Raw genomic sequence first — 115343 nt, 5'->3', positions numbered from 1 at the left:
TATCTATGCTTTTCTTACGCAAGCCTGCTTTTAAATAAGCAGGCTTTTTTCATTCTTTGCTCACATTTATCTTGTATAATGTGCTTTTAAAAAAGAGAGTAATTGTGAGATTGCAAAGGAGAGAAGAATGGAAAAACAGCAAAGACAGTATCACTGGATATGGCGCTGGCATTTTTATGCTGGGGTTATTTTTGCCCCGTTTTTACTTATATTGGCGGTGACCGGCGGTATTTATCTGTTTAAAGCAGAAATTGAGCAGGCGCTTTATAAGGATTTATACGAGGTGGCACCCGGGACAAAAGCAATGCCCGCAAGCCATCTTATTGCCGCTGTAAAAGAGCATTATCCACATGCGGTTATTACACGCTATCGCCCGCCCGAGTCGGCAGACCGTTCGGCGGAGATCGGTATTGTGGACCATCAAGTTTCAAAAACGATATTTATGGACCCGTATACGATGCAGACTATAGGATCGTTAAACGATGCGGACCGGGTGATGGACAAGCTGGAAAAAATCCACGGCGAGCTGATGGCCGGCACATTCGGCGACCGGCTTGTTGAACTGGCGGCCTGCTGGGCGGTTATTTTAATCATAACCGGGCTGTACTTGTGGCAGCCGCGTCAAAAAAAGCGGATTTGGGGTGTGGTTCTGCCGCGGTTTTCCAGAGGAAGCCGGACGCTTATTCGCGACTTGCATGCTGTACCGGCTGCCTGGATATCAGCTGGCATGTTTTTTCTGATCATGACCGGCCTGCCGTGGTCGGGTTTTTGGGGCACACAGGTGCAAAACGCGGCGACCAACTCGGGAGAGGGGTATCCGCCGTCCATCTGGGTGGGTGATGCCCCGCTGTCTACACTGAAAACCGAGGAGGTGGCGGATGTTGGCTGGGCAGCAGAAAATCTGCCCGTTCCGCAGTCGATCCAATCTGCTTATATTCCAATCAGCATAGATGACGTTACAGCGATTATAAACGAGAGAGGCATTCAGCCCGGCTATAATTTATACATCCCGCAGCATCAAACAGGCGTCTACACAGTCTCTGCCTTTCCAGCTAAAGCGCAGGAGGAAGTGACCATGCATATTGATCAATACACAGGTGCAGTATTGGCCGATTACCGCTATGACGATTATGGCCCGGCCGGCAAAGCGATCGCACTTGGCATTACCCTTCATAAAGGGTCTCAGTTTGGCATACTCAACAAATGTTTGGGTCTTGCCGTCTGCCTTGGTATGGTGCTGGTTATTGGCAGCGGCCTGCTTTTATGGCGCAAAAGGAAGCATAGACTGCCGGCACGTCCGGATGCCCGGGTTAAAAAGGGAATATGGCTGATCATTACCGCATTGGGACTTTTCTTTCCGCTGGCCGGTGCGTCAATGCTTCTCGTTCTCTTGATCGACCAGCTTGTTAAATACGTGAAAAGAGAGCAGGCGGCATGAAAAAATGGATATTCATAAGCAGCCTGCTTCTGCTTTCGGGCTGCTCCCTCAATCCGGATGCTGCAAAGCAGTATAAAATGGAGCAAAAGCTGGAAGCGGACATTATGATAGCAGATGGACATATACAGGTTGAAACATCACCGGAAGCTGAAGTATCCCTTTCCTTTTGGAAGGAAGGCGGCGAGCAGGAACAGCTGAACATCCGTCAAATAGAAAAAGGAATTTATCAGGCTGAGAAAACGATTCCCAAAGAGGGCATTTACTTTGTAAAAGCTGATATTCAAACGGAAACTCAGCACATTATGCCCGCCAAAAAAGTATGGGCTGGCCAGCCGGCTGACTCTCTGCCAAAAGAGCCGAAAATAGACACAAAATCCCATCATTAATAGCCTGTTTTTAATGGAAATGTAGTATAATGTTAGAAACATAGGGCAGGGGGATTATGACCATTATGTCAGGACAGCAAAGAACGGAAAGAAGAAAGCGGCGGCGCCTGAAACGCTGGGTCAGGCTGACGCTGCTTGGTTTGTTTTTAGCGGCTGCCGCGGCGCTTGCGGCAAATTTATTTATGACGGAAGAAGCAGAAGAAGGCGTACAAAACAGTGCGAAAAAAAGCACCGGGCAAAATAATGGCGAACAGCCAGTCACAGCGCCTGAAGCGAAGCCGGTCTCTGCTTCTATTACCATCAGTGCCGCAGGTGATTTCACGCTCGGGACTGACGAAACATTCGCTTACACAGGCTCCTTTTCAGAAGAAGCGGAAAAAAACGGCTTATCGCATTTTACCGCGGGGCTTAACGATATTTTCAAAAATGATGATCTATCAACGGTAAACCTGGAGACAACACTGACAGAAGCGACGGAAAAAGCGGTGAAAAAATTCCGTTTTAAAGGGGACCCCGGCTATACGCAGATTTTAACGGATGCCGGCATCGAAGCGGTTAATCTGGCAAACAATCATATTTTTGACTATTTGGAGCAGGGCTATGAAGATACAAAAGCGAATTTAAAAGCGGCAGACATTGGCTATTTCGGCTATGAAGATACGTTTATGACCGAGGTGGACGGTGTTCAAATTGGAGCGCTTGGCTATGAAGGCTGGGAGGACACAGCAGAAATCCGTGACCAGGTAAAAGCAGACATTGCAAAAATGCGTGAAGAAGGAGCGGCTATTGTCATTGTGCACTTCCACTGGGGAGTAGAACGAAGCTATGTGCCGGAAGAATCCCAGCGCACACTGGCCCAGTTTACCATTGATGAAGGAGCGGACCTTGTGGTCGGCCACCATCCGCATGTTGTCCAGGGAATTGAAGAATACAATGGCAAGTTTATCGTCTACAGCCTCGGCAACTTTATGTTTGGAGGCAACCGGAATCCCGCGGATAAGGATACGTATGTATTTCAGCAAACCTTCCAATTAGAGGACGGAAAAGTAACAGATCAAAAAGAAATTCATGTCGTGCCGTTCTCCATTTCATCACGGACGGACCGGAATGACTATCAGCCAACACAGCTGGAGGGATCGGAAAAAGAGCGCGTCCTGAATAAAATTATTGATGTCTCCAATCAGATAAAGGAATCGAATTGGACTCAATATATGAGCAGCGAGCCGTCCAGTTAAGGGGCGGCTTTTTCAAAAAAGCGGTTTAAATTCCGAAAAATGGGGTACACTGTTTTTGAGAACAGGAGGGGAAACGCAGCGATGAGAGAGCAAAGCGATGAATTTATTTTAGATGCCTACAAAAAAGCAGTGAAGCTTAAATTAGAGCCCGAGTTTCTTCACTTACTGGAAGAAGAATTAGAACGAAGAAGCTTAAAAATACATACGACCACTGTACGCTGAAAAGAGGGTCTCCCCAATGTGGGGAGGCCCTCTTTTTATTTTGTCATCTTCAGCCGTCAGCAGAGGCTTTTGTAAAGTGACTGGCATGGGTCATGAAATCCGCCCTGTATACAATGTTGAGCAGACACGGCTGTTTTTCTTTTCCTTCAATCGCTGCATGGACCTCTGGATAAGCTTCTTCAGCATGCCACGTCAGGTAGGGCAGCTTTTTTTGCGCCTGCTGGGAGCGCTTGTTGGCAAGGCGCGTTCCGATGAAGACTTTTTCAAGACCAAGCTCCAAAAAAGCGAGCTGCAGGATGGCGTATTTGGAGGCCTCATTATAGCCCTTTCCCCAGTAGCGGCTGCCGATCCATGTTCCAAGCGTGCAGAATTTTTTTTCGTGATCAATGGACATAAGGGAGGTGACTCCGATTAATTTGCCCTGTTCATTGAAAATAGCCCGAGAGACGGTTTTGCCTGCTGTTTCTTCAACCATGACCGCCTGCAGAAAATCAACAATATCATCCACCGTTTCCACGGAAAGGCCAAGTGCCTCTTTAATTTTGGGATCAGACACTAAAGAAAAAATACGGTCGGCATAGGTCAGGCTGTGCCGCTTCAATTGAATCTGCTTCAGCACTTCCATACCTCCTCGAGTGTGGCCCGGAACAGCCGGTTCAGCCGTTCAGTGGGGTTTTCGACTGAATGATGAATCACGGCGGCCCGCCGGCGAAGCTGCTCGATCTCTGTCTCAAGAAACCGGTCAATGACCGGAATGCGAGGCCCTTTCGTAATTTCGCCTCCTGCTGTTTTCTGTTGTAACAGGTGCTCAATCATCTCCCGCAATACAGGCTCCTGATCTATTTGGGCAAGCAGCTTCTGAAAAGAAAGAGGGGGAATTTCATTTCGCTCAGCAACCCACTTTGCGGCCAGGATGGAACGCAAGGCATAAAGATAGGTTTTTAATCTTGCCTTATCCCCGCTATTTATTTCTTTGTAATTGTTTGAAGCAATCCCGGCGTAATGATGGATGCAGGAAGCAGGTGAAAAAACGTCCTTTCTCAGCTCTCTCATACGTTCGGCTGTTGAATAGGGCTCCTCGTAAACGACAGCTGAAGAAAGCCACTCTAAAAGAAGAGGATTTGATTTGCGAAAAAGCTTTAACGCTTTTGTTATATCCCAGCCGTTTACATCAAGCAGCCCGTGAACCGGCCGTTCAATCACATCCCGTTTATTGCCGATGCCAATGGGGTCAATACTTACGTACACCTCGGGATGGTGGATATAAAAAAAGCGGACGTCATAATCGCTGTCTTGAGATGAAAATCCCCAGGAGCGGCTGCCTGATTCACAGGCGTAGAGAATTTTAACATCAAATTCCTGTTCAATAGCCCGTAACGATTGCAGGATTTCCTGTTTCACTGGCAAAACCTCCGTTGGCGGTAGTTTACTCGCTTTCTGGTTATTGTAAACCTTTAGCGGGAGAAAGGAAAAAGGAAAGAGAGAAATCCGTTTTTAAAAAAAACAGCTTTTTTTTTGTTTTTCACTGTTCTTTCACCAATCATGTTTACACTTCACTGTAACAAAAGCAGAAAATGGAGTGTGAGGAAGATGAAAAAATGGTTTGATCCGTGGCTGGCAGTGATTGTGGCACTGTCGGCAGTGTTGAATTTTTATAAGATTGGAGCGTCGGGGTCGAATTCGTATTACACGGCAGCAGTAGAAAGCATGACGACAAACTGGAAATCGTTTTTCTACGCATCGCTTGACTCGGGCAATTTTATTACAGTGGATAAGCCTCCGGCTGCTCTCTGGTTTCAGGCGATCAGCGCCAGGCTGTTCGGTGTGAGCGACTGGAGCGTGCTTCTCCCGGAAGCCATTGCCGGCGTACTGTCCGTTTTTATCCTGTACAGAATTGTAAAGCCGTTTTTTGGCGTGAAAACAGCCCGCTGGTCGGCTCTCGTCCTGGCTGTTACACCTATTTTCGTCGCAGTAACACGGACAAATAATGTAGATGCCCTGCTTATTCTTTTCCTGCTGCTGGCCGCATGGTCACTTATGAAGTCGGTCCAGGAAAAAAAGCTGTTCTGGCTGCTTGTCTCCATGGCACTTATCGGAGTTGGCTTTAATATTAAGATGTTGCAGGCGTACATGGTTGTACCGGCGTTTTATTTCTTTTATTTGATCGCTGCGCAGCACACCTGGAAAAAACGGGTTGTTCATTTACTGGCGGCAACGGCTGTTCTGCTGGGCGTATCAGTTTCATACGCAGCGGCGGTTCAGCTGACGCCCGAAGAAGACCGGCCCTATATCGGCGGCAGCCAGACCAATTCAGTGCTTGAGCTTGCCTTTGGCTACAACGGCATTCAGCGGCTGACGGGAGAAGAATCAAAAGGAGGCAGTGCCGGTGACGGAGCGGGCGGTATGTTAGGCAGCGGCTCCTCCCAGGGTGCCGGCGGGGAGGACATTGGTGAAGCGGGTGTATTCCGCCTGTTCTCAGATTCCATGTCCGGCCAGGCCAGCTGGCTGCTGCCCTTTATTCTTTTTGGCTTAATTGGGATTGCCATATCAGTCAAACGGCAAAAAGCACTGACCATGCAGCATAAATTCGCGATATTCTGGCTGACCTGGCTGCTGCCGATGATGGGCTTTTTCAGCATTGCAAGCTTTTATCACCGCTATTATTTAAGCATGATGGGACCGGCCGTCGCGGTTCTGACAGCTGTCAGCGGAGCTGTGCTGTGGGCACTTTACAAGGAACAAAAGGACTGGAGCCGCTTCCTGTTTCCGGCCGGCCTTTTTGTTACGTTTGGCTTTGAGGCGTTTGTGCTGTATCAGAATATCGATGCGATTCAGCCATGGCTGATCGGAGCAGTAATCGCGCTTGGTTTAATTGTGTGCATTATGCTGCTTCTTTCTGCGAAGCATTCCCGGCATATACGAACAGCCGCCATGCTTGGGCTGCTCCTAATGCCGGCTTACTGGGCTGCCATACCGGTGATGGCAGGGACAACGAACAGTGTAATGCCGACGGCCGGTCCGGCAACGGGAGGATCGGGAGGAGGCGGCATGTTCGGTGATCGCAGCATTGCGATGGCAGCAGATGGAGAACGGCCGGAAATGCCGGAAGATATGGAACTGCCTGAAGGGATGGAGATGCCAGAGGGTATGGAGCGCCCTGATGATGCAGGCATGAGTAAGAGACCAGGCGGCATGGGCGGCGAGATGAGTGAAGAGCTGCTCAGCTACCTGGAGGAAAACCATACAGGAGAAACCTATTTAGTGGCTGTGCAAAACGCAAATTCAGCTGCCAGCATTATTTTAGATACCGATTATACTGCTCTTGCAATGGGCGGCTTCGGCGGCTCCGATCCGGCGATGACGGTTGAAAAGCTGGAAGAAATGACGGCAAATGGAGAAGTGAAATTTTTTATGACGTCAGGGGGCGGCGGTCCGGGCGGAAGCCAGAATAGTGACGTAACCGAATGGATTCAGGAAAACTGCACAGAAGTGACATCGGAGAACTGGAGCGGACTATATGTTTATGAAGGAGCGTGAGGAAATGAAATACTCCATTATCATTCCTGTTTATAATGAAGAATTGGTCCTCCGGGAAACGTACAGCCGGGTAAAAGCCGTTATGGAAAAAACCGATGGACCCTATGAGCTGCTGTTTGTAAATGATGGCAGCCGGGATGCGACGATTGATATTTTAAGAGAGCTGGCCGTTCAGGATCGGCATGTGAAATATCTTGATTTCTCCCGTAACTTCGGGCACCAGATCGCGATTACGGCCGGCATGGATTATGCGGCCGGCTCCGCGGTTGTGATTATTGACGCCGATTTGCAGGACCCGCCGGAGCTCATTCTGGACATGATTGAAAAATGGAAGGAAGGCTACGAGGTCGTGTACGCCAAACGGACGAAACGGAAAGGAGAAACATTCTTTAAAAAGCAGACCGCAAAACTGTTTTACCGGCTGCTCCGGGCGTCCACTGATATTGATATTCCGCTTGACACGGGGGATTTCCGCCTGATTGACCGAAAAGTATGCGACCAGCTCAAAAATATGAAGGAACAAAGCCGGTTCGTGCGCGGACTCGTGAGCTGGGTCGGCTTTAAACAGACGGCGGTTGAGTACGAGCGGGATGAGCGGCTCGCCGGCGAAACAAAATACCCGCTGAAAAAAATGCTGAAATTCTCAATGGACGGCATTACATCGTTTTCGTATAAGCCGTTAAAGCTGGCAAGTCTGCTTGGCATGATGCTGTCGGCGGCGAGTGCCCTGGCGATTATCATCGTTCTGTACCAGCGCCTGTTCACTGACTCTACGATTCCGGGCTGGTCCTCACTGCTTCTGACCATGCTGTTTTTTAACGGAGTCATGCTCATTATGCTGGGTGTGATTGGTGAATACATTGGGCGCATTTATGATGAAGCGAAAAACAGGCCGCTTTATATTTTGCGGGACAGCCGCCAAAATGAACAGGAAAGTGAATTTGTGACCCGTTATGCGGAATATAAATGAAGTATTTAAGTTTGGAATTGTAGGCATGGCCAACACGGCTGTTGATTTTATCGTTTTTTTTACATTGTGGTCCTGGGGCGTGCCGTACCTGGCGGCGCAGGCCGTTTCCTACAGCGCCGGCACGGCTAACAGTTTTTTTTGGAACCGGTCGTGGACCTTTAAAGCGGCCGGGCAGACCGGGGCGGGCGAAGTGATCCGTTTTATTGCCATTAACCTGGCCGCGCTCGGTTTTTCCGCTTTATTGCTATCTGTATTGAGCGGACAGCCGCTTTTAATCAGCAAACTGATTGCCACACTCGGCGCCATGGCGCTAACTTTTTTCGGCAGCCGCTTCTGGGTGTTCAAGCAGCAAAGGAGGAGATCAATATGAGCATTAAAAAAGCAGTGATTCCCGCAGCGGGCCTTGGGACAAGATTTTTGCCTGCGACAAAAGCGCAGCCGAAGGAAATGCTGCCGGTAGTGGATAAACCAGCCATTCAATATATTGTCGAAGAAGCGGTGGCTTCCGGAATCGAAAGCATTATTATTGTAACCGGGCGCAATAAGCGTTCGATTGAAGACCATTTTGACCGGTCCTTTGAACTCGAGCAGACGCTTGAGGAGAAAGGGAAAAATGAGGTGTTGGAAGAGCTGCACGGTATTTCAAATCTGGCTTCCATTCACTATATTCGCCAAAAAGAGCCGCTTGGTCTCGGGCATGCCGTTCTTTCCGCCCGCCAGTTTATCGGTGATGAGCCGTTTGCTGTTTTATTGGGGGATGATTTAATGATGTCTGAAAAGCCGGCGCTCCGCCAGCTGATTGACGTGTATGAGCAGGTGAAAACGGACGTGATCGGTGTCCAGCATGTGGCACCCGAGGATGTTTCGAAATACGGAATTATCGATCCCGGCGCGCACACAGGCCCGATTTACGAGCTGGCGGACCTTGTAGAAAAGCCGTCGGTGGAAGAAGCGCCGTCGATGATCGCAGTAATGGGACGCTACGTGCTGGAACCGTCTATTTTTAACCTTTTGGAAACACTGGACCGCGGTGCTGGAAATGAAATCCAGCTGACAGATGCGCTTCGCAAGCAATGTGCGGCATCCACGATTCATGCCGTTTGTTTAAGCGGCCAGCGCTATGATATTGGAGACAAATTCGGCTATCTTCGTGCCAGTATCGAAATGGCGCTCGCCCGTCCGGAAATGCGCAGCCAGCTGCTCGCTTATTTGGGAGGGCTGCATGAAAAGCTGGCCGTACAGTAAGGCTCGCTTTGTATACATTCCCCGGCCTGTTCAATTGGACAGGTCTTTTTTTGTCGGTTATGGTACATTTTTCTTGGAGGCGAAGCGATAAAGGAGGAAAAACATGACGACAGCTTTTATTCTATGGACAGCCTTTTTGCTTGTTCCGCTTGCTGTTACAAAAGCCGGCGGCCGGCAATGGCCTTTTTTATTTCCTTTTTACCGAAACCGGCGAAAATCATTTTTATGGTTTGAAGCATTGATGGGCTATGCAGCGATCTTTCTTATTTCCTCCCTTGAATCCAACCCGCCTTATCTGCTGCCTTTTCTGCTTGGCACGATTTGGACAGTGCGGGGCATTGAGGGAATAAGTATCAGAAGAGAAGAAGGAAATTACCTGTTTACCCTGCTGTTTGGGACAGGCTTTATTATATGGGGAATTTTTTTGCTGTAAACGCCGCAGGCCCGCCGCCCGTATAAAAAGGAAGATAAACAAAGCCTGGCTGCAGGATTTGTTTACTGCAGGGCAGGAATGGCCTGATAGCAGGCCGCAGAAGGATGATAGTCCGTCTTAGGGGCTGTGCTTTTTTCGCCGCTGTACCGCTCGTTTTCCCGGTTCACCAGCTTGTGCCAGCCGCCATGCTTATGGTCGATAAAATGCGTGGATGCATAAGCAAACAGCTCTTCATAATGAGACCAGTAGGCTTTCTTTCCGGTTTTCGCGCCGAGCAGGGCGGAAGCGGCGATAGCTTCAGCGATCACCCAGTAGTTTTTATCGGTATCGATGACCTCCTTATCCGGCGAAAGAGCAAAATAAAAACCGCCATACTGGTCATCGTGCCCATACTCCCAGCCTTTATGAAAATGCTCCTCGGCCGCCTCCAGCATCCGCCTTTTTCTGTATCGATACAGGCCGGATAATAAAACGTCAGAATATCATTTATTTGTTTTTTTAAATGTATCAATCTGCTTGAAATCCGCTGTTTTCCCTTCTTTCATAAAAAATAAAAGAAGCAGAAAAGCATAAGCTTTTCTGCCGGAACGGAAGCTGTTAAGAAGACATCGCCATGCCGCCGTTGATATGAATGCACTGCCCGGTGATGTACGCTCCTTCGTCTGAAGCAAGCAGCACGTAGGCGCCTGCATGATCCGCCGGCTGTCCGGGGCGGCCGAGCGGTGTGTTCGTGCCGAATTCGGCGACTTTCTGGCCTTCAAAGGTTGCCGGAATCAGCGGTGTCCAAATCGGCCCTGGCGCAACCATATTCACCCTGATGCCTTTTTTCGCAAGGTTCTGGGCCAGGCTGCGGGTAAATCCGACGATGGCGCCTTTTGTCGCTGTATAATCCATCAACGTTGGGTTGCCGATGTATGGATTGATAGATGTGGTGCTAATAATGGCACTGCCTTGCTTCAAATGAGGAACCGCATGCTTGCTCATATAGAAAACCGAGTACATATTTGTGCGAAACGTTTTGTCCCATTGCTCTGCACTAATGTCTTCAATATTTTCCGTCGGGAACTGAATCGCCGCGTTATTAACGAGAATATCGAGCTTGCCGAACTCACCGACAGTTTTTTCCACCAGCTCTCTGCACGTATCTTCCTCTGAAACATCACCCGGAAGCAGCAGGCAGCGGACTCCTTCTGCTTCAATGAGCTGCTTTGTTTCTTCTGCATCACTATGTTCTTCTAAATAATTGACAGCTACATGGGCGCCTTCCTTTGCATACGCAATGGCGACAGCACGGCCAATGCCCGAATCCCCGCCTGTAATAAGCGCAACACGGTCTTTTAACTTGCCGCTCCCTATGTAATCAATCGGCTGAACCGGACGGGGGTCCATTTTTGATTCAATCCCCGGCTGTGTTGGCTGTGATTGCGCTGGCTGTCCATCTTTTTGACGATCATAAATATTCATTCTGATTGCCTCCTTCTATTTTTTACCTAGTAGTTACTTAGCCTGTGGACGGAAGAGCTAAACGCTTATTTTCGCTTCTATTTTTTCTTAAACCCGGCCGGGCATACTGGCAGATAAAGGTGAAGGAGTTATGAATATGTCACGATATTACATTATTTGGTACAATAAATTCAGGAATAAAACATCTAAATGGTGATAAGAAAGGCTGACAAAAATGGATCGAAGTGAAATAATCTCCTGGATTAAATCAATTGTGTTTGCTGTTGTGATAACGCAGGCTGCCCGGTATTTTTTCTTTACGGGAATCGTAGTGCACGGGGAATCAATGGCACCAACCTTTGAAGACTCGGATAAAGTCATTGTCACGAAAACAACAGGGATTGACCGTTTTGACCAGATTGTTTTTAAGGCGCCGGATGCAGAGGAGAACTATATTAAACGGGTTATCGGGCTGCCGGGCGATTCTGTTGAAGTAAAAGACGATATTTTGTATGTGAATGGAAAAGAAGTAAACGAACCTTACTTGGAAGAAAACCGGGCCGCTTTGCTGCCGGGCGAAAAGCTAATGGGTGATTTTACTCTTGCGGAAGTAACCGGTCATGAACAAGTGCCGGAGGGCTATTTATTTGTTCTCGGAGACAACCGGCTTGTCAGCAAGGACAGCCGCGCATTCGGGCTTATTCGGGAGAACAGCCTGATCGGGGAAGTCCAGCTGCGGTTTTACCCGTTTACACATATTCAAACCTACTAAAAAAGCGTTCCGCCTGAGGCGGGACGCTTGAGAGTGTAGACAAAGTTAGAAAGCAAGCGTTTGTCAACAGCCTGAAATAAGGAAGCATCCGCTTCCTTATTTTTATTTTATGCTTTAAACTGCTGGGTCAGCTGCTGAAGGCTGCCTGCCATCTGGGACAGGGATTCAGCGGAGGAAGTAATTTCCTCCATGGAAGCCATTTGCTCCTCCGATGCAGCAGAAACGCTTTGGGCAGCAGCAGCTGACGTTTCCGAGATATTGTGAATAACAGATATATTCTGGACAATTTGCCCGGTGCCGGCAGTCATCTGTTTAACAGCCGCCGAAACATCTTGAATTTGAGCGGTGACATTATTGATCGACTGATTGATCTGGGCAAAGGCACTGCCTGCTGTGTTAACGACTTCAATGCCTTCCGATACTTCGGCGGAAGCCGTTTCCATCGATTCAACTGCATGTATTGTTTCGGATTGGATGGCTTCAATCAGCCTGCCGATTTGTTTAGCAGACTGGGCGGATTCTTCCGCAAGCTTACGGACTTCATCGGCAACAACCGCAAAGCCGCGTCCGTGTTCACCTGCCCGGGCTGCTTCAATTGCAGCGTTCAGGGCAAGCAGGTTCGTTTGCGAAGCAATCGTTGTAATCGAGTCGATAATTTGCCCGATTTCGCTGGAGCGGTCGCCAAGCTCTTGAATAACACCCGAAAGCCCGCTGACCGTTGTGCTGATCGACTGCATCTGGGAAACGGCCCGGTGAATGGCTTCATTGCCGGTATCTGCTTTTGCGAGTGCATCTGCGGCGGCGGCGGATACCTGCTCAGCGCTCTCGGAAATTTGCCCGGCACTGCCCGATAAATCCTGCACAGTATCGGATGTATGGGACACCTGCTGAAGCTGCTGTTCCGACCCGGCTGCCATGCTTTCCATTGTGCCGGCAATTAATTCTGTTGCTTTGCTTGTTTCTTCTGCATTGGCGTTTAACTGCCCGGAAGAAGCGGCGACCTGCTCAGCTGTTTCGCTCACCTGGCGGACAACAGTTCTAAGGCCGTCTGTCATCTTATTGAAAGAAATGGTCAGCTGGCCCAGTTCATCACGTGATTTGTAGCTGCCCGCCACTGTTAAATCGCCTTTTTCCGCCTGTGCCATCAGCGACTGGATTTTTTGGAGAGGCACAGTGATCATGCGAGAAATAACGCGGCTTAACACAATAAAAATGAGGATAGACAGAATAGCCAGAACAGCTGATACCAGGCTTACCTGGGAAGCTTTCTGTTCATTTGAATCGCGGAGCTTTTTTGCTGTTGAATTTGTGAAGTCCGTCAGAGCCTGGGCTTTTTCTACGATCTGCTGGCGTGCCGGTGTTACTTCGTTTAAGTAATATTCATATGTTTCCTGGTCACGAGCCGTTTTGGCAAGATTCTGGGCTGTGAACACGGCCGTTAAATAAGAGCGGTACATCTCTGTTACTTCTTCTAAAAGCTTTTTTTCCTCCGGATCACGTGCAATCTCAGCGTATGCCTTTAAAAGTGAGGTATTCTCTGCGGCCGTATCGGCAAGAGTGGTTTCAAGCTCAGTAAAAAGAGACGTATCCTCCGTCACCATCATTTCAAGCAGATAAGAATCAATCGCCCGGTTATTGGTCCGAACCTGCCCTATGTATTGAATTGGCTGGAGCTTTGTTTCATACAGTTCAGTAGAGTTATTTGATAAGTCCTTCATACTTACATACGTATAAACACCCATTACGGAAAGCAAAAGAATAGAAGAAAGAATAAGGACAAGCATTTTTCGGCGAATCGACAGATGACGAAGCATAAAATGTAACCCCTTTCAGTTTTCGTTATGTATATTATTCCATAAGTCATAGGAAAAAAATAGTGGAAAATCGTTTGCGCCCGAAAAAATATGAGGAATTAAAAAACACGTAATCAAAAAGAATTACGTGTTTGAAAAAAATCAAGCTTTAAACTCGCGGGTCATTTCCTGAAGCTGTGCCGCCATTTCTGCCAGAGCACGGGCCGAAGAAGCAATTTCCTCCATAGAGGCCATTTGTTCCTCAGAGGCAGCTGAAACGTTTTCTGTGTTGGATGCGGCACTTTCAGAAATAGAATTTACCTGGTTTATGCTGGAAACAACCTGGCTGGTGCCAGCGGCCATTTGTTCCACGGCGGCCGAGACTTCCTGAATCTGGCTTGTCACATCACCGATCGCAGAAGTAATATGGGCAAATGAATTTCCGGCATCGTGAACGGTGCGGATGCCTTCTTCTACTTCACTGGCTGCGGATTCCATCGATTCAACTGCTTGATTGGTTTCTGATTGGATGGATAAAATCAAGCCGCCAATCTGCCGGGCCGACTGGGCGGATTCCTCCGCAAGCTTCCGTACTTCATCAGCGACTACGGCAAAGCCGCGGCCCTGCTCGCCGGCGCGTGCCGCTTCGATGGCCGCATTTAATGCAAGCAGGTTTGTCTGGGCGGCAATGGCTGTAATCGAGTCAATAATTTGTCCGATTTCATGGCTGCGCTGTCCAAGCCCTTGAATGGCTCCGGACAAGCCGTTAAAGTTCGTTTGAATAGATTCCATCTGCTCAACAGCCTGGCGGATCGATTCGTTTCCGGCTGCGGCTTTTTCAATCGCGCCTGTGGCTGTTTCGGATACGGATTGCGCATTCTGGGCAATTTGCTGTACCCCGGAAGCGAGCTCATTCATCGTTGCAGCTGTTTCTGCTGTCTGGCGCAGCTGCTGCTCAGAGCCGCCGGTCATTTCTTCCATTGTACTGGCAATAAGCTCGGTGGCGCGTTTCGTCTCTTCCGAGTTGGCGTTTAATTCTTCAGAAGAAGCGGCAACCTGCTCCGCTGTTTCCGACACTTGTTTAATAACGCTGCGCAGTCCGCTGGTCATTTCATTGAATGAATGAGTCAGCTGGCCAAGCTCATCACGGGAGCTGTATGTGCCTGTCACCAGTAAATTGCCTTTTTCCGCCTGGCTCATCAGCGACTGCACCTCGCGCAGCGGCTTTGTAATCATCCGTGTAATCAAAATACCGAGTACGGTAAAAATAACGAGCGAAAGAGCCGCAATGAAGAGCAGGATTATATTAGCCCGGGCGGCTTCTGCCTGATTCTCTTTGTTTAATTCAGCCGCTGTTTCCTGATTGTATTCGGTCAGCTTTCTCCCCAGGTCTGTCATCGTCTGGCGGGACTTTTTGACCTCTGTCAGGTATAGTGTATAGGCTTCAGCATTTTTATTCTGCCCGGCGAGAAGCTGCGCTTCGGTCGTTTTTTGAACAAAGGTTCCAAATTCCGCTAAAAAAGGCTCGGCCAGCCTGACTTCCTCTGGATCATTCTGAATAATGTCCTGGTATTCCTCCATTAATTGATTTGATTCGTCAATCGTTTCCTTCGTAGAAGACCATAATTCCTCGTTGGTTTCGGGGTTTTCTGTAACCATATATTCCAGTGTATATGAATCAATGGCCCGGTTGTTTGTCCGGATTTGGCCGAGGGTTTGAATAGAAAGAAGTTTGTTTTCATACATTTCTTCCGATTGCTTGGCAAGCTGGCTCAAAAACGAAAAGCTTATCCCGCTGACAGCAAGAAGAAGCAAAAGAGCGGTACTGAGCAGGACAGCCATTTTTTGGCTGACTTTTAAATGACGCATAGGTAAAACCTCCTGATTTAATCAACGAATTGCGACTTTTTTATTATTTATTTCGACATAATTCGATCTTTCTTTAACAGCTAATATGAATTTTCGGTAAAAATACTCGGATTTTTATTTAATTTTAAAAACAGAAGCGTAAATGATATACTACGTTCATCAAGAAAGAAAGAAGGCGTGGCATGCTTACATTTGAAGAAAAAAAAGCGATCATTGATACATTTCCGCAGCTGACGGCAAAGGAGGTATCGTTAAAGCGGGTAAATTATCATTTTGAGGACAGCTTATACGAAAAGACCGTTGTTGTGTATCACCTGCACCCGAATGGAAACGGCTTTGTGTTTGTCGGTGATTTGCCCGGCTACACAGCGGATTCAAAAGGACTGGTGAACATTCGTGACTTTTCAGAGGCAGAACTGCGTGCCATTATTGCTGACTCAATCCGCTACTTATCCGATAAGCCGGAAGACGAAGTTATTGAGCAGGAAGAAATTGTAAATGAAACAGAATGGAAAAACCGGGAAGGGCAGGTGCTGATGCTGGCGAATGAAGATGAGCTCTGGAACGTGTACACCGGTTTAAATCTGGAAGAAAGCTTTGAGTCCTTCAAGGAAGCGGAACGGTATTTGCTTGAAGAAGGCTTCCGCCCGCAATCGAAATAATAGCACTTCAGGCTGCCGAGAAAGTCGGCAGTCTTTTTTGAAAGCTTTTATTGTTAAAAGCGGGCAGTTCTGCTTTTTGAAAAGAGCCAAGTGGCAAAGCCGCAGATCAATCATAAATGCATTTGTCAGTTCATTTTTAGAAAGCGCTTGCAAAAAGAAGGGAGATTTGGTTCATTAGGAATGGGGTGGTTGGAATGATCCGGGTCAAAGTGATTTTTTACAGCGGGCTTTTTCTTTCTTTTTTATGCGCATCCGGGCTGATGCTTTATTTTGGAAAGGAAACGTTTCATGTGAGCAGTGAGCAGCGGAAGGCGGAGGAATTTGCTTATCATTTTGTGCTCATTCCCGAAGAGGTGGACAATGCCTACTGGCGTCTGGTTGAAAAGGGGGCGCGTGACGCTGCAAAGGTCCACGGAGTTTATGTGGATTACATCGGACCAAAGCAGGCAAACCGCGAAGAGCATGTTAAAACGTTTCATGCGGCGATTGCCGGCAGAGTAGACGGGATCATGGTGCAGGGCGGTGAGGACCCGGCTTTACTAGAGCTGCTTGCCAAAGCGAAGCAAAAAGGAATACCCGCGGTGACCGTTGACACTGATTCACCGAAAAGCAGCCGTGCTGCCTACATAGGAACAAACAATTATTACGCGGGCTTTTTGGCGGGGCAGGCTCTTTTGAAGGACACATCAGGAAGCCAGTATGTCGGTATTGTTACCGGGCGTTTTCAGTCCGCAAACCAGAAGCTGCGGGTAGATGGCTTTAAAGCAGCGGTGCAGCAGGAAAAGAGAATTCAAATTATGGGCATCGAGGAATCGAATATTACGAAGATTGGCGCGGTGGAGGCGGCCTACCGGCTTATGAAGCAGCATCCCGGCATTACAGCGCTGTACGGAACGAGTGCGCTGGATGCAGCAGGTATTGCCGGGGTCGCAACGTATTTAAGAAGGGATGATATGTATGTGATTGGATTTGACACGCTGCCCGAAACGCTGGCTTTAATAAAAGCAGAAGCAGTCCGGGCATCTGTAACCCAGAATCCGTATGAAATGGGCTATAAAGCCGTTGAATCGCTTGTTAAAATAAAAAATGGCGAATCGGTTGAGCCGCTTCAGCATACCCCGACAAGGGTCATCCGAAAAAATGATCTTGTAAAGGAGCCGGTTTAATGAAAACCATCCGTATGAAGCTGCTCCTTTATTTTCTCGTTTTTGTTGTTTTATTTAACGTCGTTTCCTACTCGATTTATGCGAGCAGCCGGCACTTTTTGCAGGAATATCACAGCAGCTTCGAAGGATTTCTGCTGTTAAATGAAATCTCCCAGCAGTCCACCCGGCTGTATGAGCAGGTTAATGCATACGCGGTTGAGCGGGATACGGCATTTCTGGATCAAGCGGCAGCGGCAAAAAAGGCATTGCTGGCGAATGAAAAAGATTTGCAGAACAGCCGCATGTCTGACCTTTATCCGCAGTCAATGGCTGTTTACCGGTCATTGATGAAAACGCTTGCCGAAGAAAGTGAAAAAACGATCGAGGCTGTCCGGAATGATGAGGTCGATGTGTATCCCGCCCATTTAAATGAAGTGCGCAATGTGGCGGGATATGTTCAGGAAGCGACACTGAATCAGCTCAATCTAGAGCTGAATGAGTATCAGCAGTTTTATGACAATATGGAAAAGCGAAATGCCGCTTTTCAGCAGTTTACCGCCAGTCTTTTTGTGGCAACTCTTTTGCTTGCGGTCATGATGGCGCTTCTTTTCTCACGCGGCATTACCCGGCCGATTCAAACGTTGATGAAAGCGGCAAACGACATGTCAGCGGGCCGGCTTGAAGGGCCTGATATTGAAGTGCGGTCAAAAGACGAGCTTCATCAGCTGGCACTTTCCTTTAACCAGATGCGGGCCGATACACGCCGCTTTATTGAAGAAATGAAAGAAAAAGCGGCGCTGGACCAGTGGCTGAAAGAGCTGGAGCTCCGGCAGCTGCAAAATCAAATTAACCCGCACTTTCTGTTTAATACATTGAACACGATTAAGCAAATGGCTTATTTAGAAGATGCCCATTCAACTTCAAATTTAATTGAAGCGGTATCGACGCTGCTCCGGTACAGCCTCGGGGATGTAAACAAAGCAGTGACGCTTGGCGAAGAGCTGAAAGCAGCAGACAGCTATTTTTCCATTCAGAAAACACGGTTTCCGGACCGTGTTGCGTTCCGGAAATCGGTCGATGAGTCCTGCTTAAAAGCAGAAATGCCGGCGCTTATTTTGCAGCCGATCATCGAAAATGCTTTTATTCATGGAATTGAACCAAAAGAAGAAGGGGGCGAAATTTCGGTTTCCGTAAGGCGCCTGGGCAGGGAAGTGGTCATTGAAGTAGCGGATACAGGCGTTGGAATGAGGGAAGAGGTGCTTGACAGGATACGGGCAGGAGGACAGCCGGCGGAGCATGTCGGGCATTCAACCGGCATCGGTTTAAACAATGTGTTTAAAAGGCTGCACCTTTTTTATAAAGGGAGGGAAGCGGTAGAGCTTGCTTCAGCAGAAGGAGCCGGTACGCGGATTCTCCTGAAGATTCCAGCTGCAAAGGAGGAAGGGCATGAAAGTGGTAATCGTGGATGATGAGATGATCGAACGAAAAGCAATGCGAAAGCTGATTGAGCAGCATATGAACGGAATTGAAGTGGCCGGCGAAGCCGCAAATGGGCGGCTTGCGATTGAACTGGCCCATGCTTTAAAGCCGGATGTTATGCTGATGGACATTAAAATGCCCGGCATCAGCGGGCTCGAAGCCATCCGGACAATCCGGGAAGCCGGGTTGAATATCCGGTTTATTATGATGACAGCTTATGCCTCGTTTGATTATGCGAGAGAAGCAATGAGAGAAGGAGTTTCCCAGTATCTCGTCAAGCCGGCCAGCCGGGAAGAAACGGTCGAAACCCTTCTCCGTATGCAAAAGGAAGTAAACGAGCAGAAAAAAGCAGCCCGTTCGCTGGAGCAGATGATTGTTTCAAAGGTCATGCATCAGGAAATGAATGAAACGATTGAAGGGCAGCTTTTGAAAACGGCGCCTGATGCGAAAATGGCTTTTTTTCATGTGTACGGCTGCCAGAATGAATATGCGGCAGGCCAGCTGCTTCAAGCATTAAACGAATGGACGCCTTACGGCTTTTTGGCCGGAGAGCGTTATGAAGGAAAGCTGAGTGTCCTGTTTTTGGCAAAAGACTGCCAGAAAGCAGATATTCTTCTTCTTGCCCAAAAAGCGGCCCGCCATGCGCATACAGTGGTGGGAGCCGGCCTGCCCTATCCTTTGCAGGAAGCGGGCAGCTCTTATCCGGAAGCGATGCTTGCTTTTTCACAGCGGCAGGCAGGCGGAGGAGCGGCTTACGGTTTTGCGGAGCGGAGAACAGCCAGTGGCCGCAGCAGCGTAAAAGAAGCAATTTTAAAAGGAGAGCCTTTCGGGGATATAAAGAAGTATTCCTTAAATGAGCTGAAGGAAGAGCTGGCTCATGTGAAAAAAGAGCTGTCGCTGGCAGGTGTGCCGGTAGAAGACATTGATGTTATCGCACTCGACACGACAGATTTATGCCAGGCAGCCGGACGGGAGCTTGCAGACCGGGTGAAAATGCACAAGCAGAGCCGGGAAATGATTTCAAAGGCGAAGGAGTTTATTCATGCTCATTTTCACGAGCCGATCAGCCTGGAGGACGCGGCAGACTGCGTCGGATTAAGCCCGACCTACTTTACGAAGCTGTTTAAAGAAAAAACAAATGAAACCTTTATCGGCTACTTAACTCATTACCGAATGGAAGCGGCCAGGCAGCTGCTTCAGCAGACAGATATCAGCTTAAAAGAGGTGGCGGTCCGCACCGGGTACCAGGACCCCAATTATTTCAGCAAGGTGTTTAAAAAATGGTCCGGCTATTCGCCAAGAGAGTACCGGCACCTTTTTTAACTGCCTGCTTTCTCACTTTGTCTGCACTCTCAACCGCCTTTTGGGGCGGTATTTTATGTTTTATGGGCGGAAAAAAGATTTACCGCCCCTGACACAGACAATACCGCCCCAGGCAGAAAGCCACCGTAAAAAATTACAGAAAATCATAAGAATTTTCAGATAAGTGACTGGGTTTGGTGAGATATACTCAACTTGTGTTAACGCTTACAAAAAACAAGGGGGGCAGGAAGAATGCAAAAACGCGTCTGGGTCATTTTCACAATGATATTTGCACTTATTTTATCCGCATGCGGGTCATCGGACACGGCCGATGAAAATGCCGGCGGAAGCGGCAGCTCGGATTCTGGGGAAAAAGCGACACTTGATATTTTCAGCTGGTGGACAGGAGCAGGTGAAGAAGACGGGCTGAAAGCACTGCTTGCGCTGTTTAAAGAAAAGCATCCGGACATTCCGGTGGAAAATGCGGCGGTGGCCGGCGGAGCAGGGACCAATGCAAAAGCGGTGCTTGCGAGCCGGATGCAGGGCAATGACCCGCCAGCGACATTCCAGGTGCACGGCGGGTCAGAGCTGAATGACAGCTGGGTGGCGGCGGATAAAATGGAGCCGCTCAATGACCTGTACGAGCAGGAGAGCTGGAATGACAAGTTTCCAGAGGAACTGATCGAGCTGGTCAGCAAAGACGGCAATATGTATTCCGTACCGGTCAACATTCACCGGGCGAACGTGCTCTGGTACAACAAAAAAGTATTGGATGAAAACGGCGTTGCGCCGCCAACAACTTTCGATGAGTTCTTTGCGGCAGCTGACGCTCTGAAGGAAAAAGGCATTACGCCGCTTGCGCTCGGTGACAAAGAGCCATGGGCAGCAACACATTTGTTTGAAACGGTTCTTCTTGGCGAGCTTGGCGCTGAAGAGTACAACAAGCTGTGGACAGGAGACCTGGCGTTTGATGATGCGAAAGTAAAAGCGGCGGCGGAAACATTTAAAAAGATGCTTTCCTATGTAAATGAAGACCACAGCTCGCGCAACTGGCAGGATGCTTCCCAGCTGGTCGGCAATGGCGAAGCGGCTATGAATGTGATGGGTGACTGGGCAAAAGGCTATTTTGTGAATGATTTAAAGCTGGCTGTCAATGAAGATTTCGGCTATTTGCCGACACCGGGCACGGAAGGTATGTTTGGAGTGATTACCGATACATTCGGCCTGCCGAAAGGGCTTGATAACGGGGAGGATGTGAAAAAGTTCCTCAGCGTGCTTGGCTCTGTAGAAGGGCAGGATGCGTTTAATCCGCTGAAAGGGTCGATTCCGGCGCGTATTGATGCCGACGTATCAAAATATGACCAGTACGGAAAAGACACAATGGAAGATTTTAAGTCTGCCACACTTGTGCCAAGCCTGGCGCATGGTTCTGCTGCACCGGAAGGCTTTTTAACGAAGGTGAACCAGGCGGTTAATATTTTCGTGACACAGGGAGATGTTGAGCAGTTTACCGGAGCTTTGCAGTCAGCGGCAGCTGAATTGAAATAAAGTCTGAAAACCCTCCTCCAGCGGGGAGGGTCTTTCTTTAGGAGGGATGCTGGATGGAGGCAGCACGGACAGAGCAATCGGCAGCAGGTAAATCATCTGTTAAAAGAGGATCATCCGACCGCTGGATGGCGCTTCTTTTTTTACTGCCGTCGTTTTTATTGATTGTCATTTTCGTTTACGGGTTTATCGGCTGGACCGGCTACGTGTCGCTGACAAATTGGAATTCGCTTGTGCCGGACATGTCGTTTGCCGGGTTGAAAAATTATGTATTCTTATTCAGCGATTTCCGCTTTCAAGCCGATTTGCGCAATACATTGTTTTTTACGATTTTGTTTATCGGCCTCGTTATTTTGCTCGGCTTGTCGCTGGCAATCCTGCTCGACCAAAAGATCAAAGGAGAATCGATTTTCCGGAACATCTTCTTTTTTCCAATGGCGCTTTCGTTTGTAGTGACGGGCGTTGTCTGGCAGTGGATTTTAAATCCGTCGACCGGTGTGAACCTGTTTTTGCAGACGTTCGGCATTCAGCCGAAATGGTATACCGATACAAATATACTGGCAGGTTTTCAGTGGGGGCAGATTGAGTTTGGCCTGCCGGCAGCCCTGATTGCGGTCGGCCTTGCCGCCGTCTGGCAGATGACCGGGTTTTCTCTTGCTATGTATATCGCGGGGCTGCGGGCAATTCCGGATGAAACGAGAGAAGCGGCCCGGATGGACGGAGCGACCGAATTTCAAATTTACCGCCATGTTATTTTGCCGCAGCTTCATCCGATTACGGTCAGCGTCATTATTATTATGGCGCATATCTCACTGAAAATTTTTGATTTGATTTACTCGATGACCGGGCCGGGCGCTAACTTTGTAACAGACGTGCCGGGCGTGTACATGTTTGAAACGACGTTCCGGGGCAATTACTACGCAAACGGGGCAGCCATTGCGATTGTCATGCTGCTCAGCGTGGCGGTGTTTATGGTGCCGTATTTAATTAACAGCCGAAAGGGGGCTTCCTGATATGGTGCTTCGCGGTGTGGCCAAACCGGCCAGTTATCTTATTTTGATTGCGGCCAGCTTGTTTTTCTTAATGCCGGTTTACGTAATGGTGATTACCAGCTTGAAGCCGCTTGATGAAATTACGCTTGATCAAATGTGGACCTGGCCTTCCGCCATCGACGTAAGCAGCTACAGCGAGGCATTTACGAAGCTTGCGCCGAATTTGATGAATTCGTTTTACCTGGTCGTTCCGGCCACTCTCCTGTCAGCGCTGCTTGGGGCCATGAGCGGCTACGTGCTCTCTAAATGGCGGTTTAAGGGATCAGAGGTGCTGTTTACCCTTATGCTGTTCGGGATGTTTATTCCGTACCAGAGCATTTTAATTCCGCTGATTCAGTTTTTGCGGGAAATCGGCCTGTATAATTCGATTCCCGGGCTGATTTTTGTTCATGTGGTCTACGGGATCCCGATTACGACGCTTATGTTCCGCAACTTTTACGTGAACATTCCCGATGAAATGATTGAATCGGCGAAAATTGACGGAGCAAATTTTTTAGGAATTTTCCGCCACATCATGGTTCCGCTTTCACTGTCGGGCTTTGTCGTGGTCGCAATTTGGCAGTTTACGAATATTTGGAACGAATTTTTATTCGCGGTGACGATTACCACAGCGGAGCAGCAGCCGGTTATGGTTGCTTTGCAAAACTTATCAGGCAGCCAGATTGTCCAGTGGAATGTGCAGATGGCCGGTGCCCTGCTGGCTGCTTTGCCGACGCTTCTTGTGTATATTTTGCTTGGCAAGTATTTTGTAAGAGGCCTGCTGGCCGGATCGGTAAAAGGTTAATAAAAACAGCCCCGGCGCCGGGGCTGTTTTTATTTTTTTGAATAAGCCGTAAAGCGCCGCTGTTCACCATAAATCGTAAAAATGAGTCAGGAAACTTGTAAATTGGCTGTGAAATGGGATGGTCAGCGGAGCTTGTAATAGTCTTTTAAAACATGCATAAACTCATGGAGTCCAGGCTCTTCAGCCAGGTTGGCAAGCATGCCGCGCAGGACCGCCATGCGCGGTGCGCCGCTTTCGATCTCTTGTTTTATTACATCAAGCGATACGAGAATGTCGTCCGGCCAGCTCTCTGTTTGCAGTTCCGCAAGCCGGGAGATCAGCATGTCATCGTTTACTTTTTCTTTCAGCAGCCCGTTCATCATGTTCGGATCAATGAGCGGCTGCTTGGCGCGCCGCCTGAAGCCGGCTTCCAGGTCATCGGCGCAGTCGAGCAGAAATTCCGCAAACTGGTGATAGTCCATATCCGCTTGATCAATAATGAACAGGTGAAGAAACGAGTGTTGAATGCCTTGAAGCGAAGCGGCTAAATCCCCAAAATACGGCTTGATCCGCTCGCCGTAAATGCCAAGCAGGCTCGCATGATAAAATCGATGCGTTTCCATGCGCATTTTGAAAATAAATGCTTCAATTTCCTCATTAAAAGGGATCGCATTTTCGCGTGCCTGCATAATGAGAAATTCTTTGTGCTGATGGATTTCGCGTACCTGGCATTCAATTTGTTTGGTGAACTTTTCCCGCGGAGGCAGGACTTCACTTTCAATGGCTTGTATTTTTTCAAACAGCCGTTCAAAGTAATAGTGCAAAATGGCAAGCAGCAGCGCTTCTTTTGATTTGAAATGCAGGTAAAAAGCTCCTTTAGAAATACCGCACGCTGTAGCGATTTCTTGTACGGAGGTGGAGGCAAAGCCTTTTCGGGCAAATAATTTCATGGATGTCTCGATAATAATCCGTTCTTTTTCGTTCATAGTTGTCACCTCTTTTTCTTATTATGACCCATTAGTCACTCTTTTGAAACATATATAATTAAAGAGTGACCAGTTAGTCATTTGTTTAATATTAAAATTGACCAGTCGGTCACAAAGGAGACTATGAATGAACAGGTTCATTAACTTTGTCTTGAAAAACAAGTTTGCCGTATGGCTGATGACTCTTATCATTACGGCAGCGGGCCTGTATGCCGGGCTTTCCATGAAGCTTGAGACGATTCCAAATATTACGCCGCCTATTGTGACGATTACGACCGTTTATCCGGGTGCAACACCGGAAGAGGTAGCGGACAGTGTAACAGAACCAGTTGAAAAACAGCTTCAAAATTTGAACGGCGTCAAAGTGGTCAGCTCAACGTCGTTTCAAAATGCCTCATCCGTGCAGGTGGAATACACATTCTCAACCGATATGGAAAGGGCAGAACGGGAAGCAGAAGAAGCGCTGGCTGATATAGAGTTCCCGGAAAATGTTCAGGAGCCGGATATATCCCGGCTGCAAATCAATGCGTTTCCAATTATGGCGCTCAGTCTTTCCGATGAAAACCTGACGCTTGCCCAACTGACAGCACTGGTGGAAGAGGAAATCGTACCGGAAATAGAAGGCATAGAAGGCGTGGCATCTGTGCAAATTTCCGGCCAGCAGGTGGAAGAAGCAACTGTTGTATTTAATAAAGAGAAGCTTGCCCAGCTTCAATTAACAGAAGAAATGGTTACCCAGATGATTCAGGGCTCCGATATCACAGCACCGCTCGGATTGTTTACATTCGGCGATACGGAAAAATCTGTTGTGGTTGATGGAAATATTACGACGCTCGACGATTTGAAAAACATGCAGATCGGTCCGGCCAGGCTGTCGGATTTAGCGGAAGTGAAGCTGACGGGCAAAGCAGAGTCCATTTCCCGGACAGACGGCGAGGAATCCATTGGCCTGCAAATTGTAAAAGCGGCGGATGCCAATACAGTAGATGTGGTAAACGCAGTGAAAGAAAAAGTGGACGAATTTAATGGTGATATTGACGGCCTGACAGTTACGCCAGCATTTGACCAGGGCGCCCCGATTGAAGAATCGGTGAAAACGATGCTGAACAAAGCACTGTTCGGTGCGATTTTTGCCGTCATTATCATTATGCTGTTTTTGCGCGACCTGCGCTCAACCGTTATTTCGGTTATCTCCATCCCGCTGTCGATTTTAATTGCGCTTATTTTACTGAAGCAGATGGATATTACCTTAAATGTTATGACACTTGGAGCGATGACGGTCGCGATCGGGCGGGTTATTGATGATTCGATTGTTGTCGTGGAAAACATTTACCGGCGCCTTTCGCTCCAGGAAGAAAAGCTGCGGGGCAAAGAATTAATTCGTGAAGCCACAAAAGAAATGTTCGTGCCGATTATGTCGTCAACCATCGTAACAATTGCGGTATTTTTGCCGCTCGGCCTGGTGGAAGGGACGGTTGGCGAGCTGTTCCTGCCGTTTGCGTTAACCGTCGTATTTGCCCTTCTGGCATCGCTGCTTGTAGCCATAACAATTGTGCCAATGCTCGCCCATATGATGTTTAAAAGCGGAGTCAGTGCCAAAACACATGAAGAAAAGCCAGGCAGGCTGTCCTTCTGGTACCGTTCCGTTTTAAACTGGTCCCTGAATCACAAAATCATTACCTTTTTAACTGCTGTTTTGCTTTTGGCCGGAAGCTTTTTCCTGGTGCCGAAAATAGGAGTCAGCTTTCTTCCAGGCGAAGAAGAAAAGATGGTGCTTGCCGCCTACTCACCGGAACCGGGCCAGACGGAGGAGGAAGTGGCAGGCATTGCGGCTGATGCGGAAAGCTATTTTATGGACATCGAAGACGTGGAGACCGTTCAATATTCGGTCGGAAGCGAAGATCCAATGAATCCTGGCCAGTCAAACAGCGCGATGTTTTATGTTATGTATAACGAGGATACCGAGAATTTTGAGACGAAAAAAGAAAAGGCGATTGCTGACCTGCAGGACTCTGTCTCTAAAGGAGAGTGGGCAGCACAGGACTTTTCGGCAAGTGCGGGAAGCAGTGAAATAGCCGTTAATGTGTACGGAGAAGATGTGGAAGAAATTGAACCTGTTGTAAAAGATATAGAATCGGTCATGAAGGACAGCGGTGATTTTAAAAAGGTTGAAACAGGCCTTGCCCAATCCTATGAAGAATATACGCTTGTTGCAGACCAGAAAAAGCTTGCCGCTGCCGGACTGGCAGCCGGGCAGATTGCCATGGAGCTAAGTCCTTCCCGGGACCGGCCGGTAGTCACAACAGTTGAAAGAAACGGGAAAGATGTAAATGTGTATGTTGATGTTCCGGCTCAAACGTATGAATCGATTGATGATGTGACAAAACGCTCTGTTGAGGCAGCGGCAGGAAAATCCGTGGCAATCGGCGACGTGATGACAGTAGAAAAAGGTGAAACGTCCGATACCGTTTCCCGGCGTGACGGGAAAGTATTTGTGGACGTAAGCGGTGAACTGAAAGGCGATGACGTCTCGGCCGCCTCCACTGCGCTGCAGGGCGAGATTGATAAGCTTGATCTGCCGTCAGGCGTTAAGGTGGAGATGGGCGGTGTCACCCAGGACATTAACGAATCATTTACGCAGCTTGGCCTGGCGATGCTGGCCGCTGTGGCGATCGTTTATCTTGTTCTTGTGATTACCTTTGGCGGCGGGCTGGCCCCATTCGCTATTTTGTTCTCACTGCCATTTACGATTATTGGTGCGCTTGCCGCTTTATTGATTGCCGGCGAAACCATCAGTATTTCTTCGATGATCGGTGCGCTCATGCTGATTGGAATTGTGGTGACGAATGCGATTGTCCTGATTGACCGTGTTATTCACAAAGAACGCGAAGGACTCTCTACGCGAGACGCTCTTTTAGAAGCAGGCTCTACACGCCTCCGCCCGATTTTGATGACGGCGCTTGCCACCATCGGGGCTCTGTTCCCGCTTGCCCTTGGGCTTGAAGGCGGCGGGTTGATTTCCAAAGGGCTTGGCGTCACCGTTATCGGCGGGCTGACCAGCTCCACGCTGCTGACGCTTTTAATCGTCCCGATCGTGTATGAGGTCCTGTCAAAATGGATGAAGAAAAAAGTATAAGTGAAAGGCTGCTGAATATTCAGCAGTCTTTTTTAGTACAGAAGAAAAATAACATTGTCTTTTAAAAAAATACATTTATAATTAAAGTTACTAACTTACAATTCCAATTTGTTAACTTGGATTTTACGGTGAATTCAGTTACAATCTAGTTATCAATTCAAAATGAAGAATAAAAGTTTACTATTTAAAATAACCTTTTTGGAAGAGAAAGGAATACCAGATGCTATTAACATATACAGCCATTATTATCGCTCTGTTTTTTGCTATGAACATTGGAGCCAGCGGAACAGCTGCTTCAATGGGAGCTGCTTATGGAGCGAGTGCAATTAAAAAACGATTAGCTTTAGTTCTAGTAGCTTTCGCCGCTTTTCTGGGCGCCGTTTTAGGCGGCGGGGAAGTAGCCAAAACGATCGGAAAGGGCATTATCCCTTCTGATCTTTTAACGGTTAAAGTCGTAATTATCATTCTGCTGGGAGCGACTCTTACTTTATTTATATCCAACCTTCTGGGCATTCCGTTATCTACAAGTGAAGTAACGGTTGGATCTGTAGTCGGTGTCGGCCTTGCATACCATCGTTTATTTACCGATCAGCTGATGGTTATTTTGTTGTTCTGGGTGATCGTTCCGATCGCGTCCTTCCTGATCACATTCTGCGCAGGCAAACTCATTGCACGGGCAGAAAAGCGCTGGCCGCATTTGCAGGGACAGGGGAAATGGGCAAAGATTCTTTCTGTTTTACTGGTCATCGGCGGCTGCTGGGAAGCATTTTCTGCCGGGATGAATAACGTGGCAAATGCTGTAGGCCCTTTGATCGGCGCAAATATTATAGATGCCAGCAGCGGCCTCTGGCTCGGAGCGCTGTTTGTTTCAGTTGGCGCCCTGGTGATGGGAAGCAGGGTACTCGAAACCAATGCCAAGAAAATCACCAAGCTGTCTTTATTGGAAGGAAGTGCCGTTTCTTTTACAGGAGGAACGCTTGTCGTAGCAGCTTCTGTATTTGGCCTGCCTATTCCGCTGACACAGGTAACAACCTGTGGAATTCTTGGGATAGGAACGGCTCAAACCGGATTTGGCCTGTTTCAAAAAGGAATTATTAAACGTATCCTGCTCATATGGACTATTTCTCCATTATTTTCTATTGTTGTTTCGTATTTCTTGATTAATTTGCTTGTGGAGCTGGATATTTACAACCTGGTTATTGTTGCAAGTGCGTTAATTGCCAGCGTGGGCTCAATTAAACTGGCGCAGCACGTGCGCCAGGAGCAGCGTTCTGTTTATAACGAGGGCGAGGGAATATAAGACAGCGTTTAGGCGGTATTTTCTATTTTGGGGCGGTATTCAATGAGCCAGGGGCGGTACATCTTTTTTCCGCCCCGGCAGCACCGGAAACCGCTCCAAATTTCAGTATACCGCCCAAAGAGCGATAAACTGCATAATAGAAATGCCCCGTTCAATTTGAGCGGGGCGTCAAACTGTAGACAAAGCGGTTCTCAAAAGGCCGCTTTGTCTTTTTTATACACTTAAGCAGACCGGATTCAGGCTGGCTGCAGTGATTTCCACGATCAGCTGGCCAGCTCATGGAAGTGAAAGTAAGCATCGCTTACAAAACAGTAAGATCAGCCATTTTGCCGAAAGAAAAACAGGTGCAGAATGGTGAAAAGAGAGAATTTTACCGCTGGGTTAAATTCTTAAAAAAGTTTTAATATTTTATTGAAATAATTTTATTGTTTTAATATAATAAATTTTGAAAAATTTTAGAAAGAAGTATGAATCGATCATTATTTCGAAAAAAAGAATATTAGGGATCTGCTTGATGGCCAGCCAAAAAGCGCGCTCAAAAAAGAATTGGGTGCCTTTGATTTAACAATGCTGGGTATCGGTGCCATCATCGGAACATGGATTTTCGTTTTGATGGGAACAGGTGCCTTAACCGCTGGACCGGGATTAATTATATCCTTTGTGATTGCGGGTCTTGTTTGTTTGCTGCCCTGTCTTATGCGGAATTTGCGTCAACGGTACCAATCGCAGGTTCTGTTTACACATACACGTATACCACTCTTGGTGAATTGCTTGCTTTTATCATTGGCTGGGATCTGATCCTTGAATATCTGATCGCTGTAAGTGCTGTGCCAGTCGGCTGGATCACCTTTTATGGAAACCTGGATTTTCGGATTGATTGCCGGCTTGATGGATGCTCTTATTTCGCTTATTCACGGAAGCATTCAAAATTAAATCAATAACAATAAAAAAAACCGTCCCAAATTTGGGATGGTTTTTTGATACAAGAAAGATTGTTATTTAATAAGACGTGAGCGCAGCAGAATAGGATAAATCACAACACCTAGAAGGAACAATCCAATTCCAAGAGTAAAGGTTACCCAGTCTGCTGTTCCTGATCTAATAACCCAAAGAGAGTACACAAGCGCAATTGCAGCAATCATTCCGTGCCGGATGCGTGCTTTGTCGCCTGCTTCGTACGTTTCGCCTTTTAAAGTAAGCTTTAACAGATACAGAGATGAAACCAGGTACGGAATCAAGTAAGCAAGCGTAGCGGACGTTGTTAAGAACGTAAATGCTTCGCTGATTGTTCCGGAAATGGTCGAGAAAATAAAAATCTGTGACATGGCGTTTGTGACGGCTAATGAGCGGGACGGGCTGCCGTTTTTATTCACTTTCGCAAAGAAAGCCGGGAAATTTCCTTCTTTTGCTGCAGTATACGGCACCTCAGAGGCGAGCAGAATCCAGCCAATTGTGGAACCGAACAACGAGATCACTGCAAGCAGGGCCATCACAATTGCACCTGTATCACCGATCAAAACGGAGAGAGCATCAACAAATGGCTTATCAGACGATCTTAGCACCTCCTGCGGCAGCACTCCCATTGTGATCAGGGTCAGCGCAATATAAATGGCAAGGGCAATGAGCAGTCCAAGGATTGTTGCGCGCCCGACATCACGCTGGGATTTTGCCCGGCCGGACAAGATAACAGCTGATTCGATTCCAACAAATGCCCAAAGCGTAGAAATAGCTGCCATGTTTACTTGACTGAACAAGCCATGTGCCTGGCCTTCGCTGTCTGTAATCGGTGTATACATCTCGCCAAAGTTTGATACTTGAAAAGCAAACAGAGCAGCCGTGATAAACAGCAGAAACCCGATCACTTTTGAAGCAGTAGCGGCAAAGTTTAACTTACCGGCAGTTTGTACGCTTGTGATCAAAATAAAATGTGTTCCCCAGAGCAGCAAGCTGCAAATGATAAATGTAATCGTCTGTCCTGCAGAAACTTGCTGGGAGCCAATTGTGAAAAGGAGATGTTCACTTCTCATAACCGGGAAAAATGTTGATAAGTAGCCTGCAAAACTTGTAATGATCGCGACATTGCTGATCCAGTTAGCTACCCAATAGCCCCACACCATTGAAAAGCCGGCAGTATTGCCGTACTTTGGTGATTCAAACAACGACCGCGCGTAGCTTTGCGGGCCGCCTGTTAATTCAGGCTTGCGAATTGACAGTGTGCCAAACACGAGAGCAATCATTAAAACGCCAAAGCCGGTCAACAGCCAGGCAATCGTTACACCAAGCGGGCTTGCGATCTGAGCCAGCGTGCTCGGCAGCATAAAAATACCGGAACCGACCATATTTCCGACGACAATAGCGGTCAGAAGCCATAAGCCCCATTTTTTATCCATTCCATGTTCCTCCTAAATAAAAAACACAAATGCAGGGGACATTTGTGTTTTATCGTTACAACCCTCATTTTCTATCTCTTTATAGTTCTCCACAGAATCGATCCGTGACAGTTTTGCACCTGTTCGATACAAACCCAGCTTGAAGCATAAAATGGATGCTTCAAACTTCGGCGATTATTCCTTTTACATACCTTCATCAGTCCCATTAGACTTCTGATATGCTACTTTTAATAATCGCAACCTCTACCTCATTGAGACAGTCATGAGGATTTTATATTTGATTTTTATAAACTAGAGGATAACAAATACTATTTAGTTATGTCAATATAATATAAAAGTTATCGACTTCGTTACCCTGCACTCGTAATACCGGAATATTATTCAGCCGCTGATGAAATTCGTGAATACAGTAGAGCATAAGGCAATCGAATCCAATTACCAGGTGACCGTTTTTATTCCGCGGTTTATTCCGGGAAAAGGCTGGCACAGCTTTCTTCACAATCAATCCAGTCTGCTTATCTGGGCTTTTCCACTTTACCGTAGAAAGGTCGTCACCACAATGATTCCGTTATTTCCCATTTTCGGTTCGTATTCCTTGATTAATTTGCTTGTGGAGCTGGATATTTACAACCTGGTTATTGTTGCAAGTGCGTTAATTGCCAGCGTGGGCTCGATTAAACTGGCATAGCATGTATGCCAGGAGCAGCGTTCTGTTTATAGCGGGAGCGAAGGAATATAAGACAGCGTTTAAGGCGGTATTTTCTATTTTGGGGCGGTATTCAATGAGCCAGGGGCGGTAAATGTTTTTTCCGCCCCGGCATTAAAGAAAACCGCCCTGAATTTCCATATACCGCCCGTAACACAGAATCATCCGTCCAATAGCAAAGCCCCGCTCAAATGAGCGGGGCTTTTTTGTTAATGGCGGTTTTTCGCTTCGCCAATCCGGTCCTGTACTTCACCTTTTAGTTTGTCTTTTTGTGCGTCTGCCTGCATTCTGGCATTGTCTGTCGCTTTGCCGACTTGATCTTTGACTTCGCCTTTTGCTTTGTTGGCGGCACCTTTCAGTTTATCGCCAAGTCCATTGTTGTCATGTGCCATAGTGAAAACATCTCCTTTTGATCTGTTTAATAGATGTTTACCCGGTACATGATGAGTTAAACGGAATCATCGTTTTCGATAACGGCGTACTGGTCTTCGGCTTTTTCAGAAAAACGGTTATAGCGGGCTTTGAATAAGCCAAACATATACTGGACAAATACTTTTAAAAGCGCATAAACCGGCAGGCCGATTAAAACACCGATCACACCGTACAGGTGAGCGGCAGTCAATAGAACAAAAATAATCGTGACAGGATGGATTTGAAGGGATTTTCCCATAATTTGAGGGGAAATGAATTTTCCTTCCAGCAGCTGTACCACTGTCCAAACAAGAGCAAGCTTGACGACCATCAGCGGGGACGTGACAATCGCAATAATGATAGCAGGTGTAATCGCAATGACCGGCCCGAGGTACGGTACGACGCTCGTAACGCTGGCGATAGCGGCCAGCAGCAGGGCATAATCAAGCCCGATAATTAAAAACCCAATATACATCATAATACCGATGCACAGGCTGACCAGCATTTGTCCCTGAATATATGAACGAAGCTGTTCATCCATTTCGATCAGCATCGCGCCGGTGCGGCCGCGCATTTTTGGCGGCAGCACATGCAAGAAGCCCCCATACAGCTTGTGGCCGTCTTTCAGCAGGTAAAACAGGATAAACGGAACGGTCACAAGAGAGACGATAAAGTTGGTTAATGTCGCAATGACACCGGTAATACTGTCAAGTGCCTGGCCGGCAACGTCAGAAAAGTTTTGGGTAATCGAGCCAAGAAACTGCTCTGCGTTCGTCTGCAGGTTCTTGGAAATTTCCATATACTGTGCCTCAAGCGGCGAATTGCGTGCCCACATATCAATGTCCATGCCAAGCTCGCGTGCATAGCCGGGAAATGAAGCAATGAGCGCTTCTGTTTGATCGCGCAGGAACGGCAAAATTGTTGAAAAGAGAATGGTAATAATACCGGAAAGTGCGATAAACACCAGCAAAATGGCCCAGCCGCGTTTTACTTTATAGCGCTGCAGCAAGTTGACAAGCGGGCTTAGCAAGTAATAGCCGACAATGGATAAAATAACGGGGAGTGCGACCGTGCCAATAAATCCGAGGACCGGATCAAAAATAAATGAAACGTAGGAAAAAACCATAATAATGAGCCCAATCAAAAGCACAAGGCTTAAGACAAACAGGGCAGTGCGTCCGCCTAAGAATCGGACGAGCGGGGATTGCTCATTCATTCACGACCACTCCTCTAGTAAATCACAAGGGCGGAGGAAGCCGCCATTGGTTCCTTCTATTATACAATAAGAAGCGGGAAAACACGCATTTTCCGCTTTTCTGAAAACACTATTTTTTAAGGAACTGGCAATTTTTCTCTTATAATAAAAAGAAAAAAAGGAGAGGCTGTTTTTTTATGCAGATATTACTTGTTTTGGCCGGTTCAATGCTTGTTGCAGTTGCTTATAACTTCTTTTTAATCCCGCATGAGATTTTAAGCAGCGGTTTAAGCGGCATTGCCATTATGCTTGGGATTATTTCACCGCTTAATACCGGAGTGCTGAACTTTTTGTTAAATCTGCCTCTCCTCGTGCTTGGAGTCATGAAACTCGGCAAAAAATTCATTGCCTATACGGTTCTGTCGGTGGTGGCACTATCTGTTTTTCTTTATCTTGTTCCTGTTACACAGCTGTCGACGGAGCCGATTTTATCTTCGTTGTTTGGCGGCGTTTTGACCGGTGCCGGCGTCGGCCTGACCTTTCGCGCTTCAGCCTCATCCGGCGGCTTTGATATTCTTGCGATGCTGCTTGCGAGAAAGCGTGATTTTCCGCTTGGTACGCTGTTATCCATTATGAATGCCGGGGTGATTGTCGCGGCCGGCTTTATCTTCAGCTGGGATGCGGCCCTCAGTACACTGATTGCTATTTATGCAACCGGCAAGGTTGTGGATACCATTCACACAAAGCACATTAAGCTCACTCTTAATATCGTTACCTCCAAGGGCGACGAGTTATGTGAAAAAATGCTGAAAAATCTGTACCGCGGCATTACCGTAATGGATGCAAAGGGCGCCTATTCCGGCGAAAGCCGTTCGGTTCTTATGACCGTAATCACCCGTTATCAGTTAAATGAAGTAAAGCAGATGATTCACGAGGTTGACCCGCAGGCGTTTGTTAACATTACACAGACAGTGGAAGTAATGGGGCTGTTTCATCGGGAATAAAAAAACCTGTCCGGCTGCCGGACAGGTTTTTTTATTACAAAATATCGGTTACTTCACGGTCAATTAAGCTGGCGCTCTTGGCGGAAACAAATGAGCCGGTTGAGGCAATAAACACATTAGAAGCGATGATCGCGTCCATCGCCTGCTGAACCGCTGCTGCATTAACAGGTTCGACGGGCGCATCCACCGTAATGCTGGCTGTGCCGCCGCCCGCAGTAGTGAATTGAAGCTGCAAGGTTTTAGCCATGTAACATTCCTCCTTTCCTGGCTGCTGTAAATGATCAAAACAACCTTTTAATCATGAATGGTTGACGTGTCATTGCGCTCAACGGAAGCGAGCGGCATGGATGACAGGGTTGAAATCGCAGCTGCCGCAGCGCTGAACTGGTCAGGTGTTGCGGACGGCTTTACATTTGAATAGGATTTCGTTTTAAAAACCTGCTTGCCGTTTTCGTCGACCCCGTTGTCAAAAACGAGGCGAAGCGATGATTTCATTAATGTTGCCTGTGCCATTGTTTTTCCCCTCCTTTCACCTGCTACATACAGACGAGAGAGGGGAATCGATACCCTGTTTAAAAAATTTTTTCAAAAAAAAAACTGCCTTCCTCTCGAAGGCAGCTCTGCTTCTTTATTCGTTCGGTTACCCTTTTAAAATGGATTCGATTCTGGCCAGTTCGTCTTCGGAAAAGTCAAGATTATCAAGCGCCTTGACATTTTCCTCAATCTGGCTTACTTTGCTCGCGCCGATCAAGGCAGATGTGACGCGTCCATCGCGAAGAACCCAGGCAAGGGCCATTTGGGCGAGAGACTGACCGCGCCCGGCCGCTACATCGTTTAGGGCCCGGATTTGCGCCCGGACTTCCCCGGTAATCCGGTCTTTTTGCAGGAAGCCGGTGTTTTTAGCAGCCCGGGAATCCTCCGGTATATCCTGCAGATATTTGTTAGTCAGCAGCCCCTGTGCCAGCGGACAAAACGCGATGGAGCCGATGCCGTTTTCAGCCAGCACATCCTGCAGGCCGTCTTCAATCCACCGCTCAAACAAAGAGTAAGACGGCTGGTGAATTAAAATTGGCGTGCCGAGATCTCTGGCAATTCTAGCCGCTTCAGCCGTTTGCTCGGCGGAATAGCTGGAAATCCCGACGTACAGAGCTTTTCCCTGGCGGACAAACAAATCAAGCGCACCGATCGTTTCTTCAAGCGGCGTATCCGGGTCCGGGCGGTGTGAATAAAAAATATCGACATAGTCGAGGTTCATCCGCTTCAAGCTTTGGTCGAGGCTTGCGGTTAAATATTTTTTCGAGCCCCATTCACCGTAAGGGCCTTCCCACATATAGTAGCCGGCTTTGGTGGAGATAATCATTTCATCGCGGTACGGAGCAAAGTCCGTGCGCATGATCTGGCCAAACATTGATTCAGCAGAGCCTGGCGGCGGCCCGTAATTATTGGCGAGGTCGAAATGGGTAATACCGAGGTCAAACGCCCGGCGCAGCATAGCGCGGCCGTTTTCAAACGAATCGACGCCGCCAAAGTTGTGCCAGAGGCCCAGTGAAATGGCAGGCAGAAGCAAACCGGATTTTCCGCTTCGGCGGTACTGCATATTTCCTTTATACCGGTCAGGATTTGCTGTATAACGATCACTGATATCTAAGTAGGACATAGTCAAGAGCTCCTTTATCTTATAGTCTATCTTAGTGTAACGCTTTCATTTTTTGATGAAAAGTAGTGAAATTTTTAAAAGATAGTAGGGAATAGTATAGAAGCTATAAAAAAGATAGTAAGGCGGCAGGTTCTGTTGAAATAGATGAATGCTGAAAAGTGTTTTGTGAAAACATAAGCGAAATCAAAACACGCCAGAAAGCCGGGAAATCGCACGGATTTCCGGCTTTCTGGCCCGGTTATTCTTTCATTTTTCCGGGAAGATTCTGAATGGATTGAATGACGCCGTCAAGCTTTGTCTCAATCCGGTACAGCAGGTAGAATGTGACCGCAACAGGAAAACCAACTTCTTGAACGAGCGGCAAAATCGTTTCCATTGCGCTGTCCCTCCTTTCTTATGGTTAGGTACAGGGCAAGTGCTGAAATCGAAACCAGGCCGGGCAGATTAATGGAAAACGATCCTGTTATAATGTAAACTTATGAACAAGTACTAATTATAAGGAGGAAATGCTTATTGAATGTTGAATATATCATACTGTTGTTTGCTGCTCTGCTGTTGACGGGCGTTATGACGGCAAAATTTTCATCCAAGCTCGGTGTCCCGTCCCTTGTTTTTTTCGTTCTGGCCGGTATGGTTATGAACCAGTTTTATTATTTTGATGATGCCTGGCTGACGCAGCTGATCGGCACGCTTGCCCTGATTGTTATTTTGTTTGAAGGGGGTCTTCAAACAAAAGCAGCTCATATTAAATCAGTCGCGAAGCCGGCTTTGTCGCTGGCGACGTTCGGCGTCCTGATTACAACATTTGTTTCGGGCGCAGCGGCTGTGTACATATTGAATGTCAGCTGGCTGGAAGGGATTTTGTTTGGTGCAATTGTCGGCTCAACCGATGCAGCGGCTGTTTTTAGCGTACTCGGCGGCAAAAACATTAAAACGCGTCTTCGCAGCGTACTCGAAGCGGAATCGGGCACTAATGATCCAATGGCTGTATTTTTAACCATTACTTTGATTGGCCTCATTCAAGCTCCTTCATTCGAACCATTCTCTCTTTTATTCTACTTTATCTGGCAGATGGGTGCCGGACTGGCCTTTGGGCTTCTTTTTGGAAAACTTTCTTTATGGCTGATTAACCGGATCAATCTTGATTCATCAGGTCTTTACCCGGTTTTAACCATTGCGCTCGCTGTGTTTGCGTTCAGCCTTGTTACAGTGTGCAAGGCAAGCGGTTTTTTAACTGTTTATGTAATGGCAGTTATGCTTGGCAACAAAGATGTAACCTACCGCCATGCTATTATCCGTTTTAATGAAGGCTTTGCCTGGATGATGCAGATTGTCATGTTTACGCTGCTTGGAATGCTCGTTTTTCCTGCCCAGCTTTTGGACGTTGCCTGGCAGGGTGTCCTGCTTGCGGCTATTTTAATTTTCCTGGCGCGTCCTGCCGGCGTTCTGCTCAGCCTGCCCGGCAAAACGTTTTCTTTTAACGAAAAGCTTTTTATTTCCTGGGCGGGCTTAAAGGGAGCGGTTCCGATTATTCTGGCAACCTATCCGCTTGTCGCTGGAATTGACGACAGTCATTTGCTTTTTAATGCTGTGTTTTTCGTCGTCTTATTGTCCGCTCTTGTTCAGGGTGCTCTGATCGGCCCGGCTGCCTCATTTTTCAAGGTGGAAGGGACGGGGAAAGTCATTCAGCCGCCTCACAGCCTCGAGCTTGTTTCCATGGGGAAAACAAACAGTGAAATGATTGAAGTAGTCGTCCGGGGTTCCGCTGCCGGAAAAAAAATTCAAGATCTGGTTCTGCCGGATAAAACGTTAATTACGGCGGTCATCAGGGGAGACAAACTTATTACCCCTTATGGAGGCACCGTTTTAAAAGAAGAAGACGTGTTATACGTATTAACGCCGAAAATGCGCAAAGATTCGGTGAAGCAGCTGTTTACCGTGTAAACATCGTTCTGCTAAAAAAGCCGGTGCCCAGAGAAATGGGCACCGGCTAAGAGCGTAGACAAAGTTAGAACCCAGGCTGATTGAAAGCGTCTGCCTTTCCAGGAACGCAGCCGGCTGGGAAGCGGAGTGACCTTTTGGTCATGAGCATTCACAGCTGGCAAGTGACGCCGAAAGCGGGCGTTTGCCAACAGCCTGAGCCGGAGTCCAGAGCAGTGGACACCGGCTTTTTACTATAGAGAAGTAAACGTCACTCTTCCACGGCCCTGCTGCTTGGATTGGTACAGGGCTTTATCCGCGTACTGAATAAGCAGGCGCGGAGACAAAATAGGCGTTGGAACCAGCGTGGCGGCGCCGGCACTAATGGATAAACGGCCGGCCGGCGCTTTTTCATGCAAAATATCCAGCTGTCCAACTGACGCCAAAAGCTCTCCGCCAATCTCCCGCACGTCCGCTTTTGATCCAGGCGGAACAATGACGGCTAATTCCTCCCCGCCGTACCGCGCTGCAAACAAGCCGTACTTTTGTGCTGTTTTTTCTACTGCTCCTGCAACGAGCTGAAGCGCACGGTCACCGGCATCATGGCCGTAGTAATCGTTGTACTTTTTAAAAAAATCAACATCGATCAAAATCAGGGACAGAGGCTGTTCAGCCTGCGAGGCCTCTTGAAAAAGAGAAGCGAGCTTTTCATCAAAATAGCGCCGGTTGCCGATGCCCGTCAGTCCGTCGCTGAGAGATAAACGGCGCAGCTGTTCATTGGTCCGTCGCATATCTTCTTCTGCCTGAAGGCGGAGAGCATGCTCTTTTTGAAGGCCGTCCGCCATATCATTATAAGCGCTGCACAGCTCACTGAATTCTCTGGCGGAATGTGCCATCCTATTCTGGTCAATTCGATGCCCGTAGCCGCCCTTGCGCAAAATAGCCGTTCCTTCAAGCAGCGCCTGAATAGGACCGGTCATTTGCTGAATTAAGTTCCGGATAAAAAAATACGACATCACAAAAATAAGCAAAAGAATGATGCCCATAAAAAACAGAGTTTCATAAAAAGGGGCTTCAATTTCTGCCATTGACACCTCGCTGATGAGCACCCATTCGTTGTGGTTAATCCACTTATACTGGCCAATGGACCTGATGCCATCCGCATTGTCATATGGCTCCGTCTGCTGCTTTTCCTGAAGGGCAGCCTGAAAAATATCGGTATCCTTGATCGAAGAAGGAAACTCATTGGAAGAAGCGCTTAAGACGGTTCCCATTTTATCTGCAAGATAAACCGTCCCCGTTTCCCCGTATGCAAAATCACTGACGATATAGCGGAGTGAGTCAGCCAGCACAATGCCTGCCAATATGCCGCCAAACCGCCCGTTTTCATTTGTAACCGGAGCAGAAAAAATTACAGAGCGGGTGTCGCTTTCCCCAATAAGCCGGATACCCGTTGTATATGTATGCCACTCCATTCCTTCCTGAAAATAAGGCATATCATATACATTGATCTTTCTTGTTTGGGCTGCTGCATTTGTATTGTATAAAATATCACCGGACCGGTCCGCATAAAACAAATCGTAAAAAAGCGTCCGGTTTTTTCCGAGCAGATTGAGCTTTTCATAAAAACTATCTTTCTCTTTCCATGATGCTTCCGGCAGCTCGCTTAAATAATTAATATCCCGGGTCAGCTCATCCTGCCATTCGGATATAACCTCCTGCTGCATTTGAAGAACTTCGTTTAAATTCATCAATGCATCGTCTTCCCGCTGTTCCTGGACGAAAATGAGCAGCGGCAAAATCGACAGCAGCCCCCCGAACAAAATAAGTGCAGCAATACCGGTGAAAAAACGGCCTTTAAGCGTTGTTGTCATCCAGTTGTACGTGTATGAAACCAGCTTCATTTTTCTCCTCCACTGCGATTCTTTCTTTATTGTAACAAATTTAGTCAAATGGTATCGTTTTTTTTCATTTTTTGTATATAAAAAGAAAAAGGAGTTTTCCACATGTCAAAGCTTATGAGAAACGAACGGCCGCTGCTTATTTTGCCGGAGCTTGCAGCGGAAATTGGGCTGAACGAAGCGGTCATTTTGCAGCAGATTCATTACTGGATTTTGAAAAGAAAGCATGTAATCGAGGGAAAAAGCTGGGTTTATAACACATACGAAGACTGGCAGAAGCAGTTTCCGTTTTGGAGTGCCGCAACGATTGCCAGGACTCTTCAGCGTCTTGAAAAGCAGGGGCTTATTTTAACCGGCAATTTCAATACAATGGCTTTTGATAAAACAAAATGGTATACAATTTGCTACGGTGCAATGACACAATTTGGCGGAATGATCCAGGCAGAAGTGGCAGTCGAAGCCGCCGGATTGCCAGCCCCTATACCAGAGAAGAACGAACAGAAGAATAACAAACAAAAGAATATAAACAGAGAAGCTTTTTTATCAGAATGCCTTCATTTTGAACAATCACTCGGAACGGACAAAGTCGAAGAAGCCTGGGAAATCGCTGCCGCAAAAGGCATCACGGCCTGGGCATATGTCCGCAAAATTTTAATGAACTGGGAAAAAGACCAGCAGGGCCGGCCGGAAAAAACGCCGGAGCCGAAGCCGCTGTATGAGCCGTTAGTATTGGATCTGACTGCAGGAGAGGGGATTGGATAAGCCGGAGCCTGGCCGCTTTATGACCGCTGTGATGACGCGGGGGGTAATTTTAAAGATTCCGGCAAGAAGAGGTATTCCAGTTTGCAGATAGCGGCTTTTATTATGTTGCTCGCCGAAGGATCGATTCACAGTAACGCCAGATGAATAAAGCCAAAACAAAGCGCTATTCCTTATCTGGCAGGAATAGCGCTTATTTTACAGTTTCATTTTAAATGCGGCGGTTTTCCACGCTTTTCATTCGATTCTGGTCATTGGGCTCCCGGTTTTTCGTTTTTAAGCGTTCATTTTCTTCCATTTGCACGTACTTTGTATTGCTTTTTGATCTTTCTTCATATTCTTTGTTGTCCATAGCCATCACTCCTTTTTAGAAGTGTGCCCGTTTTGCAGAACGGCATCCGCGGTCTGCCGTCCATTTTGAATGCAGGCGCCGATGCCGACGCCAAAGTAGGAGCAGCCGGCCAGATGGATGTTCGGATAGCGCTCATTCAGCTTTTCGGAAAGCTCGGCCACTGCCTGGCCATGGCCGAGATGGTAATTCGGCATAAGATTTGTCCAGGGAGTTATCTCAACCGTCTGTGGCTTTTCAGCAATGCCCAGGCTTTTTTCCAGGTCAGCCAGAGCTGTTTCGACAAGCTCCTTTTCACTCATTCGGGCCAGAGCCGCATAATGCGGACTGGTGCTTTTGTAAAACAGCCGGACAAGCAGCTTGCGGTCCTTAGATGTATGCGCCCATTTTCGGCTCGTCCAGGTGCAGGCGTCACACGTTAAGCCGCTTCCGGCCGTCACAATAAAGCCGGTGCCGTCTGCCGGCAGGCGCTCATCAGGAATGTCAAAGCCAAGATAAACGCTGGTAAGCGATGAGTTTTGAAATTGATCAAAGTGCTGATCCAGGGAGGCATCCGCCAGTATTTTTTGAGCGGCATGATGCGGGATGGCCAGAATCACGTCATCTGCTTCGATGGTTTCTCCATTTTGCAGGGAAACCGAGCAGCCGTTTTCTTTTTGTTCAAGCTTCGTGACAGCTGTTCCCTTCCGCACGCGGGCTCCGGCTGACCTCTCTTCTAGCCGGTCGATCAGTGTGCCGAGCCCGCCTTGAAAAGAAATAAATTTCTTGCGTGCTTTTTCTCCGAGAAAGGTTTCCTTATTGGCTGAAAAGCCTTTGATAATGCTGCCATATTTGTTTTTATACTCAAGCAAATAGGGCAGCGTGGATTTCATCGTTAAATTGTGGAGCTTGCCGGAATAAACGCCGGATAAAACCGGTGCAATTTGTTTTTCGACGATTTCCGGCCCTAAATAATACGTTAAAAAGTCGCCGACAGAGTCATCCGGACCAAACGGATTATCTGTTTTTTCGAAGTCAGCCAGCGCTTCCTGCTTGCCTTTTTCAGATAGAAGTGTGCTTTCCTGCAGGGATTCCGTGCTGGTCGGAATGCCGAATACGGTTTCCTCGGGAATTTTATGCAGCGTGCCATCGGTAAATAAATAAGAAACGCCGGTTTCGTTATAGACGAGTTTGTCCGTCAGTTCCAGTTCTTCTACAAGCGGCATGACCCCCGCATTCCGGGCCACAATCGAATCCGCGCCTGTTTCAATCGTAAAGCCGCCGTGCGTCACCGTCCGGATTTTGCCGCCCAGCTGCTCGTCCTGTTCAATGAGCACAATGTTCCATTCGGGTTTTTGGACGGCCAGATGATACATAGCAGTAACGCCGGTAATGCCGCCGCCGATTATCACAACTGTTTTCATCATTTCATCTCCTCAAGACGATCATAGCACTTTTCAAGCAGCTCTCTCCAATGGAAAATCGACAGTTCCATTAACAGCGTGCCCGCCGCTTTTTCCTTTTATGTTATAATTTGGATCACCTTATACCAGGAGAGTGATAAAGATGATTTTAGTCAGTTCGTGCCTGGCAGGAATGAAGGTGCGGTATAACGGAACAGATCGTCTTGATGAACGCATCCGCCGGCTTGTCGATGAAAAAAAAGCAGTTATGGCCTGTCCCGAGCTGCTCGGCGGGTTTCAAACACCAAGGCCGCCGGCAGAAATCATCGGCGGAACAGGGGAAGATGTGCTCAATGGACGGGCCAGCGTCGTCGATTCACTTGGCCGTGACGTAACAGCGATGTACATGGCCGGTGCAGCAGAAACGCTTAAGATGGCAAAGGAGGCCGGGGCTGCCATCGTTGTGCTGAAAGAAAACAGTCCATCATGCGGGAGCAAAGCGATTTACAACGGCACCTTTTCAGGTGAAAAAATACCAGGCGCCGGCGTAACGGCGGCTTTGCTGCGGCGAAATGGGATCAAGGTTTTATCAGAAGAAGAATTTTTAGAGGAAGCGGACATAAATTCGCCGGAATGAATTTGGGCAGCGGGACATAACCGGGGAGAAATGGACACAAAATGAAGTAAGCGGACAAAAGGGGGAAATGAATTGAAAAAATGGCTGCCGCTTTTCCTGATGCTTGCCGGCTGCAGCGGAGAAATTCCGCCCGGGCATAAAACATATGCAGAATCACTTGGCTGGCATCTGGATAAAAAAGAAACAGAAGAAACGAACATAATCGACTATACACCAGAATTGTATGAAAGCCTGGCAGCCGCAGGCCTGGATCTGGCTCCTTATGATGGCGAAGAAGTAACGGCTTCCACGTATTCACTTCAAGAAAAGCAGAAAAATGGCGAGGGCATCTCTCTCGTCATTTATGAAAGCAACAACCGGGTGATTGGAGCAGTGGGCGTGCTCGAGGACTGGACTCCAGGCGTGTTTTCCCCGCGCGAAAACAAAGAGCTGATCGAAAAAGATATAGTGGACAAATAAAAAAGGGCTGTCACACGGAGAGGCTGGAAGAGAAAGCCGGACGTTCGTGCTGGCTGACTCGATAAGGAGGAAAAAGCTTGAATCATCTTATCGGTACATATGAGACAGAAAACCATATGCTTGAATATGGAATTATGGGAGACGGCCTGCCGGTGCTTGTGATGCATGGCGGCCACTCCAACTGTTACGAGGAATTTGGCTATCAGCATCTGGTCGATCACGGCTGCAAGCTGATTACGCCATCGCGGGCGGGATATGGCCTTTCCTCGGCCGCTTCACTGGAGGAAGCGGTCAGCCTGTATGTAAAGCTGCTGGATCATTTGAGCATCAGCCAGGTGCATTTGATTGGCGTGTCGGCCGGCGGCACAAGCGCAATCAAGCTCGCTTCCTTATTTCCGGAAAGAGTCAAAACACTATCCCTGCAAAGCGCGGTTGTCGGCACCTGGCTGACAGCGGAGCATACGGAATATAAAACCGCGCAGATTATTTTCCGCCAGCCCTTTGAATGGATAACGTGGAACCTGCTGAAGACATTCAGCAATATCAGCCCGCGCCTGGCTTTTAAGCCGCTGTTTTCTTCTTTAAGTACATTGTCTTATGAAGAAGCAAAGCCTTTAATCTGGGAAGAAGATATCGAAGAACTGCGCAAAATGAACAACCGCCAGCGGTCCGGCGAAGGATTTTTAATGGACCTGAAAAACTCGGCCGCCATTACCGAGTCGGATTTAGAACGAATCACCTGCCCGACGCTTATTCAGGCAAGCATTAACGACCGTTCCGTTTCCAATGCACATGCTTATTTCGCCAATCTGCATATTCCTTCAACCAAACTGAAGCTGTACAATACATGGGGACATTTAATCTGGCTTGGCGAAGGCTCTGTTCAGGTCGGTGATGATGTTATCGCGTTTATCCGGGAGCATGAGGAAAGCGGGGAGAGAGCGAAATGAGGAATCAGCGTACTGAGCAGGAAATGAGGGAGCTTATTTTGGATACGGCCAGGCGGGACGAACGGGTCCGCCTTGTCGGCATGAATGGCTCGCGCGTCAATCCGAATGCCCCGAAGGACGATTTTCAGGATTATGACATTGTATACGCGGTTACCGAAATGGAATCGTTTTTAAGCGAACCGGAATGGATTGATGTGTTCGGTAAACGGCTCATCATGCAGACGCCGCAGACCTCGGCGTTATTCCCATCGCAGCCCGGCGGCCGCTTCTCCTATTTAATGCTGTTTACGGACGGGAACCGGATTGACCTGACGCTTATGCCGATCAGGGATATTGATCATTATGAGCAGGAAGATTCACTGACTGACATTTTACTAGATAAAGATGGGCGCATTACCGCTCCCGTGTCCTCCTCGGACCGGGATTACTGGATTAAGCCGCCGTCCGCTGCTGTTTACGGTGACTGCTGCAATGAATTCTGGTGGATCACTACATATGTGGCAAAAGGGCTGGCGCGCGGAGAAATTTTGTATGCGCAGCATCACTTGAACCAGCATGCCCGTCCGATGCTTTTGCTTATGCTGGAGTGGCAGGCCGGAATCGATACCGGCTTTTCGGCCAGCGCGGGCAAAAACAGCAAATGTTTAAAAAAATACCTGCCGGAAAAAGAATGGTATTCCCTGCTTGCCACTTATGCGGGCGGGGAAATAGAAGACATCTGGCGGGCGCTGTTTGAAATGATCGGGTTATTTAGAAGGACTGCAAATCGGGTCGGCAGCCACTTTCAATTTGTGTATCCACTTGAAGAAGACCGGCGCGTTACCCGGTATTTGCAGGAAATCAAAAACATCTAATCAATCGTTTGCTTCCGTCCGCCGGTATCGAGAGAAGATAAAGGAGAAGGAAGAATGCGTTTTGGAAAATGGCTTTTGTTTAGTTTTTATTTGCTTCTGCTGACGAAATTTATTTTATTTAAGCATATCCCTGAGCTGAATGTGCAGCAGCTGCTGGATAAAAGTGAGCTTGCGCTCCGGTGGGAGTCGGCGAATCTGGTTCCTTTCCGGACCATTCAGCTGTTTTTAACGCCATCGCCCTTAACGCCGTTCGTCCGGATTCAAAATCTGGCCGGCAATGTGCTGCTTTTTGTCCCGCTTGGATTTTTTTTGCCCTGGCTGTTTCAACGCTGCCGCGGCTTTTTCCGGACAGCGGGAGCAGCAGCGGCGGTAAGCTGCTTTTATGAAATTGTGCAGCTTTTATTCGGCTTTGGCAGCCTTGATATTGATGACCTGCTCCTTAATACTGCCGGCGGCATGATAGGGTACGGGCTGTTTTTTCTTATGAAAAAAGCGCTGCTTAGTGTATCCGTCCATCTTTAAGCAGCCGGCCGGGGCGGAATAACGAGATTTAGGGCGGTTTTCCGCACGCCAGGGGCGGTACGGCTTTTTACCGCCCCTGGCACAGGAAGTACCGCCCCGCATACAAAAATACCGCCCTTATTTTCAATAAGAGCGGCTTATCTTTCGTTTTCGCCATTTCCATATAACGAATCCTGCTGCAGCGGCCAGCATGACCGGCAGCCAGGCGGCAAGGTTCATCCAGTGAAAAGGAGCATCATGGGCATAGACCGCTTTCTTCCATTCGTGCTGTTCTGCTTCTACCGCGATGGCCGACTGCACGGAAGTTCCGTTTAGTTCAAAATAGCCGGTTCCGGGAGAATAAGAATTAGAGGCATCTCCATAGTATTCTCCGGTCATCGGGTCTGCCGTCCGCTTTACTTCACCGATTTTTCTGCCAATATCGGCGGCCTCGATGGTTTCTTCTGTTACCTCATATACACGCCCGTCAAAGACAACAAAAGGATAGGCCCAGCTTAAAGCCTGCACCGGCCCGGCGAGAAACAGGGCCAGAAAGCAGAACAGAAGGGTTTTCGTCATGAGCAGTCCCAGTTGTACCAGGCATTTTCAAATTTTTTCGCTTTTAAGTCGTCCAGGGAAATAAAGAAATTGCCAATACCGGCATCTCCCCACATAATCTCCCAGTCCTGCCCGCTGCCAAAGCACGAATCAAGCTGAAATAACAGAACATGGTCCTGCTTGCCGTTTTTCATGTACTCCCGCGGGTCGGTCTGCGTAAAACTCGGATAGCCGCCGAGCTGCGTGCCAAAGCCCATCAAGTCGTCATATTTCTCATCATACGGATCAAAACCGTCAAACTCATATTTTCCTATGCCAAATACCCGTTCAAACTCAATCGAATCCGTTAGCAAAATTTGCTGCGACAGAGCGGGGAGCATAGCAAGCTCTGTGTCCACGATCAGATACTGCTCTTCATCGGCAAACGGCGTATGCATGGCCAGCTGCTCCTCACGTGAGTAGCTTTCTTCCTCGAATGATTCAAAATAAAGCACCCGGTAGCCGTCTTTATTGTCATAATCATCAAAGTCTGCCCCGATTAAGTCGTCATAGTAATCTACATAAAAAGCCAGCAGGCCATGGGAAGGATAGGGATCAAGAGGAGGCATTTCGGCAAAGTTAATCTGTGCCAGCAAAGAAAGCGGCCTTCCATCGGAATTGACCGGAAATTCCATCCGTTTTGGCACGTAGCCGATACCCCCTGCTTTGGAAGTGGTCAGCGGCAGTTCTCCGTCGGGCTCAAATGAAAATTCAATAATATCCTTTTGTGTATGTAAAAATGCTTCCTGCCACTGCGCGGGGATCAGATCTTTTACTTTTTTCGCTACATTATCCATTTCACACCTCGAATTTTCTTTTCGTTTTTTCTCTAAAAAGCATACCAAAAAAAGAGATAAAATTCCAATTATTTCATAAAAGGAAAAGAGGAAACGCTCTCTTTCACGGAATTTTAAAAAAGTACTTTATATCTATCTTTTTTGTACGATAAATAGGTGGAAGACGGTGCCTGGGGGGAGACACAATGAATGGTTTACAATGGAGAAACATGCGGATCGGATTGAAATATACCGTTATTTTTCTCGTTATGGCGGTCATTTTCTTTATCGCCATATTCGCTACGTATTTCTTTTTGTCCGGAGCACAGGGGGAAATGCGGAAAACAGATACAAAAAACAATGTGGCCAGCGATGCGGGCCAGCTGGTCGCGTCGTACCATGAAAAATATGCATTGATTCCGGAATATCTTTTGCTTGCAGATGAAGAAATGCTGTCATCCTATCTGGATGCCAGTAAAGAATTTGTGGCAGCCGCTAAAAAAATGAAGCCGCATTTAACAGACGATCAGCTGCCGATTTTCGATCAGATGATCGCCAATAATGATGAACTGGACCAATATTTTTTCAGCACGGTCGTGCCGAAAGTGCAGGATATTGATACGAAGGAGTTTCAGGCGCTTCAAATCGAAGTGAATGCCTTAAAGCAGGAAACCATTGAGCTTGGCAATGAGCTGAAAGCGTCAGCCGTTGAATCCAGCCGGGATGCAATCGGCTCTGCTTCAAAAAGCCTGGCGGATACAATGGTTGTGCTGCTTGCTTCGGCTGTGGCAGCTGTCGTTATTTCGCTGATTTTGCTTGTTTTCACAAGCCGGTCGATCAGCCGTAATTTAAATAAGATCGTCCAAAAAAGCGATGAAATTGCCCAGGGCCGTTTGAACACTGAACCGCTTACGTATACGGGAAGAGATGAAATCGGCCGGCTGTCGGCTGCGGTTAATGAAATGGGAGAAAGCCTGCGGGGAACGATTTCAGATGTCGCGGTTTTGTCACAGGAGGTTGATTCACAAAGCGCCATGCTGTTTACAGCATCCGAAGAAGTGAAGGCGGGAAGCGAGCAGGTTGCCATGACCATTGAGGATATGGCGCAGGGAGCGTCAGCGCAGGCGGACAGCGCCTCGGTTATTTCACAAAATACCCGGTCATTCAGCGCGGATATTGTGCAGGCAGGCGAGCGTGCTAAAGAGCTCGGGCATTTTTCCGAAGAAGTGCTGGCAGTATCAACAAACGGCTACAGCCAGATGACCGAGTCGATGAAGCAGATGGAGAGGATTCATGCTCTTATGGAAGGATCTCTTGGAAAAATTAAGTCGCTCGAGGAAAAAACACGTTCTATTACAGAGCTTGTAGATGTGATTCAGTCGATTGCCGGCCAGACAAATCTGCTGGCACTGAATGCTTCGATTGAAGCGGCGCGTGCAGGGGAAGCAGGCAAGGGATTTTCTGTTGTAGCCTCCGAAGTGAGAAAGCTGTCGGAGCAGGTCGGTGAGTCCGTCGGCAGCATTACCGCTATTGTTACCAGCATTACGGCCCAGACAGCGGCCATTTCAGGAGAGTTAACAAATGGGTACAGCGAAGTCGCCAGAGGGTCCGAGACAATGGAGCAGTCCGGCCGGAACTTTTATGATATTAAAGAACGCATTGGTGTGATGGCGTCAAAAGTGACGGACATTTCGGCGGTTTTTGCGGCTATTGAAAAGTCCAGCCAGGAAATTAATGAATCTGTCGAACAGATTGCTGCAATTTCCGAGCAGTCAGCCGCCGGTTCAGAAGAAATTTCGGCAACGGTGCTCCAGCAGGCGCAGTCGGTTGATTCAATTTCGGGCAGCGCAAGGAAGCTGACCAATATGGCCGAAAAAATGAATGAAATGATTCAGCAGTTTAAGCTGTCGTGAAGGGAGGAGCCATGATGAAAAAAAGAAGATGGACCGCGCCGGTGCTGTGCTTTTCCCTGATGCTTGCGGGCTGCGGTGGCATGAAAGATGAGAAGCCGGCCGCAGAAGCGGAAAAATTGACGGCGGACGGCCAGCTTTATGTTGGGTTTGTGCTTGATACGTTAAAAGATGAGCGCTGGTATAAAGATAAAGAGCTATTTGAAGAAGCAGTCGAATCAAAAGGAGCACGCGTAAAAACGCTGGCGGCCAATGGAAACGATGATGTACAGCTGAAGCAGGCAGAGCTTCTTATTGAAGAAGGAGCGGATGTGCTTGTTGTTGTGCCGCATGACGCCGCTTTTTCCGCAGCGATTGTAGAAATGGCGCATAAAGCAGGCGTAAAAGTCATCTCTTATGACCGCCTGATTACCGATGCGCCGGTTGATTACTATATTTCCTTTGATAACGTTAAAGTAGGCGAGCTGCAGGCATCAGAAATTGTAAAGCGGAAGCCTTCCGGCGCGTATGCGTATATTGGAGGAGCCGAATCGGATAACAACGCGGTTTTGTTCCGGCAGGGAGCCATGAAGGTACTGCAGCCGCTCATTGATAAAGGCAGCATCAAGCTCGTTTACGACCAATATACGGACGGCTGGGAGCCGAAGAAAGCAGAAGCCAATTTGAAAACCGCGCTGAGCCAGAATGGAAATAAACTGGATGCGGTCGTCGCGGCGAATGACGGGACAGCGGGCGGTGTTGTGAATGCCTTAACGGCGGCGGGACTGGCCGGAAAAACACCGGTTTCCGGACAGGACGCAGAGCTCGAAGGCGTGCGCCGGGTTGTTGCCGGGACCCAGGCGATGACTGTATACAAGCCGATTCCGCTGCTTGCATCGCAGGCTGCTGAAATGGCCGTGAAGGTGGCGGCCGATGAAAAAGTGAGTGCAGAACAGGCGGTAAACAACGGGCAAGGAGATATTCCCGCCGTCCTGCTGGAGCCGGTCGCTGTAACAAAAGATACCATCCAGAGTACGGTCATCAAAGACGGCTACTTAACCGAACAGCAAATATATGGGAAATAAAACAGAACCGTCTCCCCGTGAGGCGGTTTTTTGTGCTGAAAGGCATGTGTTTTTCTTAAACGATAAAATAATCCGGGACTAACAGGAAATGCAGGAGTCCCTGCCGAATGAATGAAGGAGCCGAGTAAAAGTCCGGGAACCGGGTATTGACAACCAGCGGGCATTTTCGCTGGATACGAAATGACCGTACTTTCAAAAATATGATAGAGCGAATTCAAAGGATGGAGGGAGAGGAGCAGGAGTATGCCGTATTTTTTTATGGCAATGATTATTGGAATTACGGTGTTTTTGATCATCAGCCTGACTCGAAGGAAAGCCGCCCATACCCGCACGCCGCCGGATTCAAAGCAAAGTAACTCAAAAGCCGGGTCAAAACAGCCGGTTCAGCATGAAGATAAGCGGAATGATTAACCGGCAAAGCATCCTGCATCAGCTGCTGCCAAAAACAGTCTATGGAAAAATTGCCGCAGCCTGCTTTATTTATTATGTAGGGCTGGGCCTGCTTTTTTTCGTATATCCGGCATTTTTTATTCTCGCATCAGTCCTTCCGATCACCGGCGCGGTCGCATTTTTAGCGATTTTTACCGGCATTATGGGCATCTGGAAGGAGCAGGAGGACGCCAAAACGATTCCGGTCTTTGCTCTTTTTTTCAGCCTTCCGGTTCTTTGCATTGCCATTTACCTGAGGTTTTACTGGACAACTGGAGGCTGAAAAAAGTGTTTTTATAAAAAAATAGATGGTGCAGGTGCCCGTGCTGCTTATCCTTAGCAAAAATGAAATAGCAGCAGAGGAATTGAATAAAAAAGCGCGAACGAGCCAGGATTATCAGCCCGATCAACCAGGCAGCGTGCGGAACGGAGCTGCAGGATGCGTGTATTTCGTTATAGCTTGCTATCAGTGATTGTTCTCATTGGTTCCAGCCTCATTGCTGCTGGATTTGCTGTTATGAGCAAAATGGAAGAAAAACAAAAGGTTTCGGTTGAAATGACGGCGTTTAACAGTCTCCCGCAGGAAGAAGCCAGCCGGATTGCGGCCAGTCCCAAAGATTCAACTGTAAAGCAGGTGCAGTACCAGGAGCAGGATGCATACGAAGTGACGTTCCATCATACCGAAACGGAATCATTGGGCGAGCTGGTTGTGTATATAGGAATGGACCGCGAAACAGTGCTGGGACAAAAAAATACAAAATAAAAAGAAATCCGGTCAGCGGGTTTCTTTTTTGTTGTAAGAAAATCTAACAGTATTTTACCGGGGATTGCTTGATTTATGTTAGATATTCATTTTTTATTGTTATTTCATCTAATCAATGCCAGGATAGTTTAGTGATTTTAACCATTGTACCAGTAAAGCAGGCACTTTATGATGTTACTAGAATTAACATCATAAAGAAGAGAGAGCATCACATATATGAATATCTGAATTTTTAGACTTTAAAAGGGGTGAAAGAAGTGAGTGAAAAACTGCGCCGCTCGGTGACGGAACAGGCTTTTATTGAAGACGAAGACACCATTGCGAGGCTGTCGAAGGATTTCTACTGGTACTCGCCCGTGCTGGACAAAGAGCTGGCCGGCAAAACGGCTGATTATGTGATTGTACCGGAAACCGAAGAAGAATTAAAGCGGGCCATGCAGGCGGCCGTTGAAGAAAAAATTCCAGTCACCGTCCGCGGCGGCGGAACGGGCAACTATGGACAGGCAGTGCCTATGACCGGCGGGCTTGTCGTGGATGTCAGCAGGCTGACGGAGATTCTGGAAATTGGCGAAGGATTTGTCCGCGTACAGGCCGGAGCGCGCTTGAGGGAAATCGAAAAAGCAATTCATGAAACGGGGCAGGAGCTGACCATTTACCCTTCCACTTTTGTAAAAGCGACAGCTGGCGGCTTTGTCTCGGGCGGCTCAGGCGGCATCGGGTCCGTCACCTGGGGAAACTTATGGGACGGCAATGTGATCAGCGCCAAAATCTTGACGATGGAAGCGGAAGTCCGAGGGCTGACGGTGTCAGGGGATGAGCTTCAGCCGTATATTCACAGCTACGGCACAACAGGCATTATGACCGAAGTGACCATCCCGATTAAGCCAAAATCCCGCTGGGTGCAGCAAATCTATGCATTCACCGATTTTACAGCTGCACTCGAATTTTCCCGGGCTGCGGCCCAATCGGAAAAATGGAAAAAACGGCTCGTTTCTGTGATGGAAGCCCCCATTTCCGCTTTTTTTAAACCGTTTAAAAAGCAGATTGGCACACCAAATCGTGCCCTTGTGCTGATCGAGATAGAGGAAAGCAATCAGGCTGCACTTGAAAAGAAAGCAGAGGGTTTTCACGGAGAAGCGATTTATACAGCACCTGCTGACGAGTACCGGAAAGGAATGGGAATTTCCGATTTTACCTGGAACCATACTACCCTGTGGGCGCTCAAAGCTGATAAGCGGTGGACGTATTTGCAAAACTTTTTTTCTCTTGATGGCCTTCACGAGCAGGTCCGGCAAATTAAAGACCGCTTCGGTAATGAAGTGCTGCTTCACTTTGAATGGCTCCGTGACAAAGGGCGGCTTATTCCCGCTGCGCTGCCGCTCGTGAAATTCGAATCCAGGGAGCAATTATATGAAGTAATCCGCTTTTTTAACGAAATTGGCGCCCATACAAATGATCCGCATACGTATTTGCTCGGTGCGGGCGGCTGGGACATGCAGATGGAGGCAATCGCGCAGAAAAAGAAGGAAAACGACCCGTTTGATTTGCTGAACCAGGAAAAAATTCCGGCTGCCGCCTCGATCCGCGGCACCATAAACGTCCAATGACCCAATACATATGAGAGAAAGAGGAGGATGAACAAATGGAGAATGCAGCGTTTTTAAAATGGAAAACCGTCCGCTCGGCACTGGCGGTCCTGTCACTGGCGGCACTGACCGCCTGCAGCGGAACAGCCTCAGACAGTTCATCCGGAGGGGAAGAAAAAGCAGAAACCGCCGAAGCGGAAAGCACCGGGCTGTTTGAAATGAAGCAGATTACAAGCTGGTTCCCGCAGGTGGAAAACGCAGGGCAGTATTACGCGCAAATGGAAGGCTTTTATGAAGACGAAGGCATTGACATGACGACCGAACCGGGCGGCCCGCAGGTTTCTTCTATTTCGATTGTTTCCTCCGGCCAGGCGCAGTTCGGCATGGCGCAGGCGGACCAGGTGCTGTATGCCATTGATGAAGGCATTCCGCTTGTTGCGGTGTTTGCCAACTTCCAGAAAACGCCGCAGGGCATTATGTTCCATAAAGACCAGCCGATCAAAACATTTGATGATTTAGGGAAAGGCTATGAAATTTATTCAGCGCCGGGTGCGGGCTACTGGAAATACCTTGTGAAAGAATACGATATTGAAGAATCGCAGGCGCGCAGCTACACAGGCGACAACACAATCTTCATGTCCAACAAAAAGGCAGCCTCGCAAATGTATGTCACATCCGAGCCGTACTATTTAAAGCAGGAAGGCGTGGAAACCAGCCATCTGCTTATTGCGGATTCCGGCTACTCTCCATATGGGGATGTGCTGTTTACAACAAAAGAGTTTATGGAAGAAAACCCGGAAATGGTTCAGGCTTTTGTGAACGCAACAAAAAAAGGCTGGGAAGCATTCCACGAAGAGCCGGAAAAAGTGTATGACTATATTAAAGAGCTCGATCCGGAAAAAACAGCAGAGCAGATGGAATATGCAACGGGTGAAATGGAAGAGCTTGTCTACGGGGGAGATGCAACAGAAAATGGCGTCGGCACTATGACGGAAGAACGCTGGCAGACGCTGATTGACCAGGTATATGACCTCGGGCTGATTGAAAAGAAAATGGAGCCGTCTGAGGTTTATACGACGGAATTTCTAGAAAATGCGGAATAAAAGGAGCGGTGCAGATGAATCGGCATCATCAAAAGGCGTGGCGGGAATTTTTCCTGCCGCGCCTTGCCACTACAGACATTCAAAAGCTGGAGAAAGAAAAAGGAGCGGTTATCCTGCCCATCGGCGCGGTGGAGCAGCACGGCCCGCATTTGCCGGTGTATACAGACACCCTTATCGCCGAAGGCCTGCTCACACATTCATTCGACTATATGAAGCCGGAAGACAATGTATGGCTGCTGCCGCCTCTCCCGTATGGAAAAAGCAACGAGCATTCCGGCAAGCCGGGCGTTATCACACTGTCAGCGAATACTCTTCAGCAGGTGGTGCTTGATATCGGCCGAAGTGTAAAAGAAAGCGGATTTCGCCGGCTCATCCTTTTTAATACACACGGCGGAAATCTGGATCTGTTAAACATGATGGCGCGCGAGATCCGGATTGAAACCGGCTTAATGGTATTTCGAATGAATGCGATGGATTTTAAAGAGGAGCTTGGGGACCTTTACTCAAAAGAAGAGCTGCAGTACGGCATTCACGGCGGTGATGTGGAAACATCGCTCATTTTAGCCATCGAAGAAAAGTGGGTGAAAATGGAGCAGGCGCCGGTTGAATATTATAACGCTGATCAGGCGGTGGATATTAAAGGCGGACCGTATGCCGCATGGCTGATTGACGATTTGTCTGCGTCCGGCATCTCGGGTGAGGCAGCGAACGCCACGGTAGAAAAGGGGGCGGAGACGGTCGAACGGCTAGGAAAGAAAATAGCCCGGACCCTGCAGGAAATCAGCTCATTTGAAATGGAATCCTTCCGGACAGGGTCTGTTTCATCCAGAGCGTAAAGGGGGAAGAAAATGAACGGCATAGATGAATTGCAGCAGGCATTCGGAGAAGATGTGGTTCGGCTTGATGAAGCTTATGTGAAAAAAATGTCACGCGACTACTACTGGTATTCGCCCGTGCTGAAAAAACAGCTGGACGGATATGCGGGTGACTGTGTTGCTGTTCCGCGGAATGAAGAAGAGCTGTCGGACATCCTGTCATTTGCAGTCCAGCACCGGCTGCCGGTTGTCCCAAAAGGGGGCGGCACGGGCAATTACGGGCAGATTATTCCGTTAAACGGCGGCATTGTGCTCGATACAACGAAGCTGGACAAGGTGAAACAGCTGAAAGATGGAGCCGGCACGTTTGGGGCCGGAATTACGCTTGGTAAAGTAGAACGGCTTCTGGCGGAAACCGGCCAGGAGCTGCGTTTTTATCCATCTACGTACATGAAGTCCACTCTGGCCGGGTTTATTGCCGGCGGCACGGGCGGGATTGGCTCCATTGAATACGGGACGCTCTGGGATGAAGGCAATGTGCTGGAGCTGACCGTAATGACCATGGAAGAAAAACCGAGACGGCTCTCAGTCTGCGGCCGGGAGGAGCTCGCCCGGTATATTCATAATTACGGCCTGTCGGGTGTGATCCTCGATGCCGCGATTGCTCTCGCCCCGAAAACAAAATGGCAGAACATGATCGCAGAATTTGATGACTGGCATGATGCGCTGCGCTTTTCTGAACAAATCGCGAAGGACAGGCGGATCAAAAAGCGGCTTGTTTCCGTCTGCGCCGCGCCGCTGCCTGCTTTCTTTCAGCCGCTTCGCCCGGTTTTATCCGGCAGCAGGCATACGGTGCTGATCCAGGCGGCGCCCGGGGATGCAGCAGTCATTTCAAAGGCGGGTCTTGTGCACAATGGAAAGTGGGCCGCCGGCTTTGATGCGTTTTTGCAGGGAAAACGCCTGCGTGCCACCGATTTCAGCTGGAATCACGTGACACTCTGGCACTTAAAGGACCATCCGGCTGATACGTACATACAGGCACGCTTTCATCCTGATGAATACTGGACGCAAATGAAAAAGCTCACGGAAGCGTTTGGTGATGAAGTGCTCATGCATGTGGAATGGATCAAAGCAGGCGGACAGATTTTGCCGAGCTCGCAGCCGGTGATCCGCTATACAACGGATGAGCGGCTGTTTGCGATTATGGAGCGCTGCCGGGAGATCGGCGTGCGCGTCAGCAATCCGCATACGTATTTATTAGAAGAAGGCGGCAAAGACGACTGGATTGATCATATTTGCCGGGCAAAGCAGGAAAACGACCCGTACGGCCTGCTTAATCCGGGCAAAACAAAGCGGCCGGGGGTGGCCGGGCATGTATGATGTACTGATAAAAAATGTAAAAGTATCTTTTTCAGAGAAAAAATCCGATATTGCGATTCAGGATGGAAAAATCGTGAAAATGGGCCGGCTGTTGGCGCCGGCTCATCGCATCATAGACGGAAGGGAGAAAGCGGCCCTTCCCCCTTATGTTGAATCGCATATTCATCTTGATACAGCATTAACGTGCGGCGTGCCGCGGCCAAATGAGTCAGGTGAGTTATTTGAAGGCATTGAGCTGTGGAATGCATACCGGACTCATTTCCTCACCGAAGAAGATGTCACCAGAAGAGCTCATACTGTGATTGAAGAAATGGTCAAGCAGGGTATTTTATTTGTGCGCGGCATGGTCGATGTATCCGACCCTCAATTGACCGCTCTGCATGCTTTGCTGGATGTAAAAAAAGAAGTTTCTCCTTTTTTGCAGCTCCAGCTTGTCGCTTTTCCGCAAAACGGCCTGGCTAAGAACGGCGGCGCACAGCTGCGCCGGGCACTGGAGCTTGGCGTGGATGCCATTAGTGCGGTTCCGCATTTGGAGCCGTCGCGGGAAAAAGGAATCGAATCGCTGGAGCTTTGTTTTGGACTGGCGGCTGAGCACGAAAAAGACATTCATATTTTTTGTGACGAAATCGATGACGGAGCGTCCCGCTTTGCCGAGAGCGTTGCGTATCTTGCGGCTGAGAGCGGCCTGGGCAGCCGGGTCACCGTCAGCCATCTTAATGCGATGGCATATTATCCGGAAGCTTACGCTCGCAAGCTGACCGGGCTGATTAAGGCCGCCGGCATGAATGTTGTGACCTGCCCGCTCATCAGCACAGCCATGCAGGGCAGGCTTGATTCGTGGCCGAAAGGACGGGGCATTACACGGGTAAAGGAACTTGATGAGGCTGGTGTGAATGTGGCTGTCGCCCATGATGATTTTTTAAGCCCATTTTATCCGCTCGGCACCGGCTCGCTTTTGTCTGCCGGCCATATGCTGCTGCATCAGGCGCATATGACCGGCACCCGTGATTTTGAAGCGGTTTATCGAATGATGACTGAAAATGCCGCACGTGTGCTGGGCGTAAAGCAGTATGGCCTTCAGGAAGGGCATCCGGCGGATTTGCTGCTGGTATCCGCTGACAGTGCCCACGATCTGCTGCGGCGGCAGCCGATGGCCGAGCTCGTTATGTCAAACGGACGAATTATCTGTGAAACCATTCCGGCGAAAACAACGCTTTGGACCGAACAGGCCCACATATAAGGAAGGAGCAAGCAAAGATGGAGATGATGATTTTAAACGCCCGTATTCCGATTTGGAAGGAAGAGGTGTATTACGATCTGGTGATAAAAGAGGGAAAGATCGTATCGGCTGACGCTCATGAAGGCATGCAGAGCGGCGGCCGCCCTTTTTTGTTTGATCCGGGCCTTCAGGCTGCCGCAGAAAATACCTGGGATGTGCAGGGTGCTGTTTTGCTGCCGGCCTTTTCTGATATTCATATGCATCTTGATAAGTCACATTCGCTCCCTTTTGCGCGCAATGTGAGCGGAACACTGGAGGAAGCCATTGAAAGCTACGGCCGGGCCTCGCAGTTCGCAACAGATGAAAACATGAAAGCGCGAATGAGAAAAACCGTTTTGTCCGCGCTTGCCCACGGAACCCGGGCGATCCGGACCCATATTGACTTTCACACCCGGCTTGAGGAAGATGTGACCTTCCGCGGTGTCAGAATGGCGCTTGAGCTGAGAAAGGAATTTCAATCAATCGTTGAAATCCAGGTGTTTCCAATGCTGCCGTACTACCCATATGACGGGCAGGACCGGGCGCGTATTGAGGAGCTGTTAACAATGGATATTGACGGCATTGGCGGAGCGCCGCACATCAGCACGGAGCCGCATGACGGGGTGCGCGAGCTTTTTCGTTATGCGGTACAGCATAACCTTCCTCTTGATATTCATACAGATGAAAGCGATGATCCAAATACGAATACGATCCTGACGATCGCGGAAGAAACAAAAAGATATGGCTATGAAGGCCGTGTGAATGTCGGGCATTTATGCTCTCTTGCCGCAATGGACCAGGAACAAGCCGATCATGCCATACGAAAAATGAAAGAAGCGTCACTCACAGCCGTCACGCTGCCAGCTGCCAACTTGTACCTGCAGGGACGCGGGGACAAAGGAACCGTCCGGCGCGGCGTTACCCGGATCAAGGAGCTCCGGGCAGCCGGTATTCAAACCGTGACAGCTTCAGATAATGTCTGTGATCCCTTTCATCCCTTCGGCCGCGGAGATCTTCTGCAAATTGCCCAGCTTACCGGCTATGCGGCTCATATGGGCGGCAAACAGGATGTCACGGATTTGCTGCATATGATTTCAGATGAACCGGCGGCGATAATCGGAAGAAAAAATCAGGGTATCCAGGCCGGGCAGAAAGCGAGCTTCGTGCTTATTCAGGCCTATTCCGTGGAGGAACTGTTTGCGGCACTGCCGCAAACGCGGGCGGTTTTCGGAAACGGCCAGTGGCTGTCTGTGATGAATACAAATGTGTCGTACGGGCTGCCGGCGGCCAACCTTACCATATAGAAGGAGAGGAGTTTTTTGGCAAACATCGTTGTTGCGTATTACAGTGCGTTTGGCCACATTGCCGAGCTGAGTGAAGCTGTAGCAGCTGGAGTTGAAAAAGTAGAAGGTGCGGCGTGCAAACGGGTCCGAATTCCCGAATTTTCTGATCCGGCCATTCGGGTCGCCCTCCGGCGGCAGGAGAACGCTTCATCTGAGCTCAGCCAGCATTTTCAGCTGACCAGGCGGGCGGAGGATTATGAACAGGTGCAGCAGGAGCAGGCCGGAATTCCGGCTGCGACAATGGATGACCTTCGTCAGGCTGACGGGATTATCTGGGGATTTCCAACATACCTGGGGACAATGCCGGGACAGGTAAAATCATTTCTCGACCAGGCCGGGCAGTTCTGCACGACCGGCGAGCTGGAAGGAAAGCCAACAGGTATATTCACGAGTGCCGGCTCGATTCACGGCGGCCATGAAGCCGCCATTTTAACTTCTCTCATTCCGCTTCTTCACCTGGGGATGATTTTTGTCGGGCTTCCATATACACAAAATCCGGAATATTTAACGGACCGGGCAGTCGGCGGCTCTCCGTACGGAGCTTCAACACTGGCCGGCCCGGACGGCTCGCGCCGGCCGTGCAAGGACGAACGAACTATGGCTGCCCGGCTGGGCGAGCGTGTTGCGGGGATTGCCCGCTCCTTAAAATAAAAGAGGAAAAGCAAAAAACGGCTGTCTCACCTGGAGACAGCCATTTTCATTACGAAAATAAATAATCCTCACGCAGTGTTTCGGAAAAGTCCAGGCGCCACTTTGCTATTTCGTCTGCTGTCATCGGTCTGGCATAATAATAGCCCTGAACGGTCAGGGACCGGGCAGTGGTCACCAGAAAGCGGACTTGATCGGCTGTTTCGACGCCTTCAATCACAATGTTTAAATTTAATGACTGGCCAAGCGTAATGATCGCATGCAAAATCGCCGAGTCTTTCTCGGAATGGGGAACACGGTCAACAAATGATTTATCAATTTTTAATGTGGTGATAGGCATTTGCCGCAAAAAAGAAAGTGATGAAACCCCTGTCCCAAAATCGTCGAGCGCAACAGAAAAGCCCTGCTTCCGAAACGAGCTGATCGCCCGGATTGCACTTTCTGCCGACTGCACAACACTCGTTTCCGTAATTTCAAGCTCCAGCTGCTTCGGGTCCACCCGGTGATGGGTTATGGCTTTTTCTAAGGAAGCAGTCAGGCGGGCGGATGTAATATACGTTCCCGGGATGTTGACAGCAATTTTTTGACCGGGCAGGCCGCTTTTTTCCCACTGGCTGATTTGCCGGGCTGCGCGGTCAATCACCCAGTCGGTCACATCGTCAATACGGTGATTTTGTTCCAGAATCGGAATGAAAACCGCAGGCGACAGCATGCCGTGGACAGGATGGCGCCAGCGGATAAGCGCCTCAAAGCCGTTTAACCGGCTGGTATCAGCGAAGATCTTTGGCTGGTAAACAAGAAACAGCTCATCCTCACTCATTGCGCGCGCAAGTCCGTTTAAGATCTCCTGCTCAAAGGAAAAAGTGTGAATAGTAGAGTCATATAAAATGATATCGTGCTCGTATTTAAGCAAAGGATGCTCCAAAACAGCCAGCGCGTTTGCATAAAGCTGGTGATGCGGGTCGGCTCCTTTGCTAAACGAAACCGCACATACAGACGACAATTCAATCCACTTTTCCTCCAGCAGCAAAGGCTCCTTCCATTTAAGCGCAATTGTCTCCATTGCTTTTTGGAAAAGGTCCGGTTCTGTTTCTTCGGAAAGAAAAGCAAACCGGTTGCCCTCAATTCGGTATAACTCTTTAAAACCGGGATGTGCTTCCCGAAGCTCATCGGCAATCCGCTGAATGACCTGGTCGCCGCATGCATACCCATATCCATTATTAATCTTCTCTAAATTGTGGAAGTGCCAGATAGCCAGGCCGCGGCTGGCGGCCGGCTTATTCAGCATTTTTTCAAACTGGCGTCGGTTTGGCAGGCGGGTAAGCCCGTCAAAATAGCTGATCCTGTAGTCGATATAGCGGTCCATGATGCTTGAAAAAAGCAGGACGCCAAGCAAAAAGAACATTCCGACTGCAACAGGAACAATGAGCATGGTCATATCAGTATGGCTTGCATGATCACGTAAGATGGAATCAGGCGACGCATAAAAGGTCACCGCCGCCATGCCGGTGTAATGCATGCTTGAAATGGCCAGGCCCATTATCAGCGCAGTGATGATTTTAACGATCCGCTTTTCCATCAGCTGTTTTAAGTTTGAAAAGATGTACAGGGCGATAAAGGAAACAACAATTGCGATTGCAATTGATGACAGGAACAGCCAGATATTGTACCGGTACACGGCATCCATAACCATAGATGCCATTCCTGTGTAATGCATTGAAGCAATGCCGACCCCCATGGCAACACCGGAAAGAGCAAACGAAAGAAAGGACTGCGTTGACCGGCTGGCCAGGGTAAAAGCCAGAAAAGAAGCAAGAATAGCCGGAATCACCGATACAAATGTCCAGAGGTGGCTGAAGTGCATAGCCACAGGCAGCGAAAAAGCACTCATGCCAATAAAATGCATGGACCAGATCCCAAATCCCATTGCCAGAGAGGCCAGCACAAGCCAGACAGACTGATGAAAAAAGCCGTTTTTTCGAACCCGTTCATTCAGGGAAAGAGCGGTGTACGAGGACAAGCACGCAATCAGGATGGAAAGCAGGACAAACATCCATGAGTAGTGGCCGGCTAACTCCACGTACGCTGGCGGGACAGAAGATGTAAACATACTAATTCCTCGTTTCTAGAGAACTCGTACTAGTAGTATCGGACAGCTTTTAAATAACCTTTAGAATGAAAAGCACATTTGATTAAAAAAATGACAAGATGATACAAAAATCGACATGAACAAACAAGGTGCAAATGAGCTGCCTGTGTGAATTTTTTGGAAAATATTTTTAAATTTGATAATTAAATAGTAAAATAGAAAGAAAAAGGGGCTTTTTATGAAAAAATTGCTGTTAGTGACAACCGTGCTGTTAGCAGCCTGCCAGCCAGCGGATCAGGGAGAACCGGACAAGGAGCCTGCAGCGGAAGCGTTTAATCCTAAGAATCATATAATCGCGGAGCTGGAGCAAACCACTGAAAACACAGCCGTACGGGATGAAGCTTTCAAAAAGGTGCAGCAAAACGAGACATTAACCGGCGGATATTTGGGAGAAGTCACACCAGAGCTTGAGGAAGAGTTTGGCGTCCAGTCGATTGAAGCGGAAGCGGTACAGCAGGCCATCAGAGAGGTGTACGGCTCTATCAGCGGAGTGGGTGTTTTTTTCCTGGGCACTTCTTCTGATGAAAAAAGCGAGCCGGGTGTGTGGGTTGGAATCAAGGACCCGGACGAGCGGTTTGATCAATTGGTCAGCAGGCTGCAGAAGCAGGTGGATGAAGGGAGAATTCTGGTGAAATACGTTCATTTGTTTCAAAGTGATTTTACCGAGCAGGAAAGCAATGATCTTATGAAAAAAGCAGCATCTGCACTGGACAGGGCAGCACGCAGCCATCCAACTCCAGACCGGGTTGCTTACAGCGTATCGGTTGATGTGAGAACCGGTGTGATTGAAGTGGGACATGACTTCTTAACAGAAGAAGCAAAGCAGGGGATTGAAAGCCAGTTTCCAGGCCAGGACTTTCACTATACACAGGAAGGCCGGATGGTGCCGTTGCCGGGTGAGCCCGATGTGGAGTATCCAGAGCCCGCTGTTACGGATAAGCCGCAGACAAACGGAAGCTGGGTTATGAGCGTGTCAAAAAAAGGCCTGTTTGTTATGGGCGCAGCCTCCGCCGACTTTTCCGCCGGTGGAGGCGAGGAGGAACACTATGGTGCCACCTCTTACTCATTTCCGGAAGCAGACAAGAAAGTAAAAGTCGGCCAGCGGGTGTTAGTGGAGGCATCCGGACCGATTATGGAGTCCTATCCAGGCCGGGGGCGGGCCAAGTTTATTACCGTACTGCCAGCCTATCAGCCTGAAAAAGCCGACCTGACGGAGGAAGAAGCGGTCCGGGCCGCTATTCAAAAACGGCAGGCCGCTCAGAAAACGGAAGCCATCCGCCATGTGAAATTCGATGAACAAACGGATCAATGGACAATTACGTTTGTTGACACGATGCGGGCAAAGCCCGCCGCAGTGGATATTGTGATCGCCGACCAAAATAGTAAAACACACCGGGACAACTAAAAATCCTTTCTCCTTTGGCCGAAAATTACGCCAGAGGACTTTTTTTGAAAAAATCGAACGAAATCCGGATGACTTTCCATAATCCAAGCAGCCCAATTAAGAATTGGGAAAAACACTGGCGACAAAAAAAGCGGCTGTGTGCTGATATGAGGTAAAGATATACACTCCTGCACGTCCGCCGGAAATAAAAGTTATGAAAGGAGCAGTGCCAATGGAAATCCGCCCGCTTTCTCCAACTGAAACACCGCCGTATGATTTGCTGCTGCTTGCTGATCCGTCCCGCCCGATGATTGATGAGTATGTAAAGCAGGGGAAATGCTTTTTGCTGGAAGAGAGCGGAACAGTGATTGGCGTGTATGTGCTTTTGCAGACCCGGCCCGGGACGGTGGAGCTGATGAATATTGCGGTGGCAGAGACACATCAAGGAAAAGGGCTAGGGAAAAAGCTGCTTCTTCATGCGGTTGAACAGGGGCGGGCCGGTGCTTATCAAACAATAAAAGTCGGCACCGGAAATTCCAGCTTTGCGCAGCTTGCCCTGTACCAGAAAGCCGGCTTTCGAATCACGGGTATCGACCGGGACTTTTTCACCCGGAATTACGAAGAAGAAATCTGGGAAAACGGCATCCGGTGCCGTGATATGATCCGGCTGGAAAGGGAACTGCCTTAAAGCTTAAAATACTCTGCCGTGGAGACAAAGTTATTTATGGCCGATTTACTTCTTAATGAAAAAGTCAAACTGGAGGCAGGCATGCGGCTTCCCCTGTCTCCAGTTTGCCGGCAGTCTCTGCTGGGTTAAAAGGTAAAATGGCTTTTTTGTTATAATGGTTTACATTCTCTTAACAATTTCTTCTAAATGCCTGCTATTATCCTCTTTCTTCTTTTTTCTTCTTTACAAACATTCACATAATATTTATGTGCATTTTATTTTCTATTCATATTCCATCCGTACAATAAAGCATAAGTTCTGTTTTATCCCAAATGAAGCGGAGGAATACATACATGCGTAAATTATTTTTATCGGCGGCGGCGCTGGCAGCCGTTTCTGCCGGCTGCTCACAGGAAGATCTTCAATCGGGTGAAGCATCGGGAGAAGAAACAGCCGGCGTCTCCGGCACATTAAGCTTTTATACATCACAGCCGGATGAAGATGCCCAGGCTCTTGTGACCGCTTTTCAAGAACAGTATCCGGAGGTAGAGGTTGAAACCTTCCGTTCCGGTACGGAGGAAGTCATCTCAAAACTGCAGGCGGAGCGCCAGGCAGGAGAGGTGCAGGCCGATGTCCTGCTTGTAGCAGATGCGGTTACATTTGAAAGTTTAAAAGAAGAAAAGCTGCTGATGAATTATACATCACCGGAAGCGGAAAAAATTCCGGAGGCGTTTGTTGACCCTGACGGAGCGTACACGGGCACCAAAGTAATGGCGACAGCTCTTGTCGTTAATACAAAGGCAGCGAAAAGCATGCCGGACAGCTGGAAGGCTTTGACGAATGAAGCCTCTAAAGGAGCCGGCATCATGCCAAGCCCGTTTTATTCAGGAGCGGCCGCATACAACCTGGGAGTGATTACACGGCAGGAAGAACTCGGCTGGGATTTTTATAAAGAATTAAAAGCAAATGAAATGGGCATCACCAAAGGCAATGGCGGTGTGTTGGAAGCCGTCGCTTCAGGTGAAAAAACATATGGCATGGTGGTTGATTTTGTTGCGGCGCGGGCAAAACAGGAAGGCTCCCCGGTTGAACTCGTTTACCCGAAAGAAGGTGTGCCGGTTATTACGGAGCCGGTTGGCATTATGGAAAATACGGACAATGCAGAAACAGCGAAAGCGTTCGTGGATTTTATTTTATCGGAAGAAGGGCAGAAGCTTGCGGCGGAAATCGGCTATACGCCAATCCGGGAAGGGATTGCGGCGCCGGAAGGACTAAAAACATTGGATGAGATGGCCATTCTCGAAGCTGATACATCGGAATTGCTGAAAACACGTGAAGAGGATAAGCAGCTGTTTGGCGACATTTTTGGCCAGCAGTAAGAGGAAGCCGTAATGATTTCAGAACAGTCCGTTGTGTCTGATAGAAAAAGGAGCGCCCCTTCCCTCGCTCCTCTCTTTCGTTTTAAAAAGGTATACGCTGCTTTTGGGCTTTTGCTTGTTCTTTTATTTTTTGTCCTGCCGGTTTTTCGGCTCCTCCTGCTCAGCGTGCTCGAGGATGGGGCCTGGTCGCTGTCTCATTACAGCGGGGTGCTCCGGGAAGCCGCAACCTGGACGGCAGTTAAAAATACCGTATATATCACAGCCGGGTCTACGGTTTTATCTCTCGTGCTTGGTGTATCCCTCGCCTGGGTCATGGCGTATGTCCATATTCGCGGAAAAAGATGGATGCAGCTATTTGTTTTTCTTCCATTCATCATTCCTTCCTATATTACTACTCTTGCATGGGTTCAATTTTTGGGCAAAAGCGGTCCCGTATCTTCCTTATTTGGATGGACACCCGATTTGTACAGCATGGGCGGGATGATCTTTTTACTGGGAATGTCTCATTATCCCCTTGTTTACTTATTTACAATTGAGGTGTTCCGCAAAATTCCGCGTGAACTGGAAGAAGCGGCGAAAACAGCGGGGGCCGGCAAAATGAGCATTTTCCTGAAAGTCATGCTGCCTCTCGCCCTGCCGGGAATCGCCAGCGGCGGGCTTCTGGCGTTTTTAAGCAGCCTGGACAACTTCGGAATTCCCGCTTTTTTAGGCATCCCCGCCAACATCCGGGTACTGAGCACATACATTTATGAGCAGGTTGTCGGCTTCGGCCCATCCGCTTTTGCCCGTGCAGCTGTCCTGTCGGTTCTGCTTGGCACCATTGCCCTCCTTGGCACGTTTGTGCAATGGCTTTTGCTTAAAAAAAGCCGCGTTACAGAAACGGTCATGCCGGACCGGGAGCCGCGTATTTATGTAAGCCCGCTGCGGCAGCGCCTTCTTGAAGGCGGCATCTGGCTGTTTTTAGTAGTCACCAGCTTCGTGCCATTTGCGGCCATGGGGGCATTGTCGCTTATTAAAGCGTATGGGCTCCCGTTTCATCTGGAAAATTTATCGCTGAAAAATTATCAATATGTATTTTTGACTGATCCGAAAACCGGCTCTGCTCTTTGGAACAGTGTTTCTCTCGCTTTGCTCGCAACGGTGGTCTGCCTTGCAGCCGGCACGGCACTGGCATACATCCGGTACAGAAATCCCGGCTTTTTTACAAAGCTTGCGGAATTGTGTATCACCATCCCGTATGCGCTTCCCGGCACGGTGCTGGCGCTATGCATGATTTTTGCGTGGATGCAGCCGGTACCGGGCTGGAATCCAGGACTTTACGGATCTATTTGGATTTTGTTAGTCGCTTATATTACCCGCTTTTTTGTGCTTCAGGTCAGGGGAAGCTATACCGCTTTTCTGCAGGTCGATCCTTCAATGGAAGAAGCGGCCAGAACATCGGGGGCGCATGCGTGGGTAAGGTGGCGCAGGGTGCTGCTGCCGCTTATTATGCCGGGGCTCGCAGGCGGTGCGCTTCTGGTTTTTTTGATGGTTTTGACGGAGTTAACGGTTTCGAGCCTGCTGTGGTCGACGGGTACCGAAACGATTGGCGTTGTAATATTCAATTATGAACAGGCGGGCTATACAACGTATTCGACCGCATTTGCCACGGTTCTTGTCCTGGCGATTTTAGCCGGCGGGCTGCTGTTTACCGCTTTTAGCAGCCGCTGGGAACGAAAGGTGATGAAAAAACAATGATTCAGCTTCATAATGTAACAAAGCAGTACGGACCTTTTACCGCGCTTCATTCAGTAAATCTTGAATTGAAAAGAAGCGAGTTTACGGCGATTCTCGGGCCGTCCGGCTGCGGCAAAACAACACTGCTGAAGCTTTTGGCCGGATTTATGAAGCCTTCGTCAGGAGAGATTTACATGGATGGGCGGCTGTCTGCTTCTAAAAGCGAGCTTATCCCGCCTGAAAAGCGCAATATCGGCATGGTGTTTCAATCCTTTGCGCTCTGGCCGCATATGACGGTATATGACCATGTGGCATTTCCGATCCGCCATCACCGGCATACGCGTGAAGAGTGGAAGCAGGATATTGTTGCCCGGGCGCAGCACGTGTTAAAACTGGTCGGGCTTGAGCAATTGTTTGACCGTTATCCCTCCGAGCTTTCGGGCGGGCAAAAGCAGCGGGTGGCACTCGCCCGGGCGATTGCGCCGCTGCCGGACATTTTGCTGATGGATGAACCGCTCAGCGCGCTTGATGTAGAACTGCGCATGGAGATGAGAAACGAAATTCAGCGTATTCACCGTGAAACACAGGCTTCTATTATATATGTAACTCATGATCAGGGTGAGGCGCTGGCAATGGCGGATAAGATTGTGGTTATGAACGGTGGGAAAATCGAACAGATCGGTTCCCCGGAAGAAGTGTATACAAAACCAGAAACGGCTTTTGTTGCTTCTTTCGTCGGAAAATGCAATATGATTAAAGGAAAGTGGGACAACGGCCAGTTTTGCCCGGAGGCTTTTCCGTGGGAATCGTGGCCGGATATCGGCATAACCGACTCGTTAAAAAAAGAAGGGCTTTGTCCGGTCCGCCCGGAGCAGTGGCAGCTGGCCGGCGGGTCAGCGGAAGGATTAAAAGGGACGGTTTTATCCGTCCAGTATCAGGGCAAGGAAGTCCATTACTCCGTTGAAGTTGACAATGAAATATGGATCGTTCATCAGCCGATTTTTGCCCGGAGGTTTCAAATAGGCGACACCGTCAGCGTATCCGTCAAAGCAGCCAAAAGAATAGAAGTCCCTGTATTTTAAAACAGAGTGTAAGACAATGTTAGAAAGCAGAATGACTGAAAACGTTTGTTCCTCCAGGAACGCCGCCGAAAGCAAGCGTTTGCCAACAGCCTGAACAGAGTGTGCCCGGTACACTCTGTTTTATTTTGCATGCTTTCCAGGAAAACAGTTCGGTCATGCCGGTCCCCCTATATCAAGTTTGTTCTCTTTCAGGTAGGGAATGAGGGGGAAAAGGAGGGACGTGCATGTTTTTTAATGGATGGGAAGCGGTGGAGCGGACACTCATGGTCGGTGTTCTGGCTTATGTCGGTCTCATTGTTTTTCTGCGCATATCGGGAAAACGGACGCTTTCAAAAATGAATGCATTTGATCTTATTGTAACGGTCGCGCTCGGCTCAACGCTGGCAACCATTTTATTAAGCAAGGATGTTTCACTTGTACAGGGATTGACGGCTTTTTTTGTGTTAATCGGCCTTCAGTATGCAATCGCCTGGCTGTCTATGCGGTCGAACACGACTGCTGAATTGATTAAATCGAATCCAGTCCTTTTGTTCTATGACGGCCATTTCCTGCGGTCCGTTATGAAAAAAGAGCGGGTGCTGGAAGCAGAGATGCTTCAGGCTGCCCGCTCGAGCGGGATTGCTTCTCTGGAAAAAGTAAAAGCGATCGTGCTGGAGACAGACGGAAGCTTATCCGTTGTAAAAAAATCAGACCGCCCGGCTTCTGCACTGGATAATGTCCTGGAAGAAACGGAGAGAGCGCATCTGGCTCAAAAGATAGAAAAGTAAGCTGGAAAAAGAACTTGAAGAAAACCGCTTCCGGCCGGGAAGCGGTTTTTCGTTTACTTTGCAGCCGCAAAGCGTTCCTGTTCTACTTTTAACAGGTTATTCACTGCACCGAACAATGCTTTGATGGAAGAATTCATAATATCCGGATCAATGCCGCAGCCCCAGTACACGGTGCCGTTTTCAGAGGTAATGCTTACATAAGAAACGGCATTCGCCTGTGAGCCGATCGACTGGGCATGTTCTTTGTATGTTAAATCGGTATAGGAGATGCCAAGCTCTGCTTGAAGCGCGTTATTAATGGCGTCCAGACGGCCATTGCCGGTGCCGTGCCACTCGTTTGTTTCTCCCTTTATTTTTACCTGAATCGTTGTTTTAGCCGTTTCCTTGCCTTCAAATGTATAATCGACAAGTTCAGCCGGTGTGTTGACGTTGACAAACTCTTCCATGAAAATGTCATGAATTTCATTCGTCATCAATTCTTTCTGGTTGCGGTCAGAGACGTCTTTTACTTTATAGCCGAGTGTTTCGCGCATTTTTGGCGGAAGTTCAAAGCCATATGTCTGCTCAAGCAGGTAGCCGATGCCGCCTTTGCCGGACTGGCTGTTAATGCGGATTACCTCACCTTCATACTCGCGCCCGATATCCTCTGGGTCAACCGGCAAATACGGTACGGTCCAGTGCTCGCGCTCTTCCTGCTCACGCCACTTCATGCCCTTGGCGATTGCATCCTGGTGGGAGCCGGAGAAAGCGGTAAATACAAGCTTGCCGGCATATGGCTGGCGGTCCGGAACCGTCATGCGGGTTACGCGCTCGTACACTTCCTGGATAGCCGGCAGATTCGTTAAGTTGAGCTTTGGATCAATGCCGTGTGTGTACATATTCAAGGCCAGTGTCACAATATCAACATTGCCTGTCCGCTCGCCATTGCCGAATAATGTGCCTTCTACGCGGTCCGCGCCGGCAAGCATGCCAAGCTCCGCATCTGCTACGCCAGTTCCGCGGTCATTATGCGGGTGAAGCGATAAAATAACATTTTCACGGTATTTCATATTTTCACTCATAAATTCAATCTGGCTGGCGTATACGTGCGGCATGGACATCGACACGGTTGCCGGCAGGTTGATAATGACTTTGTTATCGGCGGCCGGCTGCCATACATCAAGCACACTGTTGCATACATCAAGCGCAAATTCAATCTCTGTTCCCGTAAAGCTTTCCGGAGAATACTGGAATTTAAAATTCCCTTCTACTTCGGCGGCATATTTATTTAACAGCTTTGCACCGCTGACAGCAATTTCTTTAATTTCTTCTTTTGAACGCTTGAATACCTGCTCGCGCTGTGCAAGAGAAGTAGAGTTATATAAATGCACAACCGCATTTTTCGCGCCGCGGAGCGATTCAAAGGTTTTCTTGATAATGTGCTCGCGGGACTGTGTCAATACCTGGATGGTCACATCATCCGGAATCAAATCCTGCTCAATCAATGTGCGAAGGAATGTGTACTCGGTTTCGGAAGCAGCGGGGAAGCCGACCTCGATTTCTTTAAAGCCAACATCGACAAGCACCTGGAAATACTCCAATTTTTCCTGGAGGTTCATCGGGATAATCAATGCCTGGTTCCCGTCCCGCAAATCTACGCTGCACCAGATCGGCGCTTCCGTAATGTATTCTTTTTGAGTCCAGTTTAAGCTGGCTGCCGGCGGCATAAAATAATTGCGCGTATATTTCGATACATTTTTCATCATGATCATCCTTTCGTTTTTCGGGCTAACATAAAAAACGCCCGCCATCTCTGTAAAGAGACGACAGGCGTTAACCTTCCGTGGTACCACTCTTGTTGGCTTATGCATGCACATAAACCCGCTTAAAAGCTGATTACGGGGCGTCCGTCAAAGCTTACTCCTGGTATTTTCGGCTTTGCCGCTCATGGGCGAGTTGGGGAAGCGATTGACTGCCTTTCACCAAAGCGGCAGCTCTCTTGACAATCACGATTCCTTAATGCTCCCAATCGAAGCGTTTCATCGTTTTGTTTTTTCCATCGTATTACCGATTTGCCTGTTTGTCAATGCGAATTGAGGAAATTATGCAAAAATTGATGGGATAAGGGGAGCAGCGGACTCTATTCACTTACTGTTAAACAAAAAGGCTTGCTATTTTTTTCCTTGCCCTCTAAACTGAAAAAAAATGAAAATGCAATGCCATGATGAAGAAAAGTACACAGCCGGAACAATGCAGAGAGCGGATGAATGGTGAAAATCCGTGCGGGACGGCTGGGGAATGGGCTTCGGAGCACCCCGCTGAACGAGGAGTAGGCGGCGGCGGATCGCCTGACCGGTAAAACAGGCAAAGGATCGGCTTTTCAGCCCGTCCGGATAAGCGCGTTTCTTATGGAACGAACAAAGGTGGCACCGCGGGTCTTCCGTCCTTTTTAAGGATGGGAGGCCTTTTTTTATTTCTAAAAAAGGAGTGAGAGGAATGGAATTAAACCGAATTGTTTTTATTGGCCGTACGTTTGAGGAGTATATGGCAATGTTTTCTTTGTCTATGGATGAGCTGCAGGGGAAAAAGGTGCTCGACTGTCCGGCTGGTGCGTGTTCATTTACAGCAGCCGGCGGGCAGCAGGGGCTGGACATTACAGCATGTGATATTGCGTACTGTCACGAGGGAGAGGCGCTTGCCGCAAAAGGAAAGCTGGATGTAAAGCATGCAATGGAAAGCGTGGAACAGGCCCGCGAGCAGTACGTCTGGGATTATTTTCGCAGCGTGGCGGACCTTGCTGAGCACCGCACCCGGGCGCTTTCCGACTGTGCGGCACATATGGCTGCTCATCCGGAACGCTACGTCCCGGCTGTCCTGCCGAAGCTGCCATTTCAAGACGGTGAGTTCGACCTGATTTTATCTGCACACTTTTTATTCACTTACAGTGACCGGCTTGATAAACGATTTCATCTTCAAGTGATCGAAGAACTGCTGCGTGTGGCAAAGGAAGAAATCCGGATTTTTCCGCTTGTCAGCCTGGCAGGAAACCGGTACGAGCATTTGGAGGAAATCATCAACATTCTTCATGAACGGGGCTGTGAAACGGAAGAAATCCGCGTTCCATATGAATTTCAGCGCAATGCTCACTCTATGCTGAAAATCCGCAAAAATCGGCCGTCTATTGTGTAGATAGACACAGGGAAAATACGACTAAAAAGAGGTTTAATTGCTTAAAAGGAGGGGAAAAGGACTTTGATTGAATGAGGGGGTTGTGACTAATGGATTATAAAAAAACAAACCTTTTTTGGATGTTCTTTATAATCATCTTTATTGCTTCATACTACATATGGATTATGGTGTGGAAAGGCGAAACGGAAGTGCTCACCTGGGGAGGGAATTTTTTCTCTCTTTTGGGAAGTTTAATCGGGGCGGTATGGCTCGGTGCCGCCTTTAAACGAAGCCGCCGGCCGGACATGTTTTTCTGGCTGTTTTTGTTTCTCGGCAGCTTCAGCTATTTTCTAGCAGAGCTGCTGTGGATGTATTATGAAAGTATTTTGGGGAAAGAAACGCCTTTTCCCGGATCGCCGGATTTATTTTATATTTTACAGATGGTATTTTTTCTGGCAGCTTTTGTTTCCAGGATAAAAAAACAAAAAAAACAGCTTGAGCTGGCCCGGTTTCTTTTCGACATGACCATCATGATGACGGTGGCTTTTACGTTCAGCTGGCAGTATATTATCCGGCCCATTATGCTGCAGCCGGATAGCACCCATTTCGCTTTAGGTATTTCACTGGCTTATCCGGTTGGGGACCTGGCTCTTTTAGTGAGCGCGCTCAGTATTTATTTCAGCCGGCGGGAAACGCTGCAGCCGAATATCGCTTTTTTTATTTTTGCCGGCTTAATCGTCCAAATTTCTGCTGATACGATTTTTTTGTATTTCGTTTCTATTGACCAGTATTTCTCCGGAAGCCTTGTAGATCCGCTTTTTATTCTTGGCCTTTTGCTTGTTGGCTTTGCGGGCATTCTTCAAAAAACGGAGCCAGCAGACAGCAGGGAAGCCCGGGCAGAAAAGCCAGTGGTTCCAAAAACAGATTTTCTTCGCCTTTCACTGCCTTACATAAATGTGGCTGTTCTGTTTGTTTTTATGATTGTCAGATCACATGAACTGGATGCGGTAACGATTGGATGTGCGGTTTCTATTATTCTCGTGATGATCAGGCAGGTGTTTATGATTCTGGAAAACCGGCGGCTGCTTGATACGCTGTCTCAAAAAGCGGAGGAGCTGGAGATTAGTAAAGAGCGCTATAAATCTCTTTTTGAGTATCATCCGGATGCCGTTTACTCGCTTGATTTGGAAGGAAACTTTGAAAGTGTCAATACGGCCGGGGCGGCTCTTTTAGGCTATGAGCAAAAAGAGCTCGCAGGAATGCCTTTATCTTCTCTGGCGGCTTCTATTCCTGAACACAGCCCGAAAACAGGGCGGGATTATCTATCGAAACTAACGGAAGCCAGGTCACAAAGCTATGAACTCTCATTCTGCAATAAAATGGGCGAGTTTTATCATATGAATGTGACGAATATACCGATTATCGTGAAAAATAAAATGGTCGGCATTTTCGGGATCGGCAAGGATATAACAGAAAATAAGAAAAATGAAGAACAAATTAAATATCTCGCTTACCGTGATTCATTAACCGGCCTGTTTAACCGGGCCCGCTTTGAAAAAGAACTGGCGCAAACGGCGGCAGCCGCAGAACAGGCGAATGAAGCGTTTGCGGTTTTCTTCATTGACCTTGACCGTTTTAAAAACATCAATGACACCCTCGGCCATGATATAGGTGACCAGCTGCTCAAAGCGGTTGCGGACCGGCTAAAAAACTGCGTCAGGGACAAAGACATCGTCGCGCGCCAGGGCGGAGATGAATTTACGCTGCTTATTAAAGGCCTTTCAGGCAGGGAAGAGGCGGAGCAGGCGGCCGGGACCATTCTCGATTCTTTGCATAAGCCATATCATATAAAAGGCCACGAAATTGCGAGCACACCAAGCATTGGGGCTGCCTTTTATGATGGAAACGGCACAGCACCGGACAGCATGCTGAAAAAAGCGGATCTTGCCATGTACCAGGTAAAAGAAAACGGCAAGGGGCATTACCGGTTTTATAGTGAAACCGGTCAGCATTTTTTGAAAAAAACGCTGATCGAAAAAGATCTTGGCCAGGCTCTACAAAAGCAGGAGCTGTTTCTTCATTATCAGCCGCAGATTGATGTGGAAAGGGGAGAAATTATCGGCCTTGAAGCGCTGCTGCGCTGGAATCACCCTTCTTTGGGAGTGGTTTTTCCCGGTGATTTTGTGCCGCTGGCGGAAGAAACCGGCTTGATTCTGCCGATTGGAAACTGGGTGCTTTATGAAGCCTGCAGACAGGTGAAAAAGTGGAATGATGAAGGCCATCGGGTGAAGGTAGCGGTCAATTTATCACCATATCAGCTCTATCAGGAAAACCTGGTTGATACTGTCGCGGAAATATTGAAAGAAACAAACGCAGAGCCTCACTTCATTGAACTGGAGATTACCGAGACAACGGCATTAAATCAATTGAATGATGTGATTTTCAAATTACAGGCGTTAAAGCAGCTTGGAATTACGATCTCTATTGATGATTTTGGCACAGGCTATTCCTCTCTGTCCTATCTGGCGGGCTATCCGGTCGACCGCGTAAAAATTGCCCGGGAGTTTATCAGCAAAATCGGCAGCAGCAAAGCGGGCCAGACTGTCCTGACGTCGATTGTCCATCTGGCCCGGAACCTCGATTTGCATGTAATTGCCGAAGGAGTTGAAAGTGAAAGCCAGGCTTCTGTTTTAAAGGAAGTAAACTGCCGGGAAATGCAGGGCTATCTTTTCGGAAAGCCGGTATCCGCTGCGGAAATCGATCAGCAGTTTAAAAAACAGAAGAAAAGCGGCTGCGCTCATTTACATGAAGCGGCCGGAGCAGATGGGACTGAATAGGGAAAAGTGTGGGTATATTGGAAAGAAGCGGACGATCGAACAGCAAACACTGAAAAAGGAGCGGTGCCCGCCTATGTATTTTGTTGATGACCAGCATGAAGTGAACTACACGATCACAAAGCTTCAGTGGCAGGACGCCAAAACGGACCCGGAATATGCGGCGGCCTGCTACATTTTGGCTGTACCAATTATTTTTGAAAAAATCGTGGATGAACTGGAAACGCACGGCAGCCCGGTTGACTGGATTCTTGACTGGGAAGAAGAAGCTGCCGCTTATGACCTGTGCGGTGCCGCTGTCGAACTCGGAAAGCTCGCCCTGCATTTATGGAACGGCTGCACACAGTTTCATTTGCTCCAATGCCTGCAGAGCCTGCAGGGCCATCATTACGATGTGGTGAAAACCGCAATGGATGTAAGGATGGGAAAAGGGATATAAAAACATCCAGGCTCGTTTTTTGTAAAGGGTTAAATAGTATAAACCTATTCATATTAAGCGTGTTCCGAATTGCAGGCGGTATGCCTCATTCAAAAAGCAGATACAAAGCTAACAGGTATTTGTCCGAGAAAGCGCTTCAGGCAATAGAAAAATGATTGTCACTGACTGCTAAAAAGAAGGCCGTCTTAGCCCAAAAACAGAATATCTTTTTAACAGTTCTGTTTTTCAGCACTTTGAAGCATCTTCCCCGGAAGGTGCTTTTTTTATTTTCTTCTGTTAGGACCGGCGCATTTGCAGGAGAATAAGAATATTTCTTTCGGACATAATGAGTTCAACATACAAGGAAAGGTAAAAGGTGCTATGGCTTCCTTCTTTAAACGAAGAAAAAAATCAATACAAATTTCCAAAAATGAAGAACCAGGTTCCGGGCAGGAGAAGAAAAAAGAAGAAACCGGCCCGATGCAGGCAGGAAAAAGTGAAGAATCCAGTGCAGGGAAAAGCGGAGAAGCCAGCCAAAAGCAGCCTGACGCTCTGTATACGTCTCTTGCAGCCAATCTTGATAAAATTAAGCGGAAAACAGGGAACAGTCCAGACGTTGTGATCCGGCCAATAAAGGTTGGAGGCGCACAGGCTGAACTGGAAACAGCGGTTGTTTATGTAAAAGGGCTTGTGGATGACCAGTCGATTCATGATTTTCTAATTGAATCCCTGATGAATAATGCAGAGCTGCAAAAAGAGCTTTCTCCGGAAAAAGCAATGAAAACGATCAAGGACGATGTTGTCGCAATTGGCGGCATTAAATCTGTGAAAAAGTGGGATGATTTGTTTGCCGATTTAATGTCGGGAAATGCGCTCATCCTTATTGATGGCTCCGAGGAGGCTTTAATGGCCAGCACACAGGGAGGCCAGCGGCGCAGCGTGCAGGAGCCGACGACCAATGTGGCCATCCGCGGCTCCAAGGAGTCATTCACTGAGTCGCTGGAAACAAACCAGGCGATGGTGCGGCGCATTATCAACAACCCTGATCTCTGGGTCGAATCAATGAATCTCGGCAAAATGACGAAAACGAGTGTCTCCATTATGTATATAAATGGAATTGCCAAAAAGGAAATTGTCGATGAGGTGCGGACACGGTTAAAACAAATTGACATTGACAGCATTTTGGAGTCCGGCTATATCGAACAGCTGATTGAAGACCAGACGATGACGACCTTCCCTACGGTTTATCATACCGAACGGCCGGATGCTGTTGCCGGCAACCTGCTGGAGGGAAGAGTGGCGGTTTTTGTGAACGGCACGCCGTTTGTACTGCTTGCGCCTGCTGTGTTTATTCAATTTTTCCAGTCGGTGGAAGATTATTATGCCCGTTTTGATATCTCAACAGCCATCCGCTTTTTGCGTGTGCTTATTTTTTTCATCTCGCTTGTGGGGCCTGCCGTTTACATTGCGGCGACAACCTTCCACCAGGAAATGATTCCGACGGCACTGGCCATTATTGTGGCGGCCCAGCGTGAATCCTCGCCGTTCCCCGCTTTTGTGGAGGCCATTATTATGGAAGTCACCTTTGAGATTCTGCGGGAGGCGGGGCTGCGGCTGCCGAAAGCCATCGGCGCGACCGTTTCGATTGTCGGCGGTCTCGTCGTCGGTCAGGCAGCCGTGCAGGCGGGAATTGTGTCTCCGGCCATGCTTATTGTCGTTGCGATCACTGCGATTGCAAGCTTTGCGACTCCATCCTACGCTATTGCAATCTCGGCCCGTCTGATCCGGTTTTTATTTATGGTCAGTGCAGCTATGTTCGGGTTTTATGGTCTGATACTGGCATTGATTATGCTAATTGTTCATTTGTGCAGCCTGCGTTCATTCGGCATACCGTATATGAGCCCGCTGGCGCCGGTTATTCCGTCGGAACTGGGAGATACAATTGTCAGAAAACCGCTCTGGGCTTTCGGGAAACGGCCGCAGCTGATCGCTGCTGAAAACCGCACACGGGAAGGGAAAAACCAAAAACCGAAGCCCCCTGAATCCCGGGGCATGAAACATTACACGAGAAAAGAGGAGAAAGATGAAACGTAAATGGATTCTTTTTTCGACTATGATGATCAGTATGGCATTTTTATCAGGATGCTGGAGCAAAAAAGAACTGTCGGAGCTGGCCCTGATTTCCGCTGTGGGAATTGACCGGGATGAAGACGGAAACTATATGAAAGCCATTCAAATTATCAATCCGGGAAATGTCTCAAGCGGCCTTCAGGGCGGCGGAGGAGGACAGGCGCCGGGTGTGACCGTCATAACAGCGGAGGGGAAATCGATTGTAGATGTACACATAAATGCTTCCGCGGAAATATCCCGGCAGCTGTATCATCCTCATGCCAATTTAATTGTAATCGGGGAGGACCTGGCCAGAGAGCAGCCGTTGAATACGCTGCTGGACTCATTTGACCGCAATGCAGAATTTCGAAACACCGCCCAGCTTGTTATTGCAAAAAAAAGTCCCGCAGCAGACCTCATCAAAGTATTGTCACCCGTCGAAAAATTACCTTCGGAAAAAATATACAAAACGTTAGACGTGACCGAGAAAATGAGAGGAGAAAATATAACCGTCAGCCTTCAGGATTTTATTAAAACCAGTGCGTCTCCCGGCATTGAACCGGTGCTCAGCAGCTTTACTCTTGAAGGAGATGTGAAAGAAGGGAAAAAGCAGGAGAACATACAGCAGTCTCAGCCGGAAACGATCGTAAAAGCGGACGGCCTGGCCATTTTTAAAGAAGACAAATTAGTCGATTTTTATTCAGGGAATATGGCCAGAGGAGTGGTGTGGATACTGGACCGGGTGAAACAAACCGACGTCCTTCTGGATTGGAAAAAAAACAAAGACGCTATTACCTACAGTGTTATCCGCCAGAGCACATCCGTTTCGGCAGATACATCAAAAGACCTTCCGGAGATTACTGTTAATGTAAAAGCCGAAGGGATGATTCGGGAAACAGAAGCGCCTGTAAAACTGGATGATCCGAATGTGATCCATGAACTTGAAAAAACGGCTGAAAAAGAAATTAAAGAGCAGCTGGAGCGGACTGTTAAACAAACTCAAAATAAGAAAACGGATATTTTCGGATTTGGGCAAACGGTTTATCGCAAAGATGCTGATAAATGGAAAAAGCTGCGAAACAACTGGAATGACGATTACTTTCCGAATCTGAAAGTAAAGGTAAACGTTGACGCATTTATACGTCGGACCGGCTTGCGGACAGCGCCAAATCTTTCAGAAATAAAAGAGAAATATGAATAGGAGGGAATGCCGTGGAAAAAGCCAGGATTAGCGCTTTTCAGCTGTTTATTCTCATTGTCCTGTTCGAACTGGGCAGTGCCATGATCGTGCCTCTTGCCATTGAAGCGAAACAGGGGGCATGGCTGGCGATTTTAATCGGGGCAGCGGGGGGCTGCGGGATTTTTTTGATTTATTACGCTCTATTCCGGTATTATCCGGATGAATCTCCTGTTCACTTTGTCCGGCATATTATCGGGAGTGTGCCGGGGAAAATCGTCGCTTTTCTGTATATTCTTTATTTTCTGTATCTCTCGGCGCGAGTAGTGAGAGACTTTGGAGAAATGCTGATAACGATTGCGTATGTCGAAACACCTTTATTCGTATTAAATCTGCTGATGGTTCTGCTGGCTGTGTACACCATCCGTAAAGGAATTGAAGTGCTGGCGCGGACAGGAGAGCTGCTTTTTATTGTGCTGGCTTTTCTTTTTCTCAGCGCCTTTTTGCTTATTGCGGCAGGAGGGACGCTGGACTATGGGAATTTAAAGCCTGTTATGGGTGAAGGGCTGGCGCCTATCGTGAAAACGGCTTTTACCCAGACCATCTATTTTCCCTTCGGCGAGATTTTCGCTTTTATGATGATCATGCCGTATGTAACAGATCCGAAAAAAGTGAAACGGACCGGCCTGCTGGCGATTACTGCAAGCGGCTTTGTCCTGGCCAGTATTATGGCCGCTAATACAGGCGTGCTCGGAGTAGAACTGGTGAACCGATCTCTTTTTCCGCTGCTTGCAACCATTCAGTCGATTGAGCTGGCGGATTTTCTTGAGCGGCTGGACGTCTATTTCATGCTTGCAGCGATCATCGGCGGATTCGTTAAAATCACGCTGTTTCTTTATGTTTCGGTCGCCGCTGCTGCCGATTTATTTAAAGTGAAAAAGCCAAGCCAGCTTGCGTATCCGCTTGGAGTGGTAGTCCTGCTTTTATCTATCATGATCGCAGGGAGCCTTCCGGAACATATTCAAGAAGGAATTAAGCTCGTTCCTTTGTATCTGCATCTTCCTTTTCAAGTGATTCTGCCGGCTCTTGTTCTTCTGGTGGCTTTTGTCAGACATAAAGGAAGAGGAAAAGAAGGTGAAGCGAAGTGAAGGTAATCGGAATTTCATTCGTTCTGCTGCTTGCGTTAATGGGGGTGGCCGCTGCGCTTGATTTTTTTGGAGGAAGCCCGGATTTAAACGCATCAATCAGGAACATTTTCAATCCTTTTTTAGTGATGGAAACAATAGAAATGGTTATCTTTATCTTCATCGTTCTTTGTGTGTTTATTCCGCCGGTTCGCCAATTTTTTCAAAAGCGGAACAAAAGCAAACAATAAAATTTTAAAAAACATGTTTATCCTGTTTTACTTGAGGGTAAAAAAGTAAAACCTGCCGCAGAACCAGGCAGGCAAGCAGCTGTTTATTCAGCGTTGTATGTTTTGTCGGATTTTCTTTCATTCTTTCAGTAGGTTGCCTTTAGATAAAACTGAACCAAGAGGAGGAAAAAAGCAATGACTTCGTTACACGAACTTCATACCGGTGCAGCAGCAGACGTCCAAGCGATGCATATCCTTACGAAAATGGCAGCAGAAGATGACGCAGTCTATATCCTGGCCCGTGAACGTGACGTAACGAAATACACAGCCGACAAATCCGATGATGAAAAATTAAAAGACCGATATATGATGCTCAGCAGCTTGTTTTAAATAAACATACACGCCTATCCTTCCATAGGACAAGGGAATGCCCGGATTCGTCCGGGCATTCCCTTTTGTTTTTACAAGAGCAGGCCAGCTTATTCTTCAGGCTGTTACACCTGTACATAAATCTGATAAAGTTACATTTATACAATAAAAAAATAAACTGGAGGTTTTGGCGTGAAATTAACAATCGGATTTATCGGCTTCGGAAAAAGCACAACCCGGTATCATCTTCCTTATGTTTTCATCCGCGACCATTTAACAGTGAAAACCATTTTCAACCGGAAACGAAAGCCTGAACTGGAAAAAAACTATACAGAAGCAGCGATTCAGTTTACAGACGAGCTGGATGAAATTTTATCAGATCCCGATATTCAGCTTGTTTCCATCTGTACGCCCCCCGACACTCATTACAGCTATGCGAAGCAGTGCCTGGAGCATGGAAAACATGTCCTGGTGGAAAAGCCGTTTTGTTCATTAAGAGAAGAAGCAGAAGAGCTGCTGATGCTGGCAAAGGAAAAAAACCTTGCCATTATGCCGTTTCAAAACCGCCGTTTTGATGGCGACTTTTTGGCTGTCAAGGAAGTGATCGAAAAAGGATACCTGGGTGAGATTGTCGAAATCGAATCCCATTTTGATTATTTCCGGCCGGAAGCAGACCCGGCTCCAGGCGCTTACTATAACGGAGCTTTTTACGGACTGGGCGTTCACACGCTTGACCAGATAATTTCATTATTTGGCCGCCCCCGCTATGTGGCGTACGATATCCGCTCTGTCCGCCGCAAAGAAAACCCGGATGATACGTTTGAAGCGCAGCTTTTTTATGAAAATATGAAAGCGATCGTTAAAACAAGCCATTTAGTGAAAATGGACTATCCGAAGTTTATTGTTCACGGAAAAAAAGGCAGCTTCATTAAATATGGCATCGACCAGCAGGAAGCCTGCCTGAAAGCAGGCATTATGCCCGAAGTGGAAGGCTTTGGCCAGGACCTGGAACGGGCGTACGGACAGGCTGTTTATATCGACTCGAACGGCGAAGAACAGAAAAAAACGATTCCAACTCCTCAAGGGGACTATGGAAAGGTCTATGATAATTTACATGCTGTTATCCTCGGAGATGAAGAAAAGCTGGTCAGCGACGAAGAGCTGTTAACGAACATGGAAATATTAGAGCGGGGCTTTGAGAAAGCAGGCCCGCATGTTGTCGAACTGGAAAAACAGTCTTGATGAAAGAGAAAACCGCTGTGATTGTTCTTCACGAAATCTACGGGGTTAATTCACATATGAAGCATATGTGCCAGAAGCTGGTGGACAAGCAGCTGGAAGTCCTGTGTCCCAGCCTGATTGGAGAAGAGCGGGTCTTTTCGTATGAACAGCAAAAGGAAGCGTATGCCTATTTTACGGAAAGAATCGGCTTTGCCCGGGCGGCGTTCCACGTAAAGCAGCTGATTGCCCGATTGAAAAAAGAATACAAAGCCATTTTTCTGGTCGGGTTCAGCGCAGGCGCCACTGTTGCCTGGCTTTGCAGTGAAGAAAAAGGCCTGGGCGGCATTGTCGGCTATTACGGCTCCCGCATTCGGGATTATCTGCAGGTTTCGCCGTCCTGCCCTGTTCTGCTTTTTTTTCCGGAAACCGAGCTTTCTTTTCATGTAGAGGATGTACTGAATTCAATGAAGAAGCCGGGCATCCGCACAGTGCAGTGGCCTGCCCGGCATGGCTTCAGTGATCCATTTTCTGTTCATTATAATCATACAGCGGCAGAAGGAGCTTTTCGGGAAGCCATTGAATGGATAAAGGGAGAGAGAGTAAACGGTGAAGTATACAGAGCATGGAAATAAGGAAGGCCCGCTGCTCGTTTTTTTAAACGGCGGCGGAACAGGCGGCTGGATGTGGGAAAAGCAGCTTAGTTATTTTGCTGATTATCATTGCCTCGTGCCGGCTCTGGTTGAAAATGAACCGCCCTTTTCCATTGACAATGCCGCTGAACAAATTATTGAGCTGATTGAGCGGAAAGCGGCAGATAAAGAGATCATTGTGATCGGTTTTTCACTGGGCGCCCAAACAGCTGTCTCGATTCTTGGCAAAAGGCCGGACCTGATTGACTGCGCCATGATTAACAGCGCGTTAGTCAGGCCGATTCCTTTTTCACGAACTCTTCAACTGATCATGAAACTGTCGCTGCCGTTGCTTAAAAACAGGACATTTTCCCGTATACAGGCAAAATCAATGTACATTGATCCGGACCATTTTCATACGTACTACGAGGAAAGCCTGCAGTTATCGAAGGAAACATACATGAATATGCTGAAAGAAAATATGGCCTGCCGTATACCAGACTTCTTTCCAGAGGCACGCGGGCGTATACTGGTAACGGCCGGCGGAAAAGAAAAAAAGATGATGAAGCAATCGGTGCGGGCGCTTGTTGAAAGCAGCCCAAACTGTACAGGCTGTGTAATTCCTCATATTGGCCATGGTTTTCCGATGGCCGACCCGGCTTTATTCAATGAAACAGCCCAGAGCTGGATTCGTTATGGAAAGGTGCCTGAACATGCAGGCATTTTATATGAACCCGATTTGATAAACAGGAGGCAGGCAAAATGAACGAACAATTTCCAATTGGCTTGTTTAACTGGACAGGCCCGATTACGAAGCAGGAAACGGATCAATGGATTCAAGAAATCAGGGAACTGCCTGCACAGCTGCGCAGGACAGCGGCACCGCTCACCGATGAACAGCTCGATACGCCTTACCGAAGCGGCGGCTGGACGGTACGGCAGGTTGTGCATCATCTGGCTGACAGCCATATGAATGCTTACATTCGTTTTAAGCTGGCGCTGACCGAAGAAACGCCTATGATTAAGCCATATGAGGAAGGAGCCTGGGCAAAGCTACCGGACAGCCGGATGCCGGTGGAGACCTCCCTTGCTTTGCTTGAGCCGCTGCATGAGCGGTGGACCTGGCTTTTATCCGGCCTGACGGAAGAGGAATTGGAAAAGGTTTTTATTCATCCTGACTCCGGCCGCGTGACTGTCGGTGAAAATATCGGCATGTATGCCTGGCATGGCCGTCACCATCTGGCTCATATTACCGCGCTGTGTGACCGGAAGGGATGGAAGCAGGGAACGAAATGAGGAGGACTTTCTGAAAATGGATAACCGATATAAAGTATATAAATCTGTTCCAGGTATCGAACAATTTCTCGATGCCTATAAAGAAGTTTCGTTTGGGGCTCTCTGGGCGGAATATGATGCTTTTTTGAAAAAAACGTTTGGCGGGCTTTGTACACCGCTGCTGCCTGGAAACGAGACAGAACAGGTTTTATCCGTTTTTCGTTTCTATGAAGCGGAACCTATTGAAGATTTTCTTTTTCTTTACACGCTTTGTAACGGCAACGATGAAGAAGCGTGGCTCGAAGGGGTTGAACAGGAAGGAGCAGCTTATGGCCATATTGGCGGTAATCCATTAATAAATTTGAGCGAAATGATGCGCGAGGTAAAAAATGCCGGGCGCAATGTGGAAGGCCGGTATCCCATTCAATCGGTTCCGGAAGGATTTGTGAAAAACAATGAAATGCTGTCCAATAAAATTCCGATTCACCATGACGGCGGCGGAAACTTTATCGCCATTGATTTAGATCCTGATACAAAAGGGCAGTACGGGCAGATTGTAGAAGTCGACCATGAATACGACGAGCGCGTGGTTCTTGCCGCAAGCTTAAAAGAATACATCACCATTTTGTATTACTTTGTGAAAGAACTCGGCGTTATTGACAACGGGGAAGGGTTTGAAGGGGAAAGGCCGCTGTCTTCCTATGTGGTGCGGAGATAAGAGAATTAAAGATACGAATCAATAAGAGCGAAAAAGGGAACAGGCTGTGCCCGTCCCCTTTTTTCGCTGTATTTCATTCATGATGCAGCCGTCAGCATGGTTCAAAGTACGGCTTATACCACTTTTAAATTTACTTCGATATTTCCTCTTGTTGCTTTGGAATACGGGCATACCTGGTGGGCTGCTTCTACAAGTTCCTGTGCGGTTTCTTTGTCTACCCCTTCTATTTCCACTTCAAGCTCGGCGGCAATTTTAAAGCCGTCGTCCGCTTCGTCATTTAAAATAGATACACTTGCCGTAACGGCTGTTGAAGAAACATCTTTAATTCCTTTTTTGCGGATAACAAGATTTAACGCTCCATCAAAGCAGGCGGAATAGCCGGCGGCGAATAGCTGCTCCGGGTTTGTTCCATGGCCGCCCTGGCCGCCAAGTCCTTCAGGAGTTTTTAAATCCAAATCCAGTACATTGTCAGAAGAAACGACCCGGCCCTGTCTTCCGCCTACCGCTGTTGCATTAGCTGTGTATAATACTGCCATTTTACATTCCTCATTTCTTTTAAGATTTTTTAACAGGTTTCAGTTGTGTCAGTAACCCGAAAAGCGGTTCTGTACCGCTGAACAAAGAAAACGCGAGTACATACGACTCAAAAACGTTTCTTTTTCTATTAACTCCGCCGTTGATTACTTTTCCCTTCTATTGGAAAAGTAAACGTCAAATACTATATGGATATCTTCTGCACGGCTCTCTTTTTTCAACAGTCTGAAACATGCATTTGCACGTATGTTTCAGACTGTCGACAAACTATAGAAGTTGAATGAAGCCGTTTACTGTCCTGTAAGAATTCTTTTAAAAAGCGGCATAGTGGGCTGCGGGCTGGCGGCTTCGCTTTCCGTCAGGGCGAACGCTGAACCAGTCACCGCTTCGTGCTGCCTGTTTCAGGCTGTCCGCTCGTCCTGGGGGAGTTCTTCGCCGCCAGCCCTCCGCCCGTTCCATTTCAAGAAAAACAGTTATACATGAATAATAGGGCTCTTTTCCTTTGGAATGCAGAAGAAAAATAAATCCTGCTGTTTTCCTCCCCGCCAGGGCGGCAGGCGCGGGGCGTAGACTTCAATGGGACAAGCAGGCAGATAAGACCGGCAGAGCCGCGGAGCGGGGAAGACGGGCTTATCGCCTGCCCCATGGAACGCGGAGCCACGCGAATGCCGCCATTTCTTTCCTGGACCAAGCGCTGTTCTTCTGCACTTTTTAAAAAGGAGTTGTCATACCGCTTGTTTCGCTGCATAAATGACCGATTTGGGAATTTTTTGTCCGGAGTTCTTTAAAAACGGAGGTAAAGGCTCCTGGCAAGTTTGTTTTTCGATAAAAAGAAAACATGCATTCCATAAGGCTTGAATGCATGTTTTTCTTTTACCCTTTTACATCAATTGATTTTCCGAGCGTCGGGTGCGGGGCCTGCAGCATCTGCACCATTTGATTGGCATTTTGCTGGGCCATGTCCATTGTTTTTTTCGTCAATGCAATGCTGACGCTCTGGCTGAGAGAAGCCTGTGTCATGCCCACTGATAAAGCTGCGATATCCAAAAAATCACCTCCTCTTTTTTTATCGGCACCCCCTTCGAAAAGTATAAGGGATTGTCCGTCCGACGTTTTTTGAAAGCAGCTTTGTCAATATTTGTCGAATGAAAAAAATAGGTTTTTTGTTCTTTATGTAGCAATATATAAATATATGTTACGTTTTGTGCCATAATAAAAGATTTTTATAGAGGCATTGGGGCGGCTTTGACTTTGACCGAAAAAGAGGAGGGTTCCGATGAAAAAAACAGGACAAATGGCTTTAATCAGTGTATCCATATTATTTACTGTGATCGAATCAATTTTTTCTGATGAACGGTTTACAGAAGGAATAGGTGATTTTTTTATAGCGACTTTTATTGCCTGGTTTGTGGGCTGGCAGTACGACAAATTAAAATATGACCAGCTGCGGAGAAAGCGCAGTGAAGCAAATTACAAGCAGTTAATCGAGATGCTTCCCGAGTCGGTCATTATTCACCGGAACAATGTGATCTTATATGTAAACAAAGCAGCCGAAGCGATGCTGGGGGCCCGGAGAAAAGAGGAGCTCGAGGGGCGTTCGCTGCTGGAATTCATGGATGACGGCTACAGGAAGCAGGCCGCCGGCCACAGCCAAAAAGTCAGTCAAGAATCAATTTTCCTGCTGAATGCTGTGTACAGGCTGACATGCCTGAATTTACGAACGATTTTCTTTGAATTTTCTTCCCTGAACATTGTGTTTGAGGGCCAGGATGCTATTCTTTATATCGGGAAAGATATTACGGATAAACGAGAGCAGACGCAGTCTCTTCTGCAGAAGTCGGAAAAGCTGGCGGTGGTTGGCCAGCTGGCGGCCGGAATCGCACATGAAATCCGCAACCCGCTTACATCCATTAAAGGGTTTATTCAGATTGTACAGGCAGATATCGAGCATCGTGATCATAAAGAATTTTTAGGGATTGTGCTGGGGGAGCTGGAGCGGATTAATGCCATTGTTGGAGAGTTTCTCGTTCTTGCCAAGCCCAATGTGGTGAAATTCAGCCGGGTACATATAAAGCCGCTGCTTGATGATGTTGTATCCCTGATCAGCTCACAGGCGATTATGGATAATGTCCAGATTACGGTTGCCTGCACAGATGATATACCGGATATTATTTGCGAAGAAAACCAGCTCAAGCAGGTTTTTGTCAATATTTTAAAAAATGCGATTGAAGCAATGCCTGATGGCGGGCTGATTCAAGTGGAAATAAAAAAGAATTCGGATAAAAATGTGGCTCTCTCGTTTATCGACCAGGGAGTCGGCATTCCCGAAGACCGGATTCCGACTCTTGGCGAACCTTTTTACACGACGAAAGAAAAAGGAACAGGCCTCGGGCTGATGACCTGCCTGAAAATTATTGAAAATCACAAAGGAAGCTTTAATATTTCCAGCAGGGTAGGAGAAGGCACTACTATTGATATTGTTCTGCCGGCCGCCGCCCCGAATCTTCTCAAAAGAGACAAGAAGGCAGCATGGAGCTTAAAGGAAGATAGTACATTGGGCAGTTTTTAATCCTTTCTTTTGGAAAGGGAAAATAAAAAAGCAAAAATAGGGTAAAGTATCGAAGGAAATAGTTTCACACACTACTGAGAGGGGCAGATAAAATGGAAAAAGTGGAAACGGGCGACATTCTTACACTAGTGGATGAAAATGACCAGGAGCAGGAAATCGAAGTGCTTGGCACGCTTAAAATGGACGGAACAGAATACATGGCGGTCGCTTTTACGGATGAGCTGGAGGAAGACACAGATGAAGAAGTCAATGTTTTCTTTTTAAAAGGCGAAGACCCTGAACAGCTGTCAATAATTGACGATGATGATGAGTTTGAAAAAGTATCAACTGCATTTCAAAATGCTGAAGAGCAGGGAGAATAAGCCGCCTGCTGCTTCATAGCGAAGCTAATCACAAATGACATGTCTATACTCTCAAGCCTCTATTTCGGCAGAGGCTTCAAGCTGTTGACAAACGCTTGCTTTCGGCGTCACTTGCCGGCTGTGAATGCTCATGACCCAAAAGGTCACTCCGCTTCCCGGCCGGCTGCGTTCCTGGAAAGCCAAACGTTTTCAATCAGCCTGCTTTCTAACTTTGTCTGCACTCTCAAGTCTCTATTTCGGTAGAGGCTTTCCTTTTTTATTAAGACGATAATAAAAAGAAAGGAGCTGGCGATTGGTGAGGGACTTGGTAAAAACACGAAAAAGCCAGGTGCGGTACTCCGAAAAGTTACACAACGGCCAATCAGTGCATGTGTATTTCTGGCGTGAAAAGGAATTTGTCTCTGACCGGGTTGTTTACGTATGGAACGCGGCCGCGATCATTACGGATTCCCGGAGAAAAGCGAACAAATGGAAAAATCGAAGTCCAAAAGGAGTGAAAGAAAAAGCGACAGGAAAAGGCGGGCTTGAAGGGCTGAGAAAAGCACTTCACATCATCCTGGATTTCCGCCTTCGCTTAAAACCCAATGAATATTTATTTGTTGTGTTTGACGATGAAAAAAGAAAAAATGCGTACCGCTGGCTCGAGCGGTACGGATTTATGGAATTTCATAAAAATGGGAAGCTCGTTGCATACGGCACGTTTAATCCATTGTACAGCCAGTGGGCGCAGGAAGAGCAGCGTGAACAATAAAACAGCCCTGCCAGCTGCTTGAAAAAATGAAGGTAAGGTACAAGTTTTTGATCACTATGTAATTCTTTTAAAAAAACAGCATGTAAAACCACTTATTCAGCTTATCTAAACAATTTCGTTTATCCGCAGCCCGGCACCTTTTATGATAGAAGGTGTTTTTTTTTCTGAGAATGAATATGTATAAAGAAAATAAGATTCATAAGGAGGAGCCGGATTGCTTACAGTGGTGAAAAATGGGGAAGTGTACGCACCTTCATACAAGGGGAGAAAGGATCTTTTGCTTGCGGGAGGAAAGATTATTGATATCAGAAGCGAGCTGGACCTTTCGGCAGCGGGGCTGGCTGTACAGGAAATTGATGCAGAAGGCAGACTTGTTGTACCGGGCTTTATCGATGCCCATGTTCATTTAATTGGCGGCGGCGGAGAGGGCGGCTTTAAAACCCGGACACCTGAGCTTTCGCTGACTGATGCCACAATGGCGGGAATCACGACGGCTGTCGGAGTGCTGGGCACCGATGGGACAACCCGGAGGATGGAAAGCCTGCTCGCTAAAGCAAATGCACTTGAGGAAGAAGGGCTGACCTGTTATATTCACACGGGCTCTTACCAGATACCCGTCAAAACACTGACCGGCTCCATTGAAAGCGATCTGATTTTTATCGATAAAATTATTGGTGTCGGGGAAATTGCCATTTCTGACCACCGTTCTTCCCAGCCGACATTTCACGAATTGGCTAAAACAGCGGCGGCTGCACGAAATGGCGGAATGTTATCAGGAAAAGCGGGCCTGCTCGAAATTCATGTCGGTGACAGCCCGGACAAGCTTCAGCTGCTCGAACAAATGGTAACCCGGACAGATCTGCCCATTCACCATTTTCACCCCACCCATATAAACCGGAATGCGGAGCTTTTTCACGCTGGCATTGAATATGCTTTAAAAGGGGGATATGTGGATTTTACGACAAGCGCGGCTGGCGCGTATGGAAAAAGAGGGAAAGTCAAAAGCAGTGAAGCGCTCCGTTTAATGCTTGAGGAAAAAGTGCCGGTTTCAAACATTACCTTTTCCTCCGATGGACAGGCAAGCCTGCCGAGCTTTCATCCAAACGGAGAGTATGCAGGCCTCCAAGTAGGAAACGTGATGTCTTTATATGAAGAAGTAAAGGACGCTGTCCAGCTTGAAGGCATTCCTTTAGAAACAGCTCTTCGCGTAATTACCTCTAATCCGGCCAAAATACTGAAACTGCATGCCAAAGGAGGAATTGAAAAAGGGAAGGATGCTGATCTAGTCCTGCTTGAAAAAGACAGTCTGGAAATCCACAGCGTGCTGGCCAGAGGGCGCGTCATGGTCGAAAACAAGCGGCCCATCGTAAAAGGAACCTTCGCTTAAATCAGCACCGCCGGCAGACTGCAGCCCCTGACACTGTTTTTAAAAGAAAACAGCCCGTTTTCAGCCCATAAAAAAAGACCTTATACCGGTAAGGTCTTTTTTGCTGAAAATTTAAGCCGGAGAGTTTAGTTTTTCTTCTTCCAGGAAAATATCAAAATCTTTCACGTAAACAGCCGTGCCGGTAATTTCAATATCATAGCTGTTTTCTTTTTTGATCACATCAACCATGACCCGTCCATCTTTCCCCATTTCCTGTCCCTGTTCCACGGTAAGATGCAAGGAGCCCTTAAACGGATTGTGTATATAATCCGCATAGTACGCACCCATTACACCAGCGGCTGTTCCGGTCACGGCATCTTCTGTTGTGCCGGAAAAAGGAGAGGAAAAGTGCCGCGCATGCATATGCGCATGCAGGTCATACGTTTCCAGGCAAAAAGAGTGGATGGATGACGCCGGCTTCTCTTTTAAAACAGCAGGAAACCGAACATTGTCTGGCTTCATATTTGGAAAAGCATCAAGCTTTTTAATCGGTACAAGCAGGGTCCAGGTGCCGGTGCTTCCATATAAAATGGGCAGGCGCGGATCAATATCCTCTTCCGTCAGTCCAATAGAAGCGGCCAGGCCGGCTGTTGAACCTTTAAATGCTTCAAACCGGGGGGCTGCCTGCTGCATAGTGATAAACCGTTCATCTTTAACCTTGACTGATAAAATGCCTGCCTTTGTTTCAATCGTAATGTCCGTTTTCGTTCCCAGGCAGCCGTTTCTTTTTAACGCATAAACAGCGGCAATGGTCGCATGCCCGCAAAGGTTTATTTCATGGCCGGGAGTAAAATAACGGATTTTGAAGTCAGCCGCCTCCGATTTAAGCGGAAAAGCTGTTTCATTAAAACCGACTTTCAAGGCAATTTCCTGCATTTCTTCTTCTGTTAAATCATCCGCATGAAAAACAATTCCTGCCGGGTTTCCTTTGCCGGCTGTCTGGCTGAACGCATCATAATGCTGAACGGTTATTGATTTCATTCGCCCGTTTCCCCCTGAAAATTGAAATGCTTACTTTTCCATATTAAACCGGTAAAGATGGATAAACAATTATTTTGCGTAAACAGCTGCAAAAAACAGTTGGTAAGAATTTAGGATAAAAAAGTTTCTTTGAAGTGATCTTTTGCTATAATGAAAAATTGATTGTATAAAAGAAAAGAGGATCATCAACTATGAGAAACAACCATCTGAAGCCGGTCTACCGCCTGCAGCATTCGTTCTTGGATTCTGTAATAAAAGAGGGGCTTATTATTACGTCCAATGAACAGAGCGGAAAATTCAAATTTCTTGTTCCCCCTGTGCTGAAGCGGGCTAAAGCAGGCGGCCACGGATCTGTGCAAACACTCACACAGCAAAACCTCATCGTCAACCTGCTCATTGATACGAGCACTCTTTCCGCTGAACAAACGAATCAGGGAATGAACAGGGAGTAACTGATTTCTTTCGAAATGCCCTCCACCAATAAAAAAAGCGGAAACGGCCGTTAACAACCGTTATTCCGCCACTTTTTCCAAATTTCCGTTTCGCTCCATTTTAAACTTTACCGGGGCAGGGGATTCTTCTGAAAAAACAACCAGCTTGCGGGCGCGTTCCATGATTTGCATAAGAGATTCATAATCCTCCTGCATGGAGGTGTAGCTTTCTTTCAGCTCCAGAAGTTCTTTTTTTACGGCTTCAAGCTCCTGCTTCAGCCGGTTATTTTCCTCCTGCACTGAATCTGCATTGCTCGAGGGAGCAATGGCTGTTAAATAATGAATAACATCCGACATGGTAATCGAGCTCTCCTGGCCTTCTGTATGGAAAGAAGGCGCCTGCTGCCCGGCTGTTTGTTTAACAGGCTTATTTTTCATGCGCATAAGCTGTTTTCTTTCTTTTTTAGCTGTTTCCATTGCTTCAATATAGTGCTGGCGGACAACGGCATTCCAGCGAAACCCGCATGCGGCTGCGGTGCGGTTGACCATGTCTGCGGCTTCCTCAAATGCTTTCAGCTGGGTGCTTCCCTCTCTTACATGCTTTAAAACCGTATTGGCGAGCAGGAGATCGTGCTCTTTTGACCAGGCATCCTGACGAATATTCACTCTATTTCACTCCATTCCATTTAAACAAATAGTAAATTTTAAAAAATGCGGACGATAGATACAAAGAGTCTTTCCGCTTTGTTGTTAGTTTATTCACTTCTATATCAATTTATTCTTTTAAAACCGGCTTAAACTGCAAATGATTTTTTCATTCAAGCAGGAAGCCGGCACGAGCTGAAGCGATAAAAGGTTTCCGCCGCTTTCTTTCCTGATTTTCAGTAAATTTTTAGCGGAGAAGCGATTAGAAGATTGATTGAAAGAGCACATTATAGGTTATAATAAGTAAATTAACAGAAAAAAAAGGAGAAGGGTCGATGAGTGGATTTTTGCGTTTCTCTGCCTATCTAAATGAGCATGTGGATTTCCTGGCCGGAGAGGTAGTGGAAGGTGTCCTGCGGAAGCTGAACCTGGAAATCCCCGAGTGGGAAAAGGAACAGGCATTTACCATGTATGTGGAGTTTCTGCGTTTTATCGCGGATTCACTTGTACAGGAAAATAAAGAAGGGGTACCTGACTTCTTTATTGAATGGAGCAAAAAAAACGCGGCCATGCAGGCTGCTGGAAATGGCAGAATATCAGAAATAGCCGTTCGGTATCCGCCGACTAGAGAAGTGTTTGCCGAGATACTGGAAGAAATCAGCATCAAACACGGCTTGTCCATAGAAGAAAATACAATGGTTAACAGGCGGATTAATCTGCTGCTTGATATCAGCTTAAACGAAACGATCATCGCATTTGAACAGCTTTTTGAGGAACGGACAGAAGCAACCCGCAAAGAACTGGCAGCGTTGTCAGCACCGGTTATCCCTGTGAAAGACGGAATTGTGGTTCTTCCTCTCGTTGGCATGATTGACCGCTACCGTGCTGATTATATTATTGAGCAGGTTGTACCGAAAATAGCCGAAATGGATGTTAATTATGTGATTGCCGACTTCTCGGGCATTTATACCATTACGGCCGAGACGGCTGAATATCTTCATCAGATTGGAAGCATGCTCAAATTAATGGGGATCCAGGTTCTGACAACCGGCCTGCGACCTGAACTGGCGCAGATTATGGTGAGCAGCCAAATTGATCTCGCGGCTCTTCATACCTTTGCCAATGTAAAAAAAGCGCTTGAAAGCTTAAAGTAACAGAGCCGGCCAGTTTTCTGGACCGGCTTTCTTTACAGGAGTTTTACATAAACCGGGTACACATAAGGGTCATCCGGTTCCTCAATGACCTCCCACGATGTCACCTTCAAAAGCGGCATCTCTGTCCCGTCGTATTGCGTAAGCTCAATGGTGCCTTCTATTTCAAGCCACATATCCTGTTCCACAAGAGCTGCTTCGTCAAATTCCGTCAAAAATCCAATGCTGCCTGCATCAGCAACGCAGTGGGTAATTAAAAAACGCGTTAAAGCCAGCTGATCCGGCCGGAAGCCGTCTTCCTTATATACAAACCCTGACATCCTCACAGTACGGCCGGCATAGTTTTGCGGCTCCGTGCTGATCTCTCTGTAATAAGGCTCGAATACCTCGTTTTCCATATGAATCAATGAATCCTGCTCGAGCCGGCTCATATGCCTCTCGAATTCAGACTGCTTCATTTCTTTGCGGCTGGCAGCAATGCCCGCGTGGTCGTAAAGAGCCGAATCGGTTTCCTGCGTGGAGGAATCCGCTGTCTGCGCTGTGAAAACCATTCCTTTTTTCGCAGCCATGGAAGCGCCCAGTGTTTGCGGAGGAAGGAAAAACCCCGTTAGCAGCGGGAAAACAAGAATCGAGTAGGACAGTACTTTTTTGCCGGGCTGGCCGGCATGATCATGATCGCAGCCGCAGGTATGAGAGCAGGTATGCGCTGATTTTGGTTTTTTTCCGGCGATCCGAAAAAGCTGGACAAGCAAAAGGAAAAGAAACAGATAAGCTGCTGTTTTGCTGAGGAGAATATATTCCGGGTTGATGTATTTTGTAATTTCCCCGTTTCCATGAAGGCGGAGCAGAAAAAGCGCAAAAGCTGCCAGAATAACTGCCCGGAAGGCCTGCTGAACATGAATGACCACTTTTTTCTCCTCCTTTTACAGCCAGGCGAGAACGCCGGCACATGCAAAAACAGTTATCGTGATCAAGAAAATCAGGATAACAACAAACCGCAGGCGAAACACACTGAGGAGCATCATCGTATTTTTTAAGTCAATCATCGGCCCGTAAATTAAAAAAGCAAGGATAGAAGAAGCCGGGAACAGGTGGCGGAAAGAAGCGCCGATAAACGCATCTGCTTCCGAGCAAAGAGACAGTACATACGCCAGCGCCATCATGACGAGAGTGGAGGATGCCCAGCCTTCGCCGATCTGCAAAAGCGACTGCGCTGCTACATACGTTTGTACAAAGGCGGCAAAAAACGCGCCCAGGATCAAATATTTTCCCATATCAAAAAATTCATCAATTGAATGGGTAAGCATGTCCCGCACCCGGGTCCAAAAAGGGGCCTTCCCGTTTGCAGCAGAAAGCGGAGGATGACTGGCTTCTTCCTTCAGCTGGCTTCGTTTAAAAAACAGGCTGGTGAGCAGCGCCACGGCCAATGCAGCTATAAAGCCGGCTCCCATTCGCAGTCCGGCCATTTTTGCATCATGTCCGAAAGCCATGTACGTGGAAAAAATAACAATCGGATTAATGAGCGGTCCCGTCAGCAGAAAACCGACACCCGCGTAAATCGGCACGCCTTTTGCCACAAGCCGGCGGACAATCGGCACAATGCCGCATTCACAGGCCGGAAAACAGGCGCCGGCCACACAGCTTACCAAAACAGCGGCAAACCGGTTTTTCGGCATCCATTTCTCTACATGCTCCTCCGTAACAAAGATCTGGATGCAGCCGGCAATGAGCACACCTGCCAGCACGAAAGGGACGGCTTCAATCAAAATGCTTAAAAAAACGGTATTCAGCTGCAAAAAAGAAGGCGGCAGAAGCGAGACAGGGTCCCGTATGCCGGAAAGGTCTTTCAGAAAAAGAAAGTAGAAGATGGCCAGGATAAACAAAAGCCAGGTAATATTCAACAAATGGGCTCGGATGGAATGATTCATCTGTTTCTCCTTTTCTGCTGTTTTTCAATTCGGCCGGTTTAACATATAAGTATGAGAGTTAAAAAAGAATTATTACGATTTAAAAAACCGGCTGAGCTTTTCATCGTACTTTCACCATTGTCTTTTAAACTAAACGAAAAAAAGAGAAGGAGCAGTGAGATGAAACGGATGAAAATGGATGGAGTGCTGCTTTGTATTCTGCTGGCAGCCCTTTTTTTAAATGGCTTTAACATCTGGCAGGACGATGCGGCAAACCAGTATTATCTGGCAGCGGTCAAAAGCATGACACAGAGCTTTCATAATTTCTTTTATGCGTCATTTGATCCGTCGGGGTTCGTGTCGGTCGATAAGCCGCCGCTTGCTTTATGGATTCAAACGATTTTCGCTCTTGTATTTGGCGTTCATACATGGAGCGTAATTCTGCCGCAGGTGCTTGCAGGTGCCGGGTCGGTATGGCTTCTTTATAGTATGATCAAGCCGGCATTTGGGAGAGGAGCGGCACGGGCCGCGGCTCTTGTCATGGCTTTGACGCCGATTGCAGCAGCCGTCAGCCGGACGAATAATATTGACAGCCTGCTTGTGTTTACCCTGCTTGCCGGGACATGGTGCTTAATGAAAGCAGTAAATCAAAATAAAATGGGCTGGCTGCTGGCAGCGTTTGGCTTAGTCGGTCTTGCTTTTAATATGAAAATGCTCCAGGCCTTTATGGCAGCCCCTGCTTTTTTTGTGTTTTATTTTATCGCAGCAGGCGGGAGCTGGAAGCGAAAGCTTATTTCGCTTTCTCTGGCATCTGCCGTGCTGGCAGGTGTCTCGCTTTCATGGGCGCTTGCCGTGGACAGCATCTCGCCAGAAAGCCGGCCGTATGTGGGAAGCAGCCAGACCAATTCCGTGCTGGAGCTGGCGTTTGGCTATAATGGAACGGAACGGCTGCTCGGCCAGGAAACCGGTCTGGCCAATGCGGGAGGAGGCGGCCGGCCGGATGGAGCAGCGGGTGCCGGCAATCAGCGGGACGGAGCAGGAATGCGGCGGCCTCCAGACGATGACGGGGCCTTTATGGATGGAAATGGCGGCAGGCAGGGTGCGCCTGGCGGAGGAATGCCGGGCGGCGGACAAAGCATGAATATGTATGGAACGGGTGAGGCCGGGCCGCTTCGGCTGTTTCAGTCAGCCCTGTCCGGCCAGATCAGCTGGATGCTTCCATTTGCGCTGTTTGGCCTGCTTGGCATGGCGGTCCGCTCGTTCCGCAGCCGCCGTGAGCACCTTCAAATAAAAGAAATGCAGGAAACTCTTTTTTGGACAGCCTGGCTTGTCCCGGCAGCCGCTTTTTTCAGTGTCGCCGGCTTTTTTCATCATTACTATTTAATTATGCTCGCTCCGCCGATTGCGGCACTGTCCGGCATTGGCTGGTATGCGCTGAATGATTTGTTTAAACAGCAGAAGGACTGGACGGGCTGGCTGCTGCCGGCTGCTGTGCTTGCCGCCTCGATGTTTCAAGTGTATATTCTCAGTTCGTACACCGAACAAATCGGCATCGGCTGGCTGTATGGCATAGGACTTTTAGGTGCCGGCTTTGCTTTCGCGCTTGTAATAAGCCGAGGCAGATCGTTTCATAAGCAGCTTGCTGTTATGGGCATCTGTGTGCTGCTGCTCGCGCCGGCATACTGGTCGGCAACACCGCTTCTTTATGGCGGAAACAGCGTGCTGCCGGAAGCCGGTCCGCAGCTGCAGACAGAAAGCGGGGGAGGTATGTTCAGCTCCGAAGTAGATGAAGGCCTGCTTGCTTATTTAAAGGAGAACAATACAGGAGAAGAATTTTTATTTGCGACGCTGACAACCGTTACCGCTGCTCCTTATATTATAGAAGCCGGTGAATCCGTTATGGCGCTTGGCGGCTTTAACGGAACAGATCCGATTTTATCCGTCAGCGGGCTTCAGGCGCTTGTGGAAGAAGGAAAAGTAAAATATTTTCTGCTGAGCGGAAATAACTCTGGAAACAGCGAGCTTGTTTCATGGATTGAAGAAAACGGAACGAAAATCCCTTCAGATGAATACAGCGGTTTCGAAGCGGATACGGCTCTACAGGATCTGAACGGTATGCGGGGAGGAAGCAGTATTCTTTATCGAATCGACTGAACGTTTTGGCAAAACGCAGAGCGGGTAATGGGTATATAAATGCTGATATCAAAGGGAGGATTGACAGCGATGAAGAATAACTACACTGAAAATAAAAAAAATGGGCAAAAAAAGCCTGACGAATATGTAAAAAGCAGCAGCCGGCTAAATGACAGTGAATTTTACGGAACAAACAGTGAAAAGTTTGGCCAGGTTCCAGACGAACCGAAAATTTCAGAATAACGTCCTTCACTGTGTTGAAAAAGAGAGCCGTCAAGAAGAAATTCCATTTTTGAGCCCAAATTGTCTTTCTTTTATAGACTAGAAACGGGCTGTTTTCTTTTAAAAGCAGTATCAGGGGCTGCTGTCTGCCGGCTGAGTTTCCCTCCCCGCTATTTCTATGCCCGGGCCAGCATAGTGGTTCATCCATCGTGCCAGAGACCCGGACGTTCATAAACGTGTTGGATTTAACGTATAGACAGTCAACACCATGAAGGCCGGACAGCTAAAAGCTGTCCGGTTTTTTTAATTCAAAGACGCCCGGCCCAGAAGGTTTAATGCCGTTCAAGAAGGGTAGAAGAAGGCAGGCTAAAAAAGCCTTTATGGCGGAGCTTGCTGGCATTTGCGCGATCATACATAGTTTTCGGTCTTTTTTCAAAGAAAGGGAGTATCCGCCAGAGCTTTGAGTTTTCAAAAGAAAGGAGCGAAAACAAGTGGACGGACAAAACAGTTTGTTCACACTATTGTCGGGTGCGGTGGTCATTGCCCTGCTTGGCCTCTGGACCTATAAAAAGTCAAAAGGCTCCAATTCAACAACCGAAGGCTATTTTCTGGCAGGCAGAGGACTGGGCGGCGGCTTTATTGCCGGGGCTCTTATTTTAACGAACCTGTCAGCTGAACAGATGGTAGGCTTAAACGGACAGTCGTACGGCACGAACATGACCAATATGGCGTGGGAAGTAACGGCGGTTATGGCGATTGTGATTATGGCGCTTCTTTTGCTGCCAAGATACCTGGGCGGCGCTTTTACAACGCTTCCGCAATTTTTGCGGGACCGCTATGACGAAGGTGTAAGAAGGCTGACGGTTATTTTGTTTATGCTTGGCTATGTGCTGGTGACGATTCCTTCCACTTTATATTCCGGCGCGCTGGGCGTTATGAAGCTGTTTGATGTGCAGCATGTACTCGGCATTTCCTATACGGAATCAGTCTGGCTTATGGTGTGGCTGATTGGAATCATAGGAGCGTTCTTTGCTATTTTTGGGGGAATGAAAGCGATCGCGGTTTCGGACACGTTTATTGGCATCGGCCTGCTCGTTATTTGTACACTAATTCCGCTGATAGCCCTTTATGAGCTTGGGGGCGGGAATGCAGCAGAAGGGCTAAAAATCCTGGCGGCCAGCCACCCAGAAAAGCTGAATGCTGTCGGCTCCAGCACTGATTCCGTTCCATTTGCCACGATTTTTACCGGCATGATCTGGGCCAATCTTTTTTACTGGGGAACCAATCAATACGCGATTCAGCGGACACTCGGCGCCCGAAATTTGGCAGAAGGGCAGAAAGGCGTTTTGTTTGCCGGCTTCTTTAAACTGCTGGTTCCTGTTTTGATGATGCTTCCAGGAGTGATTGCGTTTCATTCATATGGAGGGAATTTACCCTCGATTGACCTGGCTTATCCGACGCTTGTGGCCAATATTTTGCCGTGGTATTTGCAGGGCTTCTTTTTAGTGGTGCTGCTCGGAGCTGTATTCAGCACATTCAACGCCCTGATCAATTCTGCGGCAACCATGTTTGCGCTTGATGTTATCCAGCCGCTGAAGCCGGAATTGTCCGATGCCAGGCTGCTCGGCTTAAGCAAATGGTTCACTGCGGCCCTGGCCATTGTCAGCTTCTGCGTATCACCGCTGCTTATGTATGCGCCGGATGGGCTGTGGGAATTAATCCGCCGCTTTACCGGCTTTTTTAATATACCAATCATTGCTGTTGTATTAGTGGGCATTTTTGCAAAAAGGGTGCCGCCGATCGCTGCAAAAATAGCCATCTGTTTTCATGTGCTCACCTATTATATGATGATCTGGGGAACGAAGCAGCTTTTTGGCGTTCCGCTGGACATTCATTACATTCACGTATATGCCATTTTATTTTTTACCGAGGTGGCTATGATGCTGGCCATCGGAAAGCTTTATCCGGCAAAAAAAGCATGGAGCTACACGCCGCGGCCGCAAATTAACATGACGCCATGGAAGTATTCGCTCGCTGCAGCCATTCTGCTGATCGGATTGATGTTTGGAATGTATATCGTCTTTTCGCCGATTGGCCTGGCGTATCAGGAAGGAATCGTCTCTCCTTACTTTTGGCCTGCCCTGGCAGGATTGGCCGCCGTCACTGCTGTTCTGGCAGCTCTTGCGGCCGGCAAATGGAATAAAACGTACAGCCTCTATATCGAAGAGCAAAACGTTTCCACGGAAGTGCCGCCGGCAGTAAGCCATATAAAAAAAGCCGGAAACGATGATGATGCACGGTGAAAAACCCTGAATGCTGAGAGGCGGTATTTTTTATTTTGAGCCGGTATCTCCTATGCTTCGGGCGGTATTTCTTTTTTTCGACCTTACTATGGGAAAAACCGCCCCTATTTTCATTATACCGGCTAAACGGGCCGGCTTTTGCACTCTCAGCAACCGAAACGGCGAATAGTAAGAGTCCCTGTGGAAAACACTGTATAATAAGAGAAAAAAAGAAGCAGGTGGCAGGATGCCGGTTATTCATTGCAGGACCTATATTCATGCGCCGATTCATATTTGTTTTGATCTGGCGCGAGACGTCGAAGCACATGTTCAATCAACAGCAGGAACGAGAGAACGGGCTGTTGGCGGGGTAACATCAGGCTTAATGAAAAAAGGTGATACGGTCACATGGGAAGCCGTTCATTTTGGCATACGGCAGCGGCTGACCGCCCAAATCACCGCTATGAACCCGCCGTATGAGTTTACGGATATCATGATCAAAGGGGCCTTTCACTCCTTTACCCATCACCATCAATTTCTCCAGAGCGGCAATGGAACAGTGATGGAGGATACCTTTCAATACAAAAGCCCGCTCGGCCTCCTCGGGAAAATGGCGGACCGGCTTTTTTTAGAACGGTATATGAGAGCTTTTATTGCAGGCCGTGCGCAGGAATTAAAAAGCATGGCTGAGCGGAAGGGAACAGGGTGAGGAATAAACATTTTGGAGGAAGCAAAAATGCAGACAATTTCCCTTATCAGGCATGGCAAATCTGCGTATGAGGACAATCGGCGAATGAACTGCCGGGAGTTTACAGAATGGGTCCGCGCTTATAATGAAGCGGGTGTTCAAGAAGCGGCGGCCTGCCCTCCAGATACAATGGCTGCGGTGAAAGCGGCTCCGCTGGTCATCACAAGTAATTTAAAGCGTTCAATGGAGTCAGCCGATTACTTAAAGACGGCGGGCCGCATAAAATCATATTCTGTATTTCGCGAAGCAGAACGGCCGGCTCCTCGATGGAATTTGCCGGGCGTGAAGCTGCGCCCCTCCGCCTGGTCGGCTTTTTTCAGAACAGCCTGGTGTACAGGGTATTCACCCGGATGTGAATCGTTGAAAGACGCGCTTCGAAGAGCAGAAGCCGGAGCGCGAAAGCTTGCAGAGTATGCGGCAGAGCACCAGCATGTTGTACTGGTCGGCCATCAATTTTTTAATCAGCTGCTCGCTGTTCAGCTGATCAAGATGGGCTGGTCCGGCCCAAAAAAGATCAATAGAAAGCATTGGAGCACGACTGTTTATTCGATAAAATAAAGCTGTATCTGCAAGCAGAAGCGTTTAAATAGATTTGTTTTCGGTAATACGAAAAGAGTGGAAAATCGAAAAGGAGACGATACATAATGACCAAGCAAGTGCAAATCGGCAAAACAGATCTTCGGGTTAACCCGATCGGCTTTGGAGCGAATGCGGTGGGAGGCCATAACTTATATCCGAACCTTGATGAAGAAGCAGGCCGCGAAATGGTTCGCACGGCGCTTAATCACGGGATCAATTTTCTTGATACAGCCTTTATTTACGGACCTGAGCGTTCTGAAGAGCTGATTGGCGAGGTGCTGAAAGAACGCGGCAGCCGGTCAGAAGCAGTAATTGCGACCAAGGCGGCCCATGTTCTCACAGAGGACGGGGAGAAATTCAACAATTCGCCGGCATTCTTGAAAAGGGCAGTCGATGAAGCGCTGAGCCGCCTGCAGACCGATTATATTGATTTGTTTTATATTCATTTCCCGGATGAAAAAACACCGAAAGACGAGGCCGTTGGCGCTTTAAAAGAATTAAAAGACGCCGGGAAGATCCGTCATATTGGTGTCTCGAACTTTTCAATCGAGCAGCTGAAAGAGGCGAACAAAGACGGGTATGTAGATGTATTCCAGGGAGAATACAATCTGCTTGCGCGCGGAGCGGAACAAGAGCTGTTCCCCTATATGACGGAGCAAAATATTTCATTTGTTCCGTATTTCCCTCTTGCATCCGGGCTGTTAACAGGAAAATACGATAAAAATGCCACGTTTGATGATCTGCGGAACGGGCTGCCGTATTTCCAGAAGGATGTGTTTGCGAAAAATTTGGAAAAAGTCGAACAAATCCGCCCGATTGCAGAAGCGAAAGGCGCCGAGCTTGCCCATGTTGTGCTGGCCTGGTATTTAACACGCGACGCCATTGATGTGATTATTCCAGGCGCAAAGCGGGCGGACCAGGTGCTTGATAACCTGAAAACCCTTGAGATTTCCCTCACAGAAAAGGAAATCAATCAAATTGACCGGGTATTCCAGTAACAAACAAAGCTGCCCTCAAAACAAGAGGACATCTGAGAGTGTAGACAAAGTTAGAACGCAGGTTGATTGAAAACGTTTGGCTTTCCAGGAACGCCGCCGGCTGGGAAGCGGAGTGACCTTTTGGGGTCATGAGCATTCACAGCCGGCAAGTGACGCAGAAAGTGGGCGTTTGTCAACAGCCTGAGCTGTCCTCAAAACAAGAGGACAGCTTTTTCTATTCCTAAGCCGTTAGTAAAGAGGTAAAATAAAGAAAAAAGAAAGGAAGAATGGGATATTAGCGGCATACAGGAAAAACGGCATCTTTTTTTGGCTGGACTGTTTATCGGGCTTGTAGCCGGTATTCAGCTGGAGAATCCAGCGCTGGCCATTTTCTGCTTTGTATTAGGAATTTTTTTGTTTTTCTCAGGCAGTGAACGGGACAAGTCCTTTCTTTGGACAAGCTTTTTATTTAGTGTAGGATTCAGTGCTTACTTGTTTGTCTCTACGGAGCTTATTGGAAATACTGGCCCGAGAGAGTGGGAAATCTTTTTAAAGCGGGCATCCTTGCTTTTCGTTGTGCTCCCATTGTGGCTTTTGGGCGGTTCGGCGCCGGCTTTTTTCTTTCAAAAGCCTGACTGGCATGCTCCATTTGTGCTGCCGTTTCACCGTACAACCATCAAGCGTTTTTTGCTTATTGCCCTGTTCAGTAACGTGCTCGTTTTTTTGCCGTTTATCATGCAAAATGGCTGGCTGTACATAAAAGAAGCTTTCGTGTTAGCTCTGGTCTTTTCGCTGACCAATGCTCTACTGGAAGAATGGATCTGGCGGGGGCTGCTGTTGAGCCGGTTTTCTGCATTAATCGGCGTTCGAACTGCATTGTGGGTGACAAGCCTTGGCTTCGGGCTTCAGCATTATTCTCTCGGCTTTTCCTGGCCGATTTGTTTCGCTTTTGCGCTTGGCGGCCTTTTTTACGGGCTGATTACCGTGCAGTCAAAAAGCCTGGTCCCGGCTGTAATATGGCATTTTTGTATCAACGTGCTCATGGTATTTAGCGGACTGATTCACACATAAAGAAGTTTATATGTGAAAGAGTTAAGAAAGGTACAGGGGAAATAACAGCGTATAACCATTTCATGGTAATTATGGAGGGGAGGCAGTAAAATGAAATTTTCAGCAGTGGCAGCAGGAGCGGTGCTTTCTTTTGGTATGGCCGTTTCATCTGCGGATGCCGCGTTTTTTTCAGACGTACCGGAGACAAACCGTTTCTATGAGGCTATTGATGTTTTGTCAGATTCAAAGATTATCAGCGGGTATTCGGATGGAACATTCCAGCCGAAAGCAGAAGTGACACGCGGGCAGGCAGCCATTTTTCTTGGCCGGGCGCTTGGCCTGAATGAAAAAGAAAAATCCGCATCCTTTTCAGATGTTCATCCATCGAGCGCCGCGGCCGGCTATATTGCAGCGGCAGTGAAGGCGGGTGTGATTTCCGGCTTTTCAGATGGGACATACCGCCCGAACGATCCTGTTACGCGCGGACAGACGGCCATTTTAATAGGGCGTGCGTTTGAATTACAAAAAACAGCCGATATTGATTTTGCGGATGTTTCACCGCATTCCGCCGCTTATCCATTTATTGAAAATGTAACAGCAGCCGGCATTGCAAATGGCTATTCAAACGAGCTGTACCGGCCGAATTTGGCAGTAACACGTGAACAATTTGCCGCGTTCTTGCACCGAGCATACGCGTACGAGCCAGAGGCAGAGGAAGAGGACTGGCAGGACTATTTCCTGGATGACGGACAGACTGCTTCGTTCCGGGGAGAAGGGATAGAATACGCTTCCTATACTGCCCGCACCGTCTGGCATGACAAGCGGCATGTGACGGTATATGAGGATAATGGCGGGACCGTGGCTGCCCGGACATTCCGGCTGGAAGAAGACCGGGTCACGATTATCAGGGAAGAGGCCGAGCAATATAACGATTATAAGCCTGCGCCAGGAGAACTGGAATCGCTTGCTCCCATTTCTGTTTATTTAAAAGCGCCGCTTGAAGAGGGAGCCTCATTCGACGGCTGGACAGTAACAGATGATGATGCAGTTTTAAACACGCCGCTTCGTATGTTTAATAATGTTGTTGTCCTGGAGCGGACAGAGGACGGGGCCGTCATCCGCTCTTACTTTGCCAAACGGTACGGAGAAGTAAAAGCAGAATACAAAGCCGATGACTTCGCTGTAACATCGGTTATTGAACAGATAAGTGAATAAGCCGGAAAAAAAGAGGTGTCTCCAAAATAGAAGACACCCCTTCTTTTTTTATTTGATCGCGGTAATTTTCTTTATATCCATTATCAGTTCCCCGGCTGTTTCATAGGGCATATCAAGCTGAAGCATGCGGCGGATTGTCCGGTGCGCAGCAGGGGAAAGCACAAGCTCTTCCTCCCAGCTTTTTTCTTTTTTTGATTCCGGCTCAAAGGCGGAATACAGCAGAAACAGGGCAAAGTGGCCGAGCGCAAAAAAGTCACTGCGAACCGACAGCTCCCGAAACAGGGGATGCTCTTTTTTTCGTTTGCGGGAAAAAGAGGGCCTGGAGCCAAGCCGCCGGGCCAGGCCAAAATCGATTATATATATGGCCGCACCGTCCCACAATATATTCGGAATGCGCAGATCACGGTGTACAATGCCTTTTTGATGGAAGTACTGCATGACTTCCAAAATACTGAGTAATATGGAAAACACTTCTTCTTCGGTATACATCTGGTTTTCATGGAAAATCAATTCTTCAAAATTAGGTGCTTCAATGTAATCCATCACAAGAAACGGCACGCCTTTTTCTTCAAATGAAGCGGTCAGTGAGGGGATGGACGGGTGGTGAAGCTGCTGCAGGAAGTCTGCCTCCTGCCGGAAGAATTCGATTTCCTCCTGCTTGTGGCGTTTTCGTCTGCGCAGCTGCTTCACTGCTGCCAGCCTGCCGGTTTGAAGGTCTTCTGCTTTATAGGTGAGGCCGTAGCTTCCTTTGCCGAGCAGGCTGGTGATCTTAAAACGGCCGCGAACCAGTGTCCCGGGCTTCAGCGGCCGTTCAAACAGATTGTAAATAAAATCCATGTTTCTTAGCTGCTGTAAGAGCTGAAAGAAGAACCGCGTCTTTTCTTATAGTAATGATGCCCGTGCCTGGACGAATGATGGGAATGCTTGCGATACCGGTGATCACTGCTGGAATAACGGCGGCCATGAGAAGATTTTTGCTGCAATACCTGCTTAAGAAGCTTTTTTAACATAAAACATCCCTGCTTTCCTGTTTTTGTTTTTATACGGGTAAAGCGAAAAATAGTTTCATTTTTATTGTGAAAGGCTGAAAAAAAAAGTACAGCTTTTTGCCGTTTGCCTGCAGAATACGCGAAAGACGATGGTTTTATATGCTTTTTTTGTTCCATTTATATCTGTTCAAGCTTGATTGCTGGGCGGCTTTAATGAAATCCGCTATACTGTTCATATTGTGAAAAAAGAAGTTTTTGCTTTGCAGACAAGGAGGAGTGTACAGTTTGAACACAGAAATACAGAGCAGCAAGAGAACCCAGATGGCACTGCTTCTCGGGGCACTGGGCGCAATGGGCCCGTTTACTATCGATATGTATTTGCCTTCATTTCCAACTATTGCTGATGACTATGGGACAACGGCATCATTGGTGCAGATCAGCTTAACTGCCTGCCTGGTCGGCCTGGCCCTCGGGCAAATTATTATTGGGCCGATGAGTGATGTGCGCGGGCGGAAAAAGCCGCTTACTTTTTTCCTGTTTTTATACTTTATTGCATCTATTTTATGCGCATTTGCGCCGTCAATTTACTGGTTTATCGCTGCAAGGGTAGTGCAGGGCTTTTCAGCGGCAGGAGGTCTTGTCATTTCCCGCGCGGTTGTGCGTGATATGTACAGCGGGCGCGAGCTGACCAAGTTTTTCTCTCTGCTTATGCTGGTCAACAATTTAGGCCCGATTCTGGCGCCGATTATCGGCGGCGGCATTCTTGCTTTTACAGACTGGTCCGGCGTTTTTCTGGTGCTAAGTGCAGTTGGCATTACATTAATGCTGATCGTAACGTGGAGGCTGGATGAAACGCTGCCTGTGGAAAGGCGGCAGCCGAGCAATATTATGCAGACGTTCCGCAGCTTCGGTTCTCTGGTGAAAAGCCGTGAATTTATGGGCTATGCACTGGCGCAGGGCTTTATGGTCGGCGGTATCTTTGCATATGTCTCCGGCACACCTTTCGTGTATCAAAATATTTATGGCGTATCGCCGCAAATGTTTAGTATCCTGTTTGGCCTGAATGGAATCGGCATTATGATTGGCACCCAGGTCGTCGGCCGGTTTTCTGAAACCATTTCAGAAGCCCGCTTTCTGCGGTTTGGCCTGCTTATGTCTGCAGCGGCCAGTATAACACTCCTGGTTATGGTGCTTGTTCACGGCCCTCTTTTTTCCATCGTTATTCCAATTTTCTTTTTTGTTTCTTCTATTGGGATTATCGGAACAGCGGCATTTTCACTGGCCATGGAAACACAGGGGCATATTGCCGGCAGTGCCTCGGCGCTTTTAGGCCTGCTTCCTTTTGCGCTTGGTTCACTGACGTCCCCGCTTGTCGGCATTGCGGGAGAAGACACGGCCATTCCGATGGGGCTGACCATTTTTGGCGCCAGCATGCTGGCGCTGATTGCATACTTTGGGCTGGCCCGCAGTGAGAAAAAAAGCACACAGCTATAACGGCCGTTTGCCGGGAGTGATAACGAATAGTATGCTCCCGTGCATAAACCGGCCGAATCCCACAGCTTCGACAGCTGTGGGATTTTTTTATGAATAAAGATAAGGCAAAATGAAACTTTTTCCATTCAAACCCGTATAAACGAGCAGACCATATTTTTTAAGGAAAGGAAGTCGGGTTATGGGAAATGCAGTTATTCTTGTTATTTTTCTTTTGATTGTAGCGGCAGTCGGTGCGGCACTCTGGTATTTTTTTATGAAAGTGCGCTACCGGACGGCAAAGTCTAATGAAGCACTTGTTATTACCGGACCAAAGCTTGGGGATATTGAAAAAGAAACCAATATCTTTACGGATGATGAAGGCCGTTCGATGAAAATTGTCCGCGGCGGCGGCTATCGTCTTCGCATGTTTCAAACGGCCACACCGGTGAATTTAACTTCGTTTCAGCTTAAGCTTACGACACCGCGCGTTTACACCAATGGCGGCGTACCAATTGTCGCGGATGCAGTCGCGATGGTAAAAGTGGCGGATACATTGAAAGGAATTGCGAATTACGCCGAGCAGTTTTTAGGGAAAAAGCAGGAAGAAATTGAAGTGGAAATTACCGAGGTGTTAGGCAGCAACCTGCGCGCCATTTTATCGAAAATGACAGTAGAAGAGATTAATGGCGACCGGGAAGGGTTTAATCAGCAGGTCACAGAAATTGCCCAAAAGCAGCTTGATGAAATGGGCTTTAAAATTACCTCTCTCGGACTGACGGACCTTCGTGATTCAGACGCGAAAAACGGCTATCTTGATAACCTGGGCCGCCCAAGAATTGCCGAAGTGCGCAAGCAGGCGGAAATCGCCGAAGCGGACAGCGAGCGGGAAACGCGGATACACAGAGCGAAAACAGACCAGGAAGCACGTGAGGAAGAGTACAAGCGTGAAATAGCCACGGCTGAATCAAAAAAAGCCAAAGACTTAAAAGATGCGGCCATTAAAGAAGAAACCGAGCGGGCGCGGGCGAAATCCGAGCAGTCCTATGAGCTTGAACGGGCCAAGCTTGCCAAGGAAGTAAAAGAAGAGGAATTGAAATTAATCGGCCGTGAAAAAGAAGAACAGCTCCGCATCCAGCAGCTTGAACGGGAACGCCTCGTGGCACTGGAAGCAGAAGAAACCAAGATTCGTAAAGCCAAAGCGGACGCGGATTTCTATGAAACTACGAAAAAAGCGGAAGCAGAAGCACAAAAAGCGCAGATCGACGGAGCAGCGAAAGCGCGGATTATCCGCGAGGCAGGTCTTGCGGAAGCAGAAGTGGTGCTGAAAAAAGGGGAAGCGGAAGCAAAAGCCCGCCAGCTTCTTGCCGAGGCGATCGAAGAGCACGGCGACGTTATTATTACGGAGAAAATTATCGAAATGCTGCCGCTTCTTGCCGAAAAAGTTGCCCAGCCGCTGAACAATGTTGATTCTATCAAAGTGATCCAGACCGGAAGCGAATCCGGCATCCCATCGGTCAGCAAAGGCGTGACAGACACAATGCTTGGCATTCAGGAACCGCTGAAGGAATTAACCGGCATTGATGTCGCCGGCCTGTTAAAAGATTTTACGTCAAAAGGAAAAAAATCCGAAGCCCCGCCGGCCGAAGGAATAAACGAAAAAGAGGCATAAAGTACCCGCTTTATACCGTAAAACAGCCTCTTAACGAAAGAGGCTGTTTGTTATGCTTCTTTTATAAGCCGGACGTCAAGCTCGATGTTTACATCGTCACCAGTCGGCGCACCAAGGGTCAGTCCATAATCACTCCGCTTAATTTTGCCTTCCGCATGAAACCCGGCTTTCTCACTGCCGTCCGGGTCTTTCACTTCTTCTTTAAATGTTAAAAAAATGGATTCCGTCCGGGTTACACCGTGCAGAGAAAACTCACCGACCAGTTCATACTGTCCATCGTCCTGCTGCAAAATGTTGTTGGCGATAAAGCGCATTTCAGGAAACTTTTCCACATCAAAAAAGTCTTCAGAAAGTAAACGGGCGTCCCGCTCTTTGCTTTGTGTATCCACACTTGCCAGATCAACTGTAAAAGCGATGTTGGCGGTAACAAGGCTGCCTGGATCGGCTTCCATTACCGCTTCGTAGGAATGAAAGGTGCCTTTTATTTTACTGGCCTTTGAAAAGCAAATATTAAAACCAACGCTGCTGTGAGCCGGATCAACCGTCCACCTTGTTTTATCCATTGTTATTCCCCCTCGGGTGCTTATCTTTTTTTCAATGTTCCCTTCATTGAAATGAACAAAACAACAAATGCTAGAAAAAAGGGGGTGAAGAATTGAAGAAAAAAACGTCTTATCAGGAAATAAGCAGCGTTCAGGATGACCAGACGATTTTGCCGGAAGAATTTCCCGAAGGTGCTTATGGGGCAGCAGATGGAAAACAAACACCGGTCGAAAATAAAAGTACACCATGGAAAAAAGGCCAGCGGACTGCCAGCGCTTTTACGTATGAGTTCAGACACCAGCATGACAGCATACCGAGACAGTATCCAGGAGCGCATCCTGCTCATGATGAGCGGGCTTGATCAGCGGGTTTCCTTCTAACAGGCTATTCCATCTTCTTTAGCCGGTATTTGAAATTTTGGGGCGGTATTTTGCGTGAGGGGGCAGAAGGAAGGATATACCGCCCGAAGCACAGCATGTACCGCCCTGAATTAAAAAATACCGACCGAAAGAAAGAGCCTCCTTACATAACTGAGAATGATTCTTATTAAAATGATCTTTATCATAAGCAAAAGGTTATACCTAACATAACTAAAACCGACTTGACTCGTAGGAATAATAGGTCTAAGATAGATGTATTATTATGGCGTTAAAAAGAATTTCCTATATTGGGTGAGGTGGATCGTGTTGCAACTTCAAGTAACAAATAGTCCGTTTAATGAGGAGCAGGCAGAGCTCCTGAACCGTCTTCTGCCTACATTAACTGAATCACAAAAAATATGGCTGACGGGCTTTTTAGCAGCTTCTCCATCAGCAGCTGTATCAGCTCCATCAGCAGCACCGGCCGCGGCTGAAGCAGCAGCGCCTGCTCAGGCAGCGCCGGCTGTGTCGAAAGATGTTACCATTTTGTACGGCTCTCAAACTGGAAACGCCCAGCGGCTTTCCCAAAAAGCCGGCAAGACGCTCGAGTCAAAAGGCTTTAACGTAACGGTTTCAGCGATGAGCGACTTTAAGCCAAACAATTTGAAAAAAGTACAAAACCTGCTGATCGTGGCGAGTACACACGGAGAAGGCGATCCACCGGATAATGCGATTACATTCCATGAATTTCTTCATGGCAAGCGCGCGCCGAAGCTGGACGATCTTCGTTTCTCTGTGCTGGCTCTTGGCGACAGCTCTTATGAATTTTTCTGCCAGACTGGAAAAGAATTCGACCAGCGCCTGGAAGAGCTTGGCGGCGAGCGCATTGCACCGCGTGTGGACTGCGATCTTGATTTTGATGAGCCTGCAGCAGAGTGGCTGGACAGTGTGGTAAATGGATTATCAGCAGCATCAGCAGCAAGTGCGGCTCCGGCACAGGAAGCCTCCAATGCGCAGGATGTAGAGTCCGAATACTCCAGAACAAATCCGTTCCGTGCGGAAGTGCTTGAAAGCATTAACTTAAACGGACGCGGTTCTAATAAAGAAACACGCCATATTGAGCTTTCACTTGAAGGCTCAGGGCTTACGTATAAACCGGGTGATGCACTTGGCATTTATCCGGAAAATGACCCGAAATTGGTCGATGAACTGATTGCAGCCTTTGGCTGGAACCCGGATGAAACGGTGACAATTAATAAACAGGGCGATGTGTTATCATTGCGCAATGCTCTTTTGAAGCATTATGAAATTACCGTTTTAACAAAGCCGCTGCTGGAAAAAATCGCCCAGCTGACAGGCGTTGATGAGCTTCATGAGCTAATCGGCGACAGTGAGAAAGTAAAAGCCTATATCAGCGGCCGTGACCTGCTTGATGTTGTTCAGCAGTTTGGCCCGTTTGGTGTGTCGCCGCAGGATTTTGTCAATGTACTTCGCAAAATGCCGGCGCGCCTTTATTCGATTGCAAGCAGCCTGGAAGCAAATCCGGAAGAAGTGCACGTAACGATTGGTGCGGTCCGCTACAATGCAAACGGCCGTGACCGGAGCGGCGTTTGCTCGATTCTTTGTGCAGAGCGCCTGGAGCCGGGTGATATGCTGCCGGTTTACATTCAGCAAAACGACAACTTTAAGCTTCCACAAAATCCGGAAACGCCGGTCATTATGATTGGGCCGGGAACAGGGGTTGCCCCGTTCCGTTCCTTTATGCAGGAGCGCGAAGAAGCAGGTGCTGAAGGAAAAGCATGGATGTTCTTTGGCGACCAGCATTTCGTAACGGATTTCTTGTACCAGACGGAATGGCAGAAATGGCTGGCAGACGGCGTTTTGACCAAAATGGATGTTGCATTCTCTCGCGACACAGCGGAAAAAGTGTATGTCCAGCACCGCATGCTGGAGAACAGCAAGGAATTGTTCGAGTGGCTGCAGGAAGGCGCAGCGGTTTACGTATGCGGCGATGAGAAAAACATGGCACATGACGTTCACAATACATTAATTGAAATTGTCGAAAAAGAAGGCAATATGAGCCGCGAACAGGCGGAACAATATATCACGGATATGCAGCAGCAGAAACGCTATCAGCGTGACGTATATTAAGGTTTTGATTGAGAGGGGACAATGCACAATGAGCAAAACGTTAAATGACGTGTTACGAGCACCCGATGGCCCGCCAAGTGATGTAGAAGGCATTAAAGAGAGAAGCAAATTCTTGCGCGGGACACTGGCAGAAGTAATGGAAGACCGGATGAGTGCCGGCATTCCAGAAGACGATAACCGCTTGATGAAGCATCACGGCAGCTATTTGCAGGATGACCGTGATCTTCGTACAGAGCGCCAAAAACAAAAATTGGAGCCAGCATATCAATTTATGCTGCGCGTCCGGCTGCCGGGCGGCGTGGCGACACCAAGCCAGTGGCTGATGATGGACAGTCTAGCCCATAAATACGGCAACGGCACGTTAAAATTAACAACACGGGAAACGTTCCAGATCCATGGCATTTTAAAATGGAACATGAAGCAGACCATTCAGGATATTCATTCAACAATGATGGATACCATTGCGGCCTGCGGAGACGTAAACCGGAACGTTATGGCTACATCGAATCCATATCTGTCCGAGATTCACACAGAGGTGCATGCTCTGGCGCAAAAGCTGAGTGATGACCTGCTGCCGAAATCACGTGCGTATCATGAGATCTGGCTTGGAGAAGAAAAAGTAGCCGGCACGCCGGAGACAGAAAATGAAGAGCCAATGTACGGCCCGCTTTACCTGCCGCGTAAGTTTAAAATCGGCATTGCGGTGCCGCCATCCAATGACATTGATGTGTTTTCACAGGATCTTGGCTTAATTGCAATTGTGGAAAACAATCAGCTTGTCGGCTTTAACGTAACAATCGGCGGCGGTATGGGTATGACACATGGCGATACACAAACGTATCCGCAGCTTGGAAAAGTAATCGGATTTGTTACACCGGACAAAATTGTCGATCTTGCGGAAAAAGTAATTACGATTCAGCGTGACTACGGCAACCGCTCTGTCCGCAAATATGCCCGCTTCAAGTACACAGTCGACCGTCTTGGCCTTGAAAACGTAAAAGCGGAGCTTGAGCGCCGCCTTGGCTGGACGCTTGGTGAAGCACGCGAATTTAAGTTTGAGCATAATGGTGACCGTTACGGCTGGCAAAAAGGTGTGAAAGGCAAATGGCATTTCACCATGTTCGTGGAAGGCGGACGGATCGTCGACTATCCGGAATACAAGCTGATGACGGGAATCCGCGAAATTGCAAAAGTTCATAAAGGTGATTTCCGCTTAACGTCTAACCAGAACTTGATTATCGGCAACGTATCCGCTCAAAGCAAGAAAAAAATCGAGGCGCTGATTGACCAGTACGGCTTGACAGAAGGCGCACACCACTCGGCCATCCGCCGCAGCGCGCTTGCATGTGTCGCACTGCCAACATGCGGCCTTGCCATGGCGGAAGCGGAGCGCTACCTGCCGGGCTTAATGGATAAAATTGATGAAATCATCGATGAAAACGGCCTTCGCGATAAAGAAATTACCATCCGCATGACAGGCTGCCCGAACGGGTGCGCCCGCCACGCCCTTGGTGAAATCGGCTTTATCGGAAAAGCAGTCGGCAAGTACAATATGTATTTAGGCGCTGCGCATGACGGCAGCCGCTTAAGCAAAATGTACCGTGAAAACATCGGTGAAGAAGAAATTCTAAAAGAGCTGCGCGTCGTTCTTTCCCGCTACGCAAAAGAACGCCAGGAGGGCGAGCACTTCGGTGACTTCGTGATCCGTGCCGGCATTGTTGAAGCAACAACGGACGGAACAAACTTCCATAATTAATCATGAGCAAAAGAGACAGGAACCTCTCCTGTCTCTTTTTTTTATAGTCTAAAAAGAACGGCAGGCACATACGGATGGTAAAGTGTATAACAGTCCAGGAACAGAAAGGATACAGGAAAATGAGAAAAGCCGTTGCAGTAGAGTATGGGGATGTGACGGGAGACCGGGTCCCTGATATTGTTTACCTGACGGCGGTTCAAACACCCGGCAGTGCTTTTTTGCAGCAGATTACTCTTGCTGTACAATGCGGGCGGACCGCTCGAATGTTTCAGATTCCGCTGCCGCAAAATGCAGGGTACAATCCGGGCATCTTTTTAGGCGATTTTACGGGAAATAGGATAAAGGATATACTTGCGGTCATCAATACGGGAGGAAGCGGCGGCACTATTTATGCTTATGCTTTTTCATTTAGGAACGGCCGGTTTGAAAAGATTTTTGATGGAGATGCTTTTAATGAAAAAGGACAATACGCAGTCCGCTATCAAAATCATTACCGGGTTGAAGTAACAAGCGAGCAGCCGGACAAACGGTACGTTCTGGATATTACCACAAAGGGAGAAGAGTATATAAACGAAATTTATGCTCCAGACGGCACATTGAAAGAGCCGATAGAAGGCTGGGTCTCGCCTTTGACAGGGCTGTATCCGGTTGATTTTGAACGTGACGGCATTTATGAACTTCTGGCTTATCAGAACATTGCAGGGCGCTACAGCGCTGACCGGCTCGGCTACATGGAAAATGTGCTGACGTGGACGGGCCAGTTTTTCGAATCAGGCCGGCAGTATGTGGCGGTGTTGGGAGAAGAGAAACCAGAATAAAACGCACACCGGAAAATAGAGCGTCAAAAACCAGCATGGTTTCCCGTCTCAATTTTATAAGGTGCGCGTCCCGTGGGAAAAGGCGGATTAACGGCCAAGCTCCTGCTGGGCTAAGCGGACCAGCCGCTTTGTCATTTCACCGCCGGTTGAACCGTTTGAACGGGCAAGGGTGTCTGCTCCAAGCGTAACGCCGAATTCGCTGGCAATTTCATACTTAAATTGTTCTAACACTTGCTCTGCCCCAGGCACAAGAAGATGCTGACGATTATTTGCCATGTTTTTCACCCCCCTTTTTTGCTTGTTCATACTATTTGTTTTAAGCGGGAGAAACATGCGCGAAAACGGGTAGCAAATGATATCGGTTCTGGAAGGATTCCACTTGGGAAGTACACGGAAAAGGGAAGAGCAGCCAGGCCGTTTTGCAAGCCGTTATTAAGGGTAGAGTCTATGTGAGAAAAAAATGAAGCAAAAGGAGCGATTTTTTATGCACCACGGATACCCAAAAGCCGGCGATTCCATAGACGCCTTTATTGCTGTGTGCGGGCAGCCGTCACCCGATTCAACGGATAACATGATCCTGTTTGACATTCCCGGCGTGAATGCCAGGCTGACCTGCTGGATTGACGAAGAGCGAATCGTACATAAGCTGTCAAGCTCAATGCCGATGGACGTTCAGGCGGCGGCCGCAATAGCAGAACGTTTTTTGCCTGCTGATGCTGTGCCGGCGGGAGCTTATCTTGATACAGAATCCTCAAAGCTGAACACTGTTGTTCAAACATACGATCTGGAGCAGCATGGCCAAAATAAACAAGCGGTCATTACGGCGGACGAAACAGGTTCTTTTATGGTCTCTATTGCAGAATAATCGTTCCGGGCAGAAACTGCCCGGAGCGATTTTTTTATAAAGAAAAGAAAATCCGCTATGATGGAGAAAAGGAGGCAGCAATATGAAAACAACCGCCGAGATAGAAGCAGTCTGGCAGGCCGGGATTCCGGACATTCAAACAGCAACATTTGGCATGGGCTGCTTTTGGAGCCCTGATGCCCGGTTCGGGGCGATGCCGGGGGTTATAAGGACACGGACCGGCTTTGCGGGAGGCACCGCCAGCAATCCGGCTTACCGGAATATGGGCGATCATACAGAGACCGTTCAGATTGACTTTGATCCGTCTATTCTTTCCTTTGAACATATTATTCGAACATTTTGGGCAAACCATACGTCCACCCATCGTGTCACTTATAAAGAGCGCCAGTACATGTCCCTTCTTCTCTACCATGGCAAGGAGCAGAAGCAGGTGATCGAGAGAGTGAAAAAAGAATTGGAGGAAGAACGGCAAGAATCCATTGAAACGGAAATTCAGCCGTATGCTGAATTTTACCCGGCGGAGGACCGCCACCAGAAATATCACGTGAAACGGTTTAAGAAAGCAGCGGACATGTTGCGAATACACTATCCTTCTGAGGAAGCTTTTACAAATTCCACTGTCATTGCCCGGTTAAATGGATTCGTGAAAGAGCATGGCACACTCCAGCAAATTATGAAGGAAATTCACTCATGGGATATGCCGGAATCGTCCCGGGACCGCCTTGCGGAATTAATCAAACAAATCCGCTGGTAGCAGCAAAGAAAGAAAATTGCTGCCGGAAAAATGCAAATAAAAACACGTCCGTCAGAAAGCAGGACGTGTGAGAGTGCAGACAAAGTTAGAAAGCAGGCTGATTGAAAACGTTTGTTCCTCCAGGAACGCGGCCGGCTGGGAAGCGGAG

Annotated in this window: 112 protein-coding genes, 2 pseudogenes, 1 riboswitch and 2 other annotated features (1 of these 117 running past the window's edge); of the genes and pseudogenes, 83 read left to right on the top strand and 31 right to left on the bottom strand. The window is 48.0% G+C overall.

Features of this window, described 5'->3' with window-relative positions; genetic code table 11:
- The 5 genes from VP98_RS04970 to sda form a co-directional block, all read left to right on the top strand.
- Nucleotides 1–38 carry the 3' portion of a disulfide oxidoreductase gene (locus tag VP98_RS04970; protein ID WP_407919201.1) on the top strand. Its footprint begins 373 nt before the window's first position, so 38 of the gene's 411 nt are visible here — the last part of the coding sequence; the start codon falls outside the window, past its left edge; its stop codon occupies nt 36–38.
- An 89-nt stretch (nt 39–127) separates the two neighbouring features.
- Nucleotides 128–1438, top strand: coding sequence for a PepSY-associated TM helix domain-containing protein (locus VP98_RS04965; RefSeq protein WP_046174249.1), 1311 nt, complete (start codon nt 128–130; stop codon nt 1436–1438).
- Entirely contained in the window at nt 1435–1824 is a 390-nt protein-coding gene (locus tag VP98_RS04960) for a hypothetical protein (RefSeq protein WP_046174248.1), read from the top strand. The genes VP98_RS04965 and VP98_RS04960 overlap by 4 nt, the downstream gene beginning before the upstream one ends.
- Nucleotides 1825–1889: 65 nt before the next feature.
- Nucleotides 1890–3059 (top strand): CapA family protein, encoded by a 1170-nt coding sequence (locus VP98_RS04955; protein ID WP_046174653.1) that lies wholly within the window; start codon nt 1890–1892, stop codon nt 3057–3059.
- Nucleotides 3060–3140: 81 nt separating this feature from the next.
- A complete protein-coding gene (sda, locus tag VP98_RS18485) occupies nt 3141–3281 on the top strand; it encodes a sporulation histidine kinase inhibitor Sda (protein ID WP_082087838.1) in 141 nt (46 codons plus the stop codon).
- A gap of 49 nt (nt 3282–3330) precedes the next feature.
- On the opposite strand, the gene VP98_RS04950 is transcribed toward sda, so the two are convergent.
- Both VP98_RS04950 and VP98_RS04945 read right to left on the bottom strand, forming a co-directional pair.
- A complete protein-coding gene (locus VP98_RS04950) occupies nt 3331–3900 on the bottom strand; it encodes a GNAT family N-acetyltransferase (RefSeq protein ID WP_052712136.1) in 570 nt (189 codons plus the stop codon).
- Nucleotides 3894–4682: a nucleotidyltransferase domain-containing protein gene (locus VP98_RS04945; protein WP_046174247.1), complete on the bottom strand. Its 789-nt coding sequence runs from the start codon at nt 4680–4682 to the stop codon at nt 3894–3896. The genes VP98_RS04950 and VP98_RS04945 overlap by 7 nt, the downstream gene beginning before the upstream one ends.
- A 189-nt stretch (nt 4683–4871) precedes the next feature.
- Between VP98_RS04945 and VP98_RS04940 the strand changes: the two genes are divergently transcribed.
- The 5 genes from VP98_RS04940 to VP98_RS04920 all read left to right on the top strand — a co-directional run bounded on the left by VP98_RS04940 (nt 4872) and on the right by VP98_RS04920 (nt 9466).
- On the top strand, nt 4872–6818 hold the full coding sequence (locus VP98_RS04940) for a glycosyltransferase family 39 protein (RefSeq protein ID WP_052712135.1): 1947 nt from the start codon (nt 4872–4874) through the stop codon (nt 6816–6818).
- A complete protein-coding gene (locus tag VP98_RS04935; protein ID WP_231584122.1) occupies nt 6799–7788 on the top strand; it encodes a glycosyltransferase family 2 protein in 990 nt (329 codons plus the stop codon). The genes VP98_RS04940 and VP98_RS04935 overlap by 20 nt, the downstream gene beginning before the upstream one ends.
- Nucleotides 7772–8158: a GtrA family protein gene (locus tag VP98_RS04930; RefSeq protein ID WP_046174245.1), complete on the top strand. Its 387-nt coding sequence runs from the start codon at nt 7772–7774 to the stop codon at nt 8156–8158. Before VP98_RS04935 ends, VP98_RS04930 begins: the two co-directional genes overlap by 17 nt.
- On the top strand, nt 8155–9033 hold the full coding sequence (gene galU / locus VP98_RS04925) for a UTP--glucose-1-phosphate uridylyltransferase GalU (protein WP_046174244.1): 879 nt from the start codon (nt 8155–8157) through the stop codon (nt 9031–9033). The genes VP98_RS04930 and galU overlap by 4 nt, the downstream gene beginning before the upstream one ends.
- A gap of 103 nt (nt 9034–9136) precedes the next feature.
- Entirely contained in the window at nt 9137–9466 is a 330-nt protein-coding gene (locus tag VP98_RS04920; protein ID WP_046174243.1) for a hypothetical protein, read from the top strand.
- Nucleotides 9467–9528: 62 nt separating this feature from the next.
- Here the strand turns inward: VP98_RS04920 and VP98_RS04915 are convergent, their stop codons facing one another.
- Nucleotides 9529–9924, bottom strand: coding sequence for an AGE family epimerase/isomerase (locus VP98_RS04915; protein WP_269431498.1), 396 nt, complete (start codon nt 9922–9924; stop codon nt 9529–9531).
- A 139-nt stretch (nt 9925–10063) separates the two neighbouring features.
- Nucleotides 10064–10930, bottom strand: a complete 867-nt coding sequence (locus tag VP98_RS04910) for an SDR family oxidoreductase (RefSeq protein ID WP_046174241.1) — start codon at nt 10928–10930, stop codon at nt 10064–10066.
- Nucleotides 10931–11144: 214 nt separating this feature from the next.
- On the opposite strand from VP98_RS04910, the gene lepB reads away from it, so the two are divergent.
- A complete protein-coding gene (lepB, locus tag VP98_RS04905; RefSeq protein WP_046174240.1) occupies nt 11145–11681 on the top strand; it encodes a signal peptidase I in 537 nt (178 codons plus the stop codon).
- A 107-nt stretch (nt 11682–11788) separates the two neighbouring features.
- Here the strand turns inward: lepB and VP98_RS04900 are convergent, their stop codons facing one another.
- Complete coding sequence (locus VP98_RS04900) at nt 11789–13495, bottom strand: methyl-accepting chemotaxis protein (protein WP_046174239.1); 1707 nt, start codon at nt 13493–13495, stop codon at nt 11789–11791.
- Between the two features lie 141 nt (nt 13496–13636).
- A complete protein-coding gene (locus tag VP98_RS04895; protein WP_046174238.1) occupies nt 13637–15343 on the bottom strand; it encodes a methyl-accepting chemotaxis protein in 1707 nt (568 codons plus the stop codon).
- Between the two features lie 182 nt (nt 15344–15525).
- On the opposite strand from VP98_RS04895, the gene VP98_RS04890 reads away from it, so the two are divergent.
- The 7 genes from VP98_RS04890 (at nt 15526) to VP98_RS04860 (ending at nt 23312) form a co-directional block, all read left to right on the top strand.
- Nucleotides 15526–16005, top strand: a complete 480-nt coding sequence (locus tag VP98_RS04890) for a hypothetical protein (RefSeq protein WP_046174237.1) — start codon at nt 15526–15528, stop codon at nt 16003–16005.
- Between the two features lie 197 nt (nt 16006–16202).
- Nucleotides 16203–17171 (top strand): sugar-binding protein, encoded by a 969-nt coding sequence (locus tag VP98_RS04885; protein ID WP_082087873.1) that lies wholly within the window; start codon nt 16203–16205, stop codon nt 17169–17171.
- On the top strand, nt 17171–18619 hold the full coding sequence (locus VP98_RS04880; RefSeq protein WP_046174235.1) for a sensor histidine kinase: 1449 nt from the start codon (nt 17171–17173) through the stop codon (nt 18617–18619). The genes VP98_RS04885 and VP98_RS04880 overlap by 1 nt, the downstream gene beginning before the upstream one ends.
- Entirely contained in the window at nt 18597–19952 is a 1356-nt protein-coding gene (locus VP98_RS04875; RefSeq protein WP_046174234.1) for a response regulator transcription factor, read from the top strand. Before VP98_RS04880 ends, VP98_RS04875 begins: the two co-directional genes overlap by 23 nt.
- Nucleotides 19953–20183: 231 nt before the next feature.
- Entirely contained in the window at nt 20184–21479 is a 1296-nt protein-coding gene (locus tag VP98_RS04870; protein ID WP_046174233.1) for an ABC transporter substrate-binding protein, read from the top strand.
- Nucleotides 21480–21604: 125 nt separating this feature from the next.
- Complete coding sequence (locus tag VP98_RS04865) at nt 21605–22489, top strand: carbohydrate ABC transporter permease (RefSeq protein WP_407919205.1); 885 nt, start codon at nt 21605–21607, stop codon at nt 22487–22489.
- A gap of 1 nt (nt 22490) precedes the next feature.
- On the top strand, nt 22491–23312 hold the full coding sequence (locus tag VP98_RS04860) for a carbohydrate ABC transporter permease (RefSeq protein WP_046174231.1): 822 nt from the start codon (nt 22491–22493) through the stop codon (nt 23310–23312).
- Between the two features lie 122 nt (nt 23313–23434).
- On the opposite strand, the gene VP98_RS04855 is transcribed toward VP98_RS04860, so the two are convergent.
- Nucleotides 23435–24277, bottom strand: coding sequence for a TetR/AcrR family transcriptional regulator (locus VP98_RS04855; protein ID WP_046174230.1), 843 nt, complete (start codon nt 24275–24277; stop codon nt 23435–23437).
- 127 nt (nt 24278–24404) lie between these two features.
- Between VP98_RS04855 and VP98_RS04850 the strand changes: the two genes are divergently transcribed.
- From VP98_RS04850 to VP98_RS18480, 3 genes and pseudogenes are all read left to right on the top strand, one after another.
- The gene (locus VP98_RS04850; RefSeq protein WP_046174229.1) at nt 24405–27413 is read left to right on the top strand and encodes an efflux RND transporter permease subunit; all 3009 of its coding nucleotides are present in this window, start codon (nt 24405–24407) and stop codon (nt 27411–27413) included.
- 220 nt (nt 27414–27633) lie between these two features.
- The gene (locus VP98_RS04845) at nt 27634–28713 is read left to right on the top strand and encodes an inorganic phosphate transporter (RefSeq protein WP_046174228.1); all 1080 of its coding nucleotides are present in this window, start codon (nt 27634–27636) and stop codon (nt 28711–28713) included.
- Nucleotides 28714–29184: 471 nt separating this feature from the next.
- A pseudogene (locus VP98_RS18480) lies at nt 29185–29567 on the top strand (amino acid permease); the annotation flags it as partial.
- A 141-nt stretch (nt 29568–29708) separates the two neighbouring features.
- On the opposite strand, the gene VP98_RS04835 reads toward VP98_RS18480, so the two are convergent.
- A complete protein-coding gene (locus VP98_RS04835; RefSeq protein WP_046174226.1) occupies nt 29709–31103 on the bottom strand; it encodes an amino acid permease in 1395 nt (464 codons plus the stop codon).
- Between the two features lie 74 nt (nt 31104–31177).
- Nucleotides 31178–31357, bottom strand: a riboswitch (Lysine riboswitch).
- An 86-nt stretch (nt 31358–31443) separates the two neighbouring features.
- Between VP98_RS04835 and VP98_RS18475 the strand changes: the two are divergent.
- Nucleotides 31444–31671 (top strand): annotated as a pseudogene (locus VP98_RS18475) (amino acid permease); the annotation flags it as partial.
- Nucleotides 31672–32018: 347 nt separating this feature from the next.
- Here VP98_RS18475 and VP98_RS04825 read toward each other — a convergent pair.
- Together VP98_RS04825 and VP98_RS04820 are read right to left on the bottom strand one after the other, a co-directional pair.
- Entirely contained in the window at nt 32019–32201 is a 183-nt protein-coding gene (locus VP98_RS04825) for a CsbD family protein (RefSeq protein WP_046174224.1), read from the bottom strand.
- A gap of 56 nt (nt 32202–32257) precedes the next feature.
- The gene (locus tag VP98_RS04820; protein WP_046174223.1) at nt 32258–33436 is read right to left on the bottom strand and encodes an AI-2E family transporter; all 1179 of its coding nucleotides are present in this window, start codon (nt 33434–33436) and stop codon (nt 32258–32260) included.
- A 176-nt stretch (nt 33437–33612) separates the two neighbouring features.
- On the opposite strand from VP98_RS04820, the gene VP98_RS04815 reads away from it, so the two are divergent.
- Entirely contained in the window at nt 33613–34419 is an 807-nt protein-coding gene (locus VP98_RS04815) for a YitT family protein (protein ID WP_046174222.1), read from the top strand.
- 34 nt (nt 34420–34453) lie between these two features.
- Here VP98_RS04815 and VP98_RS04810 read toward each other — a convergent pair whose 3' ends face one another.
- The 4 genes from VP98_RS04810 to VP98_RS04795 all read right to left on the bottom strand — a co-directional run bounded on the left by VP98_RS04810 (nt 34454) and on the right by VP98_RS04795 (nt 36452).
- Nucleotides 34454–34666, bottom strand: a complete 213-nt coding sequence (locus VP98_RS04810) for a DUF2922 domain-containing protein (RefSeq protein ID WP_046174221.1) — start codon at nt 34664–34666, stop codon at nt 34454–34456.
- A gap of 47 nt (nt 34667–34713) precedes the next feature.
- Entirely contained in the window at nt 34714–34932 is a 219-nt protein-coding gene (locus VP98_RS04805; protein WP_046174220.1) for a DUF1659 domain-containing protein, read from the bottom strand.
- A gap of 127 nt (nt 34933–35059) precedes the next feature.
- Nucleotides 35060–36076 (bottom strand): L-glyceraldehyde 3-phosphate reductase, encoded by a 1017-nt coding sequence (gene mgrA, locus VP98_RS04800; protein ID WP_046174219.1) that lies wholly within the window; start codon nt 36074–36076, stop codon nt 35060–35062.
- A gap of 238 nt (nt 36077–36314) precedes the next feature.
- On the bottom strand, nt 36315–36452 hold the full coding sequence (locus VP98_RS04795; protein WP_046174218.1) for a YvrJ family protein: 138 nt from the start codon (nt 36450–36452) through the stop codon (nt 36315–36317).
- A 137-nt stretch (nt 36453–36589) separates the two neighbouring features.
- Between VP98_RS04795 and VP98_RS04790 the strand changes: the two genes are divergently transcribed.
- Nucleotides 36590–38020, top strand: a complete 1431-nt coding sequence (locus VP98_RS04790) for a potassium/proton antiporter (protein ID WP_082087836.1) — start codon at nt 36590–36592, stop codon at nt 38018–38020.
- Between the two features lie 230 nt (nt 38021–38250).
- On the opposite strand, the gene VP98_RS18230 is transcribed toward VP98_RS04790, so the two are convergent.
- On the bottom strand, nt 38251–39900 hold the full coding sequence (locus VP98_RS18230; protein WP_052712134.1) for a sensor domain-containing diguanylate cyclase: 1650 nt from the start codon (nt 39898–39900) through the stop codon (nt 38251–38253).
- Between the two features lie 102 nt (nt 39901–40002).
- Here VP98_RS18230 and VP98_RS18225 point away from each other — a divergent pair, with 102 nt between their 5' ends.
- On the top strand, nt 40003–40659 hold the full coding sequence (locus VP98_RS18225) for a DnaD domain-containing protein (RefSeq protein ID WP_052712133.1): 657 nt from the start codon (nt 40003–40005) through the stop codon (nt 40657–40659).
- 208 nt (nt 40660–40867) lie between these two features.
- Here VP98_RS18225 and VP98_RS18765 read toward each other — a convergent pair whose 3' ends face one another.
- Both VP98_RS18765 and hemG read right to left on the bottom strand, forming a co-directional pair.
- Nucleotides 40868–41008: a hypothetical protein gene (locus VP98_RS18765; RefSeq protein ID WP_156151316.1), complete on the bottom strand. Its 141-nt coding sequence runs from the start codon at nt 41006–41008 to the stop codon at nt 40868–40870.
- A gap of 5 nt (nt 41009–41013) precedes the next feature.
- Nucleotides 41014–42408, bottom strand: a complete 1395-nt coding sequence (gene hemG / locus VP98_RS04775; protein ID WP_046174217.1) for a protoporphyrinogen oxidase — start codon at nt 42406–42408, stop codon at nt 41014–41016.
- A gap of 142 nt (nt 42409–42550) precedes the next feature.
- Between hemG and VP98_RS04770 the strand changes: the two genes are divergently transcribed.
- The 5 genes from VP98_RS04770 (at nt 42551) to VP98_RS04750 (ending at nt 45809) form a co-directional block, all read left to right on the top strand.
- Nucleotides 42551–43024, top strand: coding sequence for a DUF523 domain-containing protein (locus VP98_RS04770; RefSeq protein WP_046174216.1), 474 nt, complete (start codon nt 42551–42553; stop codon nt 43022–43024).
- A 72-nt stretch (nt 43025–43096) separates the two neighbouring features.
- Nucleotides 43097–43483 (top strand): DUF4830 domain-containing protein, encoded by a 387-nt coding sequence (locus tag VP98_RS04765; RefSeq protein ID WP_046174215.1) that lies wholly within the window; start codon nt 43097–43099, stop codon nt 43481–43483.
- 77 nt (nt 43484–43560) lie between these two features.
- Entirely contained in the window at nt 43561–44433 is an 873-nt protein-coding gene (locus VP98_RS04760) for an alpha/beta fold hydrolase (RefSeq protein ID WP_407919200.1), read from the top strand.
- Entirely contained in the window at nt 44430–45287 is an 858-nt protein-coding gene (locus VP98_RS04755; protein WP_046174214.1) for an aminoglycoside 6-adenylyltransferase, read from the top strand. Before VP98_RS04760 ends, VP98_RS04755 begins: the two co-directional genes overlap by 4 nt.
- A gap of 54 nt (nt 45288–45341) precedes the next feature.
- On the top strand, nt 45342–45809 hold the full coding sequence (locus VP98_RS04750; protein WP_046174213.1) for a VanZ family protein: 468 nt from the start codon (nt 45342–45344) through the stop codon (nt 45807–45809).
- 123 nt (nt 45810–45932) lie between these two features.
- On the opposite strand, the gene VP98_RS04745 is transcribed toward VP98_RS04750, so the two are convergent.
- Together VP98_RS04745 and VP98_RS04740 are read right to left on the bottom strand one after the other, a co-directional pair.
- The gene (locus tag VP98_RS04745; RefSeq protein ID WP_046174212.1) at nt 45933–46367 is read right to left on the bottom strand and encodes a hypothetical protein; all 435 of its coding nucleotides are present in this window, start codon (nt 46365–46367) and stop codon (nt 45933–45935) included.
- Complete coding sequence (locus VP98_RS04740; RefSeq protein WP_046174211.1) at nt 46364–47182, bottom strand: YwqG family protein; 819 nt, start codon at nt 47180–47182, stop codon at nt 46364–46366. The genes VP98_RS04745 and VP98_RS04740 overlap by 4 nt, the downstream gene beginning before the upstream one ends.
- A gap of 185 nt (nt 47183–47367) precedes the next feature.
- On the opposite strand from VP98_RS04740, the gene VP98_RS04735 reads away from it, so the two are divergent.
- The 12 genes from VP98_RS04735 to wrbA all read left to right on the top strand — a co-directional run bounded on the left by VP98_RS04735 (nt 47368) and on the right by wrbA (nt 59463).
- Nucleotides 47368–49074, top strand: coding sequence for a methyl-accepting chemotaxis protein (locus VP98_RS04735; RefSeq protein WP_046174210.1), 1707 nt, complete (start codon nt 47368–47370; stop codon nt 49072–49074).
- Between the two features lie 14 nt (nt 49075–49088).
- The gene (locus VP98_RS04730; protein ID WP_052712132.1) at nt 49089–50135 is read left to right on the top strand and encodes a substrate-binding domain-containing protein; all 1047 of its coding nucleotides are present in this window, start codon (nt 49089–49091) and stop codon (nt 50133–50135) included.
- Nucleotides 50136–50378: 243 nt separating this feature from the next.
- Nucleotides 50379–50546: a hypothetical protein gene (locus VP98_RS18760; protein WP_156151315.1), complete on the top strand. Its 168-nt coding sequence runs from the start codon at nt 50379–50381 to the stop codon at nt 50544–50546.
- The gene (locus VP98_RS04725; protein ID WP_046174209.1) at nt 50539–50847 is read left to right on the top strand and encodes a hypothetical protein; all 309 of its coding nucleotides are present in this window, start codon (nt 50539–50541) and stop codon (nt 50845–50847) included. The genes VP98_RS18760 and VP98_RS04725 overlap by 8 nt, the downstream gene beginning before the upstream one ends.
- A 156-nt stretch (nt 50848–51003) precedes the next feature.
- Nucleotides 51004–51327: a hypothetical protein gene (locus VP98_RS04720; protein ID WP_156151314.1), complete on the top strand. Its 324-nt coding sequence runs from the start codon at nt 51004–51006 to the stop codon at nt 51325–51327.
- Nucleotides 51328–51584: 257 nt separating this feature from the next.
- Nucleotides 51585–52934 (top strand): FAD-binding oxidoreductase, encoded by a 1350-nt coding sequence (locus tag VP98_RS04715; RefSeq protein WP_231584120.1) that lies wholly within the window; start codon nt 51585–51587, stop codon nt 52932–52934.
- A gap of 35 nt (nt 52935–52969) precedes the next feature.
- Nucleotides 52970–54016, top strand: coding sequence for an ABC transporter substrate-binding protein (locus VP98_RS04710; protein WP_046174208.1), 1047 nt, complete (start codon nt 52970–52972; stop codon nt 54014–54016).
- 14 nt (nt 54017–54030) lie between these two features.
- Entirely contained in the window at nt 54031–54852 is an 822-nt protein-coding gene (locus VP98_RS04705) for a creatininase family protein (RefSeq protein ID WP_046174207.1), read from the top strand.
- 12 nt (nt 54853–54864) lie between these two features.
- A complete protein-coding gene (locus tag VP98_RS04700) occupies nt 54865–56211 on the top strand; it encodes an FAD-binding oxidoreductase (protein WP_046174206.1) in 1347 nt (448 codons plus the stop codon).
- On the top strand, nt 56204–57451 hold the full coding sequence (locus VP98_RS04695; RefSeq protein ID WP_046174205.1) for an amidohydrolase family protein: 1248 nt from the start codon (nt 56204–56206) through the stop codon (nt 57449–57451). The genes VP98_RS04700 and VP98_RS04695 overlap by 8 nt, the downstream gene beginning before the upstream one ends.
- A gap of 17 nt (nt 57452–57468) precedes the next feature.
- Nucleotides 57469–58773, top strand: a complete 1305-nt coding sequence (locus VP98_RS04690) for an amidohydrolase family protein (protein WP_046174204.1) — start codon at nt 57469–57471, stop codon at nt 58771–58773.
- Between the two features lie 15 nt (nt 58774–58788).
- Nucleotides 58789–59463 (top strand): NAD(P)H:quinone oxidoreductase, encoded by a 675-nt coding sequence (gene wrbA, locus VP98_RS04685; protein ID WP_046174203.1) that lies wholly within the window; start codon nt 58789–58791, stop codon nt 59461–59463.
- Between the two features lie 49 nt (nt 59464–59512).
- Here the strand turns inward: wrbA and VP98_RS04680 are convergent, their stop codons facing one another.
- Nucleotides 59513–61570 (bottom strand): putative bifunctional diguanylate cyclase/phosphodiesterase, encoded by a 2058-nt coding sequence (locus VP98_RS04680; RefSeq protein WP_046174202.1) that lies wholly within the window; start codon nt 61568–61570, stop codon nt 59513–59515.
- A gap of 217 nt (nt 61571–61787) precedes the next feature.
- Here VP98_RS04680 and VP98_RS18220 point away from each other — a divergent pair, with 217 nt between their 5' ends.
- From VP98_RS18220 to VP98_RS04650, 6 genes are all read left to right on the top strand, one after another.
- A complete protein-coding gene (locus tag VP98_RS18220; protein WP_052712129.1) occupies nt 61788–63014 on the top strand; it encodes a DUF3221 domain-containing protein in 1227 nt (408 codons plus the stop codon).
- 211 nt (nt 63015–63225) lie between these two features.
- A complete protein-coding gene (locus VP98_RS04670) occupies nt 63226–63681 on the top strand; it encodes a GNAT family N-acetyltransferase (RefSeq protein ID WP_046174201.1) in 456 nt (151 codons plus the stop codon).
- 332 nt (nt 63682–64013) lie between these two features.
- Complete coding sequence (locus tag VP98_RS04665; protein WP_046174200.1) at nt 64014–65039, top strand: ABC transporter substrate-binding protein; 1026 nt, start codon at nt 64014–64016, stop codon at nt 65037–65039.
- A gap of 12 nt (nt 65040–65051) precedes the next feature.
- Nucleotides 65052–66776, top strand: a complete 1725-nt coding sequence (locus VP98_RS04660; protein ID WP_046174199.1) for an ABC transporter permease — start codon at nt 65052–65054, stop codon at nt 66774–66776.
- Complete coding sequence (locus VP98_RS04655) at nt 66773–67837, top strand: ABC transporter ATP-binding protein (protein ID WP_046174198.1); 1065 nt, start codon at nt 66773–66775, stop codon at nt 67835–67837. The genes VP98_RS04660 and VP98_RS04655 overlap by 4 nt, the downstream gene beginning before the upstream one ends.
- 224 nt (nt 67838–68061) lie before the next feature.
- Nucleotides 68062–68604: a DUF421 domain-containing protein gene (locus tag VP98_RS04650; protein ID WP_046174197.1), complete on the top strand. Its 543-nt coding sequence runs from the start codon at nt 68062–68064 to the stop codon at nt 68602–68604.
- Between the two features lie 53 nt (nt 68605–68657).
- Here the strand turns inward: VP98_RS04650 and VP98_RS04645 are convergent, their stop codons facing one another.
- Nucleotides 68658–70346, bottom strand: a complete 1689-nt coding sequence (locus VP98_RS04645; RefSeq protein ID WP_046174642.1) for a 2-isopropylmalate synthase — start codon at nt 70344–70346, stop codon at nt 68658–68660.
- 53 nt (nt 70347–70399) lie between these two features.
- Nucleotides 70400–70625 (bottom strand) — a binding site (T-box leader).
- A gap of 170 nt (nt 70626–70795) precedes the next feature.
- Nucleotides 70796–71034: a binding site (T-box leader), on the top strand.
- Between the two features lie 45 nt (nt 71035–71079).
- Here VP98_RS04645 and VP98_RS04640 point away from each other — a divergent pair.
- From VP98_RS04640 to VP98_RS04580, 13 genes are all read left to right on the top strand, one after another.
- Nucleotides 71080–71772, top strand: a complete 693-nt coding sequence (locus VP98_RS04640; protein WP_231584119.1) for a class I SAM-dependent methyltransferase — start codon at nt 71080–71082, stop codon at nt 71770–71772.
- An 89-nt stretch (nt 71773–71861) separates the two neighbouring features.
- Nucleotides 71862–74588 carry a DUF4084 domain-containing protein gene (locus tag VP98_RS04635; RefSeq protein ID WP_082087834.1) on the top strand — a complete coding sequence of 909 codons (2727 nt, stop codon included), beginning with the start codon at nt 71862–71864 and terminating at the stop codon, nt 74586–74588.
- The gene (locus tag VP98_RS04630; RefSeq protein WP_046174195.1) at nt 74575–75024 is read left to right on the top strand and encodes a DUF2538 family protein; all 450 of its coding nucleotides are present in this window, start codon (nt 74575–74577) and stop codon (nt 75022–75024) included. The genes VP98_RS04635 and VP98_RS04630 overlap by 14 nt, the downstream gene beginning before the upstream one ends.
- 360 nt (nt 75025–75384) lie before the next feature.
- Complete coding sequence (locus VP98_RS04625) at nt 75385–77097, top strand: spore germination protein (RefSeq protein ID WP_082087833.1); 1713 nt, start codon at nt 75385–75387, stop codon at nt 77095–77097.
- Complete coding sequence (locus tag VP98_RS04620; RefSeq protein WP_046174194.1) at nt 77087–78313, top strand: Ger(x)C family spore germination protein; 1227 nt, start codon at nt 77087–77089, stop codon at nt 78311–78313. Before VP98_RS04625 ends, VP98_RS04620 begins: the two co-directional genes overlap by 11 nt.
- Before the next feature lie 11 nt (nt 78314–78324).
- On the top strand, nt 78325–79437 hold the full coding sequence (locus VP98_RS04615) for a GerAB/ArcD/ProY family transporter (RefSeq protein ID WP_046174193.1): 1113 nt from the start codon (nt 78325–78327) through the stop codon (nt 79435–79437).
- Nucleotides 79434–79664, top strand: a complete 231-nt coding sequence (locus tag VP98_RS04610) for a hypothetical protein (protein ID WP_046174192.1) — start codon at nt 79434–79436, stop codon at nt 79662–79664. The genes VP98_RS04615 and VP98_RS04610 overlap by 4 nt, the downstream gene beginning before the upstream one ends.
- A gap of 174 nt (nt 79665–79838) precedes the next feature.
- The gene (locus tag VP98_RS04605) at nt 79839–80033 is read left to right on the top strand and encodes a hypothetical protein (protein ID WP_046174191.1); all 195 of its coding nucleotides are present in this window, start codon (nt 79839–79841) and stop codon (nt 80031–80033) included.
- A gap of 171 nt (nt 80034–80204) precedes the next feature.
- Nucleotides 80205–81254 carry an oxidoreductase gene (locus VP98_RS04600; protein WP_046174190.1) on the top strand — a complete coding sequence of 350 codons (1050 nt, stop codon included), beginning with the start codon at nt 80205–80207 and terminating at the stop codon, nt 81252–81254.
- A complete protein-coding gene (locus tag VP98_RS04595) occupies nt 81254–81865 on the top strand; it encodes a dienelactone hydrolase family protein (RefSeq protein ID WP_046174189.1) in 612 nt (203 codons plus the stop codon). The genes VP98_RS04600 and VP98_RS04595 overlap by 1 nt, the downstream gene beginning before the upstream one ends.
- A complete protein-coding gene (locus VP98_RS04590) occupies nt 81840–82628 on the top strand; it encodes an alpha/beta fold hydrolase (protein WP_046174188.1) in 789 nt (262 codons plus the stop codon). The genes VP98_RS04595 and VP98_RS04590 overlap by 26 nt, the downstream gene beginning before the upstream one ends.
- Entirely contained in the window at nt 82625–83158 is a 534-nt protein-coding gene (locus tag VP98_RS04585; protein ID WP_046174187.1) for a YfiT family bacillithiol transferase, read from the top strand. The genes VP98_RS04590 and VP98_RS04585 overlap by 4 nt, the downstream gene beginning before the upstream one ends.
- 16 nt (nt 83159–83174) lie before the next feature.
- On the top strand, nt 83175–83855 hold the full coding sequence (locus tag VP98_RS04580) for an SMI1/KNR4 family protein (protein ID WP_046174186.1): 681 nt from the start codon (nt 83175–83177) through the stop codon (nt 83853–83855).
- A gap of 113 nt (nt 83856–83968) precedes the next feature.
- Here VP98_RS04580 and VP98_RS04575 read toward each other — a convergent pair whose 3' ends face one another.
- Together VP98_RS04575 and VP98_RS18470 are read right to left on the bottom strand one after the other, a co-directional pair.
- A complete protein-coding gene (locus tag VP98_RS04575; protein WP_046174185.1) occupies nt 83969–84391 on the bottom strand; it encodes an organic hydroperoxide resistance protein in 423 nt (140 codons plus the stop codon).
- 871 nt (nt 84392–85262) lie between these two features.
- On the bottom strand, nt 85263–85436 hold the full coding sequence (locus VP98_RS18470; protein WP_082087831.1) for a YjfB family protein: 174 nt from the start codon (nt 85434–85436) through the stop codon (nt 85263–85265).
- Nucleotides 85437–85665: 229 nt separating this feature from the next.
- On the opposite strand from VP98_RS18470, the gene VP98_RS04565 reads away from it, so the two are divergent.
- From VP98_RS04565 to iadA, 4 genes are all read left to right on the top strand, one after another.
- Nucleotides 85666–86958 carry an ATP-binding protein gene (locus VP98_RS04565; RefSeq protein ID WP_046174183.1) on the top strand — a complete coding sequence of 431 codons (1293 nt, stop codon included), beginning with the start codon at nt 85666–85668 and terminating at the stop codon, nt 86956–86958.
- Nucleotides 86959–87050: 92 nt separating this feature from the next.
- Nucleotides 87051–87320 (top strand): DUF1292 domain-containing protein, encoded by a 270-nt coding sequence (locus tag VP98_RS04560; RefSeq protein ID WP_046174182.1) that lies wholly within the window; start codon nt 87051–87053, stop codon nt 87318–87320.
- 295 nt (nt 87321–87615) lie between these two features.
- On the top strand, nt 87616–88071 hold the full coding sequence (locus VP98_RS04555; RefSeq protein WP_046174181.1) for a hypothetical protein: 456 nt from the start codon (nt 87616–87618) through the stop codon (nt 88069–88071).
- A 214-nt stretch (nt 88072–88285) separates the two neighbouring features.
- Nucleotides 88286–89458 (top strand): beta-aspartyl-peptidase, encoded by a 1173-nt coding sequence (gene iadA / locus VP98_RS04550; protein WP_046174180.1) that lies wholly within the window; start codon nt 88286–88288, stop codon nt 89456–89458.
- 111 nt (nt 89459–89569) lie between these two features.
- On the opposite strand, the gene VP98_RS04545 is transcribed toward iadA, so the two are convergent.
- On the bottom strand, nt 89570–90478 hold the full coding sequence (locus tag VP98_RS04545; protein WP_046174179.1) for a PhzF family phenazine biosynthesis protein: 909 nt from the start codon (nt 90476–90478) through the stop codon (nt 89570–89572).
- A 191-nt stretch (nt 90479–90669) separates the two neighbouring features.
- Here VP98_RS04545 and VP98_RS04540 point away from each other — a divergent pair, with 191 nt between their 5' ends.
- Nucleotides 90670–90930, top strand: coding sequence for a hypothetical protein (locus VP98_RS04540; RefSeq protein ID WP_046174178.1), 261 nt, complete (start codon nt 90670–90672; stop codon nt 90928–90930).
- 60 nt (nt 90931–90990) lie between these two features.
- On the opposite strand, the gene VP98_RS04535 is transcribed toward VP98_RS04540, so the two are convergent.
- Complete coding sequence (locus tag VP98_RS04535) at nt 90991–91575, bottom strand: RsfA family transcriptional regulator (RefSeq protein WP_046174177.1); 585 nt, start codon at nt 91573–91575, stop codon at nt 90991–90993.
- 314 nt (nt 91576–91889) lie between these two features.
- Here VP98_RS04535 and VP98_RS04530 point away from each other — a divergent pair, with 314 nt between their 5' ends.
- Nucleotides 91890–92708, top strand: coding sequence for an STAS domain-containing protein (locus VP98_RS04530; RefSeq protein WP_046174176.1), 819 nt, complete (start codon nt 91890–91892; stop codon nt 92706–92708).
- Between the two features lie 32 nt (nt 92709–92740).
- On the opposite strand, the gene VP98_RS04525 is transcribed toward VP98_RS04530, so the two are convergent.
- Both VP98_RS04525 and VP98_RS04520 read right to left on the bottom strand, forming a co-directional pair.
- Nucleotides 92741–93613 carry a TIGR03943 family putative permease subunit gene (locus tag VP98_RS04525; RefSeq protein ID WP_046174175.1) on the bottom strand — a complete coding sequence of 291 codons (873 nt, stop codon included), beginning with the start codon at nt 93611–93613 and terminating at the stop codon, nt 92741–92743.
- A 15-nt stretch (nt 93614–93628) separates the two neighbouring features.
- A complete protein-coding gene (locus VP98_RS04520) occupies nt 93629–94633 on the bottom strand; it encodes a permease (protein WP_046174174.1) in 1005 nt (334 codons plus the stop codon).
- A gap of 159 nt (nt 94634–94792) precedes the next feature.
- On the opposite strand from VP98_RS04520, the gene VP98_RS04515 reads away from it, so the two are divergent.
- From VP98_RS04515 to VP98_RS18215, 8 genes are all read left to right on the top strand, one after another.
- Nucleotides 94793–96766, top strand: a complete 1974-nt coding sequence (locus VP98_RS04515; protein ID WP_046174173.1) for an ArnT family glycosyltransferase — start codon at nt 94793–94795, stop codon at nt 96764–96766.
- Nucleotides 96767–96835: 69 nt separating this feature from the next.
- A complete protein-coding gene (locus VP98_RS18755) occupies nt 96836–96988 on the top strand; it encodes a hypothetical protein (RefSeq protein ID WP_156151311.1) in 153 nt (50 codons plus the stop codon).
- Nucleotides 96989–97458: 470 nt separating this feature from the next.
- Nucleotides 97459–99270: a solute:sodium symporter family transporter gene (locus VP98_RS04510; RefSeq protein WP_046174172.1), complete on the top strand. Its 1812-nt coding sequence runs from the start codon at nt 97459–97461 to the stop codon at nt 99268–99270.
- 226 nt (nt 99271–99496) lie between these two features.
- The gene (locus VP98_RS04505) at nt 99497–99958 is read left to right on the top strand and encodes an SRPBCC family protein (protein WP_046174171.1); all 462 of its coding nucleotides are present in this window, start codon (nt 99497–99499) and stop codon (nt 99956–99958) included.
- A gap of 27 nt (nt 99959–99985) precedes the next feature.
- Complete coding sequence (locus VP98_RS04500) at nt 99986–100555, top strand: histidine phosphatase family protein (protein WP_046174170.1); 570 nt, start codon at nt 99986–99988, stop codon at nt 100553–100555.
- Between the two features lie 86 nt (nt 100556–100641).
- Nucleotides 100642–101574: an aldo/keto reductase gene (locus VP98_RS04495; RefSeq protein WP_046174169.1), complete on the top strand. Its 933-nt coding sequence runs from the start codon at nt 100642–100644 to the stop codon at nt 101572–101574.
- Nucleotides 101575–101880: 306 nt separating this feature from the next.
- Entirely contained in the window at nt 101881–102624 is a 744-nt protein-coding gene (locus tag VP98_RS04490; protein ID WP_052712128.1) for a CPBP family intramembrane glutamic endopeptidase, read from the top strand.
- A gap of 90 nt (nt 102625–102714) precedes the next feature.
- Nucleotides 102715–103818: an S-layer homology domain-containing protein gene (locus VP98_RS18215; protein WP_052712127.1), complete on the top strand. Its 1104-nt coding sequence runs from the start codon at nt 102715–102717 to the stop codon at nt 103816–103818.
- Nucleotides 103819–103866: 48 nt separating this feature from the next.
- Here the strand turns inward: VP98_RS18215 and VP98_RS04480 are convergent, their stop codons facing one another.
- The gene (locus tag VP98_RS04480) at nt 103867–104655 is read right to left on the bottom strand and encodes a serine/threonine protein kinase (protein ID WP_046174168.1); all 789 of its coding nucleotides are present in this window, start codon (nt 104653–104655) and stop codon (nt 103867–103869) included.
- Between the two features lie 5 nt (nt 104656–104660).
- Nucleotides 104661–104828 (bottom strand): hypothetical protein, encoded by a 168-nt coding sequence (locus VP98_RS19060; RefSeq protein WP_197076555.1) that lies wholly within the window; start codon nt 104826–104828, stop codon nt 104661–104663.
- Between the two features lie 264 nt (nt 104829–105092).
- Between VP98_RS19060 and VP98_RS04470 the strand changes: the two genes are divergently transcribed.
- Both VP98_RS04470 and VP98_RS04465 read left to right on the top strand, forming a co-directional pair.
- The gene (locus tag VP98_RS04470) at nt 105093–106301 is read left to right on the top strand and encodes a Bcr/CflA family multidrug efflux MFS transporter (protein ID WP_082087830.1); all 1209 of its coding nucleotides are present in this window, start codon (nt 105093–105095) and stop codon (nt 106299–106301) included.
- A 178-nt stretch (nt 106302–106479) separates the two neighbouring features.
- A complete protein-coding gene (locus VP98_RS04465) occupies nt 106480–107949 on the top strand; it encodes a flotillin family protein (protein ID WP_046174166.1) in 1470 nt (489 codons plus the stop codon).
- Between the two features lie 50 nt (nt 107950–107999).
- Here VP98_RS04465 and VP98_RS04460 read toward each other — a convergent pair whose 3' ends face one another.
- Nucleotides 108000–108512 carry a YceI family protein gene (locus VP98_RS04460; protein WP_046174165.1) on the bottom strand — a complete coding sequence of 171 codons (513 nt, stop codon included), beginning with the start codon at nt 108510–108512 and terminating at the stop codon, nt 108000–108002.
- Between the two features lie 92 nt (nt 108513–108604).
- On the opposite strand from VP98_RS04460, the gene VP98_RS04455 reads away from it, so the two are divergent.
- The 4 genes from VP98_RS04455 (at nt 108605) to VP98_RS04440 (ending at nt 113576) form a co-directional block, all read left to right on the top strand.
- The gene (locus tag VP98_RS04455) at nt 108605–108853 is read left to right on the top strand and encodes a hypothetical protein (RefSeq protein WP_046174164.1); all 249 of its coding nucleotides are present in this window, start codon (nt 108605–108607) and stop codon (nt 108851–108853) included.
- Between the two features lie 325 nt (nt 108854–109178).
- The gene (locus tag VP98_RS04450) at nt 109179–111002 is read left to right on the top strand and encodes an assimilatory sulfite reductase (NADPH) flavoprotein subunit (protein WP_046174163.1); all 1824 of its coding nucleotides are present in this window, start codon (nt 109179–109181) and stop codon (nt 111000–111002) included.
- A gap of 28 nt (nt 111003–111030) precedes the next feature.
- Nucleotides 111031–112758 carry an assimilatory sulfite reductase (NADPH) hemoprotein subunit gene (cysI, locus tag VP98_RS04445; protein ID WP_046174162.1) on the top strand — a complete coding sequence of 576 codons (1728 nt, stop codon included), beginning with the start codon at nt 111031–111033 and terminating at the stop codon, nt 112756–112758.
- A gap of 119 nt (nt 112759–112877) precedes the next feature.
- Nucleotides 112878–113576, top strand: coding sequence for a spore coat protein (locus VP98_RS04440; protein WP_052712170.1), 699 nt, complete (start codon nt 112878–112880; stop codon nt 113574–113576).
- A gap of 87 nt (nt 113577–113663) precedes the next feature.
- Here the strand turns inward: VP98_RS04440 and VP98_RS04435 are convergent, their stop codons facing one another.
- On the bottom strand, nt 113664–113852 hold the full coding sequence (locus tag VP98_RS04435; RefSeq protein ID WP_046174160.1) for an alpha/beta-type small acid-soluble spore protein: 189 nt from the start codon (nt 113850–113852) through the stop codon (nt 113664–113666).
- 208 nt (nt 113853–114060) lie between these two features.
- Here VP98_RS04435 and VP98_RS04430 point away from each other — a divergent pair, with 208 nt between their 5' ends.
- Both VP98_RS04430 and VP98_RS04425 read left to right on the top strand, forming a co-directional pair.
- Entirely contained in the window at nt 114061–114441 is a 381-nt protein-coding gene (locus VP98_RS04430; RefSeq protein ID WP_046174159.1) for a hypothetical protein, read from the top strand.
- Between the two features lie 82 nt (nt 114442–114523).
- A complete protein-coding gene (locus VP98_RS04425) occupies nt 114524–115195 on the top strand; it encodes a peptide-methionine (S)-S-oxide reductase MsrA (RefSeq protein ID WP_046174158.1) in 672 nt (223 codons plus the stop codon).
- Nucleotides 115196–115343: the final 148 nt, after the last annotated feature.

Origin of the sequence: Domibacillus indicus (assembly GCF_000970685.1) — a bacterium.
Taxonomy (GTDB): domain Bacteria; phylum Bacillota; class Bacilli; order Bacillales; family Domibacillaceae; genus Domibacillus; species Domibacillus indicus.
The sequence above is the reverse complement of the archived record's forward strand: the minus strand, read 5'-3'. Positions and strand labels throughout refer to the sequence as shown.

Coding starts and splice junctions, on each gene's coding strand:
- VP98_RS04965 (WP_046174249.1), top strand. CDS start 128: ATGGAAAAACAGCAAAGACAGTATCACTGGATATGGCGCTGGCATTTT.
- VP98_RS04960 (WP_046174248.1), top strand. CDS start 1,435: ATGAAAAAATGGATATTCATAAGCAGCCTGCTTCTGCTTTCGGGCTGC.
- VP98_RS04955 (WP_046174653.1), top strand. CDS start 1,890: ATGTCAGGACAGCAAAGAACGGAAAGAAGAAAGCGGCGGCGCCTGAAA.
- sda (WP_082087838.1), top strand. CDS start 3,141: ATGAGAGAGCAAAGCGATGAATTTATTTTAGATGCCTACAAAAAAGCA.
- VP98_RS04940 (WP_052712135.1), top strand. CDS start 4,872: ATGAAAAAATGGTTTGATCCGTGGCTGGCAGTGATTGTGGCACTGTCG.
- VP98_RS04935 (WP_231584122.1), top strand. CDS start 6,799: ATGTTTATGAAGGAGCGTGAGGAAATGAAATACTCCATTATCATTCCT.
- VP98_RS04930 (WP_046174245.1), top strand. CDS start 7,772: ATGCGGAATATAAATGAAGTATTTAAGTTTGGAATTGTAGGCATGGCC.
- galU (WP_046174244.1), top strand. CDS start 8,155: ATGAGCATTAAAAAAGCAGTGATTCCCGCAGCGGGCCTTGGGACAAGA.
- VP98_RS04920 (WP_046174243.1), top strand. CDS start 9,137: ATGACGACAGCTTTTATTCTATGGACAGCCTTTTTGCTTGTTCCGCTT.
- VP98_RS04910 (WP_046174241.1), bottom strand. CDS start 10,930: ATGAATATTTATGATCGTCAAAAAGATGGACAGCCAGCGCAATCACAG.
- lepB (WP_046174240.1), top strand. CDS start 11,145: ATGGATCGAAGTGAAATAATCTCCTGGATTAAATCAATTGTGTTTGCT.
- VP98_RS04900 (WP_046174239.1), bottom strand. CDS start 13,495: ATGCTTCGTCATCTGTCGATTCGCCGAAAAATGCTTGTCCTTATTCTT.
- VP98_RS04895 (WP_046174238.1), bottom strand. CDS start 15,343: ATGCGTCATTTAAAAGTCAGCCAAAAAATGGCTGTCCTGCTCAGTACC.
- VP98_RS04890 (WP_046174237.1), top strand. CDS start 15,526: ATGCTTACATTTGAAGAAAAAAAAGCGATCATTGATACATTTCCGCAG.
- VP98_RS04880 (WP_046174235.1), top strand. CDS start 17,171: ATGAAAACCATCCGTATGAAGCTGCTCCTTTATTTTCTCGTTTTTGTT.
- VP98_RS04875 (WP_046174234.1), top strand. CDS start 18,597: ATGAAAGTGGTAATCGTGGATGATGAGATGATCGAACGAAAAGCAATG.
- VP98_RS04870 (WP_046174233.1), top strand. CDS start 20,184: ATGCAAAAACGCGTCTGGGTCATTTTCACAATGATATTTGCACTTATT.
- VP98_RS04865 (WP_407919205.1), top strand. CDS start 21,605: ATGGCGCTTCTTTTTTTACTGCCGTCGTTTTTATTGATTGTCATTTTC.
- VP98_RS04860 (WP_046174231.1), top strand. CDS start 22,491: ATGGTGCTTCGCGGTGTGGCCAAACCGGCCAGTTATCTTATTTTGATT.
- VP98_RS04855 (WP_046174230.1), bottom strand. CDS start 24,277: ATGAACGAAAAAGAACGGATTATTATCGAGACATCCATGAAATTATTT.
- VP98_RS04850 (WP_046174229.1), top strand. CDS start 24,405: ATGAACAGGTTCATTAACTTTGTCTTGAAAAACAAGTTTGCCGTATGG.
- VP98_RS04845 (WP_046174228.1), top strand. CDS start 27,634: ATGCTATTAACATATACAGCCATTATTATCGCTCTGTTTTTTGCTATG.
- VP98_RS04835 (WP_046174226.1), bottom strand. CDS start 31,103: ATGGATAAAAAATGGGGCTTATGGCTTCTGACCGCTATTGTCGTCGGA.
- VP98_RS04825 (WP_046174224.1), bottom strand. CDS start 32,201: ATGGCACATGACAACAATGGACTTGGCGATAAACTGAAAGGTGCCGCC.
- VP98_RS04820 (WP_046174223.1), bottom strand. CDS start 33,436: ATGAATGAGCAATCCCCGCTCGTCCGATTCTTAGGCGGACGCACTGCC.
- VP98_RS04815 (WP_046174222.1), top strand. CDS start 33,613: ATGCAGATATTACTTGTTTTGGCCGGTTCAATGCTTGTTGCAGTTGCT.
- VP98_RS04810 (WP_046174221.1), bottom strand. CDS start 34,666: ATGGCTAAAACCTTGCAGCTTCAATTCACTACTGCGGGCGGCGGCACA.
- VP98_RS04805 (WP_046174220.1), bottom strand. CDS start 34,932: ATGGCACAGGCAACATTAATGAAATCATCGCTTCGCCTCGTTTTTGAC.
- mgrA (WP_046174219.1), bottom strand. CDS start 36,076: ATGTCCTACTTAGATATCAGTGATCGTTATACAGCAAATCCTGACCGG.
- VP98_RS04795 (WP_046174218.1), bottom strand. CDS start 36,452: ATGGAAACGATTTTGCCGCTCGTTCAAGAAGTTGGTTTTCCTGTTGCG.
- VP98_RS18230 (WP_052712134.1), bottom strand. CDS start 39,900: ATGAAGCTGGTTTCATACACGTACAACTGGATGACAACAACGCTTAAA.
- VP98_RS18225 (WP_052712133.1), top strand. CDS start 40,003: ATGTCAAAGCTTATGAGAAACGAACGGCCGCTGCTTATTTTGCCGGAG.
- VP98_RS18765 (WP_156151316.1), bottom strand. CDS start 41,008: ATGGACAACAAAGAATATGAAGAAAGATCAAAAAGCAATACAAAGTAC.
- hemG (WP_046174217.1), bottom strand. CDS start 42,408: ATGAAAACAGTTGTGATAATCGGCGGCGGCATTACCGGCGTTACTGCT.
- VP98_RS04770 (WP_046174216.1), top strand. CDS start 42,551: ATGATTTTAGTCAGTTCGTGCCTGGCAGGAATGAAGGTGCGGTATAAC.
- VP98_RS04755 (WP_046174214.1), top strand. CDS start 44,430: ATGAGGAATCAGCGTACTGAGCAGGAAATGAGGGAGCTTATTTTGGAT.
- VP98_RS04750 (WP_046174213.1), top strand. CDS start 45,342: ATGCGTTTTGGAAAATGGCTTTTGTTTAGTTTTTATTTGCTTCTGCTG.
- VP98_RS04745 (WP_046174212.1), bottom strand. CDS start 46,367: ATGACGAAAACCCTTCTGTTCTGCTTTCTGGCCCTGTTTCTCGCCGGG.
- VP98_RS04740 (WP_046174211.1), bottom strand. CDS start 47,182: ATGGATAATGTAGCGAAAAAAGTAAAAGATCTGATCCCCGCGCAGTGG.
- VP98_RS04735 (WP_046174210.1), top strand. CDS start 47,368: ATGAATGGTTTACAATGGAGAAACATGCGGATCGGATTGAAATATACC.
- VP98_RS04730 (WP_052712132.1), top strand. CDS start 49,089: ATGAAAAAAAGAAGATGGACCGCGCCGGTGCTGTGCTTTTCCCTGATG.
- VP98_RS18760 (WP_156151315.1), top strand. CDS start 50,379: ATGCCGTATTTTTTTATGGCAATGATTATTGGAATTACGGTGTTTTTG.
- VP98_RS04725 (WP_046174209.1), top strand. CDS start 50,539: ATGATTAACCGGCAAAGCATCCTGCATCAGCTGCTGCCAAAAACAGTC.
- VP98_RS04720 (WP_156151314.1), top strand. CDS start 51,004: ATGCGTGTATTTCGTTATAGCTTGCTATCAGTGATTGTTCTCATTGGT.
- VP98_RS04710 (WP_046174208.1), top strand. CDS start 52,970: ATGGAGAATGCAGCGTTTTTAAAATGGAAAACCGTCCGCTCGGCACTG.
- VP98_RS04705 (WP_046174207.1), top strand. CDS start 54,031: ATGAATCGGCATCATCAAAAGGCGTGGCGGGAATTTTTCCTGCCGCGC.
- VP98_RS04700 (WP_046174206.1), top strand. CDS start 54,865: ATGAACGGCATAGATGAATTGCAGCAGGCATTCGGAGAAGATGTGGTT.
- VP98_RS04695 (WP_046174205.1), top strand. CDS start 56,204: ATGTATGATGTACTGATAAAAAATGTAAAAGTATCTTTTTCAGAGAAA.
- VP98_RS04690 (WP_046174204.1), top strand. CDS start 57,469: ATGGAGATGATGATTTTAAACGCCCGTATTCCGATTTGGAAGGAAGAG.
- VP98_RS04680 (WP_046174202.1), bottom strand. CDS start 61,570: ATGTTTACATCTTCTGTCCCGCCAGCGTACGTGGAGTTAGCCGGCCAC.
- VP98_RS18220 (WP_052712129.1), top strand. CDS start 61,788: ATGAAAAAATTGCTGTTAGTGACAACCGTGCTGTTAGCAGCCTGCCAG.
- VP98_RS04670 (WP_046174201.1), top strand. CDS start 63,226: ATGGAAATCCGCCCGCTTTCTCCAACTGAAACACCGCCGTATGATTTG.
- VP98_RS04665 (WP_046174200.1), top strand. CDS start 64,014: ATGCGTAAATTATTTTTATCGGCGGCGGCGCTGGCAGCCGTTTCTGCC.
- VP98_RS04660 (WP_046174199.1), top strand. CDS start 65,052: ATGATTTCAGAACAGTCCGTTGTGTCTGATAGAAAAAGGAGCGCCCCT.
- VP98_RS04655 (WP_046174198.1), top strand. CDS start 66,773: ATGATTCAGCTTCATAATGTAACAAAGCAGTACGGACCTTTTACCGCG.
- VP98_RS04650 (WP_046174197.1), top strand. CDS start 68,062: ATGTTTTTTAATGGATGGGAAGCGGTGGAGCGGACACTCATGGTCGGT.
- VP98_RS04645 (WP_046174642.1), bottom strand. CDS start 70,346: ATGAAAAATGTATCGAAATATACGCGCAATTATTTTATGCCGCCGGCA.
- VP98_RS04640 (WP_231584119.1), top strand. CDS start 71,080: ATGGAATTAAACCGAATTGTTTTTATTGGCCGTACGTTTGAGGAGTAT.
- VP98_RS04635 (WP_082087834.1), top strand. CDS start 71,862: ATGGATTATAAAAAAACAAACCTTTTTTGGATGTTCTTTATAATCATC.
- VP98_RS04630 (WP_046174195.1), top strand. CDS start 74,575: ATGGGACTGAATAGGGAAAAGTGTGGGTATATTGGAAAGAAGCGGACG.
- VP98_RS04625 (WP_082087833.1), top strand. CDS start 75,385: ATGGCTTCCTTCTTTAAACGAAGAAAAAAATCAATACAAATTTCCAAA.
- VP98_RS04620 (WP_046174194.1), top strand. CDS start 77,087: ATGAAACGTAAATGGATTCTTTTTTCGACTATGATGATCAGTATGGCA.
- VP98_RS04605 (WP_046174191.1), top strand. CDS start 79,839: ATGACTTCGTTACACGAACTTCATACCGGTGCAGCAGCAGACGTCCAA.
- VP98_RS04595 (WP_046174189.1), top strand. CDS start 81,254: ATGAAAGAGAAAACCGCTGTGATTGTTCTTCACGAAATCTACGGGGTT.
- VP98_RS04585 (WP_046174187.1), top strand. CDS start 82,625: ATGAACGAACAATTTCCAATTGGCTTGTTTAACTGGACAGGCCCGATT.
- VP98_RS04580 (WP_046174186.1), top strand. CDS start 83,175: ATGGATAACCGATATAAAGTATATAAATCTGTTCCAGGTATCGAACAA.
- VP98_RS04575 (WP_046174185.1), bottom strand. CDS start 84,391: ATGGCAGTATTATACACAGCTAATGCAACAGCGGTAGGCGGAAGACAG.
- VP98_RS04565 (WP_046174183.1), top strand. CDS start 85,666: ATGAAAAAAACAGGACAAATGGCTTTAATCAGTGTATCCATATTATTT.
- VP98_RS04560 (WP_046174182.1), top strand. CDS start 87,051: ATGGAAAAAGTGGAAACGGGCGACATTCTTACACTAGTGGATGAAAAT.
- VP98_RS04545 (WP_046174179.1), bottom strand. CDS start 90,478: ATGAAATCAATAACCGTTCAGCATTATGATGCGTTCAGCCAGACAGCC.
- VP98_RS04540 (WP_046174178.1), top strand. CDS start 90,670: ATGAGAAACAACCATCTGAAGCCGGTCTACCGCCTGCAGCATTCGTTC.
- VP98_RS04530 (WP_046174176.1), top strand. CDS start 91,890: ATGAGTGGATTTTTGCGTTTCTCTGCCTATCTAAATGAGCATGTGGAT.
- VP98_RS04520 (WP_046174174.1), bottom strand. CDS start 94,633: ATGAATCATTCCATCCGAGCCCATTTGTTGAATATTACCTGGCTTTTG.
- VP98_RS04515 (WP_046174173.1), top strand. CDS start 94,793: ATGAAACGGATGAAAATGGATGGAGTGCTGCTTTGTATTCTGCTGGCA.
- VP98_RS18755 (WP_156151311.1), top strand. CDS start 96,836: ATGAAGAATAACTACACTGAAAATAAAAAAAATGGGCAAAAAAAGCCT.
- VP98_RS04505 (WP_046174171.1), top strand. CDS start 99,497: ATGCCGGTTATTCATTGCAGGACCTATATTCATGCGCCGATTCATATT.
- VP98_RS04500 (WP_046174170.1), top strand. CDS start 99,986: ATGCAGACAATTTCCCTTATCAGGCATGGCAAATCTGCGTATGAGGAC.
- VP98_RS04495 (WP_046174169.1), top strand. CDS start 100,642: ATGACCAAGCAAGTGCAAATCGGCAAAACAGATCTTCGGGTTAACCCG.
- VP98_RS18215 (WP_052712127.1), top strand. CDS start 102,715: ATGAAATTTTCAGCAGTGGCAGCAGGAGCGGTGCTTTCTTTTGGTATG.
- VP98_RS04480 (WP_046174168.1), bottom strand. CDS start 104,655: ATGGATTTTATTTACAATCTGTTTGAACGGCCGCTGAAGCCCGGGACA.
- VP98_RS19060 (WP_197076555.1), bottom strand. CDS start 104,828: ATGTTAAAAAAGCTTCTTAAGCAGGTATTGCAGCAAAAATCTTCTCAT.
- VP98_RS04465 (WP_046174166.1), top strand. CDS start 106,480: ATGGGAAATGCAGTTATTCTTGTTATTTTTCTTTTGATTGTAGCGGCA.
- VP98_RS04460 (WP_046174165.1), bottom strand. CDS start 108,512: ATGGATAAAACAAGGTGGACGGTTGATCCGGCTCACAGCAGCGTTGGT.
- cysI (WP_046174162.1), top strand. CDS start 111,031: ATGAGCAAAACGTTAAATGACGTGTTACGAGCACCCGATGGCCCGCCA.
- VP98_RS04440 (WP_052712170.1), top strand. CDS start 112,878: ATGAGAAAAGCCGTTGCAGTAGAGTATGGGGATGTGACGGGAGACCGG.
- VP98_RS04435 (WP_046174160.1), bottom strand. CDS start 113,852: ATGGCAAATAATCGTCAGCATCTTCTTGTGCCTGGGGCAGAGCAAGTG.
- VP98_RS04430 (WP_046174159.1), top strand. CDS start 114,061: ATGCACCACGGATACCCAAAAGCCGGCGATTCCATAGACGCCTTTATT.
- VP98_RS04425 (WP_046174158.1), top strand. CDS start 114,524: ATGAAAACAACCGCCGAGATAGAAGCAGTCTGGCAGGCCGGGATTCCG.